At 68.0% G+C, this 112556-nt stretch carries 104 protein-coding genes, 1 pseudogene and 1 riboswitch (2 of these 106 only partly in view); of the genes and pseudogenes, 54 read left to right on the forward strand and 51 right to left on the reverse strand.

Annotated elements, in window-relative coordinates:
- On the forward strand, positions 1 to 879 hold the 3' portion of the coding sequence (locus C4F17_RS02245; RefSeq protein WP_159053593.1) for a hypothetical protein. 1032 nt of this gene lie to the left of the window's left edge; 879 of the gene's 1911 nt are visible here — the last part of the coding sequence; the start codon falls outside the window, past its left edge; the stop codon is at positions 877 to 879.
- Positions 880 to 898: 19 nt separating this feature from the next.
- Here the strand turns inward: C4F17_RS02245 and C4F17_RS02250 are convergent, their stop codons facing one another.
- The 4 genes from C4F17_RS02250 to C4F17_RS02265 all read right to left on the reverse strand — a co-directional run bounded on the left by C4F17_RS02250 (position 899) and on the right by C4F17_RS02265 (position 3322).
- Complete coding sequence (locus tag C4F17_RS02250) at positions 899 to 1414, reverse strand: murein hydrolase activator EnvC family protein (RefSeq protein WP_106934130.1); 516 nt, start codon at positions 1412 to 1414, stop codon at positions 899 to 901.
- A 140-nt stretch (positions 1415 to 1554) separates the two neighbouring features.
- Positions 1555 to 2037 carry a CreA family protein gene (locus C4F17_RS02255; protein ID WP_106934131.1) on the reverse strand — a complete coding sequence of 161 codons (483 nt, stop codon included), beginning with the start codon at positions 2035 to 2037 and terminating at the stop codon, positions 1555 to 1557.
- Positions 2038 to 2051: 14 nt separating this feature from the next.
- Complete coding sequence (locus tag C4F17_RS02260) at positions 2052 to 2603, reverse strand: NUDIX hydrolase (RefSeq protein ID WP_081269586.1); 552 nt, start codon at positions 2601 to 2603, stop codon at positions 2052 to 2054.
- 17 nt (positions 2604 to 2620) lie between these two features.
- Positions 2621 to 3322, reverse strand: a complete 702-nt coding sequence (locus C4F17_RS02265) for a fumarylacetoacetate hydrolase family protein (protein ID WP_106934132.1) — start codon at positions 3320 to 3322, stop codon at positions 2621 to 2623.
- 115 nt (positions 3323 to 3437) lie between these two features.
- Between C4F17_RS02265 and C4F17_RS02270 the strand changes: the two genes are divergently transcribed.
- From C4F17_RS02270 to pgeF, 3 genes are read left to right on the forward strand one after another with little or no spacing between them, the layout of a single operon-like run.
- Positions 3438 to 4352 (forward strand): tetratricopeptide repeat protein, encoded by a 915-nt coding sequence (locus tag C4F17_RS02270; RefSeq protein WP_106934133.1) that lies wholly within the window; start codon positions 3438 to 3440, stop codon positions 4350 to 4352.
- Positions 4353 to 4375: 23 nt separating this feature from the next.
- Entirely contained in the window at positions 4376 to 5014 is a 639-nt protein-coding gene (gene maiA, locus C4F17_RS02275; RefSeq protein ID WP_081269583.1) for a maleylacetoacetate isomerase, read from the forward strand.
- A gap of 5 nt (positions 5015 to 5019) precedes the next feature.
- Positions 5020 to 5778: a peptidoglycan editing factor PgeF gene (gene pgeF / locus C4F17_RS02280; protein WP_106934134.1), complete on the forward strand. Its 759-nt coding sequence runs from the start codon at positions 5020 to 5022 to the stop codon at positions 5776 to 5778.
- Here the strand turns inward: pgeF and C4F17_RS02285 are convergent.
- On the reverse strand, positions 5710 to 6024 hold the full coding sequence (locus C4F17_RS02285) for a hypothetical protein (protein WP_081269581.1): 315 nt from the start codon (positions 6022 to 6024) through the stop codon (positions 5710 to 5712). The genes pgeF and C4F17_RS02285 overlap by 69 nt on opposite strands.
- 110 nt (positions 6025 to 6134) lie before the next feature.
- On the opposite strand from C4F17_RS02285, the gene phaC reads away from it, so the two are divergent.
- A complete protein-coding gene (gene phaC / locus C4F17_RS02290) occupies positions 6135 to 7892 on the forward strand; it encodes a class I poly(R)-hydroxyalkanoic acid synthase (protein ID WP_106937415.1) in 1758 nt (585 codons plus the stop codon).
- A gap of 37 nt (positions 7893 to 7929) precedes the next feature.
- A complete protein-coding gene (locus C4F17_RS02295; RefSeq protein WP_081269580.1) occupies positions 7930 to 9108 on the forward strand; it encodes an acetyl-CoA C-acetyltransferase in 1179 nt (392 codons plus the stop codon).
- A gap of 39 nt (positions 9109 to 9147) precedes the next feature.
- Here C4F17_RS02295 and C4F17_RS02300 read toward each other — a convergent pair whose 3' ends face one another.
- Entirely contained in the window at positions 9148 to 9780 is a 633-nt protein-coding gene (locus tag C4F17_RS02300) for a glutathione S-transferase family protein (protein WP_106934135.1), read from the reverse strand.
- A gap of 28 nt (positions 9781 to 9808) precedes the next feature.
- On the opposite strand from C4F17_RS02300, the gene yghU reads away from it, so the two are divergent.
- Entirely contained in the window at positions 9809 to 10687 is an 879-nt protein-coding gene (gene yghU, locus C4F17_RS02305; RefSeq protein WP_106934136.1) for a glutathione-dependent disulfide-bond oxidoreductase, read from the forward strand.
- Between the two features lie 28 nt (positions 10688 to 10715).
- Positions 10716 to 11306 carry an NADPH-dependent FMN reductase gene (locus C4F17_RS02310; RefSeq protein ID WP_106934137.1) on the forward strand — a complete coding sequence of 197 codons (591 nt, stop codon included), beginning with the start codon at positions 10716 to 10718 and terminating at the stop codon, positions 11304 to 11306.
- Positions 11307 to 11762: 456 nt separating this feature from the next.
- On the opposite strand, the gene C4F17_RS02315 is transcribed toward C4F17_RS02310, so the two are convergent.
- Positions 11763 to 12689, reverse strand: coding sequence for a LysR family transcriptional regulator (locus C4F17_RS02315; RefSeq protein ID WP_106934138.1), 927 nt, complete (start codon positions 12687 to 12689; stop codon positions 11763 to 11765).
- 107 nt (positions 12690 to 12796) lie between these two features.
- Here C4F17_RS02315 and C4F17_RS02320 point away from each other — a divergent pair, with 107 nt between their 5' ends.
- Genes C4F17_RS02320 through C4F17_RS02340 form a run of 5 tightly spaced genes read left to right on the forward strand, consistent with a single transcriptional unit; the run spans position 12797 to position 17831 of the window.
- Entirely contained in the window at positions 12797 to 13777 is a 981-nt protein-coding gene (locus C4F17_RS02320) for a tripartite tricarboxylate transporter substrate binding protein (RefSeq protein WP_106934139.1), read from the forward strand.
- Between the two features lie 27 nt (positions 13778 to 13804).
- A complete protein-coding gene (locus C4F17_RS02325; protein ID WP_106934140.1) occupies positions 13805 to 14701 on the forward strand; it encodes an FAS1-like dehydratase domain-containing protein in 897 nt (298 codons plus the stop codon).
- 17 nt (positions 14702 to 14718) lie between these two features.
- Complete coding sequence (locus C4F17_RS02330; RefSeq protein WP_106934141.1) at positions 14719 to 15900, forward strand: CaiB/BaiF CoA transferase family protein; 1182 nt, start codon at positions 14719 to 14721, stop codon at positions 15898 to 15900.
- On the forward strand, positions 15897 to 16784 hold the full coding sequence (locus C4F17_RS02335) for an HpcH/HpaI aldolase/citrate lyase family protein (protein ID WP_234382503.1): 888 nt from the start codon (positions 15897 to 15899) through the stop codon (positions 16782 to 16784). The genes C4F17_RS02330 and C4F17_RS02335 overlap by 4 nt, the downstream gene beginning before the upstream one ends.
- 36 nt (positions 16785 to 16820) lie before the next feature.
- Entirely contained in the window at positions 16821 to 17831 is a 1011-nt protein-coding gene (locus C4F17_RS02340; protein ID WP_106934142.1) for a tripartite tricarboxylate transporter substrate-binding protein, read from the forward strand.
- Between the two features lie 9 nt (positions 17832 to 17840).
- Here C4F17_RS02340 and C4F17_RS02345 read toward each other — a convergent pair whose 3' ends face one another.
- Both C4F17_RS02345 and C4F17_RS02350 read right to left on the reverse strand, forming a co-directional pair.
- Positions 17841 to 18380 (reverse strand): CinA family protein, encoded by a 540-nt coding sequence (locus tag C4F17_RS02345; RefSeq protein ID WP_106934143.1) that lies wholly within the window; start codon positions 18378 to 18380, stop codon positions 17841 to 17843.
- Positions 18377 to 19024: a DJ-1/PfpI family protein gene (locus C4F17_RS02350; RefSeq protein ID WP_106934144.1), complete on the reverse strand. Its 648-nt coding sequence runs from the start codon at positions 19022 to 19024 to the stop codon at positions 18377 to 18379. The genes C4F17_RS02345 and C4F17_RS02350 overlap by 4 nt, the downstream gene beginning before the upstream one ends.
- 213 nt (positions 19025 to 19237) lie before the next feature.
- Here C4F17_RS02350 and phbB point away from each other — a divergent pair, with 213 nt between their 5' ends.
- The 3 genes from phbB (at position 19238) to ybaL (ending at position 23264) form a co-directional block, all read left to right on the forward strand.
- Positions 19238 to 19975 (forward strand): acetoacetyl-CoA reductase, encoded by a 738-nt coding sequence (phbB, locus tag C4F17_RS02355; RefSeq protein WP_081269077.1) that lies wholly within the window; start codon positions 19238 to 19240, stop codon positions 19973 to 19975.
- Between the two features lie 123 nt (positions 19976 to 20098).
- The gene (locus C4F17_RS02360; protein ID WP_081269076.1) at positions 20099 to 21442 is read left to right on the forward strand and encodes a dicarboxylate/amino acid:cation symporter; all 1344 of its coding nucleotides are present in this window, start codon (positions 20099 to 20101) and stop codon (positions 21440 to 21442) included.
- 115 nt (positions 21443 to 21557) lie between these two features.
- Entirely contained in the window at positions 21558 to 23264 is a 1707-nt protein-coding gene (gene ybaL, locus C4F17_RS02365) for a YbaL family putative K(+) efflux transporter (protein WP_081269075.1), read from the forward strand.
- Positions 23265 to 23269: 5 nt separating this feature from the next.
- Here the strand turns inward: ybaL and C4F17_RS02370 are convergent, their stop codons facing one another.
- Positions 23270 to 23674, reverse strand: a complete 405-nt coding sequence (locus C4F17_RS02370) for a hypothetical protein (protein ID WP_081269074.1) — start codon at positions 23672 to 23674, stop codon at positions 23270 to 23272.
- A gap of 137 nt (positions 23675 to 23811) precedes the next feature.
- Between C4F17_RS02370 and C4F17_RS02375 the strand changes: the two genes are divergently transcribed.
- The 9 genes from C4F17_RS02375 to C4F17_RS02415 all read left to right on the forward strand — a co-directional run bounded on the left by C4F17_RS02375 (position 23812) and on the right by C4F17_RS02415 (position 36072).
- On the forward strand, positions 23812 to 24039 hold the full coding sequence (locus C4F17_RS02375) for a hypothetical protein (protein ID WP_081269073.1): 228 nt from the start codon (positions 23812 to 23814) through the stop codon (positions 24037 to 24039).
- Positions 24040 to 24078: 39 nt separating this feature from the next.
- A riboswitch (cobalamin riboswitch) is annotated at positions 24079 to 24348 on the forward strand.
- 134 nt (positions 24349 to 24482) lie between these two features.
- Positions 24483 to 26651: a TonB-dependent receptor gene (locus tag C4F17_RS02380; protein ID WP_106934145.1), complete on the forward strand. Its 2169-nt coding sequence runs from the start codon at positions 24483 to 24485 to the stop codon at positions 26649 to 26651.
- Between the two features lie 11 nt (positions 26652 to 26662).
- Positions 26663 to 28198 (forward strand): PepSY domain-containing protein, encoded by a 1536-nt coding sequence (locus C4F17_RS02385; RefSeq protein WP_106934146.1) that lies wholly within the window; start codon positions 26663 to 26665, stop codon positions 28196 to 28198.
- Between the two features lie 46 nt (positions 28199 to 28244).
- A complete protein-coding gene (locus C4F17_RS02390) occupies positions 28245 to 28922 on the forward strand; it encodes an energy-coupling factor ABC transporter permease (protein WP_106934147.1) in 678 nt (225 codons plus the stop codon).
- Between the two features lie 147 nt (positions 28923 to 29069).
- Positions 29070 to 30137, forward strand: coding sequence for a cobalamin biosynthesis protein CobW (gene cobW / locus C4F17_RS02395; protein ID WP_106934148.1), 1068 nt, complete (start codon positions 29070 to 29072; stop codon positions 30135 to 30137).
- 27 nt (positions 30138 to 30164) lie between these two features.
- Positions 30165 to 33983, forward strand: coding sequence for a cobaltochelatase subunit CobN (gene cobN, locus C4F17_RS02400; protein ID WP_106934149.1), 3819 nt, complete (start codon positions 30165 to 30167; stop codon positions 33981 to 33983).
- Complete coding sequence (locus C4F17_RS02405) at positions 33980 to 35059, forward strand: ATP-binding protein (protein WP_106934150.1); 1080 nt, start codon at positions 33980 to 33982, stop codon at positions 35057 to 35059. Before cobN ends, C4F17_RS02405 begins: the two co-directional genes overlap by 4 nt.
- 140 nt (positions 35060 to 35199) lie before the next feature.
- Complete coding sequence (locus C4F17_RS02410; protein ID WP_234382505.1) at positions 35200 to 35697, forward strand: vWA domain-containing protein; 498 nt, start codon at positions 35200 to 35202, stop codon at positions 35695 to 35697.
- A 42-nt stretch (positions 35698 to 35739) separates the two neighbouring features.
- Positions 35740 to 36072: a DUF1090 family protein gene (locus C4F17_RS02415; protein ID WP_106934152.1), complete on the forward strand. Its 333-nt coding sequence runs from the start codon at positions 35740 to 35742 to the stop codon at positions 36070 to 36072.
- Positions 36073 to 36089: 17 nt separating this feature from the next.
- Here the strand turns inward: C4F17_RS02415 and C4F17_RS02420 are convergent, their stop codons facing one another.
- The 9 genes from C4F17_RS02420 to C4F17_RS02460 all read right to left on the reverse strand — a co-directional run bounded on the left by C4F17_RS02420 (position 36090) and on the right by C4F17_RS02460 (position 49087).
- Positions 36090 to 36575, reverse strand: a complete 486-nt coding sequence (locus tag C4F17_RS02420; protein WP_106934153.1) for an SET domain-containing protein — start codon at positions 36573 to 36575, stop codon at positions 36090 to 36092.
- A gap of 13 nt (positions 36576 to 36588) precedes the next feature.
- Positions 36589 to 37458 carry a GNAT family N-acetyltransferase gene (locus tag C4F17_RS02425; RefSeq protein WP_106934154.1) on the reverse strand — a complete coding sequence of 290 codons (870 nt, stop codon included), beginning with the start codon at positions 37456 to 37458 and terminating at the stop codon, positions 36589 to 36591.
- A gap of 6 nt (positions 37459 to 37464) precedes the next feature.
- The gene (locus C4F17_RS02430; RefSeq protein ID WP_106934155.1) at positions 37465 to 38688 is read right to left on the reverse strand and encodes a GAF domain-containing sensor histidine kinase; all 1224 of its coding nucleotides are present in this window, start codon (positions 38686 to 38688) and stop codon (positions 37465 to 37467) included.
- Positions 38689 to 38734: 46 nt separating this feature from the next.
- Positions 38735 to 39676: an ABC transporter substrate-binding protein gene (locus C4F17_RS02435; RefSeq protein ID WP_106934156.1), complete on the reverse strand. Its 942-nt coding sequence runs from the start codon at positions 39674 to 39676 to the stop codon at positions 38735 to 38737.
- Between the two features lie 23 nt (positions 39677 to 39699).
- Positions 39700 to 40551, reverse strand: a complete 852-nt coding sequence (locus tag C4F17_RS02440) for a PA4780 family RIO1-like protein kinase (RefSeq protein ID WP_081269061.1) — start codon at positions 40549 to 40551, stop codon at positions 39700 to 39702.
- On the reverse strand, positions 40548 to 41648 hold the full coding sequence (locus C4F17_RS02445; protein WP_106934157.1) for a GNAT family N-acetyltransferase: 1101 nt from the start codon (positions 41646 to 41648) through the stop codon (positions 40548 to 40550). Before C4F17_RS02445 ends, C4F17_RS02440 begins: the two co-directional genes overlap by 4 nt.
- A 323-nt stretch (positions 41649 to 41971) precedes the next feature.
- Entirely contained in the window at positions 41972 to 43915 is a 1944-nt protein-coding gene (locus tag C4F17_RS02450) for a reverse transcriptase family protein (RefSeq protein ID WP_234382508.1), read from the reverse strand.
- 283 nt (positions 43916 to 44198) lie between these two features.
- Positions 44199 to 45905 (reverse strand): SWIM zinc finger family protein, encoded by a 1707-nt coding sequence (locus C4F17_RS02455; RefSeq protein ID WP_106934159.1) that lies wholly within the window; start codon positions 45903 to 45905, stop codon positions 44199 to 44201.
- Entirely contained in the window at positions 45902 to 49087 is a 3186-nt protein-coding gene (locus C4F17_RS02460) for a HEAT repeat domain-containing protein (RefSeq protein ID WP_159053594.1), read from the reverse strand. The genes C4F17_RS02455 and C4F17_RS02460 overlap by 4 nt, the downstream gene beginning before the upstream one ends.
- Before the next feature lie 138 nt (positions 49088 to 49225).
- On the opposite strand from C4F17_RS02460, the gene C4F17_RS02470 reads away from it, so the two are divergent.
- The gene (locus C4F17_RS02470) at positions 49226 to 50320 is read left to right on the forward strand and encodes a DNA ligase (protein ID WP_159053595.1); all 1095 of its coding nucleotides are present in this window, start codon (positions 49226 to 49228) and stop codon (positions 50318 to 50320) included.
- A gap of 6 nt (positions 50321 to 50326) precedes the next feature.
- Here the strand turns inward: C4F17_RS02470 and pdxR are convergent, their stop codons facing one another.
- Positions 50327 to 51763: a MocR-like pyridoxine biosynthesis transcription factor PdxR gene (pdxR, locus tag C4F17_RS02475; RefSeq protein ID WP_106934163.1), complete on the reverse strand. Its 1437-nt coding sequence runs from the start codon at positions 51761 to 51763 to the stop codon at positions 50327 to 50329.
- A 90-nt stretch (positions 51764 to 51853) separates the two neighbouring features.
- Between pdxR and C4F17_RS02480 the strand changes: the two genes are divergently transcribed.
- Positions 51854 to 52597, forward strand: coding sequence for an NAD-dependent epimerase/dehydratase family protein (locus C4F17_RS02480; RefSeq protein WP_106934164.1), 744 nt, complete (start codon positions 51854 to 51856; stop codon positions 52595 to 52597).
- A gap of 109 nt (positions 52598 to 52706) precedes the next feature.
- A complete protein-coding gene (locus C4F17_RS02485) occupies positions 52707 to 53126 on the forward strand; it encodes a cupin domain-containing protein (protein ID WP_234382510.1) in 420 nt (139 codons plus the stop codon).
- 7 nt (positions 53127 to 53133) lie between these two features.
- On the opposite strand, the gene C4F17_RS02490 is transcribed toward C4F17_RS02485, so the two are convergent.
- Both C4F17_RS02490 and C4F17_RS02495 read right to left on the reverse strand, forming a co-directional pair.
- The gene (locus tag C4F17_RS02490) at positions 53134 to 53874 is read right to left on the reverse strand and encodes a DUF6882 domain-containing protein (RefSeq protein ID WP_159053596.1); all 741 of its coding nucleotides are present in this window, start codon (positions 53872 to 53874) and stop codon (positions 53134 to 53136) included.
- 30 nt (positions 53875 to 53904) lie between these two features.
- A complete protein-coding gene (locus C4F17_RS02495; RefSeq protein WP_106934166.1) occupies positions 53905 to 54264 on the reverse strand; it encodes a DUF2845 domain-containing protein in 360 nt (119 codons plus the stop codon).
- Between the two features lie 192 nt (positions 54265 to 54456).
- On the opposite strand from C4F17_RS02495, the gene C4F17_RS02500 reads away from it, so the two are divergent.
- On the forward strand, positions 54457 to 54717 hold the full coding sequence (locus C4F17_RS02500; RefSeq protein WP_081269051.1) for a hypothetical protein: 261 nt from the start codon (positions 54457 to 54459) through the stop codon (positions 54715 to 54717).
- A 16-nt stretch (positions 54718 to 54733) separates the two neighbouring features.
- On the opposite strand, the gene C4F17_RS02505 is transcribed toward C4F17_RS02500, so the two are convergent.
- The 3 genes from C4F17_RS02505 to C4F17_RS02515 are packed head-to-tail and all read right to left on the reverse strand — an operon-like array spanning position 54734 to position 57395.
- Entirely contained in the window at positions 54734 to 55930 is a 1197-nt protein-coding gene (locus C4F17_RS02505; protein WP_106934167.1) for a PrsW family intramembrane metalloprotease, read from the reverse strand.
- Complete coding sequence (locus C4F17_RS02510; RefSeq protein WP_106934168.1) at positions 55927 to 56496, reverse strand: hypothetical protein; 570 nt, start codon at positions 56494 to 56496, stop codon at positions 55927 to 55929. Before C4F17_RS02510 ends, C4F17_RS02505 begins: the two co-directional genes overlap by 4 nt.
- A 41-nt stretch (positions 56497 to 56537) precedes the next feature.
- Complete coding sequence (locus C4F17_RS02515) at positions 56538 to 57395, reverse strand: hypothetical protein (protein WP_159053597.1); 858 nt, start codon at positions 57393 to 57395, stop codon at positions 56538 to 56540.
- Between the two features lie 152 nt (positions 57396 to 57547).
- On the opposite strand from C4F17_RS02515, the gene C4F17_RS02520 reads away from it, so the two are divergent.
- Positions 57548 to 58042, forward strand: coding sequence for a cupredoxin domain-containing protein (locus C4F17_RS02520; RefSeq protein WP_106934170.1), 495 nt, complete (start codon positions 57548 to 57550; stop codon positions 58040 to 58042).
- Between the two features lie 31 nt (positions 58043 to 58073).
- Here C4F17_RS02520 and C4F17_RS02525 read toward each other — a convergent pair whose 3' ends face one another.
- Genes C4F17_RS02525 through C4F17_RS02565 form a run of 9 tightly spaced genes read right to left on the reverse strand, consistent with a single transcriptional unit; the run spans position 58074 to position 67513 of the window.
- On the reverse strand, positions 58074 to 58466 hold the full coding sequence (locus C4F17_RS02525) for a VOC family protein (RefSeq protein ID WP_106934171.1): 393 nt from the start codon (positions 58464 to 58466) through the stop codon (positions 58074 to 58076).
- A 46-nt stretch (positions 58467 to 58512) separates the two neighbouring features.
- On the reverse strand, positions 58513 to 60045 hold the full coding sequence (locus C4F17_RS02530; protein WP_106934172.1) for an amidohydrolase family protein: 1533 nt from the start codon (positions 60043 to 60045) through the stop codon (positions 58513 to 58515).
- An 11-nt stretch (positions 60046 to 60056) separates the two neighbouring features.
- Positions 60057 to 60959 carry an ABC transporter permease gene (locus C4F17_RS02535; RefSeq protein ID WP_106934173.1) on the reverse strand — a complete coding sequence of 301 codons (903 nt, stop codon included), beginning with the start codon at positions 60957 to 60959 and terminating at the stop codon, positions 60057 to 60059.
- Positions 60956 to 61990, reverse strand: a complete 1035-nt coding sequence (locus tag C4F17_RS02540) for an ABC transporter permease (protein WP_106934174.1) — start codon at positions 61988 to 61990, stop codon at positions 60956 to 60958. Before C4F17_RS02540 ends, C4F17_RS02535 begins: the two co-directional genes overlap by 4 nt.
- Positions 61987 to 63540 carry an ABC transporter ATP-binding protein gene (locus C4F17_RS02545; protein WP_106934175.1) on the reverse strand — a complete coding sequence of 518 codons (1554 nt, stop codon included), beginning with the start codon at positions 63538 to 63540 and terminating at the stop codon, positions 61987 to 61989. The genes C4F17_RS02540 and C4F17_RS02545 overlap by 4 nt, the downstream gene beginning before the upstream one ends.
- Before the next feature lie 16 nt (positions 63541 to 63556).
- Entirely contained in the window at positions 63557 to 64609 is a 1053-nt protein-coding gene (locus C4F17_RS02550) for a BMP family ABC transporter substrate-binding protein (RefSeq protein WP_106934176.1), read from the reverse strand.
- Between the two features lie 59 nt (positions 64610 to 64668).
- Complete coding sequence (locus tag C4F17_RS02555; RefSeq protein WP_081269040.1) at positions 64669 to 64989, reverse strand: NIPSNAP family protein; 321 nt, start codon at positions 64987 to 64989, stop codon at positions 64669 to 64671.
- Positions 64990 to 65027: 38 nt separating this feature from the next.
- Positions 65028 to 66653: a GMC family oxidoreductase gene (locus C4F17_RS02560; RefSeq protein ID WP_106934177.1), complete on the reverse strand. Its 1626-nt coding sequence runs from the start codon at positions 66651 to 66653 to the stop codon at positions 65028 to 65030.
- An 8-nt stretch (positions 66654 to 66661) separates the two neighbouring features.
- Positions 66662 to 67513 carry a hypothetical protein gene (locus tag C4F17_RS02565; protein WP_199851910.1) on the reverse strand — a complete coding sequence of 284 codons (852 nt, stop codon included), beginning with the start codon at positions 67511 to 67513 and terminating at the stop codon, positions 66662 to 66664.
- Between the two features lie 156 nt (positions 67514 to 67669).
- On the opposite strand from C4F17_RS02565, the gene C4F17_RS02570 reads away from it, so the two are divergent.
- Both C4F17_RS02570 and C4F17_RS02575 read left to right on the forward strand, forming a co-directional pair.
- The gene (locus tag C4F17_RS02570) at positions 67670 to 68323 is read left to right on the forward strand and encodes a TetR/AcrR family transcriptional regulator (protein ID WP_106934178.1); all 654 of its coding nucleotides are present in this window, start codon (positions 67670 to 67672) and stop codon (positions 68321 to 68323) included.
- A gap of 170 nt (positions 68324 to 68493) precedes the next feature.
- Positions 68494 to 68874: a helicase SNF2 gene (locus C4F17_RS02575; RefSeq protein WP_081269037.1), complete on the forward strand. Its 381-nt coding sequence runs from the start codon at positions 68494 to 68496 to the stop codon at positions 68872 to 68874.
- Positions 68875 to 68979: 105 nt separating this feature from the next.
- Here C4F17_RS02575 and C4F17_RS02580 read toward each other — a convergent pair whose 3' ends face one another.
- The 5 genes from C4F17_RS02580 to dctP form a co-directional block, all read right to left on the reverse strand.
- A complete protein-coding gene (locus C4F17_RS02580) occupies positions 68980 to 70614 on the reverse strand; it encodes a GDYXXLXY domain-containing protein (protein ID WP_106934179.1) in 1635 nt (544 codons plus the stop codon).
- Positions 70611 to 71603 carry a DUF2157 domain-containing protein gene (locus C4F17_RS02585; protein WP_106934180.1) on the reverse strand — a complete coding sequence of 331 codons (993 nt, stop codon included), beginning with the start codon at positions 71601 to 71603 and terminating at the stop codon, positions 70611 to 70613. Before C4F17_RS02585 ends, C4F17_RS02580 begins: the two co-directional genes overlap by 4 nt.
- 87 nt (positions 71604 to 71690) lie before the next feature.
- Positions 71691 to 72080: a DUF427 domain-containing protein gene (locus tag C4F17_RS02590; protein WP_081269034.1), complete on the reverse strand. Its 390-nt coding sequence runs from the start codon at positions 72078 to 72080 to the stop codon at positions 71691 to 71693.
- A gap of 296 nt (positions 72081 to 72376) precedes the next feature.
- On the reverse strand, positions 72377 to 74062 hold the full coding sequence (locus tag C4F17_RS02595) for an amidohydrolase family protein (RefSeq protein ID WP_106934181.1): 1686 nt from the start codon (positions 74060 to 74062) through the stop codon (positions 72377 to 72379).
- Between the two features lie 25 nt (positions 74063 to 74087).
- Positions 74088 to 76985, reverse strand: coding sequence for a TRAP transporter substrate-binding protein DctP (gene dctP, locus C4F17_RS02600; RefSeq protein WP_159053598.1), 2898 nt, complete (start codon positions 76983 to 76985; stop codon positions 74088 to 74090).
- 206 nt (positions 76986 to 77191) lie between these two features.
- Between dctP and C4F17_RS02605 the strand changes: the two genes are divergently transcribed.
- Together C4F17_RS02605 and C4F17_RS02610 are read left to right on the forward strand one after the other, a co-directional pair.
- Positions 77192 to 78160 carry a Bug family tripartite tricarboxylate transporter substrate binding protein gene (locus tag C4F17_RS02605; protein WP_106934183.1) on the forward strand — a complete coding sequence of 323 codons (969 nt, stop codon included), beginning with the start codon at positions 77192 to 77194 and terminating at the stop codon, positions 78158 to 78160.
- Positions 78161 to 78204: 44 nt separating this feature from the next.
- Positions 78205 to 78927, forward strand: a complete 723-nt coding sequence (locus tag C4F17_RS02610) for an FABP family protein (RefSeq protein WP_106934184.1) — start codon at positions 78205 to 78207, stop codon at positions 78925 to 78927.
- 70 nt (positions 78928 to 78997) lie between these two features.
- On the opposite strand, the gene C4F17_RS02615 is transcribed toward C4F17_RS02610, so the two are convergent.
- Complete coding sequence (locus C4F17_RS02615) at positions 78998 to 79915, reverse strand: LysR family transcriptional regulator (RefSeq protein ID WP_106934185.1); 918 nt, start codon at positions 79913 to 79915, stop codon at positions 78998 to 79000.
- Positions 79916 to 80018: 103 nt separating this feature from the next.
- Here C4F17_RS02615 and C4F17_RS02620 point away from each other — a divergent pair, with 103 nt between their 5' ends.
- The 4 genes from C4F17_RS02620 to C4F17_RS02635 all read left to right on the forward strand — a co-directional run bounded on the left by C4F17_RS02620 (position 80019) and on the right by C4F17_RS02635 (position 84946).
- The gene (locus C4F17_RS02620) at positions 80019 to 81413 is read left to right on the forward strand and encodes an acyclic terpene utilization AtuA family protein (protein WP_234382511.1); all 1395 of its coding nucleotides are present in this window, start codon (positions 80019 to 80021) and stop codon (positions 81411 to 81413) included.
- Positions 81410 to 81778, forward strand: a complete 369-nt coding sequence (locus C4F17_RS02625; RefSeq protein ID WP_106934187.1) for an AtuA-related protein — start codon at positions 81410 to 81412, stop codon at positions 81776 to 81778. The genes C4F17_RS02620 and C4F17_RS02625 overlap by 4 nt, the downstream gene beginning before the upstream one ends.
- Before the next feature lie 48 nt (positions 81779 to 81826).
- Positions 81827 to 82792, forward strand: coding sequence for a Bug family tripartite tricarboxylate transporter substrate binding protein (locus C4F17_RS02630; protein ID WP_106934188.1), 966 nt, complete (start codon positions 81827 to 81829; stop codon positions 82790 to 82792).
- Positions 82793 to 82855: 63 nt separating this feature from the next.
- Positions 82856 to 84946: an alpha/beta hydrolase domain-containing protein gene (locus tag C4F17_RS02635; protein ID WP_106934189.1), complete on the forward strand. Its 2091-nt coding sequence runs from the start codon at positions 82856 to 82858 to the stop codon at positions 84944 to 84946.
- On the opposite strand, the gene C4F17_RS02640 is transcribed toward C4F17_RS02635, so the two are convergent.
- Positions 84943 to 85719, reverse strand: a complete 777-nt coding sequence (locus C4F17_RS02640) for an NAD(P)H-dependent oxidoreductase (RefSeq protein ID WP_106934190.1) — start codon at positions 85717 to 85719, stop codon at positions 84943 to 84945. The two genes, C4F17_RS02635 and C4F17_RS02640, sit on opposite strands and share 4 nt — an antisense overlap.
- An 88-nt stretch (positions 85720 to 85807) precedes the next feature.
- Between C4F17_RS02640 and C4F17_RS02645 the strand changes: the two genes are divergently transcribed.
- Positions 85808 to 86701: a LysR family transcriptional regulator gene (locus tag C4F17_RS02645; RefSeq protein ID WP_106934191.1), complete on the forward strand. Its 894-nt coding sequence runs from the start codon at positions 85808 to 85810 to the stop codon at positions 86699 to 86701.
- Positions 86702 to 86707: 6 nt separating this feature from the next.
- On the opposite strand, the gene C4F17_RS02650 is transcribed toward C4F17_RS02645, so the two are convergent.
- The 5 genes from C4F17_RS02650 to C4F17_RS02670 all read right to left on the reverse strand — a co-directional run bounded on the left by C4F17_RS02650 (position 86708) and on the right by C4F17_RS02670 (position 92359).
- Entirely contained in the window at positions 86708 to 88675 is a 1968-nt protein-coding gene (locus C4F17_RS02650; protein ID WP_106934192.1) for a sensor histidine kinase, read from the reverse strand.
- Between the two features lie 201 nt (positions 88676 to 88876).
- Positions 88877 to 89200, reverse strand: coding sequence for a DUF3325 domain-containing protein (locus C4F17_RS02655; protein ID WP_081269023.1), 324 nt, complete (start codon positions 89198 to 89200; stop codon positions 88877 to 88879).
- A complete protein-coding gene (locus C4F17_RS02660; protein ID WP_106934193.1) occupies positions 89193 to 90878 on the reverse strand; it encodes a PepSY-associated TM helix domain-containing protein in 1686 nt (561 codons plus the stop codon). Before C4F17_RS02660 ends, C4F17_RS02655 begins: the two co-directional genes overlap by 8 nt.
- A gap of 34 nt (positions 90879 to 90912) precedes the next feature.
- Positions 90913 to 91209, reverse strand: a complete 297-nt coding sequence (locus C4F17_RS02665) for an iron uptake protein (protein WP_081269084.1) — start codon at positions 91207 to 91209, stop codon at positions 90913 to 90915.
- 112 nt (positions 91210 to 91321) lie between these two features.
- Positions 91322 to 92359: an AraC family transcriptional regulator gene (locus C4F17_RS02670; protein ID WP_106934194.1), complete on the reverse strand. Its 1038-nt coding sequence runs from the start codon at positions 92357 to 92359 to the stop codon at positions 91322 to 91324.
- A gap of 185 nt (positions 92360 to 92544) precedes the next feature.
- Between C4F17_RS02670 and C4F17_RS02675 the strand changes: the two genes are divergently transcribed.
- The 6 genes and pseudogenes from C4F17_RS02675 to C4F17_RS02695 all read left to right on the forward strand — a co-directional run bounded on the left by C4F17_RS02675 (position 92545) and on the right by C4F17_RS02695 (position 98722).
- Positions 92545 to 93336, forward strand: coding sequence for an SDR family oxidoreductase (locus C4F17_RS02675; protein WP_081269020.1), 792 nt, complete (start codon positions 92545 to 92547; stop codon positions 93334 to 93336).
- A gap of 18 nt (positions 93337 to 93354) precedes the next feature.
- Positions 93355 to 94596 (forward strand): styrene monooxygenase/indole monooxygenase family protein, encoded by a 1242-nt coding sequence (locus C4F17_RS02680; protein ID WP_106934195.1) that lies wholly within the window; start codon positions 93355 to 93357, stop codon positions 94594 to 94596.
- A gap of 7 nt (positions 94597 to 94603) precedes the next feature.
- Positions 94604 to 95839: pseudogene (locus C4F17_RS33700) on the forward strand (styrene monooxygenase/indole monooxygenase family protein); the annotation flags it as partial.
- Positions 95813 to 96337, forward strand: coding sequence for a flavin reductase family protein (locus C4F17_RS33290; protein ID WP_234382824.1), 525 nt, complete (start codon positions 95813 to 95815; stop codon positions 96335 to 96337). The pseudogene C4F17_RS33700 and the gene C4F17_RS33290, both read left to right, overlap by 27 nt.
- Positions 96338 to 96351: 14 nt before the next feature.
- Positions 96352 to 97584 carry a dienelactone hydrolase family protein gene (locus C4F17_RS02690; RefSeq protein WP_081269017.1) on the forward strand — a complete coding sequence of 411 codons (1233 nt, stop codon included), beginning with the start codon at positions 96352 to 96354 and terminating at the stop codon, positions 97582 to 97584.
- Between the two features lie 136 nt (positions 97585 to 97720).
- Positions 97721 to 98722, forward strand: coding sequence for an OmpA family protein (locus C4F17_RS02695; RefSeq protein WP_106934197.1), 1002 nt, complete (start codon positions 97721 to 97723; stop codon positions 98720 to 98722).
- 8 nt (positions 98723 to 98730) lie between these two features.
- Here the strand turns inward: C4F17_RS02695 and C4F17_RS02700 are convergent, their stop codons facing one another.
- The gene (locus C4F17_RS02700; protein WP_172839876.1) at positions 98731 to 99225 is read right to left on the reverse strand and encodes an Lrp/AsnC family transcriptional regulator; all 495 of its coding nucleotides are present in this window, start codon (positions 99223 to 99225) and stop codon (positions 98731 to 98733) included.
- Positions 99226 to 99290: 65 nt separating this feature from the next.
- Between C4F17_RS02700 and ilvB the strand changes: the two genes are divergently transcribed.
- Positions 99291 to 101069, forward strand: coding sequence for a biosynthetic-type acetolactate synthase large subunit (gene ilvB, locus C4F17_RS02705; RefSeq protein WP_106934198.1), 1779 nt, complete (start codon positions 99291 to 99293; stop codon positions 101067 to 101069).
- Here the strand turns inward: ilvB and C4F17_RS02710 are convergent, their stop codons facing one another.
- The 3 genes from C4F17_RS02710 to C4F17_RS02720 form a co-directional block, all read right to left on the reverse strand.
- Positions 101070 to 101516, reverse strand: a complete 447-nt coding sequence (locus C4F17_RS02710) for a hypothetical protein (protein WP_106934199.1) — start codon at positions 101514 to 101516, stop codon at positions 101070 to 101072.
- 86 nt (positions 101517 to 101602) lie between these two features.
- Entirely contained in the window at positions 101603 to 103345 is a 1743-nt protein-coding gene (locus C4F17_RS02715) for a hypothetical protein (protein WP_106934200.1), read from the reverse strand.
- Between the two features lie 29 nt (positions 103346 to 103374).
- On the reverse strand, positions 103375 to 103767 hold the full coding sequence (locus tag C4F17_RS02720; RefSeq protein ID WP_106937418.1) for a hypothetical protein: 393 nt from the start codon (positions 103765 to 103767) through the stop codon (positions 103375 to 103377).
- Between the two features lie 178 nt (positions 103768 to 103945).
- Between C4F17_RS02720 and C4F17_RS02725 the strand changes: the two genes are divergently transcribed.
- From C4F17_RS02725 to C4F17_RS02735, 3 genes are all read left to right on the forward strand, one after another.
- Positions 103946 to 104329, forward strand: a complete 384-nt coding sequence (locus C4F17_RS02725; RefSeq protein WP_081269012.1) for a response regulator — start codon at positions 103946 to 103948, stop codon at positions 104327 to 104329.
- A 160-nt stretch (positions 104330 to 104489) separates the two neighbouring features.
- Positions 104490 to 105491: a tRNA dihydrouridine(20/20a) synthase DusA gene (gene dusA, locus C4F17_RS02730; protein ID WP_106934201.1), complete on the forward strand. Its 1002-nt coding sequence runs from the start codon at positions 104490 to 104492 to the stop codon at positions 105489 to 105491.
- Between the two features lie 160 nt (positions 105492 to 105651).
- Entirely contained in the window at positions 105652 to 106440 is a 789-nt protein-coding gene (locus tag C4F17_RS02735) for an IclR family transcriptional regulator (RefSeq protein WP_081269010.1), read from the forward strand.
- 30 nt (positions 106441 to 106470) lie between these two features.
- Here C4F17_RS02735 and C4F17_RS02740 read toward each other — a convergent pair whose 3' ends face one another.
- Positions 106471 to 107112: a GntR family transcriptional regulator gene (locus tag C4F17_RS02740; protein WP_106934202.1), complete on the reverse strand. Its 642-nt coding sequence runs from the start codon at positions 107110 to 107112 to the stop codon at positions 106471 to 106473.
- A 128-nt stretch (positions 107113 to 107240) separates the two neighbouring features.
- Between C4F17_RS02740 and scpA the strand changes: the two genes are divergently transcribed.
- The 5 genes in view from scpA to accC are tightly spaced (at most 37 nt apart) and all read left to right on the forward strand, a layout consistent with a single transcriptional unit that may run on beyond the window.
- The gene (scpA, locus tag C4F17_RS02745; RefSeq protein ID WP_106934203.1) at positions 107241 to 109403 is read left to right on the forward strand and encodes a methylmalonyl-CoA mutase; all 2163 of its coding nucleotides are present in this window, start codon (positions 107241 to 107243) and stop codon (positions 109401 to 109403) included.
- 10 nt (positions 109404 to 109413) lie between these two features.
- Complete coding sequence (locus C4F17_RS02750) at positions 109414 to 109887, forward strand: GNAT family N-acetyltransferase (protein WP_106934204.1); 474 nt, start codon at positions 109414 to 109416, stop codon at positions 109885 to 109887.
- Positions 109881 to 110930, forward strand: a complete 1050-nt coding sequence (gene meaB, locus C4F17_RS02755) for a methylmalonyl Co-A mutase-associated GTPase MeaB (protein ID WP_106934205.1) — start codon at positions 109881 to 109883, stop codon at positions 110928 to 110930. The genes C4F17_RS02750 and meaB overlap by 7 nt, the downstream gene beginning before the upstream one ends.
- Before the next feature lie 37 nt (positions 110931 to 110967).
- Complete coding sequence (locus C4F17_RS02760; RefSeq protein WP_081269005.1) at positions 110968 to 112512, forward strand: acyl-CoA carboxylase subunit beta; 1545 nt, start codon at positions 110968 to 110970, stop codon at positions 112510 to 112512.
- 20 nt (positions 112513 to 112532) lie between these two features.
- A protein-coding gene (gene accC, locus C4F17_RS02765; RefSeq protein ID WP_106937419.1) for an acetyl-CoA carboxylase biotin carboxylase subunit crosses the window boundary here: on the forward strand, positions 112533 to 112556 show its beginning. Its footprint extends 2025 nt past the window's final position; 24 of the gene's 2049 nt are visible here — the first part of the coding sequence; its start codon is at positions 112533 to 112535; its stop codon lies off the right edge, out of view.

Consider the following 112556-nt stretch of genomic DNA (forward strand, 5'->3'; position numbering starts at 1 on the left):
TACACGGTCGACGCCACCAACAACCTGGCGCCGCGCGCCTTCGTCGAATTCACGCACAGGGACAAGAACGGCGTGGCCTTCAGCAACAACAAGAGCATGCAGATCGTGAAGGGCAACGACGGCGTGTGGCGCTTGCGTGGCGACGGCCGCGTGCTCGACATCAATCCGCACATCCAGGCCTTCAAGGACCCGGTGTCGGGCTGCGTGATCACGGGGCTGGAGTTCTCGATCAGGGACCCGAACCCGAACAACAGCAACGCGGCGGTCGCCGTGGTGGTGACCGGGCCGGGCCTTCCGCCGAACGGGCTGCGCCATGTGCGCCCCGCGCTGGCGGGCGACTACTGGCCGATCCAGGGCAACAACGGCAGCAACCAGTACGCGCTGGCATCGAACTGCGCCGGCGCATCGACGGCCGGGCTGAGCGACAGCGCCATCGCGGCGATACCGGCCGCGCCCGAGTACACCTTCACGGCCTACACCAGCAACGACACGGTCGCGCAGATCACGAACAGCACGTTCGACATCGTCTACAAGCAGAGCTTCAATGCGCGGCCGTTCACGCTGGCCGAGGCGGCGGCTTTGGCCTACCCGAGCTTCACGACCACGCCGGCGCTGGCTTCGTACAGCGGCGGCAGCGACTTCGCGGTCAGCGCGACGGGCCTGAACCCGGCGTTTTCGTCGGAGTTCTTCCTGGCGCTGGCCGGCGCCACCTCGACGCCGAGCAAATGGTCGGATCAGGCCGACGTGGCGCCGTCGGCCGCGGGTGCGGCGTCGCACACATTCAATGCGCCGGCCATGTCGGGCCTCGTGCTGCGCAGCATGTTCGTGAGCACGCGCGACGCCAACTGGCGCGAGGTGGTGCTGCGCCAGGCCAACTGAGGGAGCTGCCGGCTGGCGGCTATTGCGGCGGCTGGCGGCCGTTGAGGTAGGGCTCGGGGTCCACGGGGTTGCCGTTCCTGCGGATCTCGAAGCGCAGCTTCACGCGGTCGGCGTTGCTGCGGCCCATTTCGGCGATCTTGTCGCCCTGGCGCACCACGGTGCCTTCCTTGACGAAGATGGTCTGCAGGTGCGCGTAGGCGGTGAGGAAGGTCTCGTTGTGCTTGATGATGACCATGTTGCCGTAGGCCGGCAGTTCGCCGCCCACGTACACCACGCGGCCGTCGGCCGAGGCCAGGACCGGGTCGCCGAGCGTGCCGGCGATGTCGATGCCCTTGGTGCGGTCGCCGTCGAAGCGCGCAATGATCGGGCCGTTGACGGGCCGGATGAACTGTGCCGCGGGGCGCTGTGCCACCGGTGGCTTGGCCGCCGGGGCCGTGGGCCAGGGCGTGTTGAGATCGACGGTGGTGCACGCCGCGAGGCTCGCGGCAAGCAGCGCTGCAGCGCCGGTACGGAAAGCAAGAGTCTGGAGTTGCATGGCGCCTTGTTGGAACGGATTCGTTGCGGAGGGTTCCTTCGGTGCGGCTCCACCGGGCGGAGCCGCGCGAGCGATGCTAGCAAACTCGCGTGCCGGCTCCCCGGGAAGTGCCGGGCAGCAAAGGGGCAGTGGGGCGCGCGCTACTTGAGCGGAATCGGCGTGCCACGGTCGATGGGCACGGCGGTCACGCTGTTCTTCGGCGAGCCGTCGACCAGCAGGTCGGAGTAGGTCAGGTAGACCAGCGTGTTGCGCTTGGGGTCAACCATGCGCACCACGCGCAGCCGCTTGAAGAGGATCGACAGCCGCTCGCTGTAGACCTCTTCGCGCTTGGGCAGCGGTTGCGTGATGCTCACCGGGCCTACCTGGCGGCAGGCGATGGAGGCTTCGGACTTGTCCTCCGCCACGCCGAATGCACCGGCCAGCCCGCCGGTCTTGGCGCGCGACACATAGCAGGTGACGCCGTTGACCTTGGGATCGTCGTAGGCCTCGATCACGATCTTGTGGTCGGGGCCGATGAGCTTGAAGGCGGTGTCGACGTCGCCCACCGTTTCCGCGTGTGCCGTGGCAGCCAGGATGAACCCGAGGCCGAGCGCGGTGCGCAGCAGGATGGAGCGAAGTGTCATGGTGTCGTGCGGTTTCAGATGAGGTCGATGGTGTGGACGCGGTCGAAGCTGCCGCGCCGGCGGTCTTCGAAGTAGTGCTCGAGCGTTTCGCGAACGGTGCGAAAGGCGATTTCTTCCCAGGGAATCTCTTCCTCGGTGAAGAGCTTCGCCTCGATGGTCTCGTGGCCGGGGTCGAACTTGTCGTCGAGCAGGCGCGCGCGGTAGAACAGGTGGACCTGGCCCACGCGCACGACGCTGATCACCGAGAACAGGCCTTCCATCTCGAAGTTCGCGCCGGCCTCTTCGTCGGTCTCGCGGGCCGCGCCCTGGGCGGTGGTTTCCTCGAGTTCCATGAAGCCGGCGGGCAGGGTCCACTTGCCCCAGCGCGGCTCGATGTTGCGCTTGCACAGCAACACCTTGTCGCCCAGGACCGGAATGGTGCCCACCACGTTGAGCGGGTTCTCGTAGTGGATGGTGTTGCAGGCCGGGCAGATGGCGCGCTGCTTGGTGTCGCCGTCGTCCGGAACTCGGTAGACCACGGCGGTGCCGCAGTTCTTGCAGTGCTTGATGGGAACGCGCAGGAGCATGAAGCCGTCCGCCGCCTTCAGACGATCCTGACGGTCAGCGCCGGCAGGCCCGCGACTTGGCCCACCAGCGTGTCGCCGGCCACCACGGCGGCCACGCCTTCAGGCGTGCCCGTGAAGATCAGGTCGCCGGGCTGCAGCTCCCACGCGGCCGACAGGTGCTCGATGGTCTCGGCCACGTTCCAGATCAGCTTGCTCACGTTGCTGCGCTGGCGGTCGGCGCCGTTCACCTGCAGGGAGATCTCGGCCTTTTCGGCGTCGCCGGCCTGTGCCACGGGCACGATCGGGCCGATGGGCGCGCTCTGCTCGAAGCTCTTGCCGATGTCCCAGGGGCGGCCCTGCTTCTTCATGTCGTTCTGCAGGTCGCGGCGCGTCATGTCGAGCCCGACCGCGTAGCCGTAGATGTGCTTGTGCGCATCGGCTGCCGCGATGTTCTTGCCGCCGGTGCCGATCGCCACCACCAGTTCGATCTCGTGGTGCAGGTTCTTGGTGAGCGTGGGATAGGCCATGGTGCCGGTCTGGCCGGCATCGACCGTCACCAGCGCGTCGGCGGGCTTCATGAAGAAGAAGGGCGGCTCGCGGCCGGTGAAGCCCATTTCCTTGGCGTGATCTTCGTAGTTGCGGCCCACGCAGTAGATGCGGTGCACCGGGAAGCGGGCGGGCTGGCCGGCCACGGGAACAGAAACGGTGGCGGGCGGGGCGAAGACAAACTCGGAAGCCATTGCGACGTGTCCTTTTTCAGCGAAACCTGGCGGGGAAACCGGCAGTGTGCCAGAGGCGGGAGGCTCACAATAGCGCCTACCGCGCAACCCCATTTCTTCGTTTCCAGTTTTCACAATGCCAATCCGCCTCGGCAAAGCCGGCAAAGCCACCGCATTCAATGAACTCGGCCGACGGCGCGACGACGAGGGCGACCAGGACGGCGCGCTCGAAGCCTACGCTCAGGCCAGCGCCGTCCACCCGTACTGGGCGGCGCCCTGGTACAACGCCGGGCTCATCCACAAGTACCGCGGCGAATGGGCCGCCTCGCTGCAGGCCAATGCCCGCGCGGTGCAATGCGAGCCGGACAACCAGGGCGCGCTCTGGAACCTGGGCATCGCGGCCACGGCGCTGGGCGACTGGGCCACGGCGCGGCGCGCATGGCGCCAGTACGGCATCGGCATTCCGGACGGCGAAGGGCCGATCGATTTCTTCGTCGGCCTCACACCCATTCGCGTGCACGGCGACGAGGCCAGCGAGGTGGTGTGGGCCGACCGCATCGACCCGGCCCGCGCCATCCTGCGCAGCGTGCCGACGCCGGCCTGCGGCCACCGCTGGGGCGACCTCGTGCTGCACGACGGCGCGGCCAACGGCTACCGCATGCGCGGCGATCGCGAGGTGCCGGTCTTCGACGCGCTGGAGCTGATCGCGCCGTCGGAGCACGCAACCTATGAAGTGACCATCGAGGGCGTGGCGCAGGAAGACATCGACGCGCTCATCCGGCGTTTCGAGGCGGCCGATGCCAGCGCCGAGAACTGGACCACCAGCATGCAGGTGCTCTGCCGCGCCTGCTCCGAAGGGCGTCCCCACGGCGAGGGGCACAACCACGAACCCGGCGAGCCGCCCGGCGCGCGCGGCCCGTGGCGCCTGGGCATCGCGGCCCGGGAGGAGGGCGCCGCGCTGCGCATCCTTGCGGAATGGCGCGAAACAGCGGCGCCGGGCTGCGTGCTCGGCGAGCTGCGCTGCCTGCTGATGGGCGTGCCTCGTACTTGATGGCGCGCTATGCTCGGAAAACCATGAAGCTGCACAACTATTTCCGCTCCTCTTCCTCGTTCCGCGTGCGCATCGCCCTCAACCTGAAGGGCCTCGATTACGAGTACGTTCCCGTGCACATCGCGCGCGGCGAACACCGCACCGGCTCCTATCCCGCCATCTCCGCCGACATGCTGGTGCCGTTGCTCGAAGACGAGGGCGAGCGCTTCTCGCAGTCGATGGCCATCATGGAATACCTCGACGAAGTGCACCCCGAGCCGCCGCTGCTGCCCAGCGACCCGGCCGGCCGTGCGCATGTGCGCGCGCTGTCGCAGTCGATCGCCTGCGAGATCCATCCGCTCAACAACCTGCGCGTGCTCAAGTACCTCGTGAAGGACCTGAAGCTCGACGAGGAAGCCAAGAACAACTGGTACCGCCACTGGGTGCGCGACGGCATGCTTGCCTTCGAGCGCCAGCTCGCGCAGCACCCCGCCAGCACGTACTGCTGGGGCAACACGCCCACCATGGCCGACTGCTGCCTGGTGCCGCAGATCTTCAACGGCCGCCGCTTCGACTGCGACTTCAGCGGCCTGCCGCGCACCATGGCCGCATTCGAGGCCTGCATGGAGCTCGACGCCTTCCAGCGCGCGCAGCCCTCGCAGGCGCCCGACGCGGAAGCCTGAAGCCGATGGATGCGCGCTGGCTCGTGCCCGAGTGGCCCGCGCCGCCGAACGTGCGGGCCGTGTGCACCACGCGCGACGGCGGGGTTTCGCAGGGGCGCTACCAGAGCCTGAACCTCGGCGACCACGTGGCCGACGATGCCGCGCACGTCGCCGAGAACCGCAGGCGCCTGCGCGAAGCCATCGGCGCGCGGCCGGTCTTCCTGCAGCAGGTGCACGGCACCGGCGTGGTCGCCCTCGACGACGAGCGGCACGTGGTGCGCTACGGCACGGCGGCCGATGGCTGCACCGCCACCGCCACGGGGCTGGCCTGCACCATCATGGTGGCCGACTGCCTGCCCGTGCTCTTCACCGACGAAGCGGGCCACCGCGTGGCGGCCGCGCATGCCGGCTGGCGCGGACTGGCGGGCGGCGTGCTCGAGCAAACCGCACGGTCGTTCGCACCGGACTCGTCCGGCAAGGTCATCGCATGGCTGGGGCCTTGCATCGGGCCGAAGGCCTTCGAGGTCGGCCCCGAGGTCAAGGCCGCGTTCGAGGCGCATGCGCCCGAGGCCGCCGCGTGCTTCATCCCCTCGGCCGCCGCCGGCAAGTGGCTGGCCGACCTGCCCGCGCTCGCACGCCAGCGCCTGCACGCGGCCGGCGTCGCGTCGGTGCATGGCAACGACGGCACCGACGCGTGGTGCACCGTCGCCAATGGCTCAAGGTTCTTTTCGCACCGGCGCGACGGTGTCAGCGGGCGATTCGCCGCGCTGGTCTGGAAGGTCTGAGGCCGCTGCTTCTTCGGCCCTGGCGGCGCGGCGTGCGGCTTCCTGCGCCTCGGCCTCGCGCTGCTTGATGGCCCGCCGCCGCGCCGGGGTACTCATCAGGTAAACCACCAGTGCCAGCGGCGCCAATCCGTACAAAAGAAATGTGAAGATGGCGCCCAGCACCGTGCCCGTGGTGTTGGTGGCTTCGGCCACCGCCATCATGAGTGCGACGTAGAGCCAGCCGATCACGATCAAATGGATAAACACGGAATTTCAGTCGTTAAGGGAAAGAGCGGCGTTGTGGGTGCCTTGTGAATGCAGGATACTCAAATCACGCAAGCCATCCGTTTCGTTTCAGGCGAGGACCAGGAGACATGATGAAGCAACAAGCCGCGGGGGCCGATGCGTTCGCGCCCTTCCAGCAAGCAATGACCGAGGGATGGACCAAGGCGCTGGAAGCATTCCAGCAATCCGCCACGCAGGGGGCCACGGCCTTCAATGTCGGCGGCACGCCGCTGTGGCAGATGCCGCAGATGTCGCCGTCGAAGCTGCCCGAGCTGCCGAAGCTGTCCATCGACCCCGAAAAGCTCAAGGCCATCCAGCAACAGTACGTTGCAGAAGCAACCGATCTCTGGCGCCGCGGCTTCGACGCCAGGCCCGAAGGCGACAAGCGCTTCGCCAGCGAAGCCTGGGGCAGCAACCCGCTGTCGGCCTTCTCGGCGGCCGTGTACCTGCTCAATGGCCGCACCATGCTCAGCATGGCCGAGGCCATCGACGCCGACGAGAAGACCAAGGCGCGCATGCGCTTCGCGGTCGAGCAATGGATGGCCGCCTCGTCGCCCAGCAATTCGCTCGCCTTCAATGCAGAGGCCCAGAAGAAGGCCATCGAGACGCAGGGCGAGAGCATTGCCAAGGGCATCCAGAACCTGCTGCACGACATGAAGCAGGGCCACGTCAGCATGACCGACGAGAGCGCCTTCGAGGTGGGCCGCAACGTGGCCACCACCGAGGGTGCGGTGGTCTTCGAGAACGACTATTTCCAGCTGCTCGAATACAAGCCCCTCACCGCCAAGGTGTACGAGCGGCCGTTCCTGCTGGTGCCGCCGTGCATCAACAAGTTCTACATCCTCGACCTGCAGCCCGAGAACTCGCTCATTCGCTATGCGAACGAGCAGGGCCACCGCGTGTTCGTGGTGAGCTGGCGCAATCCCGACGAGTCGATGGACAAGGCCACCTGGGACGACTACATCGAGAACGCCGCCATCAAGGCGATCCACACGGTGCAGGAGATCAGCGGCAGCAAGCAGATCAACACGCTGGGCTTCTGCGTGGGCGGCACCATCCTGAGCACAGCGCTGGCGGTGCTCGCGGCGCGCGGCGAGAAGCCGGCCGCGTCGGTCACGCTGCTGACCACCTTCCTCGATTTCAGCGACACCGGCATCCTGGACATCTTCGTGGACGAGCAGATGGTGCAGTACCGCGAAATGCAGCTCGGCAAGGGCGGCCTGCTGCCCGGCGGCGACCTGGCCTCCACCTTCAGCTTCCTGCGGCCGAACGACCTCGTCTGGAACTACGTGGTCGGCAACTACCTCAAGGGCGAGACCCCGCCGCCGTTCGACCTGCTGTACTGGAACAGCGACGCCACCAACCTGCCGGGGCCGTTCTATGCCTGGTACCTGCGCAACACGTACCACGAGAACAAGCTGGCCAAGCCCAACGCGCTCACCGTGTGCGGCCAGAAGATCGACCTGGGCAGCATCGACATTCCGGCCTACATCTACGGCTCGCGCGAAGACCACATCGTGCCCATCGGCGGCGCCTATGCCTCCACGCAGCTGCTGCCGGGCAAGAAGCGCTTCGTGATGGGCGCGTCGGGCCACATCGCCGGCGTGATCAACCCGCCCGCCAAGAAAAAGCGCAGCCACTGGATCCGCGAGGACGGCAAGTTCCCCAAGACCCAGGCCGAATGGCTCGCCGGCGCGCAGGAACACCCGGGCAGCTGGTGGACCGACTGGGCACAATGGCTCAAGGGACACGCGGGCAAACAGATCCCCGCGCCCAAGGCGTACGGCAACGGCAAGGCCTACAAGGCCATCGAGCCGGCGCCGGGCCGCTATGTGAAGGCCAAGGCCTGAGCGCAACAGATTTCAAATCACTTCAACGGAGAACCTCATGGAAGACATCGTCATCGTTTCGGCCGCGCGCACGGCTGTCGGCAAGTTCGGCGGCTCGCTCGCCGGCATTCCTGCCACCGAGCTGGGCGCCATCGTCATCAAGGAAGTGATCGCGCGCGCCAACCTCACGGCCGAACAGGTCGGCGAGGCCATCATGGGCCAGGTGCTCGCGGCCGGCGCCGGCCAGAACCCCGCGCGACAGGCATGGCTGAAGAGCGGCGGCGCCAAGGAAACGCCGGCGCTCACCATCAACGCCGTGTGCGGCTCCGGCCTGAAGGCCGTGATGCTGGCGGCTCAGGCCGTGGCCACTGGCGACAGCGAGATCGTGATTGCCGGCGGCCAGGAAAACATGAGCGCCGCGCCGCACGTGCTCCCCAATTCGCGCAACGGCCAGCGCATGGGCGACTGGAAGCTGGTCGACACCATGATCGTGGACGGCCTGTGGGACGTCTACAACCAGTACCACATGGGCATTACCGCCGAGAACGTGGCCAAGAAGTTCGGCATCGACCGCGCCGCGCAGGACGAGCTGGCACTGGGCAGCCAGACCAAGGCCGCGGCCGCGCAGGACGCCGGCAAGTTCAAGGACGAGATCGTCGGCGTGAGCATTCCGCAGAAGAAGGGCGACCCCGTCATCTTCGATACCGACGAGTTCATCAACCGCAAGACCAGCGCCGAAGGCCTGGCCGGCCTGCGCCCCGCCTTCGACAAGGCCGGCGGCGTGACCGCGGGCAATGCCTCGGGCCTGAACGACGGCGCCGCAGCCGTGATGGTCATGACGGCCAAGAAGGCCGCCGCGCTCGGCCTGAAGCCGCTGGGCCGCATCGCCAGCTACGCCACCGCCGGCCTCGACCCCGCCATCATGGGCATGGGCCCGGTGCCCGCGTCGACCAAAGCGCTGCAGCGCGCCGGCTGGAAGGCCGCCGACCTCGACCTGCTCGAGATCAACGAAGCCTTCGCCGCGCAGGCCTGTGCCGTGAACAAGGAAATGGGCTGGGACGTGAACAAGGTGAACGTCAACGGCGGCGCCATCGCCATCGGCCATCCCATCGGCGCGTCGGGCTGCCGCATCCTGGTGACGCTGCTGCACGAAATGCAGCGCCAGAACGCCAAGAAGGGCATCGCGTCGCTGTGCATCGGCGGCGGCATGGGCGTGGCGCTGACGATCGAACGCTGATCGCAGCAACCGGGCGCTTGCGCCCGTCGGTGTCGCCGCTCAGCGCGACATCGACGGCCGCTGCGCCATCGCGGCACGCCAGCGCAGCAGCTCGGGGTGCTGCTCCCCCGGCTTGACCCGCACCACGCGGGCGAAGTCCACCGCCACCACGGCGGTGATGTCGGCAATGCTGAACCGGTCGGTGGCGATGAATTCGCGGCCGGCCAGCCGCTCGTTCAGCGTCTCGAAGAAGTGCTGCACGCGCGCCTGTCCGCGCTGCGCGAGCTCGGGAATCTGGGCGTAGTTCACCGGGCCGGGCAGGGCGCGGTCGGCCATGGCCGGCGAGCCGTTGCGCAGCGTTTCGGCAATGGCCAGCAGGCCTTCGAATTCCACGCGCCAGTTCCAGCTGGCGATCTCGGCTTTTTCGGCTGGCGTGCGGCCCAGCAGCGGCGGCTCGGGGTAGCGCGCTTCCAGCCAGGCCGCGATGGCGGCGTTGTCGGTCAGGAGGCCGTCTTCCTCGGTGCGCAGCGCGGGCACCGTGCATTGCGGATTGATCTCGCGGTAGGCGGCGCCCAGCTGTTCGCCGCGCACGAGGTCGACCTGCACCGTTTCATGGGCAATGCCCTTCTCGGCAAGCAGGATGCGCGCGCGCCGCGGGCTGGGCGCCGTGGCGCAGTCGTAGAGAATGATCATCGTCTGTCCAACTCCTGGAATTCATCGCATGAATGGCACGACCGCCTATACGCCGCCCACTGTCTGGTCCTGGAACAAGGAAAGCGGTGGCCGCTTCGCGAACATCAATCGCCCGATCGCGGGTGCCACCCATGACAAGGACCTGCCGACCGGGAAGCACCCGCTGCAACTCTATTCGCTCGCGACGCCCAACGGCGTGAAAGTCACGGTGATGCTGGAAGAACTGCTGGCGTTGGGCCATGCCGGCGCCGAGTACGACGCCTGGCTGATCCGCATCAACGACGGCGACCAGTTCGGCAGCGGCTTCGTGGCGGTGAACCCGAATTCCAAGATCCCGGCGCTGCTGGACCGCAGCGGCGCGGCGCCCGTCCGGGTGTTCGAGTCGGGCGCGATCCTGCAGTACCTGGCCGAGAAGTTCGGCGGTGCCTTCCTGCCGGCCGAGCGCGCGGCGCGCGCCGAATGCCTGTCGTGGCTCTTCTGGCAGATGGGCAGCGCGCCTTATTTGGGCGGCGGCTTCGGGCACTTCTACGCCTATGCGCCCACGAAGATCGAATACGCCATCGACCGCTTCGCGATGGAAGTCAAGCGCCAGCTCGACGTGCTCGACCGCCGGCTGGCCGAGAGCCGCTACCTGGCCGGCAACGAATACACCATTGCCGACATGGCCGTCTGGCCCTGGTACGGCACGCTGGCCAAGGGGCAGCTGTACGAAGCGGGCGAGTTCCTGCAGGTGGGCGAATACAAGAACGTGCTGCGCTGGACCGACGAGATCGCGCAGCGCCCCGCGGTGCAGCGCGGCCGCATGGTCAATCGCGCCTGGGGCCAGCCGTCGAGCCAGTTGCTCGAGCGGCATGACGCCAGCGACTTCGACACCCGTACGCAGGACAAGCTGCAACCGCCGGCCTGAGCCAACCCGCAACAAACAAGGAGCTTCGATGAGCGACAGGATCCTGGTCTTCTACGGCTCGTACCGGTCCGACCGCATGGGCGTGCGCCTGGCCGACTACATCGTCGCGGGGCTCAACGGGCGAGGCGCGCAGGCGGAGCTGATCGACGCCAAGGCCGTCGGCCTGCCCATGCTCGACCGCATGTACAAGGAGTACCCCAAGGGCACCGCGCCGGCGGCGATGGAAGCCCTGGCCGAAAAGATCCGCACGGCCGACGCCTTCGTCTTCGTGACCGGCGAATACAACTGGGGCCCGCAGCCCGGCCTCAAGAACCTGACGGACCACTTCCTGGAGGAGTGGTTCTGGCGGCCCGCCGCGGTTGCGAGCTACTCGGCGGGGCGCTTCTCGGGTGTGCGCTCGGGCACGGTGTGGCATTCGATCCTGTCGGAGATGGGCATGGTCGTGGTGTCGAGCACGCTCGCGGTCGGGCCGATCTCTCAGACGCTCGCCGCGCAGGGCAAGCCCACGGGCAGCGCGGGCGAATCGCTCGACCGATCGTTCGGCCGGTTCGCTGACGACCTGGCCTGGTGGACCGAGGCGGCACGGGCGCAGAGAGGGCGCAAGGCGCCGCCTTACTGAGCCCTGAAAGCCCGGTATCGGCGGTGCGCCCGAAGCATCTTGTACACCGCCCAAAATTTAGGCAGGTTGTTGAATCCCCTTATAAAATAACAACTTAGATTGCTTTTACAAGGCTCCACCTGAGTTACCCCCAAAGTTGTGCACAGAAAATGGGGAGTAACCCTGGCGGGTGCGGTTCCGCGCGCAAGTTGGCGGCACGCAGCGAAAAAATTTTGCTCTGCATCGTGCGTTCAGGTCGCGCTCCAGCGATCCTCTGCTAGGAATCCGGGCAGAAAAATGCCTTCTGTCCGGTGTTCGGGCGCCAAGGTTGTGCACCGCTCAAATTTTGAGCAAAGTGTGGAATATCTATATAAAACAACGAGTTGCAGCGCTTTTACAATGCTCCTCATGAGTTACCCCCAAAGTTGTGCACAGAAAATGGGGAATACGCGCATCGGCTCAGGTTTCGCGCGCAACTTAGGGTGAATCGGGCTGCCCCAGCGTCCGCGCCTCGTCGGCGTAGTGACGGCACAAGGTTTCCACCAGCGCCTGTGCATAGATCGGCAACGCCGCCCGGTCGCGCACCAGCAGGTAGCGCTCCCGCACGCACCATGCATCGCTGAGGTCGATCAGCGCGAGCTGCATGCTGTCCTGGTTGCGCCGCGCGGCCGACTCGGGCACCACGCCGATGCCCACGCCGCTGCCGATCATCCGGCACATGGCGTCGAAGCTGCCCAGCTGTATGCGCAGCTTCTGGCGCTTGCCCAGGTTGTCGGTGATCTGCGCCAGGAAGGTCTGCAGCGTGCTGCCCTGCTGCATGCCGATGGCGTCCTCGTCGAGCGTCTCGGCAAAGGCGATGCTGCGGCGCCTGGCGAAGCGGTGCTTGCGCGAAGTAACCAGCACCAGCCGGTCGGTGCTGAAGTGGATGGCTTCCAGCCCCAGCGTGTCGACCCGGCCGGCGACGATGCCGATGTCGGCGCGGCCGTCGAGCACGCCGCGCGGAATCTGAGCATTCGGTTTTTCCTGAAGGTCGACGTTGATGCGCGGGTTGTTCGCAAGAAAGCCCGGCAGGATCTCGGGCAGGAAGTCGGTCACGGCCGTGGTGTTGGCGAACACGCGCAGGTGGCCGCGCAGGCCGCCGCCGTATTCGAGCAGGTCGGCGCGCAGCTGCTCCGTCTGGTGCAGCACGAGGCGGGCATGGTGCAGGAAGGCTTCTCCCGGCGGCAGGAGCCGCACGCCGCGGGCCTCGCGCTGCAGCAGTTGCAGGCCGGCCTGCGTTTCCAGCGCCTTGATGCGCGCGCTGGCGGCGGCCAGCGACAGGTGCTGGCGCTCGGCGGCCCGCGTGAGGTTGCCGAGTTCGGCCGTGGCCACGAAGAGCCGCAGGTCGGTGAGGTCGAAGAGCATCGCCTGATCTTAGTCAAGCCTTCGGAATCGCAGAAGGCTGGGTTCCGAATTCGCAGATTGCGCGCGCGGGTGGCGCCGACGACCATGCGGCCATGGAGACAAGAAACATGAGCTTTCGCGCATTCGCGCTGCTGGCGCTCGCCGCCGCGGCCACCCTGGTGCAGCCGGCTGCGGCCAGCGCCGAGCCATACCCCTCGCGCCCCGTCACGCTGGTCGTGCCGCAGGCGGCCGGCGGCACCAACGACATCGTCGGGCGGCTCGTGGGCCAGAAGGTCGGCGAAGTGATGAACAACGCCAGCGTGGTGGTCGACAACCGGCCCGGCGCAGGCGGCAACATCGGCACGCAGCTGGTGGCCAAGGGGCCGAAGGACGGCTACACCCTGCTCATGACGATCAGCAGCAGCCAGGCCATCAACCCGGCGCTGTACAAGAACACCGGCTTCGACCCGGTCAAAGACTTCAAGCCCGTCGGGCTGATCGGCGCGGTGCCCAACGTGCTGCTGGTCAACCCGTCGTTTCCGGCAAAGAACTTCGCCGAGTTCCTGAAGCTCGCCCGGCAGAAGGGCGCCAACTACCAGTACGCCTCGGCCGGCAACGGCACGCTCAACCACCTGCTCGGCGAAATGCTCAACAGCATGGCCGGCATCTCGCTGCAGCACGTGCCGTACAAGGGCGTGGCGCCCGCGCTCAACGACGTGCTGGGCGGGCAACTGCCGATCGTGTTCGCGAGCCTGCCTTCGGCGCTCTCGCACATCAAGGCCGGCAAGCTGCGCGCGCTGGCCGTGAGCGCCGACAAGCGCTCGCCGGTGCTGCCCGACGTGCCCACCATCGCCGAGGCCGTGCCCGGCTACAACGGCACGCTGTGGATCGGCCTGTTCGCGCCCGCCGGCGTTCCGGCCGACGTGCTCGCGACATTGCAGGACGCCACGCGCAAGGCGCTGGCCTCGAAGGACCTGCGCGACAAGCTGGACCAGCAGGGCGTGGAGATCGCGCCCGACACCTCCCCCGAACAGTTCGCGAAGCTGCTGCAGGACGACCTCGCCAAGTGGGCGCGCATCGTCAAGGCATCCGGCGCCGCGGTCGATTGAACCGAAGCATCGAAGCAACCCCCACCCATGAGCGAGCAAAACTCCCCGAACCCCCGCCTGATCGACGACGACGCCCTGGCAAAGCTGCAGGCCTGGCAGGGCCGCAGCGAAACGCTGGCCGACGACATCACCGCCGCGCCCGTGCGCGCGCTGTCCGCCACCCTCGACCGCGACGATGCCGCGCCCGCGGCCGGCACGCGCCTGCCCGAGCTGTGGCACTGGCTCTACTTCCTGCCGCACCACCGCCAGTCGGAAATCGGCGAGGACGGCCACGCCCGGCGCGGCGGCTTCCTGCCGCCGGTGCCGCTGCCGCGCCGCATGTGGGCCGGCGGCCGGCTCCATTGGGAGGCTGGCAATCCGCTGCGGGTCGGCGACAACGTTGAGCGCACCTCGACCATCGCGTCGGTCACGCACAAGGCGGGCCGTACTGGCGAGCTGGTGTTCGTGCTGGTGCGCCACGAGGTGCGCAACGAGCGCGGCCTGGCGCTGACCGAGGAGCACGACATCGTCTACCGCGCCGCCGCGCAGCCCGGCGAATCGGGCCCGCCACCCACGCCGGCGCCTAAGGACGCCGCCTTCAGCCGCGACATCGCGCCCGACGACGTGCTGCTGTTCCGCTACTCGGCGCTGACCTTCAACGGCCACCGCATCCACTACGACCGGCGCTACGTGACGCAGGTCGAGGGCTACCCCGGCCTGATCGTGCACGGCCCGCTGATCGCGACGCTGCTGGTCGACCTGCTGCGCCGCAACGTGCCGGACGCGCAGCTCGCGCGTTTCGAGTTCCGCGCGGTCCGCCCGACCTTCGATACCGCGCCGTTCCGCGTGCACGGCAAGCCGGGTGCGGACGGCAAGACATTCAGCCTCTGGGGCGAAGACGCCGACGGCTGGCTCACGATGCAGGCCACGGCCGTGCTGGGCTGAAGAGGGAGGACGAACACATGACCCGACCACTGGACGGCATCACCGTCGTTTCTCTCGAACATGCCATTGCCGCGCCGTTCTGCACCCGGCAGCTGGCCGACCTCGGCGCGCGCGTCATCAAGGTGGAGCGGCCCGGCGCCGGCGACTTCGCGCGGGCCTACGACGAGCGCGTGGGCGGCGAGGCCTCGCACTTCGTGTGGGTCAACCGCTCGAAGGAGAGCATCACGCTTGACCTCAAGCAGCCCGCCGCGCTCGAGGTGCTGCGGCAGCTGCTGGCCGAAGCCGACGTGCTGGTGCAGAACCTCGCGCCCGGCGCGGCGCAGCGCATGGGGCTCGGCGCACAGGCGCTGCAGGCGGAGCATCCGAGGCTCATCGTGTGCGACATCTCGGGCTACGGCGATGACGGCCCGTACCGCGACAAGAAGGCCTACGACCTGCTGATCCAGAGCGAGGCCGGCTTCCTGTCTGTCACGGGCACGCCCGACGAGCCCTGCAAGTCGGGCAATTCCATCGCCGACATCGCGGCGGGCATGTACGCCTACACCGGCATCCTCGCGGCGCTGCTCCAGCGCGGCAAGACCGGCAAGGGCTCGCACATCGACGTGTCGATGCTGGAGTCGCTGGCCGAATGGATGGGCTACCCGATGTACTACGCCTACGACGGCGCACCGCCGCCGCCGCGCAGCGCCGCGTCGCACGCGACCATCTATCCCTACGGTCCGTTCCCGGCGGGCGACGGCGGCACGGTGATGCTGGGCCTGCAGAACGAGCGCGAATGGCGCGTGTTCTGCGAGAAGGTGCTGCTGCAGCCGGGGCTCGCGACCGACGCGCGCTTCGACAGCAACGCACGGCGCAACGAGCACCGTGAAACCCTGCGCGCGGTGATCGTCGAGACCTTCGGCGCGCTGAGCACCGCGCAGGTGCTCGAGCGGCTCGACACCGCGCAGATCGCCAATGCGCGCATGAACGACATGGCCGGCCTCTGGGCGCATCCGCAACTGCAGGCGCGCGAGCGCTGGCGGCAGGTGGGCTCGCCGGCCGGGGACATTCCCGCGTTGCTGCCGGCCGGGCGGCAGAGCGCGTTCGACTACCGCATGGACCCGATCCCGGCGGTCGGCCAGCACACCGACGCCATCCTGCGCGGCCTGGGGCGCAGCGACGCGGACATCGCGGCGCTGCGCGAGGCGGGGGCGGTGTGAGCGGCAGTTCCCTCGCGTCCCTGGCTCCCCTGGGGCCCTTGGCGCTGGCGCGCGCCTTCCTCTTCGTGCCGGCCGACCGGCCCGAGCGCCATGCCCGCGCGCTGGCGACCGGCGCGGGCGGCGTGATCGTCGACCTGGAAGACGCCGTGGCGCCCGAGCGAAAGGTGGCGGCGCGCGACGGGCTCGAGGCCTCGTTTGCCGCACTGCCGGCCGCCCAGCGCGGCCGCCTGCTGGTGCGCGTGAATGCCCAGGGCACGCCGTGGCACGGCGACGACTGCGCGCAGGTCGGCAAGCTGGTGAGGCAAGGCCTGATCGCGGGCGTCGTGCTGCCCAAGGCCGAAAACGCCGAAGACCTGGCGCGGCTGGGGGAAGCCATCGGGCCTCGGGGCGTGCTGGTGCCGCTGATCGAATCGGCCGCCGGGCTCGCTTCCATCGATGAGCTCGCCGCCGCCCCGCAGGTGCTGCGCCTGGCTTTCGGCAATCTCGACTTCCAGGCCGACCTGGGCCTGGCCTGCGGAGCGGACGAAGCCGAGCTGGTTCCGGTGCGGCTGGCACTGCTGCTCGCCACGCGCCGCGCCGGGCTGCCCGCACCCATCGACGGCGTGACGCCCGACTGGCGCGACGCGCAGCGCCTCGCGGCCGACACCGCGCGCGCCCGCCGCGGCGGCTTCGGCGCCAAGCTGTGCATCCACCCCGACCAGGTCGCGCCGGTGCATGCGGCACTCGGCCCGAGCGCCGACGAACTGGCCTGGGCCCGCCGCGTGATCGAGGCGACGCGGGCATCGGGCGGCGGCGTCGTCAGCCTCGACGGCCGCATGGTCGACGCGCCCGTCGTGCGGCTCGCCGAGCGGCTGCTCGCGCTCGATGCCCCGCCACCGTCCTGAGACAGATACCTGCCCATAACCATAGGAGACAAAGAAGTGACAGCAACCAAGAAGACCTGGAAATTCAAGACCCTGATCGCGGCCGCCTCGGCGGGCGCCTGCCTGCTGGCGGCGCAATCGCCCGCCTCGGCGCAGGCCGCGTGGCCCGACAAGCCCGTCACCATGGTCGTGCCGTATTCCGCCGGCGGCCCGACCGACGTGGTGGCGCGCATGCTCGCCATTCCGATGGGCAAGTCGCTCGGGCAGACGGTGATCGTGGAGAACACGGTGGGCGCGGGCGGCACGATCGCGCCGGCGCGCGTGGCCCGGGCGGCGCCCAACGGCTACACCATCCTGATCCACCACATGGGCATGGCCACCGCGCCCGCGCTCTACAAGAAGCTCAACTACGACCCGCTGAAGGACTTCGAATACGTCGGCCAGGTGCTGGACGTACCGATGACGCTGCTGTCGCGCAAGGACTTCCCGGCCAGCAACTACCGGGAACTGCTGGACTACGTGAAGGCGAACAAGGACAAGGTCACGCTGGCCAACGCGGGCGTGGGGGCGGTGTCGCAGTTGTGCGGGCTGCTCTTCATGAACCAGATCGGCGTGCAGCTCACCACCGTGCCCTACAAGGGGGCGGGCCCGGCGCTGAACGACCTGATGGGCGGGCAGGTCGACCTGTTGTGCGACCAGACCACGCAGACCGCGCCTGTCATCAAGGACGGCAACCGGGTGAAGGTGTTCGGCGTGACCACGCCGAAGCGGCTGTCGAGCATGCCGAACATCCCGACGCTGGACGAGCAGGGCCTCAAGGGCTTCGACGTGCGGGTGTGGCATGGCATCTACGCGCCCAAGGGCACGCCGCCCGCGGTGATCGAGAAGCTGAACGTCGCCTTGCGAGCCGCGCTGCAGGACGACATGGTCAAGCACCGCCTGGCCGAACTCAGCTCGGAGATCGTGCCGCTGGACAAGCAGACGCCGGAGAGCCTGCGCACGCACCTCGCGGCGGAAGTCGACAAGTGGGGCAAGGTGATCCGCGCGGCGGGCGTGCAGGCGGACTGAGCCTTCGCTTCAGGCGGGCGGGGCTTCTTCGGGCTGCGCCCGCAGCGTCTCTTCGAACAGCGCGAGCAGCTGTCGCGCGAACAGGTCCATGTTGAGCGGCCGGTCGGTGCCGCCGTTCTCGATGGTGCGGCTCACCGCGGCCGCGCCGCCGACCACGGCGAGGCACACATGCCCCGGCGCGTCGCCGTAGGGGCTGCCCGCCGGTCCGGCGGCGCCGCTTTCGCTGATGCCCCAGCTCGTGTGGTGGCTGTCGCGCACCCGGCCGGCGACCAGGCGGGCGTAGGGCTCGGTCTCGCCGCGCATGCCGGCCATGTCTTCGGCGGTGAGGCCCAGCAGCGCCCGGCCCGCGCGCCGCGAATAAACCACCGCGCCGCCCCTGAAATACGCCGACGCGCCCGGCACGGCGAGCAGCGCGGCCGACACCAGCCCGCCGGCCGAGGATTCGACGACCGAGACGGTCTGGCCACGCGCACGCAGCAGGCCGCCCACGCGCGCGGCCAGCACCGCCAGTTGCTCCGGGGTGGAGATGGAGGAGGGCTGCGTTCTCATGGCTTGGCGAACGGGGTGCCGGGGCGCTTCACGTAGGCCGGCGCGCGTTCGTGGCTCGCCGTGCTGCCGTAGACCGTGTCGGCCGGGTAGTACTCGGCCTGCAGCTGCACCTTGGCGGCGGCTTCCTCTCCCGCGGTGTGGGCGATGAAGGCCAGCATCAGGTCGGTGCCGGCCGAAACCCCGGCGGAAGTCCAGACGTTGCCGTCCCGCACGAAGCGCTGCTCGACCACCTTCACGTCGCCCAGCGCGCGCAGTCGGTCGAGCGAACCCCAGTGCGTGGTCGCGGTCTTGCCCGACAGCAACCCGGCCGCGTGCAGCACGAAGGCGCCAGTGCACACCGACAGCAGCGCGCGGCAGGTGGGCGCCTGGTCGGCCAGGAAACGGGTCAGCACCGGGTTGTCGACCTCGCGCCGGGTGCCCATGCCGCCGGGCACCAGCAGGTAGTCCAGCGGCGGGCAGTCGGCAAAAGACACGTGCGGGTTGACCGACAGGCCCTTGGCGCAGGCCACCGGCTCGCGCTTCTCGGCCACGATCAGGCAGTTGGCGGGACCGCCGGCCAGCTTGCTCCACATGGTGAGCATTTCCCATGGACCGACGAAATCGAGCTCTTCGACGTCGGGGAAGATGATGATCCCGAAATTCATACTTTCGAACTCCTTGATATTTCCGTGGCGTTGGTGGTCATGCAAGAACTGCAGGTGCGCGGGCGATGCGAGGATAGAGTCTGCGCTGAAGCCACGCTTCGTGACAGCTGGTTGCAAGCTTGGCTCAGTGTTTTCCTCAGAGTTCGGTGGTCCGAAACTCGCTAGAGTGAAGGCGGCCGTTCAGGCTTTTGCTACGTACATAAAGGAATTCTCATGAGCAAGAAAGTTGCATATGTCACCGGGGGCATGGGGGGCATCGGAACAGCCATCTGCCAGCGTCTGCACAAGGACGGGTTCACTGTGGTCGCAGGTTGCGGCCCCACGCGCGACTACGCCAAGTGGCTCGCCGAACAGAAAGCCGAAGGCTTCGAGTTCCATGCCTCGGTCGGCAATGTCGGCGACTGGCAATCCACCGTCGAAGCCTTCTCCGCCGCCAAGGCAGCGCACGGCCCCATCGACGTGCTGGTCAACAACGCCGGCATCACGCGTGACCGCATGTTCCTCAAGATGACGCCCGAGGACTGGAGCGCGGTCATCGAAACCAACCTCAACAGCATGTTCAACGTCACCAAGCAGGTGGTGGGCGACATGGTCGAGAAGGGCTGGGGCCGCATCATCAACATCAGCTCGGTGAACGGCGCCAAGGGCCAGGCGGGCCAGACCAACTATTCGGCGGCCAAGGCCGGCATGCACGGCTTCACCATGGCGCTGGCGCAGGAACTGGCCAACAAGGGCGTGACGGTCAACACCGTGAGCCCGGGCTACATCGGCACCGACATGGTCAAGGCCATCCGCCAGGAAGTGCTCGACAAGATCGTGGCCACCATCCCGGTCAAGCGCCTGGGCGAGCCGAGCGAAATCGCCTCGATCATCTCGTGGCTCGCCACGGACGAGGGCGGCTACAGCACCGGGGCCGACTTCTCGGTCAACGGCGGCCTGCACATGCATTGAACATGCTGACCGGCACCTGAAGAAAAAACCCGCCTCGGCGGGTTTTTTTGTTCACGATGCGGCTTCTACGAATGGAAACCTGATCCGACGCAACCTACAGTTCCGAATCCTCCGGAGGCATCCATGGAAAACACAACAAGTAAATCCGCCAAGAAGCTCCCTCTGTACCGCTCCCTCTACGTGCAGGTGATCACCGCGGTGATCATCGGCGTGCTGCTCGGCCATTTCTATCCCTCGGTCGGGGAAGCGATGAAGCCGCTGGGCGACGGCTTCATCAAGCTCATCAAGATGATCATCGCGCCGATCATCTTCTGCACGGTGGTGGTCGGCATCGCGGGCATGGAAGACATGAAGAAGGTCGGCAAGACCGGCGGCCTGGCGCTGCTGTACTTCGAGGTCGTCTCCAGCATCGCGCTGGTGGTCGGGCTGGTGCTGGTCAACGTGCTGCAGCCCGGCGCCGGCATGAACGTCGACCCGGCCACGCTCGACACCAAGTCGATCGCCTCGTACACCGGCCCCGGCAAGATGACCGGCACGGTCGACTTCATCCTGAACATCATCCCCAACACCATCGTCGACGCGTTCGCCAAGGGCGAGATCCTGCAGGTGCTGCTGATCGCAGTGCTGTTCGGCTTCGCGCTGCACCGCTTCGGCGGGCGCGGCACGCTGGTGTTCGACGTGATCGAGAAGGGCTCGCACGTGCTCTTCGGCATCGTCAACTACATCATGAAGCTGGCGCCCATCGGCGCCTTCGGCGCGATGGCCTTCACCATCGGCAAGTACGGGCTGGGCAGCCTGTTCTCGCTGGGCAAGCTCATGGGCACCTTCTACCTGACCTGCCTGCTGTTCATCTTCGTGGTGCTGGGGCTCATCGCGCGCTTCCACGGGTTCAGCATCTGGAAGTTCATCAAGTACATCAAGGAAGAGCTGCTGATCGTGCTGGGCACGTCGTCCAGCGAATCGGTGCTGCCGCGCATGATGGAGAAGATGGAGAACCTGGGCGCCAACAAGACCTGCGTGGGCCTGGTCATTCCCACGGGGTACTCGTTCAACCTGGACGGCACGTCGATCTACCTGACGATGGCGGCGGTGTTCATCGCGCAGGCCACCAACACGCCGATGACGCTCACGCAGGAGATCACGCTGCTGGCGGTGCTGCTGCTCACATCGAAGGGGGCCGCGGGCGTCACGGGCAGCGGCTTCATCGTGCTGGCGGCCACGCTGTCGGCCGTGGGCCATGTGCCGGTGGCGGGGCTCGCGCTCATCCTGGGCATCGACCGCTTCATGTCGGAAGCCCGCGCGCTCACCAACCTGATCGGCAACGGCGTGGCCACCATCGTGGTCGCCAAGTGGACCAACGAGCTGGACGAGAACCGGCTGCAGGCAGGGCTCAACAACGAGACCTGGGTCGAGGCGCAGGAGCCCGAGGCGCTGGACGCCGCGCGCAGCAGCAAGATGGCCGGATAGCCGGGGAGCAGCCCCCTGCAACACCAGCGGCCCGGCGGTAAAGCCGGTCCCACGGTGTTGCGTGAAGAGTCCTGCCAGCCTCGAAGGTTGGGCATCGTTCCTGCAAAATGGAGCGATGCCCCATAGCGTCTCCCTCATCAACACCATTGCCGCCGGCCTGGGGCTTGCGCTCGTATTCGGTTTCCTGGCGGCCAAGCTGCGGCTGCCGGCGCTGGTCGGCTACCTGCTGGCCGGCGTGATCATCGGCCCGTTCACACCGGGCTTCGTGGCCGATGCGGGCATTGCCGCCCAGCTCGCCGAGATCGGCGTGATGCTGCTGATGTTCGGCGTCGGCCTGCATTTCTCGCTGGACGACCTGCTGGCGGTGCGCAAGATCGCGCTGCCCGGCGCACTCGCGCAGATCGCGGTGGCCACGCTGCTCGGCGGCGGCCTGGCCATGTGGTGGGGCTGGAGCCCCGGCGCTGCGCTGGTGTTCGGCCTGGCGCTGTCGGTGGCCAGCACGGTGGTGCTGCTGCGCGCACTCGAGAGCCTGGGCATCCTCGATTCGTTCACCGGGCGCATCGCCATCGGCTGGCTGGTGGTCGAAGACCTGGCAATGGTGCTGGTGCTCGTGCTCATGCCGCCGCTGGCCGGCACGCTGGGCGGCCATGCCGCGCAGGAAGGGCCGGCCGACCCGTTGTGGCAGACCCTGGGTCTCACGCTGCTGCAGGTCGGCGGCTTCGTGGCGCTGATGCTGGTGGTGGGGCGGCGCGTGTTCCCGTGGATCCTCTGGCAGGTCACGCGCACCGGTTCGCGCGAGCTGTTCACGCTGTGCGTGGTGGCGGCCGCCGTGAGCATCGCCTTCGCGTCGGCGGCGCTGTTCGGCGTGTCGTTCGCGCTGGGCGCCTTCTTCGCGGGCATGGTCATGCGCGAGTCGCAGTTCGCGCACCGCGCGGCGGAAGAGTCCCTGCCGCTGCGCGACGCCTTCGCGGTGCTGTTCTTCGTGTCGGTCGGCATGCTGTTCGATCCATCGGTGCTGATCGAGCGGCCGCTTCAGGTGCTGGCGGTGGTGCTGGTGATCGTGCTGGGCAAGTCGCTCGCGGCCTGCGCGCTGGTGCTGGTGTTCCGCTACCCGCTGGGCACCGCGCTCACGGTGAGCGCGAGCCTGGCGCAGATCGGGGAGTTCTCATTCATCCTGGCGGGGCTGGGGGTGTCGCTCGGCCTGCTGCCGGTGGAGGGGCAGAGCCTGGTGCTGGCGGGCGCGCTCATCTCCATCGCCACCAACCCGCTGTGGTTCAGCCTGATCGGGCCGATGCAGAAATGGCTGCATGCGCACTCGTCGTTCGCGCGCGGGCTCGAGTCGCGCGACGACCCGCTGGCCGAACTGCCCATGACGACCGAGGCCAAGTACCTGTCGCGGCAGGTGGTGCTGGTGGGCTACGGCCGCGTCGGTCGCCGCATTGCGGCGGAACTCGACGCCAACGACATTCCCTACGTGGTCGCCGAGCAGAACCGCGAACTGGTCGAAAAGCTGCGCGAAGCCGGCACGCCGGCCGTGTGGGGCGATGCCGCCGATCCGGCGGTGCTGATCCAGGCGCACGTGGCCCGCGCGCGCGTGCTGGTGGTTGCCACGCCCGACGCCATGAACGTGCGCCAGATGATCGAGACTGCGCGCACGCTCAACCCCACCATCCAGACCGTGATCCGCAGCCACAACGAACAGGAAGCCGCGCTGCTCACGCGCGAGGCGGCCGTGACCGTGTTCCTGGGAGAGCAGGAACTCGCGCAGGCCATGGCGCGCGACGTGGTCCAGCGGGCCGTGTCGATGGCGGCCCCGGCCTGACGAACTCAGAGGTCTTCGATCACCAGCGTGCGGTAGCGCTGCGCGATGGAGTAGGGCACCGTGCGCACCAGCACCATGAGCTGCTCGGCCGCTTCGCTGTCCTCGGTCTTCACCAGCAGCGCCGTGTGGCCTTCGCGCGCCAGCTTCGTGTATGCGCGCACGGTCGCGCCTTCGGTGCCGGCGGAGGGCAGGGGGTCGTCGGCAGTTTCCACGGTGGGCGTGATCTGGGAGAGCACGGTTTGCGCGGGAAGCAGGTAGACGTCGTCGCCGCTGGTGCCTTGCTCGATCAGCCCGCGGCCGACGCGCTGGGCATCTTCCGCGTCCGGAAACATGACCATCGAGTAGCCGGTCGGATAGAAGGCTCCGCCGATGGTTGCCCGCATGCCGGGTTCGAGAGTGAAGTTCTTCATGCTGTCTCCTGCTTGTGCATGTGCAAAACATAAAAACATAGGCTGCACGGGGAATCCCCTCTGTAGGAGAAGCCCGGAAGCTGTCAACCGGCCTTGGCCTCCACCCATTCACCAATAAGCACTGCCCAATCCATTCCATGCACACACAGAGAAACATCGCGCTCACTGTCCATGAGCTGGAAAAAGGGGAGTTCTACTGGGTGCTGATGGAAGCGGTCGCCGGAGAGCCCGGAGACGCCTCCCACTTCTACGAGCCGCTGGAAGCGGCGCTCGAGCCCTACGCCAGCTATTCGAACGCGCTGGTGGCCGGCGTGGCGGTGATGCGGCGCCTGTTCGGACCCGACGGCAATAGCGGCTACTTATAATTTCGCGGTTATGGTTTGTTAATTCTCACGAATCAAACCAGTCAACACGGTTCGAAGGTGCCCCGCCCGCCATGCCATGGCGCCGGGGTTAAACGGGAAGCAGGTGCGCCGGGTCATAGCCGACCCGGTCATTCCTGCGCTGCCCCCGCAACGGTCAGCGGATCGGGAATCCTCAAGCCGGCGCCTCCTTGAAGAGGCCGGCGGCCACTGCGCTTCGGCGTGGGAAGGCGAGGGTTTCTGCTCCGATGCGCATTTCGCGCGTCGGAGCGCTCCGCAAGCCCGGATACCGGCCTTGGAAACCGCCTTCGGACGCTGCGGGAGTGCGTGTCCGGGCCTGCCGCCTCCGCGCTCGCGCCTGGACCGTCATCGCCCCTCCGCTTCTCCCGCCTCGTCCTTTTTCGGACAGAGGAGCCTGCGGGGACGCGGGCCGGAGGAGAGATCACATGAGCCGACAGGCATCGCCATCGCGCGATCGCACGGGCGCGCCGCAAAGCGTGCGGCTTTCGGGTATTTCACTGGGGCTGGGGCTCGCCCTCGGGCCTGCCGCGGCCCTCGCACAGGCCGACGGCAGCCAGAGCCTGGCGCCGGTGCAGGTCGAGGCCGACCGCCATACGCGGCTCGCCATCGACGAGACCACTCAGACCGGCAGCCGCCTGGGCCTGACGCCGCTGGAAACGCCGGCCAGCATCGAGGTGCTGGACGGCGACACCATCCGCGCACGCGGCGACGCCTCGGTGATCGATGCCGCCACCCGCGCCACCGGCATCACCGGTTCGCCCGGCCCCGGCAACGGCGGCACCGCGATGGCGGCGCGCGGCTTCCTGGGCCACGGCTCGGTGATGCAGCTGTTCGACGGCACGCGGCTGTACGCGGGCGCGGGAACCGTCACCTTCCCGTTCGACACCTGGTCGGTCGACCGCATCGAGGTACTGCGCGGCGCGGCCTCGGTGATGTACGGCGAAGGCGCCATCGGCGGCGCGATCAACGTGGTGCCCAGGAAGCCCACGCGCGGGCCGATCCAGAACCAGGCGCTGCTCACCGTCGGCTCCGACGCCACCCGCCAGGTGGCTTTCGGCAGCGGCGGCGCGATCAATGACAGGCTCTCCTACCGCTTCGACATCAGCCACCGCCAGACCGACGGCTTCATGCAGCGCGGCCAGGCCGAGAGCCTGGCCGTGGGCGCGGCGGTGCGGCTCGACGTGTCGCCGCAACTGCAGTTCACGCTCTCGCACGACGAGGGCCGGCAGTCGCCGCAGCGCTACTACGGCGTGCCGCTGATCGACGGCCGCCTGAGCAGCCAGATGCTGCGCCAGAACTACAACCTCGACGATTCCGAGATCAAGTACCTCGACAAGTGGACCCGCCTCGACGCCCAGTGGACGCCGAACGATTCGGTCACCGTGCGCAACCAGCTCTACCGGCTGGAGAGCAAGCGCCACTGGCGCAACAGCGAGACCTACACCTACAGCGCCACCACGCGCCGCGTGACGCGCGGCGACTACCTGGAGATCGGCCACGACCAGGAGCAGATCGGCAACCGCACCGACGCCACCTTCAAACACGGCCTGTTCGGCCTGGCCAACCAGGTGCTGGTGGGCTTCGACGTGAACCGCATCGACTTCCAGCACACCAACGATTCGCCCTATGGTGGGCGATCGGTGGTGGACCCCTTCGTCTTCAACCCGGGCTACTACGTTTCGCCCGTGGCCTACACGCCTCGCTACCGGACCAGGACCGGCACCTACGCCTTCCTCACCGAAGACAAGCTGGCCTTCGACGATCAATGGTCGGTGGTGGGCAGCCTGCGCTGGGACCACGCGAAGATCGCCCGCGCCGACCTGCAGAACGCGGCCAACAATCTGGGCAAGACCTTCGAGTACGCCACCGGCCGCCTGGGCGTGGTGTATGCGCCCGATGCGTCGCAGTCTTTCTATGCGCAGGTGGCGCGCGCGGCCGATCCGCTGACCTCGCTCATCAGCACCTCGGCCACGCAGGTGCCGTTCGAGCTCAGCACCGGCCGGCAGGTCGAGGTCGGCTACAAGCGCCAGTTCGCCGACAACCGCGGCGCCTGGACCGTGGCGGCCTACCGCATCGAGAAGAACAAGCTGCTGTCGCGCGACGCGAGCGACCCGGGCAAGACGCAGCAGATCGGGCGGCAGTCGTCCGAGGGCATCGAGGCCACGCTGGACATGGCGCTCACGCCCACGCTGGACCTCGAGGCCAACATCGCCAGATTGCGCGCGCGCTACGACGACTTCAACGAAGTGGTCGGCGGCAGGCTGATCTCGCGCGCGGGCAACACGCCCAGCGGCGTGCCCGAGCAGACGGCCAACCTGTGGCTCAACTGGCGCTTCCTGCCGCAGTGGGAGGCCGCGTTCGGCGTGCGCCATGTCGGCCCGCGCCAGGTCGACGCCGCCAACTCGCGCAAGATCGGCTCGTACACCGTGGCCGACGCTTCGCTCAGCTGGCAGGCGAACCCTTCGCTGAAGCTGGCGCTGCGCGCCTACAACCTGGCCGACCGGCGCTATGCGGTGTCGTTCTCGAACGGCGGCAACCAGTGGCTGCTGGGACGCCCGCGTTCGTTCGAACTCTCGGCGCTGGTCGATTTCTGAGCGACGCGCGCATGACTTCCGCATGGCGCCGCGCCTGGCCGCGCATCCGGCACGGCCTCTACTGGACCCACCGGTGGCTGGGCATCGGCGGCTGCCTGCTGTTCGTCATGTGGTTCGTCTCGGGCGTGGTGATGATGTACGTGGGGTATCCCAACCTGACGGACGCCGAGCGGCTGGCCGGGCTGGGGCCGCTGCGCTTTTCGCAGGCAACGGTGTCGCCCGCGGCCGCGCTCGATGCATTGCCGCCCGCCGCACGCGCGCAGCCGCCCCGGCGCATGGTGCTGGAGATGCAGGGCGGCACCGATCCGCAGCCCGTGTGGCGCATCGTCGATGCGCACGGCGGCCGGCATACGGTCTCGGCGCGCGACGGCCGTGTGCCGGGCCCGGTCGATGCCGCGCAGGCCGAAGCCATCGCGCGCGCGTTTTCGGGCCGGCCGGGCGCGCGCTGGGCCGAGACGCTGGAGCGCGACCAGTGGACCGTGCCTCAGGGCCTGAACCCGCTGCGCCCGCTGCACCGCATCGAGCTTGGCGACGCGGCCGGCACCGAGCTTTACGTGTCTTCGCGCAACGGCGAAGTGGTGCGCGACAGCAACCGCTCCGAGCGCTTCTGGAACTGGCTGGGCTCGGTGCCGCACTGGATCTACTTCACGCCGCTGCGCGCCGACCCGCCCCTGTGGCACGACGTGGTCGTGTGGCTGTCGGCGGCGTGCATCGTCTCGGCGGTGACGGGCATCGTCATCGGCATCCTGCGTGTGCGGCTGCGCAGGCGTTTTCGCAGCGGATCGGTCACGCCGTACAGCGGGTGGATGGCCTGGCACCACATCGCGGGGCTGATCGGCGGCTTTTTCGTGCTGACCTGGATCATCAGCGGCTGGCTCTCGATGAACCCCAACGGCTGGTTCCAGCGCGGGCCGGGCGACGCGGCGGCGATGGCCCGCTACAGCGGTGCTGGGGTGTCGCCGTTCCCCTGGCCGCCGGCATCGTTGCCGCACGGCGGGGGCGCCGCCGCGCCGCGCGAGGCCATGCTGCTGTGGTTCGACGGCCGGCCGCTGCTGCAGTTGCGCGATGCGCAGGTGCGCGCGTGGGTGGTCGATGCCGCCAGCGGCGCGCCTGCTTCCATTGCCAGGGACGACATCGTGCGCGCCGCTTCGGCGCTGCGTCCCGGCGCCCGTGTCACCGAGGCGGTGCTCCAGACGCGCGAAGACTTCCACTGGTACGGCCACCACCGCGAGCGCATCGTGCCCGTGTGGCGCCTGCAGTTCGACGACGCCGCGCGCAGCCGGGTCTACATCGACCCGGCCAGCGGGCAGGTGGCGGGCAGCAACGACAGCAACTCGCGCCTGCGCCGCTGGCTCTTCAACGCGGCGCACAGCCTCGACTTTCCCTGGCTCATCCAGTACCGGCCGGCCTGGGATGTCGTGATGTGGCTGCTGTCGGTGGTCGGTGCGGTAGCCTCGGCCAGCGGCGTGGTGATCGGCTGGCGCCGGCTGCGGCGCAAGCCACGGCGGGCGGCGGCCTCGAAGGGGCTTGCGCAGGCAGGTCCATGAACCAACAATCAACTTTCGCACTGCGGTGCATTTCAGGAGGTGCTCGATGCACATCGAACCAGGTCTCGTCGACGGAACCAAGATTTTTCTCAGCTATGCCACGGCCGCTGCCGCACTCGCCTACACAGGCAAGGTGACCATCGAAACCGCGGTGAAAGACGGCCTTGCCGCACTGGTGCTGCGCTCCGCCGTTGCCGTGGCGCTGGTGTTCTGCTTCTTCGAGGTGTTGCCGCATCACCCGGTGGGCGTGTCCGAGGTGCACCTGATCCTCGGCACCACGCTGCTGCTGGTGTTCGGGCTGGCGCCCGCGGCCATCGGCCTGGCGGGCGGGCTGCTCATCCAGGGCCTGTTCTTCGAGCCGCAGGACATTGCGCAGTACGGCATGAACGTCACCACGCTGCTGGTGCCGCTGTTCGCGACCGCCGCGCTGGCGCGCCGCATCATCCCGAAGAACGTGGCCTATGTGGACCTGAGCTACCAGCAGGCTTTCAAGCTGTCGGTGGCCTACCAGGGCGGCATCGTGGTGTGGGTCGGCTTCTGGGCGCTGTACGGCCGCGGCACCGGGCTCGAGAACCTCGGCCAGATCGCCAGCTTCGGGGCTGCCTACATGACGGTGGTGCTGGTCGAGCCGCTGGTCGACCTGGGCGTGCTGGCCGCCGCCAAGGGCTGGCGCCGCCTGCAAGGCTCGGTCTTCGTCGAGCGCCGCCTGTACGGCGGCGTCTGATTCACCGCGCTCTCCTTCTTCCCGGGTTCCAGGCTCGCTTGGCGGGCCTGGCGCCGATCCTCTCGTGATGGCCACCGGAACGCCCATGCTGGCGCCCGGTGCCCGTTCATCTCTCCGGCCGCCACGGGCGCCCCAACGAACACTCCAATGACCCAAGCAAGCAACGCCAAGATCCCCGTCACCATCGTCACGGGCTTCCTCGGCAGCGGCAAGACCACGCTGCTGCGCCACATCCTCGGCAACGCCGAAGGCCGCCGCATCGCGGTGATCGTCAACGAGTTCGGCGAGCTCGGCATCGACGGCGAGATTCTTCGCGGCTGCGGCATCGGCTGCGACGACGAAGGCAACGAGCGCGAAGGCGCGCTCTACGAGCTGGCCAACGGCTGCGTCTGCTGCACCGTGCAGGAAGAGTTCCTGCCCGTGATGCTGCAGCTGGCCGAGCGGCGAGGCGACCTCGACGCGGTGCTCATCGAGACCTCGGGCCTGGCACTGCCCAAGCCGCTGGTGCAGGCCTTCCAGTGGCCGGACATCGCCAACATCTTCACCGTCGACTCGGTGGTCACCGTGGTCGACGGCCCGGCCGCCGCGTCGGGCCAGTTCGCGGAGAACCCCGAGGCCGTGGACGAAGCGCGCCGCGCCGACCCCAACCTCGACCACGAATCGCCGCTGCACGAGCTGTTCGAAGACCAGCTCTCGGCCGCCGACCTGGTGGTGCTCAACAAGACCGACCTGATGGACGACGCCGCGCGCGCGAAGGTCGAGGCCCTGGTGCGCGAGGAACTGCCGCCCGAGGTGAAGATCGTCGCTGCCACCGAGGGCAGGCTGCCGCTCGCGCTGCTGCTGGGCCAGGGCCGCGCCGCCGAGGCCACCATCCACCTGCGCGAAAGCCACCACGACCACGAGGAAGACCACGACCACGACGAGTTCGACTCGCTGGTGATCGAGCTGCCGCCCGTGGACCGCGACAGCCTGCTGGCCGTGCTCGGCAAGCTGGTCGAGCAGCACACCATCTATCGCGTGAAGGGCTTCGTCGCCGTGCCGGGCAAGCCGATGCGCCTGCTGGTGCAGGGCGTGGGCCGGCGCTTCGACCACCACTTCGACCGCCGCTGGCGCGACGGCGAGGCGCAGCGCACGCGGCTGGTGTTCATCGGCGAAGACCTGGACGAAGCGGCGCTGCGCAAGGCGCTGCAAGAGGCGGCCGCGATCGCCGCATGACGGCTTGACGGCTGAACACCTGACCGCATGCACCTGCTGAGCACCCAGCCCGGACGCTTCGTCGAGGACGACAGCGTCGTCACCCGCCTCGACCAGACGCCGGGCGACATCGTGGTGCTCAGCTCGGCCGACACCACGCTCGCACTGCTGGCCGCCGCGCGCACCGCTCTGGCCGGCACCGACCCCGGCTACCCGTCGCTGCGGCTGGCCAACCTCATGTACCTGAAGCAGCCGGCCTCGCTCGACCTGTACATCGACGAGGTGCTGCAGCATGCGCGCGTGGTGGTGGTCGACCACCTGGGGGCCGAATCGGCCTGGGCCTATGGGCTGCAGCAGCTGGAGAAGCTCGCGAAGCGCAAGGGCCAGCAGCTCGCGATGTTCTCCGGCGACCTGCAGGAAGACGAAGACCTGCTGGCGCGCGGCACCGCGCCGCGCGCGGTGGGCCGGCAGCTCTGGCAGTACATGCGCGCGGGCGGCGCGGGCAATGCGCTGCAGTTCCTGCGCGCGGTGGCCTTCCACGGCCTCGGCCATGGAGAAGCGCCATTGCCGCCGCGCAGCCTGCCGCAGGTCGCGCTGCATGTGCCGCGCGGCATGGACACGGCGCACACGGTGGCCGGCATCGACGACCTGCGCGCCGGTTGGCACGCGGGTGCGCCGGTGGTGGCGCTGGTGTTCTATCGCTCGCACCTGCTGTCGGGCAACACCGTGGCCTTCGATGCCATCGCCGCCGCGCTGGGCGCCGAGGGGCTGAACCCGCTGCCCGTGGCGCTCGATTCGCTGAAAGACCCGTTGTGCCTGTCGGCGCTGCGCGAGCTGTGCGCCGCGCATGACGTGCAGCTCGTGCTCAACACCACCGCCTTCGCCGCGCTGGGGCAGGGCACGCAGAAGGAAGAGGGCGAGAGCCTTGCGCTGGCCGGCGACGCGCCCGTGCTGCAGGTGATCGTGAGCGGCGGCAACCGCGAAGACTGGCTGGCCGACAGCCAGGGCCTGCGCCCGCGCGACATCGCGATGCAGATCGCGCTGCCCGAGATGGACGGCCGCATCATCACGCGCGCCGTGAGCTTCAAGGGCCTGTCGCACCGCTGCGAACTCACGCAGACCGAGGTGGTCAACTACCAGCCCGAGCCCGACCGCGTTGCTTTCGTTGCCGAGCTGGCGCGGCGCTGGTGCCGGCTGCGCGCGCTCGGTGCGCCCGACAAGCGCATCGCGCTGATCCTGGCCAACTACCCCGGCAGCGAAGGCCGCATCGGCAGCGGCGTGGGGCTCGACACGCCGGCTTCGGTCATCGCCATCCTTCGCGCGATGCAGGCCGAGGGCTATGCGCTCGGCGACCCCGCCGCGCTGCCCGAAGACGGTGACGCGCTGATGCGCCGCCTGCAGGAAGGCATCGCCAACGACCCCGCGCAGTGGGCCGCGCGCCCGGCCTGGCAAAGCTATGCGCTGGCCGACTACCGCGCGCGGCTCGCGTCGCTGCCTGAAGGCATGGCCGACGCCATCGACGCCCGCTGGGGTGCGCCCGAACAAGACCCGATGGTGCGGCAGGGCCGCTTCATGATCGCGGGGCTGCGGCTGGGCCGGGTGTTCGTCGGCATCCAGCCCGCGCGTGCGCTGGGCACCCTGGGCGCGGCCGACTACGCGAGCTACCACGACGCCGAACTGGTGCCGCCGCACAGCTACCTCGCCTTCTATTTCTGGCTGCGCGACGCCTTCGCCATCGACGCGGTGGTGCATGTCGGCAAGCACGGCAACCTCGAATGGCTGCCGGGCAAGAGCATCGCGCTGTCGCAGGCCTGCTGGCCCGACGCCGTCCTGGGGCCGATGCCCAACGTGTATCCCTTCATCGTCAACGACCCGGGCGAGGGCGCGCAGGCCAAGCGGCGCACGCAGGCGGTCATCATCGACCACCTGATGCCGCCGCTCACGCGCGCCGAGAACCACGGCCCGCTGCAAGACCTGGAGCGGCAGGTCGACGAGTACTACGAGGCGCTGCTGGTCGACGCGCGCCGCGCCAAGGTGCTGCGCGCGCAGATCCTCGCGGCGGTGCGGGCGCAGCACCTGGTCGAGGAACTGGGCATGCCGGGCGCGGAAGACGACGCGGTGCTGGCCCGTGTCGATGCCTACCTGTGCGAGCTGAAGGAAACGCAGATCCGCGACGGGCTGCATGTGTTCGGCGCATCGCCCGCGGGCCGTTTGCGGCGCGACACGCTGCTGGCGCTCGCGCGCTATCCGGCCGCGGAAGGCGCGGGCGAGAACGCGGGGCTGCTGGGCGCGCTGGCAAACGACCTGCTGGCCGGCGAAGGCTTCGATCCGCTGGACATCGACGCGGCCAGGCCCTGGCAGGGCGCCCGGCCCGCGCTGCTGCAAGCGGTCAGCACCGATGCGTGGCGGCACCAGGGCGACACGCGCGAGCGGCTGGAGCTGCTCGCGCAGCGGCTGATCGAATCGCGCGATTGCCCGCCCGATCTGCCGCGCACCGCGGCCGTGCTCGGGCGCGTCCAACGCAGCCTGGCGCCCGCGCTCGACGCCTGCGGCACGCAGGAGCTACTGCAACTTTCCCGTGCCCTGCAGGGCCGCTTCGTGCCGCCCGGACCGAGCGGCTCGCCCTCGCGCGGCCGGCCCGACGTGCTGCCGACCGGGCGCAATTTCTACGCGGTCGACACCCGCGCCATTCCCACGCCCACGGCCTGGATGCTGGGCCTGAAGTCGGCCGCGCAACTGGTCGAGCGCCACATGCAGGAACATGGCGACTACCCGGTGGCGCTGGGCCTGTCGGTCTGGGGCACGGCCACCATGCGCACCGGCGGCGACGACCTGGCGCAGGCCTTTGCGCTCATCGGCGTGCGGCCGAAGTGGGCGCCGGGCAGCCAGCGGGTGGTCGATTTCGAGGTGCTGCCCACGGTGGGGCTGGGCCGCCCGCGCATCGACGTCACGCTGCGCATCTCGGGCTTCTTCCGCGACGCCTTTCCCAACGCGGTGCAGATGTTCGATGCCGCCGTGCAGGCCGTCGCTGCACAGGAAGACGAAGACGCCGAGCGCAACCCGATCCGCGCGCGCATCCTGCGCGAAGCCGCCACGCTTCAAGCGCAGGGCGTGGCGCCCGAAGCCGCCCGCACCCAGGCCGGCTGGCGCGTGTTCGGCTCGGCGCCGGGCAGCTACGGCTCGGGCCTGCAGCCGCTGTTCGACCACGGCGACTGGCAGACCGACGACGACCTGTCGAAGGCCTATGTCGGCGGCAGCGCCCATGCCTACGGGCAGGGCAGCGACGGCGTGCCGGCCGCCGGCGCGCTGGTGCGCAGGCTGCGCGCCATGGACGTCGTCATGCAGAACCAGGACAGCCGCGAACACGACCTGCTCGACTCCAACGACTACTACCAGTTCCAGGGCGGCATGGCCGCCGCCGTGCGCCACCTGAGCGGCCGGCAGCCGGCCATGTACCACGGCGACCACGGCAACCCGCAGGCGCCGCGCGTGCGCACGCTGAAGGAAGAAATCAGCCGCGTCATCCGTTCGCGCGTGGTCAACCCCAAGTGGATCGACGGCGTGAAGCGCCACGGCTACAAGGGCGCGTTCGAGATGGCCGCCACGGTCGACTACCTGTTCGGCTTCGACGCCACCGCGCGCGTGGTCGGCGACCACCAGTACGCGATGGTGGCCGACGCCTACGTGCTGGACGAGGCCACCCGCGATTTCGTGAGCGAGCACAATCCGCGCGCGCTGCACGACATGCTCAGCCGCCTGCTCGAAGCCATGCAGCGCGGCCTCTGGCAGTCGCCCGGCGACTACCGCACCCGATTGGAGAACCTGCTGCTCGACCAGGAGCAGCGGATGGAAGGAACCCCCCGATGACCACAGCCGCCCCGATGCCGCTGCCTTTTCCGTTTGCCGCGATCGCCGGGCAGCCGCAGTTGCGGCAGGCGCTGCTGCTGGCCGCGGTCGATCCCGCGCTGGGCGGCGTGCTGATCGAGGGGCCGCGCGGCACGGCCAAGACCACCGCCGCGCGGGCGCTGGCCGAACTGCTGCCCGGCGCGCCCTTCGTCACGCTGCCGCTGGGCGCGAGCCTCGAAAGCCTCGTCGGCACGCTGGACCTCGGGCAGGCGCTGGCCGGCCATGAACTCAAGTTCGCGCCCGGCCTGCTGGCGCGCGCGCACGGCGGCGTGCTGTACGTGGACGAAATCAACCTGCTGCCCGATGCGCTGATCGATTCGCTGCTCGACGCGGCGGCCAGCGGCGTGAACGTGGTCGAGCGCGACGGCATCTCGCACCGGCACGCCGCGCGCTTCGTGCTGGTCGGCACCATGAATCCGGAAGAAGGCACGCTGCGGCCCCAGCTGCTCGACCGCTTCGGCCTGTGCGTGCAGCTGCGCAACATCGACGATGCAGCCGAGCGCCAGGCCATCGTGCGCGCGCGGCTGGCGTTCGATGCCGATCCGGCCGCCTTCCGCGCGAAGCACGCGCAGGCGGAGGCCGAGCTGTCCGCCGCGCTGGCGCGGGCCCGCGCGCGGCTGGCCGACGGCTCGGCGCTGCCCTATGGGGACGCGGTGCACGACGCGGTCGGTGCGCTGTGCATCGAGGCCGGCGTCGATGGCCTGCGCGCGGACCTCGTCATGCTGCGCTCGGCGCGAGCGCTCGCGGCATGGGAGGACGCCGAAGCCATCACCACCGATCACGTGCGGCGCGCGGCCGAAGCGGTGCTGCTGCACCGGCGCAAGCCGGAAGCCGCTGGCGCGCCGCCGGCCAAAACCCCCGCCCCCGCGCCCGCGCCTGCACCTCGTGGCGCGGAGACGAACGGCGCCTCCGGCACAAGCAGTGCCGCCGACGAAGACTGGGGCGCCATGCCGCCCGAGCCTGTCGGCATCGAGCGCGTGAAGCCGCTGCGCCCGCTGATCGCTTCCCGCCCGCAGGCCGCGCCAAAAAAAGCCTGAGCCTCCGGGACGCCGCACCCGCTGGCGCGCGCCAGGGTGACCGGAGGCAGGGCACGCAGAGGGACGCGTGGCATGGCGCCGTGCCGCAGGGCACAGCCTTCGACTGGCCGCGTACTTTTGCTGCGCGCGGTGCAGGCCAGTTGCGCGCAGAACACCTGAGACACCGTCCGCGGGAGGCGCGCAGCGGCGCGCTGCACTGCTTCCTGCTCGACTGCTCTGCCTCGATGCGCGACGACGGCAATCTCGCGCGCGCCAAGGGCCTGCTGCTCGCGTTGATGGAGGAGGCCTACCAGCGCCGCGACCATGTCGCGCTGCTGTGCTTTGCCGGCGAGGTGGTCGAACTGCGCCTGCCGCCGCGCCGCGCCAGCGCCTGGAACGACGACTGGGTCGCGCCGATTGCCGCCGGTGGCGGCACGCCGCTGGCGTTGGGCGTGCAGCGCGCCGAGCAGTTGCTCGCGAAGAGCGAGGCGCGACAGCGCTGGCTGTGGCTGCTGACCGACGGGCGCAGCAGCGAAAGCCCCGCGCGGCCCGAAGCTGCCGATGTCGCATGCGTGGTCGATTTCGAAGCGGCGCGGGTGCCGCTGCACCGCGCGAAGCAACTCGCCGAGGGGTGGGACGCGCGCTACCTCGCCGTGTAGGGCTGAGCGGTGTTTTTTGCCGCCGTTGCGTTACCGTGCGGCATGAGCGTCAAAACCTTCTTCCTGGCCCTTGTGTCGAGCGTGACGCTGCCTGCCTTCGCACAACCCGCCGTGCCGCCGGACAGCGCCACTTGCCAGGCCGAGGAGGCTGCCCTGGAGCGCGACATCGATCTCGCGCGTTCGCGGGGCCAGATGCTGCGGCGGCGGGAGCTTGCCGAGGCCTTGAGCGCGTTGCAGGCGCAATGCAAGGCCGCGGCGCCGGCCGAGAGCCGCGCTGCCCATATCGACAGGCTGGAGCAGCAGGCCAGGGCGCTTCGCCTGGAGCTCGACCGCACCGAGGAGCAACTGCGCAGGCTGAAGAGCGAGTCGCCCTGACGCCGGTGCCGGGGCGCTCAGGGGGCGGGTGCCTCGGCCTCTTCGGGCGCCAGCATCGTCCCCCGGCAGTTCGCCGAACCGCAGTGGCAGGGGTACTTGGAGGGCGGCGAGCCGTCGTCCGCCGTCAGCGAATAGTCGATGAACAACTCGTCGCCCGCGTCCACGGCCGTGATCGTCTGGAACTTCAGCACCAGCTCGCCGCCCTCGTCGTATTCCTCGACCGCCTCGCAGTTGGGCTCGCACGAATGATTCAGGTGCCGCGTGGCGTTGCCGCCCTTGGCGCCGTCGATGGTCTCGTGGTTCGACAGCGTGAACAGGTAGGTGAGCTGGTCGTTCCAGACCTTGGTGGCGATCTCGGCCTTGGTGTAGCGGCGGCCTTCGTACAGGCCCAGGAAGGCTTCGGGCGGCAGGTCGCGCGTGGCGAAGGCGCCAAGGCCGTGCACGCCGCTGGGGCCGACCCGGACGAAAGGCGTGGACGATGTGGTTTGCTTGCGGTGCTTCATGGGGGAGCGAGGGTCAGGCGAGAGGGGCGTCGTTGTCTTGATGCAAGGTCAGTGCCATTTCGACCTGGCGGATGACCGGAACCGCGCCGCGCGCGCTGGCCGCGCGCAGCAGCGGGCTGCCCTCGGGCTCGTCCACCAGCCGCCAGCGGGTGCCGGGGCGGGCGGTGGCCAGGGCGTCGAGCAATTCGTGCGCGGCGGTTTCGTCGAGGGCCGCGGCGTCGAGCAGCGCACCCTGGCCATCGCCGGGCGGCGGCATCACCGCGTAGGCACACAGCGTGTCGTCGCGCCACACGCCGAGCGCGACGGCGTGCTCGCGCACCAGGGCGTCGAGCACGGTCGGCCATTCGCGGCGCCAGGTGGGCCGGCAAACCTCGGCGCAGGCGCGGTGCAGCTGCTGGAGCGCAGCGGGTTCGGGGCGCGTGCTGGCTTTCCTGCGATGCTTCTCGAAGCTCCATTCGCGCACGTCGAGCATGCGCAGCTCCTTGAAGCCGGCCCGCCGGTAGAGCGTGCGCGCCGGGTTCTGCTCGATCACTTCGAGAACCGCCAGCGCGATGCCGGCACGCGACAGGGCCGCGGCTTGCGACTTGATCAGCTGCCCGCCCAGCCCTTGGCGCCGGTGCGAATCCGCAATGCCGAAGCCCGCGAGGTACGCGCGCTGCCCGCGCCGGCCGACCAGCGAGATGCCGCAGGCCGCGCCGTCCACCGCCAGCACGCGCGACAGCGTGAGGTCGACGTCGCCGCGACGCAGGTGGCGCTCGAAGCGCTGCTCGTCGAACGCGACGGGCACGAAGTAGCCCTCGTAGGCGCGGTTCCAGAGTGCGGTGAGTTCACCGTGAGAAAAGTCCGTGGCGGGGACCACCGCCATGCCGCTGCTGTTCTGCATGAAGTGTCAGGCGACCGGGAGCTTCGCCACGAAACAGGTCCCGTCTTCCGCGCAGGAGGTGACCTCCAGCGTTCCGCCATGGGCCGCGACGATTTCCGCGCATATATAGAGGCCCAGCCCCAGGCCGCCGCCGGGCTTGCTGTTCTCGGGGCGCCAGTAGGGCTGGAAGATCCTGGTGATGTCGCCAGGCGGAATGGGCTCGCCGCCGTTGGCCACCGAAAGCTCCAGCTGGCCGTTGCGCACCTCGGCGCGCACCACGATCGGCTGGTTCGGCGCGCCGTGCGCGACCGCATTGCCCAGCAGGTTGGACAGCACCTGCTGGATGCGCCCCGGGTCGCAGCGCACGGTGCCGCTGATGGAGATCTCGTCGCGGATGTCGAGCGCCGGATGGGCGGCGCGCACTTCATCGATCACGTCCTTGAGCCCCGAGGCCAGCGAAGCGGCTTCGCGGATCTCCAGGCCCATGCCCGAGCCCAGCCGCACGCGCGCGAAGTCGAGCACGTCGTCGATCAGCGCCGACATGCGGCGCGTGCTGGCCTTCAGCCGGGTGCCCAGCTTCACGAGGTTGGGCTCGGCCTGCCGGCGGATCAGCAGCTCGGCCGCCGCGCCCACCGACGACAGCGGGTTGCGCAGGTCGTGCCCCAGCACGGCGATGAACTGCTCGCGCAGCTCGGCCGTGGCCTGGGCCGATTGCAGGGCGGTTTCGGTGCGTTCCTGGCGGTCTTCGGTTTCTAGCTGGCGCGCGATCAGGTCGGCGAAGGCGGTGAACATGGCCACCACGCGCGGCTCCGACACCTGGGCCGGACGCGGGTCGATGGCGCAGAGGTTGCCGAAGTAGTCGCCGTTGGTGTGGATGATGGGCACCGAGATGTAGCTCTCGATGTTGTACAGGCGCGGCGTGTGATGGTCGAAGTAGACGGGGTCGGTGCTGGCCTGGTCGATCACCACCGGCTGGCGCGCCGCGCGCGACTCGCTGCACAGCGTGGTCCGCACCTCCAGCTGGCCGCCGGGCTTGAGGCCGAACTGGATGTTGTCTTCCACCGCGCAGGCGGTCCAGGTGCCGTCCGTCACGCGGGCCACGGCCGCGAACCCCATGCCGGTGTGCTGGCAGATGACCTTGAGCAGCGATGGCACCGCGCTGATGCGGCCGATGGCGGCCACGTCCCGCGCGATGGCCTCGTCGGTATCGACGGCTGCTACAGGCGCGGAAGAGGCGGGCGATGTGGTCAAGATGCCGGAATGGTACGTCAGGGCCGCCGCCGAGGGGCGCGGTCGGTCAAGGCTTGGGCTCGCCCAGCGAGGCGAGGCACCCCACGATGGCGTCGGCGGCCTCGTCCAGCCGGGGGCCGGGGCGCATCATCAGGTCGAAGCGGGCCGAGGCGAAGCTGCAGACCCGCCCGCGCTTTATCGCCGACATGGCCGACCAGCCCGGCCGCCCGGCCATGGCCGAGATTTCGCCCAGTGCCGACACCATCAGCACGTCGGGGTCGGCGCGCACCACGAATTCGGGGCTCATCTTGGGAAAGGGGCCGAGCGTGCCGGGCACCGCGTTGCCCAGCCCGAGGCGGGCGAGGGTTTCCCCGATGAAAGAGCTTTCGCTGGCTGCCGCCATGCCGCCATGCACTTCGAAGTACACCCGCCGGCCCTGCCAGCCGGCCGGCACGCGGGCCCGGGCGGCGTCCAGCCCGGCATCGAGCTTGCGCCAGTAGGCCTCGCCGGCGCCGGGGCGGCCGGTGGCGCGGGCCACGGTCTCCATCACGCGGCGCAGGTCGGCATGGGTCTTGGCGTCGAGCGCCAGCACCTTGATGCCCAGGCGCTCCAGCGGCTCGGCGGCACGGCTGCGCGGGCGCAGCAGCACCAGGTCGGGCTTGAGCGCGACGATGCGCTCGATGTTGGCGTCGTCGATGCCGCCCACCTGCGGCAGGCCCTTCACCGAAGCCGGCCAGTTGGCATGGCGGTCGATGCCGACAAGCCGGTCGCACGCGTCCAGCGCGCAGACGGTTTCGGTCAGCGAGGGCATCAGCGACACGATGCGCCGCGCCGGCGCCTGCAGCTCCAGCGTGGTGCCCCGGTCGTCCTGCAGCCGGATGGCCGTGCCGGCGGCCTCCGCGGCCGGGCCGAAGCCCAGCGCCACGAAAGCCGCGGCCTTGGCGACCCGGCGGACGGTGGAGGCCAGGAACTGGCGCGGGGCGGGAGTCGGCAGGGCGGAGGAGGTCATCGGGCGGGCGGGCGTTGGCCCGCCTATTGTCGCGGCGTGCGCAGGCGCAGCAGCCGCGCGGCCTCTTCCTCGCGCGCGTCGTCCACCTCGCGCAGCACGTTGCGCAGGTCGACAGGGCCGGTCTCGGGCACGAAGCTGCCGGTCAGCTCGGTCTCGGGGCGCAGCTGGCCGCGTTCGTAGAGGTGCCAGATCTCTTCGCCGAAGCGCGTCTTCAGCAGCGCGGGCGCGAACTGGCCGAAGAAGTTGCGCAGGTTCTCCACGTCGCGCAGCAGCATGCGCCGGGCGTGGTTGTTGCCCGCGGCATCGACCGCCTGCGGCAGGTCGATGACGACCGGGCCGTCTTCGGCCAGCAGCACGTTGAACTCCGAAAGGTCGCCATGCACGATGCCTGCGCACAGCATGCGCATCACCTCGCGCAGCAGGCTGGCGTGGTGGCGCAGCGCGTCTTCGGGCGAGAAGGCCACGTCGTTCAGGCGCGGGGCGGCGTCGCCGTTGGCGTCGGTCACCAGGTCCATCAGCAGCACGCCCTCCAGGAAGTTGTGCGGCGTCGGCACGCGCACGCCGGCGGCGGCCAGCCGGTAGAGCGCATCGACCTCGGCGCTCTGCCAGATGGCCTCGGTCACCTGGCGGCCGAAGCGCGTGCCCTTGGCCATGGCCCGCGCCTCGCGGCTGTTCTTGACGCGGCGGTTCTCGGTGTAGTCCACGGCCTGGCGGAAGCTGCGCTTGTCGGCCTCCTTGTAGACCTTGGCGCAGCGTGTCTCGTCGCCGCAGCGTACGACGTAGACCATGGCTTCCTTGCCGCTCATCAGCTGGCGCACCACGGTGTCGATCAGGCCTTCGTCGATCAGGGCCTGCAGTCTCTGGGGTGCTTTCATCGAGATGCCTCCTCGGGCGTAGTGGAACGGGTGGCGAGAAAGTCCCGCAGGCTTCGGGTGCCGACCTGGTAGAGCCTGTCGTGCCGGTACGGCGCGAAGCCCAGGCGGTGGTTGATGGCGAGCATGGGCGCGTTGACCTCGGCGTTGCTGGTGATGGCGAGCGTGACCTCGGGATGGCGCTCGCGCACGAGTTGCAGCATGGCGGCCTTCACGCCCTTGGCGAGACCCTTGCCGCGCCATTTGCGCGACACGGCCGTGAGGCGCTGGCTCATGCGGTCGGGGTAGCGCGCATTCCAGCTGGCCTCGCACATCGCGGCCAGTTCGTCGCCGTCGAGCAGCAGCACCAGGAAGTGCTCGCCGCCGCGGCGGTCCATTTCCGCGTACCAGGGTGCGAAGTCTTCGAGGTCGTAGCGAAAGGGCGGACGCTGCAGGCCGGAGGTGGGTGCGTCGTCGAACAAGCTGGACATCGGGCCCACCAGCGCCGCCAGCCGCTCGTGCGGCACGCGGCCGGCATGCACCTCGGCGCGAAGGCCGTGTGCAGGCGCGAAGCCTTCGGTGCGCCAACGCGCGAGCTCCTGCCAGTCGAGGCCGTCGAAGCGCATGCGGTTCTCGACGCTGCGGTGCTTTTCGCTCGCGCCGATGGCCCGCAGGAAGGCGTGGCCCCCGGGCATGTGCGCCTTGATGGTCGCGATGGATTTGCCGTGCTGCTCCATCTGCGCCAGCAGCGTGCGCAGCAAGGCGCTCGCCACGCCGCGCCGGCGGTGCGGCAGCAGCACGCCGCCCCAGGCGTCGATGAAAGGCGCAAAGGGCTTGCTGTCCGGAGTGCTCGGGCGGCGGAAGCTGGTGCTCAGGCTGCCGATGAATTCGCCGTGCTCGCCCACGGCCAGCACGCGATGAAAGGCATAGAGCGGGGCTGTTTTCAGCACCTCGCGCCGGCGGTCGGCGTCGGTCTGCACGGGCTCTCCGGGATGGTCTTCCGCGGAGCGCAGGCGCCAGTAGGCGAGAAAGCGATCCCAGTCGGCTTCGCTCGCGCGCTGGGGATCGAACACGGTAGTGGTCACGGTATGCCGCGAATGCGCGGCACGGGGTTCAAGCATGGGTTTGCCTTGATTCGAAAAGGAACGGGGCGCGGCCGGCACACGCGTGCTGGCGGCGGCGTTTGAATCGGGGCGGTTTGTTGTCGCTGCGGCGAAAGGGCCGCGGGTACCAGACTGGCCGCGCCCGTCAGGGGCACGTGCTGCGCGGGTGAAGCGTCAGCAGTCGGTCAGAGGGCTAGGGGAGGCACGACAAACCGCACGATGCGGGGGGCGTGAACAGCGGTGTCTTCCATCGCGTACCTCCTTCTGTGGCTGTTTGTCGGAGCGACGACTGTAGCTGGCTTGCCTTGCGCTGTGAAGCGGCGTGTGGTTTTGGCGCTCGCTCACTTGCGCATGCTGTGCACGAGCGTAGCCACCGCGGAAGACACGAAGACCGCCGCCAGGAACCCGCCCCATCCGCTTTTTCGTCGCAGGAAGTTGCTGATGAACACGCCGCCGGTGAGCAGCCAGATCAGCGGGCTGGAGCCGGCCAGGAAGGTCGTGACCACGTAGAGCGCCTGGAACATCATGCTGACGATCCAGCCGATGCGGGACAGGGCGCCGGGCGCGGGGGCGGCCGCGGGAGTGGATGGCGCGGATGGCGCCTGCGTCTGCGCCGGGCGCGCCGCGGCCTGTGGCGCAGCTGCTCCAGCGGCAGCCTGTGCCCGGGCCGCATCGCGTTGTGCCTTCTTCTCTTCGGCGATCTGCTCCGCTGTCTTCTCCAGCACGGGCGCCGCTGCCTGCGCGGGCTGCCACCACGCGGGCCACGGCGCCTGTCCCGCGGCCGACCGCTTGCGGAACTGGCCCGCGGGCAGGCTGCGTTGCGACGGCGTCTGCGGCACGGCTGGCGCGGCCGCCTTGCCGCCGCCGTGCTTCGCGGCCAGTGCGCGAACGCGTTCCACGTAGGGCGCACCGCGCGCCGCGTCGGTCATCGCGATGAAGTTCGCGTAGCCGCGCAGCGCGCCGATCACGTCGCTGTTGCCGTTCCACTGCAAGCCCTGCGGGCCATGCCGTTCGGCCTGGTGCAGCACCGCGCGAAAACGGCGCATCGTGTCGCGGTCGAGTGATAGCTTGTCGTTGACCACGATGCCCGTCACATGCTGCTGCCGGTGCCTGCGCATGACCTGCTGCTTGTCGGGGTGCACCGTGAGGCCTTCGCTGGCCACGATCTGCTTCACGCGCCACAGCAGCTTGGCCGTGTCGCGGCTGTGCGCGGCGTCGGCCGAGAAGCTCAGGTCGTCGGCGTAGCGCGTGTAGCGAAAGCCGAGCTTGGCCGCGCTGGCGGCCAGCCGTGCGTCGAGGCGGCGGCACAGCAGGTTGGTCAGCATGGGGCTGGTCGGCGCGCCTTGCGGCAGCACGCGCTCGCCGCGCGCAACGAAGTAGCGGCGGCCGTCGAGCTGCACTTCGTCGGTAGGTGCCTCGGTGCACACCAGCGCGAGCAGGCTCGCCACCTGCTGTGAATAGCCCAGCTGGCGGAACACGCCGCGCACGCGGCGCATGCCGATCGACGGAAAGAAGTCCTTCAGGTCGAGGTTGATCACCACGTCCTGCCCCACGTGCGGCGCGGCATTGGTGAGGATCGAGCGGCCCGGCAAAAAGCCGTGCACCGCGTCGTGTACCGGCATCTTCGCGAGGATGTTGTCGAGCACCCAGTACTGCGCGCGCTTCATGCGCGGCATGGGCGCGGAAATATGGCGCTCGCCGCCGCTCTTCTTGGCAATGGTGAAGCGCTGGTAGTGGCTCACGCTGGCTACGTCGCGGTGCCAGGCCAGGAAGCGCAGTTCGCCCAGGCCGATGCCCATCGCCTGCGCGAGGTCGCCCGCGTGGTGCAAGGCGGGCAGGGCGTTGCGCGCCAGCACCTCGGCGTCGCTGCGTGCCTCGCCCAGGCCGCCGGACACGCCTTCGCCCACGTAGAGCAGTTCGCGCTGGCGCCGCTCGTGCCATGCCAGAGCGCGCGCATGGCGGCCCTGGGCGAGGCGCTGGCGGGTTTCCTCGCGGCGCTCGCGGGCCTTGGCCATGCGCTCCTTGCGCATCGTCTTCAGGGCCTTGTCGCGGTCCTCGATGCCGCGCAGCTCCTCGCCGAGCTTGCTCAGTGCGGCCTGCAGCTCGCTTTCGCGGCGGATCAGCCGGGCCTCTACCGTGGGCTGCGCCGCGTCCTGCGGCCAGAAGCCCAAGCGCTGCATTTCCTCGAGGACCACCTCCTGCTTCGAACCCTTGCGGATGCGCTCGTAGAGCTGCTCGCGCGTGAGTGCCGAGTCGGGAATGGAAGATGCGGGGGGAGACTGCATGGTCATGGCGCTGCGCCACCGGCCGATGCACTGCTGAAGAAAAAAATGCGAACGAAGCGGGAATCTCGTCGAAGAGCCTCGGGACTGGAGGGCTCCACTCGACGCCGTACACGCATGGTGACGCCGATGAGCTTCGAGGAAGCCGTACTGTTGTCGCGTCACCATGCGTGTACGGCACAGTGAAGAGACGTCCAGTGACGCTTGGGAAGTGCTGTGTGCGAGGGTGGCGATACGCCAACCGGATTGCAAGAGCCTTCCCGCTCCGTTCGCAAAAAGCAGTGTATCAGCCGATGTGTGCGGTCCTTTCCTGATCTGTCGTCGTTGTCGTTGCGTTCTGGATGCCGGCCGTGGTCGGCAAGGCCGACAGGCGCAGCGCGAGCATGTGCTCGCACGGTCCCTTGGTCATGCGGTGGCGCACGAAATGGCTGCACTGGCAGTCGCCCGAGGCCACGCGCTGGTCGGTGTCGAGCTGCAGGCTCACCAGGTATTCGCGCTGGCCGGTCGCGCCCTTGCACTTGCCGCTCAGCGCGAGGCCGCCGTCGGGCCGCGCCTGCGTCTTCACGTTGGCGATGCGGCGTGCGCGCACCAGTTCGGCGGCGGCTTCTTCCTCGGGGCTGGCATAGCGCAGCTTGTCCATGGGCAGCGGCTCGCGGCTGAGTTCGCGCAGGCGCCAGACGCCGTGCGCCAGGTCGTACACCACGCGGCCGGCCTGCACGTAGCCGCCGAGCGCCGCGTCGACCGTGAGCGTCGACAGCCCGGTGGCTGCCGCCAGCTCGGCGGTGGTGGCGCGCCAGCGTTCGCCCAATGCTGCGAACACGCGAAGCTGGCTGTCCTGGTCGACCGTGTGGCGCGGTTGAAGCAGTTCGAAGTGGCCGTTGCGCGACCAGTCGTTGGCGGTCCAGCCCGAGAGGCCGAGCGTGAATTCCATGTCGGGCAGCTGCGCCACCCAGAAGCTGGGCATCCCGGTGCCCAGCAGGTGCAACGTGAAGCCTTGCGCCACAGGCACCAGGCGTTCGAGCTGCAGCAGCCGGCGCCGGCCCCAGACGCGGATGTCGATGTCCGAGGTGGCGCTGTGCGTGGAACGCGGGCACACCAGCTCGTGCCCCCAGGGCTCGAACAGGATGCGCACCGGCTGGCCCGGCCGCAGGATGAAGCGCAGCGAGCGCGGCCCCACGCGCTCCTTGCGCCGGCGCAGCACGAGGCAGATGTTGTGCACGTCCATCGGGTGCAGCTGCAGCCGCTGCGCCGGCAGCAGCATCGCGCTGCTCACCTGCAGGAAGCCGCGCACCCAGCTGTCGGGCACGTCGATCTTCGGCTCGTGGAAGGCTGGGTCGTTGTCGCTCTGAACCTGGAAGCCGCCGGGGTCGATGGCCAGCCGCGTGGTCTTGTAGTCGCGGATCTTCTGGAACTCGTCGTACAGAGACTCGGAGTAGTCGACGTTGGTGGTGCCGAAGGCATGGTCGCTCACCCGGTCGAAGATGTCGTGGCTGCACGAGAACATGCCGTAGCTCGACTCGTCCTGGCTGAAGCACTCGAAGAACACGCGGTCGGGGTGCACCGTGATGACCGGATCGAGCACGAACCACGCCTCGCGGTTGACCTTGTAGATGTGGTCGAAGTAGCTCTTCTGCGCGCGCAGGAAGGGCTGCAGCACGGCCGACTTGCGCTTGCGCAGCTCGGCCAGTTCGTCGCGAAGAGGCGCCATCTGAGTCTTCAGCTCGTCGCTGCGCGCCATGAACTGCGCGAGCAATTCGCCTTCCTGCCCGGCCAGCCATTCGAGATACGCGCTCTTGTCGCGCGGCTGGAAGCGCAGGTCGCCCACCACCACGTCGTGCAGGGCCGACATGCCTTCGCGGAACGGCAGGTGGCGGTTGATGTCGGCCACGAAGTGCACCGGCGCGCGCAGCGTGTCGGGCGCGAACTGCAGCGCGGTGCTGTCGGCCGTGTGCTGCGCGCCGGACTGGCCGAAGTAGCGGTACTGGAATCTCATGCGGCGCTTCCTCCGCCCGGGGCGGCGGGCAGCGCGCGGCGCGGCGCGACGCTGCGTACCGGGGCGGTCTGCAAGGGGTTGTCGAGTTCGGGGAACTGCGCCTGGATGCCGCGCAGCCCCGCTACGTACTGTGCGCGCTCGGTGATGGCGCCTGTGACGGCCTGCCGCGCGAACACGCGCGCCACGATCCGCGCGATGTCTTCCGAATGCGCCGCCTGTGCCGCCAGGAACTGCATGACGCGCGCCTTGGCCAGCCGGCCGCGGTTGGCCTGCGACAGCACGCTCAGGAAGTAGGGCTCCAGCCGCGCGAGCACGTCGGGCTTCTGTCCGGCGGCCGAAGCCAGCCAGTTGGTCACGAACAGCTGCATGCCGGGTGAGGGGTGCTGGCTCAGCTGCAGCATGTAGGTGGTGACGTCGGTCACATCGAAATTCGTGGTGAGCAACTCGCGGCCCAGCCGCTGCGCGCCGGCGTCCTTGTGGTCGCACAGGCGCACCAGCAGCGCCGGCGTCCATTGGGGCGCGTTGCCCTGGGCGCCGAACCACTGGCGGGCCCAGTCGCGGGCATCGTCCCAGCGGCTGTCGAAGATGCGCAGCGCGTCGCCGAGATTCGCGAGCGTTCGTTCCGGCTGTGCGGCGAGCTGGTCCATGGCCCAGCGGCGCGCGGCGGCGGTGTCGACGAGGCCGAGGCTCGCCGTCTGCAGCACGTCGAAGCCCTGCGGGTCTTGCTGCGGCAGCAGCCATGCGCCGAGCTGTTGCGCGCCCTTGCTGCGTGCTTCGAGCAGGCGCAGCGTGACGGCGGGCTCGCCCCTGCGCGTGTGCTCGGCGAGCGGGCCGCGCAGCCATTGCAGCAGGGCATCGAACACGCCCTCGGCGGCTTCGGCGCGGAACAGCTCGTCGCGCAGCATCGGCATCAGCGCCGCGCCGAACGCCGGATGCTCCGGCAGCAACTGCGCGAGCTTCGGCGCCACGGCCGCGCGAACGAGCGCCATCGGGCTGGCGCAGAAGGCTGCGAACAGCTCGGGCTGGCCGAGCAGCGTGTCGTCGGGCAGGGCGGTGAAGAGCCGCACGCCGGCGCCGCGCAGGCGCGCATCGTCGGACTGCAGCAGCCGTGTGAGCACGGCCACCGGCAGGCCTTGCACCGAGGCCGGGTGCAGCAGCAGCCACTCGGCCGCTGTCGCCACGACCTCGGCTGCGGGGTGATCGAAAAGCGCGAGCAGCTCAGGCAGCGGCGCCTTGGCCGCCGCGGTGCGCAGCAGGCCCTGCAACGCCCATTGCAGGTTCTCGCAGATGGCGGGCAGCTCGGGCGTATCTGCATCGCTGCCCGCGAGCCAGGCCAGCAGTTCGACGCACAGCGCATCGAGCGTCGAGAGGTTCGACGCCGCCGCCTGCAACAGCAGCCGCGAGGCACGTCGCACTTCGGCATCGGCCGAGGTGAGCAGCATCAGCAGCAGGTCGACTTGCTGGCTGTACAGGCCCGGATCGCGCGCGATGCATTCGAGCGCGTAGGCGCGCGCCTCGGCGAGCGGAGAACGCAGCAGCGCCGGCAGCCATTGCATGGGCGCCGTGCCCGCCGCGATGCGCTGGCGCGCGATGGCGAGCGCGAAGCGCGCGGTGTCGTCCCAGTTGCTGGCGAGCAGGCTCCACACGGTGGGCGCGTCCAGCGCCTCGCAGAAGGGCTTGTTGTCTTGCAATGCGCGGGCGGCAAAGGCGTGCACCGCGGCGCAGCGGCCTTGCTGCATCAGCTGCAGCAGGGCTTGCGGATGGCGGTCCCAGCGCTCCGGCCAGGCTTCGGTACGGTCGATGCGCTGCGCGGGCAGCGGGCTGTGGCGGCGCCAGCGCAGTCCGCCGCGCTGGGCTTCCCATTCGGCGTCGTGGCGGTGCAGCAGCTGCATCAGCACCAGCCAGTTGCTGTAGGGGCCGGTGTGCCAGCGGCCGGGTTCCTCGCTCCAGCGCGGGTCGCGTTGCTGGCCGGCGGTGCCGGCGTCGGCATCGTCGGCGGCGAGCAGCACGCCCATGGCCAGCTGCAGCCAGCTTGCCTCATCGGCCGTGCCGGCCAGAGCCAGACGGCGCAGGCTGCGCCAGGTGCGGCGGCGCAGATAGTCGCGCGTGCGGTGGCTGTAGGCCAGGCGGCTGTCGGGCCGTACGATTTCTTTCGCGATCTCTACATAGCGGCCGTTCGCCATCGCCCAGCGCCCGCCGGAGCGGAATGCCGCGCGCTGTGTTTCGAGCCGCTGGTGCAGCACGCCGAGCAGTGCGTAGTCGCCCGCAAATTCGGCACCCTTGTAGAGGCGCCGCCATGCGCGGAAGCTGCCGGCCGCGAGCTGCAGCGTCTGAGCGATCTCGCGCAGCGCGGCGTGCACCAGGCTGTCGGTGGCGGGGCCTTCGAGCAGCGACAGGTCGAACAGCTGCTCGACCCACGCGGCAAATTTCATTCCGTTCCACAGCGCGCTGTCGGCCAGGTGATCGCGCAGGCGGGGCATGGCTTGTTCAAGCGGCAGCTCCAGCAGCTCGGCCCAGGCGCGGCGCAGCGCGGCCGGCCAGTCGTCGGCGATGCGCGCCATTTCGCTGGCGCGCTGGTCCTGCGGCCACAGGCTCAATGCGGCCCAGCGTGCCGCGCGCGTGACCACGGGCGTGCGGCCGCGCCGGGACAGCTCGCGCATGGCCTCGAACGCACCGCCGTCGCCGCAGCGGCCAATGGCCCAGGCGATGCAGTAGTCGAGCATCGGCTCGCCGGTCTCTATGAGGTCTATGAGGCGCGGCACCGAGGCGGCCAGCCGGCGTTCGCCGATGCGCCATACCACGCGGCTCTGGCGCACCGGCGGCAGCAGTCGCCAGGTGTCGGGGTGGAGGCTGGCGAGCAGCACGGCGTCGCCGGGGTGTGCGAGCGCAACGGGGGCAGGCGATGCTGATGGGGCAGTGGCAAGTGGGGTGCCCTCGATGGTGTAGCCCTGCGCGATCTGCGCCGCCACGGCCTGCTCGAAGGCGGCGGTGGCGGCATCCAGCGGCAGCGGCGAGGGTGTGTGGACGGTTTCCTTCCACTGCTGGCCGTCGCGGCTGGTGCTCACGTGCACCACGTGGCCCGGGGCTTCCGGCAAGGCGAACAGTTCCACCGTGCTGAAGCCGCTCGCGCCCAGCGCGCCCGGCTTCATGCGGATCAATTTCTCTGAGCGAATGCGCTTCACGCGGAGGCCTCCCTGCCTTCGGGTTGGATGCTTGTGCTTCTTGTTCCGCCGAGCATCTTAGCGGGCAGGGGCGCCTGTTGGCCGTGTGTAGCATCGTGCTCGGCAGGCATCTTTTCGAACAGGCAGGCAATGAGCGCGATGGCGAATACGGAACACTTACAACAATCGAGTTTTCTCTACTTCACGGGCCAGGGCTCGGACAAGGTCTACCAGGTGCACCTGCGCCAGAAGGACGACGGCTGGGTCGTCGACTACGGCAACGGCCGGCGCGGCGGCACGCTCGCCACGGGCACCAAGACCAGCAGCCCGCTCGCCTATGAGGCCGCGCTGAAGATCTACGAGAAGGTCGTGAAGGAGAAGACCTCCAAGGGCTACACGCCCGACCAGTCCGGCGCGCTCTACACCTCGACCGAGCTCGCCGGCCGCGTGAGCGGCGAGCTGCCGCAACTGCCCACGCTGATTGCCGAGGAGCAGCTGGCGCGCTACCTCGACGACCCCGGCTGGGGCCTGCAGGAAAAGGCGGACGGCGAGAACCGCATCCTGCTGATCGAAGGCGGCACGGTGCGCGGCACCAACCGGCGCGGGCTGTTCGTCGACATACCGCAGGCATGGGTCGGCGCCGCTGACGCGCACGCCGGTCGAACGGTGATCGCGGGCGAGCACGTCGGCGATGCTTTCCTGGCCTTCGACCTGCTGGAGATGGCGGGACAGGACCTGCGCGGCGCGCCATTCATCGAGCGCTTCGGCCATCTGCGGAAGGCCGCGGCGACGGTGCCGTGGATCACGGTGCTCGCGCTCGAACTGAGCGCCGAGGGCAAGCGCCGGCGTGCCGCCGAACTGCTGGCCGCGCACAGTGAAGGCTATGTGCTGAAGGCGCTCGACGCGCCGTTCGCGGCGGGCCGCAGCAGCGCCAGCCTGAAGTTCAAGTTCAACCAGAGCGCGACCTGCGAGGTGCTTCGCGTCAATGCGCAGCGCTCGGTGGCCGTGGGCTTGCGCGACGAGACCGGCGCGATGGTCGATCTCGGCAACGTGACCGTGCCGCCCGGCGAGGCGCTGCCGGCCGTGGGCACGCTGGTCGAGGTGCGCTACCTGTACCGCTATGCCGGCGGCAAGTTCGAACAGCCCGTCTACAAGGGCCGGCGGCCCGACATGACACCGGCCGATGCGGTGCTGTCGCAGGTCACGCGCATCAAGGACCGCAGCGCGGCGCTCGAGGAAGACGGCGAAGCCTGACGCGCTTCAGCCGAACGCGGCACGAAGCAGGGCCGCGAGCCGGTTCGCCTCGGCGGCGCTCGCGATGTTGGTGAAGCCCATCAGCAGCCCTTCGTCGCCGGACGCCGCGACATGCCGGCCCGACAACGGCTGGCAGTTCAGCCCGGCCTGTTGCGCACGGCGGGCCAGCTCCGCATCGCGATGGCCGAGCCCGTCGAAGCGGGCGATCAGGTGCATGCCGCCGCTCTTCAAGTCGATGCGCACCGCGTCGCCAAAAGCTTTCAGCAAGGCCGAGGCGAGCATGCTCCGGCGGCGCGCGTACAGCAGCCGCATCTTCTTCAGGTGGCGCGAGAAATGGCCCTCGCGCATGAAGTCGGCCACGATGGCTTGCATGAGCTGCGGGCTGCCGTTCGAGCCGATGCGCGCTACCTCCTCGAAGCATGCGCGCAGCGACTCGGGCACCACCAGGTAGCCGAGTGCCAGGCCCGGATACAGCACCTTCGAGAAGCTGCCCGCATACAGCACGCGGTCGTTGCCGTCCAGGCTCTTGAGCGCCGGCAGCGGCGGACCGGCATAGCGGTATTCGCCGTCGTAGTCGTCCTCGACGATCCAGGCATTGGCCGTGGAGGCCCATTCGAGCAGCTGCAGCCGCCGTGCCAGCGACATCGACACGCCCAGCGGTGCCTGGTGCGAGGGCGTGACGACGGCCATGCGCGCCTTCGGCGCCTTGCGCAGCCCGCGCGAGACCACCAGTCCCTCTTCGTCGACCGGCACCGGCACCGCGCGCTGGCCGGTGCGGCGCAGCACTTCATGTGTCGGCGGAAAGCCCGGGTCTTCGATCCACACGCGGTCGTCCTTCTTGAGCAGCACGTTCGCAACCAGCGCGAGCGAGGCGCGGTAGCCCGGTGTCACCAGCACCTGCGAGGGATGGCAGGCCACGCCGCGCGACACCTGCAGGTAGGCTGCGATGGCCTCGCGCAACGGCGCGAAGCCCGCGGGCGCGCCGTAGAACATGTCGGCCACGCCCATGCCCCGCATGCGCCGCGCCGCCAGGCGCGACCACAGCTTGCGCGGGAAGGCATCGAACGAAGGGATGCCGAGTTGCAGCAACGGTGGTTCGCCCGGCTGCATGAGTCCGCCGATGGCGACGGGCGCCTCCACGCGCAGGGGTTCGCGCCGCGCCGCATGCTGCACCGGCAGCGACGGCGAGACCACCGTGCCCGCCTGCCCGCGCGACGAAAGATAGCCTTCGCCCGTCAACTGGCTGAAGGCCGCCTCGACGGTGCCGCGCGCCACGCCCAGTTCGCTGGCCAGGTTGCGCGCCGATGCCACGCGGTCGCCGGGGCGCAGCGTGCCTTGCTCGATGGCGTTTCGGTAGCGCTCGTAGATCTGCCGGAACAGGGGCGTGGCCCTGGCGCGGTCGAGCGTCGGAGTGTTCCTCGATGGTTTCTTGCCGCTTGCCATGGCCCAGTCGTTTTGTCGATTCTTGGTTCTTTCGGGTGAGGCATCGTAGGCCTAAGCTCGTTCCATGAACAGCTTGAAGGAATCGATGCGATGAGCGAGAAAGTTTTTTTGGCGGGCGCGACCGGGGCCGTGGGCACCGCGCTGATTCCGCTGTTGAAGGACGCGGGCTACGTCGTGTACGGCAGCACGCGGCGCGCCGACCGGGCAGCCGGGTTGGAAGCGCTGGTCGTGCGCCCGGTGGTCGTCGATGTATTCGACGCGACGGCATTGACGGCAGCGCTCGCGCGCATCGCGCCGTGGGGCGTGATCCACCAGCTCACCGACTTGCCGAAGGACCTCGATCCGAAGCGCATGGCCGAGGCCGCCGTGCTCAACGCGCGGGTGCGCACCGAGGGCACGCGCAACCTCGTGGCCGCTGCGGCGGCAGCGGGCGCGAAGAGGCTGGTGGCGCAGAGCATCGCGTGGGCCTATGCGCCCGGTGCCAAGCCCTTCACCGAAGACATGCCGCTCGATCTCGGCGCGGAGGGTGTGCGCCGCGTCAGCGTCGACGGCGTCGTCGCGCTGGAGCAGGCGGTACTGGGCGCGCCAGGCATGACGTCCACGGTGCTGCGCTACGGCCAGCTCTATGGTCCGGGCACCTCGACGGCCGAGCCCAAGGGCGCGAGCCCGCTGCATGTGGAGGCCGCCGCCGTTGCGGCGCTGCTGGCGTTGCAGCGCTCGGAAGGCGGCGTCTTCAACATCGCCGAGGATGGCGATGAAGTCAGCAGCGAGAAGGCGAAGCGTGCGCTGGGGTGGCGCGCGGATGCCCGGCTGCCGCTGGGGGCGGTGCGGTGAATGCGAAGGAGCCTTTGCTGTCGTGGCACCGCACGTGCCTCGGCTTCGGCGCGCTGTCCGTCGCCGCCGCAGCCTGGGCGCTGCTGCCGCATGCGGGCAGCAGTCGGCAGTGCGGCTCATCGATGACATCTGCAGCACGGTGAGCCGGCCAATGTTCGCGTCGGCACCATCGGTGGAAGGCCCGGGCGCCGCCGCGCGGCCCGCCACTTCGGTGAAGGTGATCTCGTGCGAGCCGCTGCCGCATGTGCCAGGGAAGTCCGTCACCACCGCCATCGTCGACTTTCCGCCGATGGCCTATTCGCCGGCCCATCGCCATCCGGGTTCGGTGACCGCGATCATTCTCGAAGGCACGGTGCGCTCGCAGCTTGCCGGCACGCCGCCCGGCAACTACCGCCCCGGCGAGACCTTCTTCGAGCCGCCCGGCACGCTGCACCTGTTTGCGGAGAACCCCGACCCGGTGAAACACGCGAAGCTGGTGTCGGTGTTCGTGGCCGATGAGAGCTGCGGGCCGCTGGTGCTGCCGCCCTGACGGGGGCCTATCGCTTCCAGAACTGCCAGCGCGGCGCTTTCGGTTCGGGCGGCGGCTCTGCCGCCGGCGTTGCGCCTTGGGGCAGCAGCGTGCAGGCAACGTTCGAGATGCGGCCGGATTCATCGAAGCTGATTTCGATGTGCCCCTCGCCCGCGCGCTCGGCCCGGATGGCCGCCGCGGTGCTCGATGTGGCCTCCAGGCCCTGCTGCCGCAGGAAGTTCGTCGCCATCCGCCTGTGGTTCACGTCGAACTGCGAGATCACCTCCATCAGCACCGTGACCGCGCGTGGCAGCGTCACAGGTGCCAGTACCTCGCGCGGCACGTCGTCGAGCAGCACGAAGAGGGCGCCGCCGTCGTAGGGCGCGCGGTAGTAGCAGCGCCCGCCTTCGAGGCCGCCGCACGTCATGGCGATCATGTGGTCGGTGAGGGCATCGTCCAGTTGCAGCGACGCGGAGGTGAAAGCCTCGATCGACTCCGCTTCTCCGCGCTGCCGGATGCGCAGGGCCGCCTCGGTGTGCTGTTCGGGGATGTTGCTCTGCGCGTTGGCCCAGACCCACAGCCACGTGCCGGGGCCTAAGGCGTGCGTGCCGAGCAGTTGCGCGGGGTATCGCAGGTCATCGCCGAAACTCAGCACGCCCTTCTGCACGTCGATGCCCCAGGACCTTTCTCCGATGACATCGCCCAGTGCCATCTGTCTGGCCAGGGCGGAGGCTGCTTGGTCCGAAAAATGATCCTGGAATGTGCTCACGTCAGATCCTGTGTTCGTTGATGAAAGCGCTCAGCGCACCCGATCCCCGTCGCGCACCGATTCCACCGCTCCGTTGTAGAAGCGCACGATGCCCAGGAAGTTGCCCTGGCCGCGGTTGTAGACCCAGTCTTCCATCGGCACGCATTGCTGCGTGATCACCTGTTGCGCCGGGCCGCCGGGGTAGGGCGAAAGCACCCAGGCGACTTGCGGGCGCGGCACGCAGACGAATTCCTTGGACATCGGATCGCCGCATTTCTGCACGACCGAATACTTGGAGTCGCCCACGCCCGAGAGCATGCCGCCGCAGCTCAGCGATTGGGCGGACGCGCCTGCGCCGTGCAGCAGGGCGGCAATACCGAAGAGGACGGCGCTCGCGGTGGTGGTGCGCATGGGCGGCAAAGAGAAGCAAAAAGGAGGCTGTTCCGGCTCGGACTTTATCCGCTGCTTGAAGTTCTGGGCCTTTGCGGTAGTGCGGGAAATGTGCGATGGCGGCCGTGATGGATGCGGGGTGGTGGCTGACACGCGGTTTCGCCAAGCGATGCGAGCATCGACGCTCAAACATCAAACTTGGAGGAACACCCGATGACCAGAAAGATCCTGATCGCGCTTGCAGCATCGCTGACGATGCTTGCCGCCGGCACCGCCAGTGCCCAGATCGGCAAGGCCGCCTCCGACGCGACCGACGCCGCCAAGCACAAGATCGACGAGAAGCGCGCGGACAGCGACGCCAAGAAGAGCGGCCCGGTGGGCAAGGCCGTGAACAACGTCAAGTCGGGCTATCACAAGAACCGCTCGAAGAGCTCGGCCGAGAAGGCGAAGAAGGCGTTGAAGGACGCAGGCTGAGCCTAGGCCAAGCGGATCAGGGCTGCCGCGGCTGGATCAAAGGATCGAGCTCCGCGCGCAGCTGCCTGATGGCGATTTCGTGGCGCAGCGTCTGCGGCCCGCGGCCGTAGGTACCCGCCTTGCGGATCAGGCGAAGTTGCTCGCGCTGCAGCCGGGTCTTCAGCCGCCTCGCGCGCCAGCCGTAGGTCCAGCCCATCTCGCGGCGGACCTTGTAGCGCTGCATGGGCGCGCCCAGCCGCACCCATTCGTCGTCGCGGATCAGCTCGCGCTCGGGCACGAAGACGGCTGCCAGCGCATGCAGGTACGTGCCGTTCTCTTTCACGGCCACGCGCCATATCAGGCCCGCCGCGACCAGCGCGGGAATGCCCTTGACGAACAGCAGCACGGCCATTTCGCCGTAGCCGTTGTCGAACAAATCTTCGAGGAACGGCGAATTCCAGATGAAGTGCATGGCCCACGCGAGCGCGAAGCTCGACAGTGCCGCCGCCACCCGCACAGCCATCGGCCGCTCTGGATGCAGCAGGAACCAGGCGATGCCGAAAGACGCGATGGTGGTGTAGGCCGCATGGCTCCACAGTCCGCTCATGAGCCCGCGCGTGAGCAGGTTGAGGAACACCGGATAGACCTGGTTCTCCAGCGGAAAGTGCATGGAGGCGTTGACGGTGTAGCTCAGGTTCTCGATCACCTGGAAGCCCAGCCCCGCCAGCGCGCCGACGATGAGCACCGAGAGATACGTCTGGAACTGGTTGCGCGCGACCAGCACCAGCAGGATGACGCCCGCGATCTTCAGGAACTCTTCCGTGATCGGCCCCGCGATGGCCGGCCCCCACACCGCCACGAACTCCGGCGATATGAGCTTGGCGCACAGGCTCTGGATCGCGATATTGGCCGGCGCCGCGAAGTACACCGCGCCCATGCCGCCCCAGGCGAAAGCCAGAATGAACGCCTCCGGCGGATGCTGCTCGAGCAGGTCGAGCGTGCGGAAGGCGGCCAGGAAGATCAGCGTGTAGAGCCCCCACACCAGCAGCCCCAGGAAGGCCGTGACCGGGACCACGCGGAATCCGAGCGAGAACATGTTCACCGTGTAGAACAGGCCGTTGACGATCAGCGCCGTGAGCACCCAGAACGCCGCGCGCTGCGGCTGGAAGAAAGAGTCGGTACCGACCGGCCACGAGGCCTGGTCCTTGTCGAGGACGGGAGCGTCGATGTTCATTCCTGCGGCGCCTCGATGTCCATGGAGTCCAGCATGCCGCGCGCTTCGGCCAGCGCGCCGTCCAGCCCTTCGTTGGGTCCGTAGAAGTCGATCTGCACGAGCGACTTGCGCCGCATGTCGACCACCTGCCAGAAGCGACCGGCCAGCTTGGAGCCGTAGTACGCGAAAGTCTTGCCCTGCAGGCCCCATGACGTCACGAAGTCGGACACGTCGCCGTCGATGGTCAGGCCCTGGCCGCGCTCCATGAGCCGCTGCTGCCGCACCAGCGGACCGTCGGGGCCGCCGGCCCAGGGCTGCGTCGTCACCCGAAACTTATGGCCGCCCTTGAGCAGCATCAACGAGCGGCCGGCCTTGGAGCGCGCCACGTCCATCTTCCACCCCTCGGCCGGCACGAACCGCGCCTGGCCCGCATCGATGGTTTCGCCGGCCGCCAGCGCCAACGGGCGTGCGCCGGGCGTGTGGCGGTCCCAGAAAGTCAGCCCGCCGACGTAGGCGGCAATGGCGAGCAGAACCGCGAGCGCACCTGGCCAGGTGCGGTAGGGGATTCGGCGGGAGGGCTCGTGCATGGGTTGATCGTGCCATATGGACGACCTTCATCGCCCACGAGTCACGCCCGAGGTCCGCGCGACTTTGCGACGCCGAAACCCACGATCACGGCCGCGCAAACAAAGGCCAGCAGCGCCAGCCACACCGACCTGGTGAACCCGTAAGTGCCCAGCGCCACGCCTGCCGCGACAAAGATGCCGAGCCATTCGAGCACGGCGTCGAGCCAGCTCCTGGGCCTGGACGCTGGCTGCGCGGCCTGTGGCGCGACTGGCTCCCGCCTCGGCTTCTTCCTGTCAACCTGCGGAAACTGGCCTTTCAGTTCCTCCGTGGGCCAGGACCCCGCATCGGTCGAGCCCGCGCCCGACAACAGCCATACCGGGTTCGCGCCGTATGCCGACAAGTCTTTCGCCAGCTGCTTCATCTCGCCACTCGCGGTATCGGGCGTGTCGATGGCCGCCAGATCGGCGCGCAGCCATTTCTCGGCTTCGGCGGCGTCGGGCAACCCACTGGTCCGCAGCAGCAGATGGTCCGCGAAATCATGCGCGATCAGTTCCGCAAAGCCGTCGTAAATGGGCCGGTAACGCTCGCCGACTGCCGCCAGGATGGCCTCGCGCCGGCTTGCCAATCGCGCCAATGCTGTTCGCTTGTCGGTCACGAGATAGGGGTACGTGGCCTCCGCGCCGAAATGTTCCAGGCATTCCGCGCGGTCCGCGGCGGCGGCTTCATCGTCGATGTCGTATTCGTCGATGAACCGCGCATGCCGGATGTCGTCCGCGCCGAAGAGCGCGCGCCAGAACAGCGGGAAGGACGCATTGGCTTCCAGTTCGCCGCCGTGACCGAAGAAGCCGCGCCATTCGTTGCGGCTGCCCTCGGGCATGCGAGGCAGGGCGGAACTGGACAGGAAGACGGGATGCGACATGGATTCCTTCCGGCGCGGCGGCACAAGGCTGCGTAGATTACTTTCTTGTCACCGGCCCGTCAGGCTATACGTGGATGGGCTTCCTACAGTGCGGCGCGGGCGGACATTTCGTTCATCCGTTCACGGCAAGGCAACGCAAGAGAAGGAAAGCCATGGTTCGCATCAGACTCCACATTCCCGCCGTCGCGGCGCTGCTCGCATTGGCCGCCACCGGCGCCGCCGCATCGGGCACGCATGCAGGCGGCCACGACGCCGCCGCCGACAGCGCCATCGGCAAGCCCGGCGTGGCCGGGAAATCGTTTCGCACGATCCATGTCGACATGACCGACAACATGCGCTTCACCCCGTCCGACATCCGCGTGAAGCAGGGAGAGACGGTGCGCTTCGTGGTCAGGAACGTGGGTGTCCTGAAGCACGAGCTGGTGCTGGGAACCGGCAAGGACCTGCGCGCGCACTACGAGGCGATGATGAAGAACCCCGAGATGGAGCACGCCGATCCGAACATGGTGACGCTGGCGCCGGGCAAGACCGGCGAGGTGCTCTGGCAGTTCACGCAGGCGGGCAAGGTCGATTTCGGCTGCCTGCAGCCGGGGCACTACGACTCCGGCATGAAGGGCGCGGTGAGCGTGGCGAAGGCTGGCCGCTGACCTTCTGCGTGCCTGCCCGTTCGATCGCTGCTCAGCCGCCGATGGGCGAGCACAGCTCGATCAGCGTGCCGTCGGGGCAGCGAACATAGGAGACCACCTGTCCCCATGGCTTGGAGACGGGCGCGGACAGTTCGGATGCCCCTGCCGCAATGGCTCGTGCATGCGCTCCCGCGACATCGTCGGTGACGAAGCCCAGCTCCATGCCCAGCGGCTTGGCCGAGGCCGATGCAGCAACATGCCCTTGCGGGAAATTCGACTCCGCAAGCTCGTGCGCGGCAAAGGCGAGGGTGGTCTCGCCGGTCGTGAGTTCGCCGTAGGTGTTCGATTCGTGGAGGAACTTGCGCGTGAAGCCGAAGGCCTGTTCGAAGAACAGAAGCGATTGGGCGACGTCGGGAACGTAGACGATGGTGTAGCCGAATTTCATGGGTGTCGGATGCGTGAATGCGCGGTCGAGTGAAACAGCCGGCACTCTATCTGGAGTCGATTGGCGGTGTGAGCCGCGAAAGGCCGGGCAGCTCGACCGCCTGGCATCGCCGTATCACCTCGGCGAAGCAGGGCTCGAACACGCGGTTGGCGGCCTCCCACTTGCCGTGTTCCTGCAGGTAGGCGGGCAGCAGTTCGTCCAGTTCGGCCCACACCGCCGATTCGTCGACTGTGAGCAGCCGGCCGTCCTGCGAGACGATCCGCCCGGCCACCATCACGAGCTCGACCGAGCTGCCGTTCTCGCAATAGACCAGCTGTTTTGCAATGTCGTTGCGCGGCCGGAAGTTGTCGTTGTCCAGGTCCAGCATCACGAGGTCCGCGGCCTTGCCGACTTCGAGCGAACCTGTCACTTCGTCGAGCAGCGCGGTGCGCGCGCCGTCGATGGTGGCCATCTTCAGCACCTCGGCGGCGCGCGGCCATTCGGCGGGGTCGGAGCCCGGGCCGTTGTGCATCAGCGCGGCAAAACGCATCAGGTCGAACACGCGCGCGCTGTCGTTCGACGAGAGGCCGTCGGTGCCCAGCCCGATGCGCACGCCCGCATCCATCAGCTTGCGGATGGGCGACAGCCCCGAGCCCAGCTTGAGGTTGCTCAGCGGGTTGTGCACCACCGTGCAGCCGGCCTCGCCCATGCGCGCGATGTCGGCATCGGTGAGCCAGATGGCGTGCGCCAGGGTGGCGTGGCGGTCGAGGATGCCGATGTCGTGCATGTGCGCCAGCAGCGTCTTGCCGTAGAACATCTGGCCTGCCACGGCCTGCACCTTCGTCTCCAGCAGGTGGGTGTGCAGCGGCACGCCGTGCTGCACCGCCAGCGCGTGGCAGGCCTGCAGCATGTCGACGGTGCAGCGCTGCGGCGCCGAGGGTGTGATGGCAAGGCGCAGGCGGCCATCGGCCTGCCCGTGGAACAGCCGGAACGCCTCCTGGCAATACGCCATGTAGTCGGCGGCCGTGGCCGGTGCGCCGAACTTCAGCTGCGCGCTCAGGTGCTCGGGAAACAGCTCGTGGCCGAAGGGCGTCGAGTCAAGCACCGGCGTGTTGAGCACCGCGCTCGACACATTGACCCGGATGCCCGCGTCCCGGTATGCGCGGAAGACGATGCCGAGCCGGTCGATGCTGTGCGCCATCGGGTCGAAGAAGTCGTCGCACAGGGTGGTCACGCCGCTTTTCAGCGACTGCATGGCGAGCAGCAGCGTGCGCAGGTACAGAAGGCGGTCTCCGATGGGGCTGCCGCTGAGGTACGTGTAGGCGTACAGCAGCCAGGTCTCCAGCGGCATGCCTTCGTAGCGGCCCTTGAAGAAGGTCTCGCTCGAATGCGTGTGTGCGTTGACGAGGCCCGGCATTAGGAGCTTGCCGCGCGCTTCGACGAGTGTGCAGGCCTGCGGCACGGGCAGGTCGGGGCCGATGGCTTCGATCCTGCCGTCCCGCAGCAGCAGGTCGGCATGCACGGGCTGCGTGCCCTGCGGCCCGGCCAGGGTCAGTACCTCGGCGCCGCGGATCAGTGTGAGGGCTGGCGTGGTCGTCATGTGCCGCCTGCTCAGTCGCGCATCTCGGCCGTGCCCCTGATGGAGCCCAGCCCGCCGCGCAGCTTGGTGCTCAGCCACACGCCGAAGATGGTCGCAAGGTAGGGCAACGACTGCAGCAGGTCGTTGGAAATGGCGCCGCCATACATCAGCTGGGCGCGGATGCCCAGCGCGGAAACCACCGCGAAGAACAGTGCCGCCCCGGTGGCGCCGAGTGCGCTGCCGGCGCCGAAGATCACCGCCGCGAACGCCATGAAGCCTCGGCCCGCCGTCATGTTCTGCGAGAAGATCTGCAGGCTGCCGCCGGCCAGCTCCGCACCGCCGATGGCGCACAGCACGCCGCCGAGCGCCAGCGCCAGCAGGCGCATGCGCCCCGGGTTCACGCCCACGCTGCGCGCCGCGAACGGGTGCTCGCCCGAGGCCGACATCTGCAGGCCCAGCCGGGTGCGTTCCAGCAGCAGCCACACCAGCCACACCGCCACGGGCATGAACAGCACGAACACCGAGAGGCCGCCGAATGCGCCCAGGTCGACGCTGGTCAGGCTGTTGAGCTTGGGAATGCCGAACGGCGCAGTCACCGTGGCTTCGCTGTCGTACAGCGCCTGGATGGCGAGCGAGGTGCCGCCGAGGCCCAGCCCCGTCAGGCCCAGCCCCGCGATGATCGGGTTGGCCTTGAGCCGCTCGACCACCCACCACAGCAGCGCCGACGCCGCCACGCACAGCCCCGCGGCGATCAGCATGGCCTGGGCGAACGAGCCGGTCTGCACGATGCCGACGATGAGCGCGCAGCTGCCGATGATCATCAGGCCCTCCAGGCCGAGGTTCCAGATGCCCGCGCGCTGCGCCAGCACGCCCGCCAGCGTGACATAGACCAGCGGCGTGCCGGAGATCAGGATGGAGACGAGCGTGTCTGTCATGCGGGCTTTCGGGTCAGGAGCTTGTCCAGCCACTTGGCGCGGGACGTGATGAACAGGGCGATGGTGGCGTTGATGACCTCGATGGCCGCCGCGGGCATGCCGGCCATCACCGGCAGGTAGAGCGCGGCCGATGCCAGCGCACCGAAGAAGAGGGCGGACACGGCGGTGCCGACGATGGTGAGCTGCGCGACCAGCGCGATCAGGATGGCCGTGAAGCCGTGCGCGGGCAGGAAGCCGCTGGCCAGCCGCCCGTTGGGGCCCAGCAGCTCGATGCCGCCGGCCAGCCCGGCCAGCGCGCCGCTCACCAGGAAGCTGAAGAGGCCGATGCGCCCAACCCGCGCACCCTGCCACGACACCATGGTCGGGTTGCGCCCCGCGAGGTTGGCGACGATGCCCAGCGCCGTGCGGTTGGCCAGCAGCCACGACAGCGCGAACACCAGCAGCGTGAGCACCACGATCAGCGGCGACACGCCCAGCGAATCGGAGATGCGGTAGGCGTCGGCAATGGGCCGGCTCGATGCCTGCTGTCCCGAGCCCGTCGGGTCTTTCAGCGGCCCGGAGGTCACGTACACCAGCAGCAGGCCTGCCAGGAAGTTGCCCATCAGCGTGGTGATGACCTCGTCGGTGCCCGAGCGCAGGCGCAGCAGGCCCGGCCACATGGCCCACAGCGCGCCGCCCAGCATGCCCGCGAGCAGGCAGCAGGCGACGACCAGCCAGGCCGGACCGCCCGCGAGCCACTCGGCGGTGAACGCCGCGAAGATGGAGCCGACATAGAACTGCCCCTGGGCGCCGATGTTGAAGAAGCCCGCGCGGAACGCGATGGCCACGCCGGTGGCGGTGATGAACAGCGGCATGGCCCAGCGCAGGCCCTGGTGCAGGGCCCCGTCGCGCAGGAAGGCGCCGTCGAGGATACCGGTGAACAGCTCGCCCGCGTCGAGCCCGGCGCCCATGAAGGCCAGCGCGCACAGCAGCAGCGCGAAGCAGACGAAGACCACCACCCGCAGCACGGGCAGCATGCGAGAGGCCGTCATGCGTGTGCTCCCACCATCGCCTGGCCGACCTGCCGCAGGTCGTAGGGCGCGCCGTATTCGCCGACCACCTGCCCGCGCAGCATGACCAGCACGCGGTCGCTGATGTCGAAGAGCTCGTCCAGGTCGGACGAGATGAGGATGATGGCCGCGCCCCGGTCGCGCGCCTGCCGCAGCGCCTTCCACACGTAGGCCGTGGCGCCGATGTCGAGGCCGCGCGTGGGCTGCGCCGCGATGATGAGCCGGGCGCTGTCGTCCACTTCGCGCGCGAAGATCACCTTCTGCGCATTGCCGCCGGAGAGCGAGCCCGCAGGCTGGCCGCAGTTGGCGTAGCGCACGCCCCATTGCGCGAGCGCCACGTCGCACTCGGCCTGGAGCTTCTTCGGGCGCACGAACGACAGCAGCCCGCCCTGCAGCAGGCGGCCCATGGACCAGTTCTCCCACAGGCTGCTGTTGAGCGACAGGCCCTCGACGTTGCGCTCGAACGGGATGATGCGCAGGCCCGCGGCGCGCCGCGTGGCGAGGTCGCTGTGCGTCATGTCCTTGCCGCCGAACTCGAGCGTGCCGGACGCGGTGCCGGCCAGCGCCGAGATGGCGCGCACCAGCGTGCGCTGGCCGTTGCCTTCGACGCCGGCGATGCCGATGATCTCGCCGGCGCGCACGTCGAGGCTCACCTCGTTCAGCGCCGCGCCCTCGGCGTCGGGCTGGGTAGAGAGCTTGTGCATGCGCAGCACGGTGGGAGCCGTGAGCCCTTCGGCTGCACGCGGCGGTGCCGCGGCTGCCTGCACCGGTGCCTTGGCGTCGCCCATGATCCATTGGCTCAGTTCGGCCGCGCCGATCGATGCGCATGGCACTGGGCCGGTGACATGCTCGCCGCGGCGCAGCACGCTCACGGTGTCGGCAATGGCCATCATCTCGCGGATCTTGTGCAGGATGAGCACGACGGTCACGCCGCGCTTCTTCAGGATGCGGATGCGCTCGAACAGCGTCTCCACGCCCGCCGGTGCGAGCACCGCCGTGGGTTCGTCCAGGATCAGCACGCGCGCGTCGGTGACCAGCGCACGCGCGATCTCGATGCCCTGCTGCGTCTCGATGGGCAGGTTGCGGATCACTTCGCGCGGGCTGACCGAAAGGCCCAGCCCGTCGAGATGCGCCTGCCAGCGCGCTTCCAGCTGGCGCCTGGTGAACAGTCCGCTGTGCCGCGTGGCGCCGAACTCCATCGCCTGCGCAACGGTGAAAGACGCGGGCAGCGCGAAGCTCTGGTGCACCAGTTCCACGCCGGCCGCGCGCGCGGCGTTCACGTGGCCGGTGCGGATCTCGTGCTCGCCGATTTGCACGCGGCCGTGCGTGGGTTTCACCAGGCCGGAGCAGACGCGGGCGAAGGTGGTCTTGCCCGCGCCGTTCTGGCCGACCACCGCATGGATGCGGCCTTCCTCGAAAGCGATGGACACGTCCGACAGCGCCTTCACGGTGTCGTATTGCACGGTGACGCCGTCGAGCACCAGCGCCGGGCGCGCAGGAGAGGCCCCGCTGTTCGAGGAACTGCTGTTCATGCTGCGGTGGCGAGGGTCAGAGGATGGTGTTGAAAGGCACCTTCAGGGCGCCGCTCAGGATGGCCGCCTGCGCGGTGCGGATCTCGGCCATCACCTTTTCGGCCTTGGCCGCCACGGCCTTGTCGCCTTCCTTCTGGAACAGCGGCGACAGCTCCAGGCCCACCACCCCGGTGCCCAGGCCGGTGTTCAGGTGCGCGCCGCCCTTGCCGTTCTTGAGGATCTTGCTGGCCTCGTCGTAGAGCGACTTGCCGAAGTGCAGGCTGACGATGGAAATCAGCGTCTTCGGACCCTGCGGGTATTGCGCCGGGTCGAGGCAGCTCAGCAGGCGGCCGGGCTTGTCGTTGGCGGCGGCGATGATGCCCGCGTCGGTCGCGGCGGCGTCGGTCTGGATGAAGTCGATGCCGCCGTTGAACATCTGCGTGGCGATCTCGCGGCCCTTCACCGGGTCCTGGAACGAGCCGGCGAAGGCCACCGTGACCGCGGCGTCCTTGCGCACCGACAGCACGCCGGCCTTGAAGGCGTTGTAGTCGGCATTCAGCGGCGGGATCGACATGCCGCCGATGAAGCCGATCTTGCCCGTGGTCGACATGCGCCCCGCGAAGATGCCGGCCAGGTAGGTGCCCAGGTAGTAGTCGTAGGAGACGGTGGTCACGTTCGGGATGGCGGGCTTCATCTCGTCGCCGAACAGCTGCAGCCACTGCGTCTTCGGGTACTTGGGCGCGAGCGCCTTGAAGGGCTCGGTCACTTCGTTGAAGGTCGACACGATGATGGCCGCGCCGGCATCGCCCAGCGTGCGGAAGATGGTCTCGTAGGTCGACGGGTCCTTCGCGTAGATGGCGCGCGTCTGCATGCCCGTTTCCTTGCCCAGCAGCTTGAGCCGCGCAATCATCGCGTCGACCGCGCTGGCGTCGCCCGCAGCCTGCGTGTGCACCAGCGCGATCAGCCCGCCCTTGGCATTCGCGATCAGCGGATAGAGGGCGCTGGCCATGGCGACACCGCCAAGGCCGGCCGCGGCTTTCAGTATCTGCCGCCGGGGCGTGGCGGCGCGGGAGGATGCGTTGCTTGTCATGCGGATGTCTCTCGGGTTGAAGAACTGGCGGACGAAATTGCTGCGGGGAAGAAATGCGCTCAGGGCGTCGGCGAACCGGGGGCGGGGTTCATGATCATCACGTCCTGGCTCTGGATGGCGTCGAGCGCCCACACGCTCTTGATGAATGCCTGCCACTCGGGGTCGGCGTACATGGCGGCGCGGCGGGCCTCGCGGTCGGCAAGGCTGTCGTAGGCCCAGATCAGCACCGAGGTGTGCAGCCGGCCGATCTCGGAGATGTACAGGCCCACGAACTTGTTGAGGTGGCGCTTCTGCACCGGCAGGCCCTCGCGTTCGTACTTCTCGCGCCACTGGTCGATGGTGCCGGGGCGGAAGGTGTAGAGGCGGTGTTCGACGATCATTTTTTTGCTGTGCTCCTGCTGGCCTGGGGTTCGTGCTTCTACTGGCCGGCCAGGATGAATTCGGCGCACTTCTCGCCGATCATGATGGCCGGTGCATTGGTGTTGCCGCTGGAGATGACCGGCATGATCGAGGCGTCGGCCACGCGCAGGCCCTCGATGCCGTGCACCTTGAGCCGGTGGTCGACCACGGCCAGTTCATCGTGGCCCATCTTGCAGGTGCCCACGGGGTGGAAAGTGGTCATGGCGGTGGCGCGCAGCCAGGCGACGAGGTCTTCGTCGCTCTGCTTCTCGGGGCCGGGCGCGATCTCCTTGCCGCGGTAGTCGTCGAATGCGGGCTGCTCGATGATGCGGCGCGTGGCGCGGATCGCATCGACCATGGTCTTGCGGTCGAACTCGGTGTCCAGGTAGTTGGGCTCGATCATCGGCGCGTCGGTCGGGCGGCCCGAGCGCAGCCGGATGCGGCCCTTGCTGTTCGGGTTGACCGGTCCCACGCGCAGGGTGAAGCCGTGCTTGGCCTCGACCGTGCTCTTCCTGAACGGGTTGGGGAAGTACAGGTTGGCCGTCTTCTCCAGCGCGGGCATGAAGTGCAGCTGCACGTCGGGGTTGGCGAGCTCGGGCGAGGTCTTGATGAAGGCGCCGGCCTCGTAGGGGAAGGTGGTGGTGATGCCTTCGCCGAACAGCATGCCCTGCACCACGGAGAACGCGATCTTGTCGAAGCGCAGGTCCTTGTAGAGCGTGACGGGCTGCTTGCACTCATAGGACATGACGCAGTCCACATGGTCCTGCAGGTTGCCGCCCACGCCGGGCAGCGGCTTGAGCACCGCAATGCCGTGCTGCTCCAGCTCTTCCTTCGGGCCGATGCCCGACAGCATGAGCAGGTGCGGCGAGCCGACCACGCCGGCGCAAAGAATCACTTCCTTGCGCGCGCGCACGGTGCGCATCTGGCCGTGCAGCTCGTAGGACACGCCCACGGCCCGGGCCCGCTCCACCAGTACCTTGTGCGTGCGCGCGCGGGTCACGACCTTGAGGTTGCTGCGCTTGAGCGCCGGCCGCAGGAAGGCGAAGGAGGTGGACCAGCGCTTGCCGTTCTTGATGGTGAAGTCGTAGCGGCCGAAGCCGAGCTGGCTGGCGCCATTGAAGTCGTCGTTCAGCGGATAGCCGGCCTGCTGGCCCGCAGCGCAGAACACGTCGAGCAATGCGTTCCAGCCGCGCGCGCGGCACACGGTGAGTTCGCCCTTGGCGTTGTGGAACACGCCGTCGCGCTGGATGTGGCCTTCGGAGCGCTTGAAGGCGGGCAGCACGTCCTTGTACGACCAGCCGGGGTTGCCCATGGCAGCCCAGCCGTCGTAGTCCTGCTTGCCGCCGCGCACGTAGATCATGCCATTGATGGTCGACGTGCCGCCCAGCACCTTGCCGCGCGGCCAGTAGATCTTGCGGCCATTGAGGTTGGGTTCGGGCTCGGTGTGGAAGTGCCAGTTGTAGATGCCCGACTGGAACAGCTTGCCCATCAGCATCGGCAGGCGGAACAGCGGGTTGGAGTCCTTGCCGCCGGCCTCCAGCAGCAGCACGCGCGTGGCGGGGCGCGCACTGAGCCGCGCGGCGAGGGCGCAGCCCGCGGAGCCCGCGCCCACGATGATGTAGTCGTAGTCGTTCTTGTCGTTCATTGGGGTGGTCACCAGTGGATGGGGGTGCTGTCCATCTCGGCCAGATGGGTGTTGCAGAGCACGAAGGGGTTGGGCAGGCCGAGCACGGCGTCCGCGTAGGCGGGGTGCTCGCGCAGGATGCAGGCGACATTGCCGTTGCGGCCCTCGCCGATGCCCGCCGCCGCGAAGGCCTCCGCGGCCGAAGCGCCGAAGCCCATGCAGACCAGCGGCTCGCCGCGCTGCAGCAGGTGGGCCAGCACCGCCTGGATGAGCGGCTTCCACAGCACCAGGTGTCCGTGCGACTGATGCGGGTCGATGGCCACCTGGAAGCGGCTGAGCGTGAAGGAGGTGTTGAGCAGCAGCACGCCGTCTTCGATCCAGCGGTCGCTCAGCCAGTCGGGTGTCTCGAATGGCAGCGCGCCCGATTCGATGTCCGCCAGCGTGCGCGGCCAGTTGGCGAAGCTGCCGCCGTAGCCCGCGTCGCCCGTGCGGGCCTCGGCCAGCATCTGCACCCAGGCGCGGATGCTCTTGGTGAACATCTTGTCGAGCTCGCGCCACCGGGCGACGTTGCCGACCTCGAAGGCGCGGCCGGTGGCGATGTCGATCGAGGGGTAAGGGTCTTGCCCCAGCACCAGGCAGCGCACCTTCGAGGGCATCACGCTGTCGAAGGCCTTGAGCATGTGCGCGCCTGCCGGCATGCCGGGCAGGCGGCGGCCCTTGCGCGCCGGAAAGATGGGTTCCCAGGCTTCCAGCTCGAGTCGAGCGTCCACGCCTTCGAAGTCCAGCCGCACGCCGCCGAGCGCGCTGCGCCATTCATCGGGCAGGTCGTCCTGCCAGTCGAGCAGGGTTTCTTGCAAGGCGGTGCGCAGGGCTTGAGGCATGGCTTACATTCAAACTTCAAAAAAGCTGATCAGTTCGTCAGGAAATTCTAAGTAATAAATTGACGATATAGTCAGATTTTTTTGCTGGTGCTTTCCCGGCCGTCGCGCCGGGCCACCTCTAGAATTTGCTCCGGTCAAAAAAAGCGACTCAAAGCCATGCGCGAAACCAAGACAACACGACCTTCGGCACCCGAGACAACCGCGGACAGGGAGATCAGGGCGGCCAACAAGCGCAAGATCCTCAAGGCCGCCAGCGAGGTGTTCGCGGCCAAGGGCTTCGACGGCGCGCGCATCGCGGAGATCGCCACCGTGGCCGAGTTGCCCAAGGCCAACGTCTACTACTACTACCCCACGAAGGAAGAGCTCTACAGCGCCACCTTCGCGCCGCTGCTGGAGGAATGGGACAGCGCGCTGCGCATCCTCAAGGTGGAGACCGAACCCGCCGTGGCGCTGCGTGCGTACGTGGAAGCCAAGCTCCGGATGGGCCGCAAGAATCCGCTGGAGGCGCGACTGTTCGCCAACGAGGTGGTGCGCGGCGGCACCTTCCTGTCGGCCGCCGACAGGGCGCACATCGCGCAGAGCACGGCCGCCAGCATCGAGGTGCTCGAAGCCTGGATGGCTGCCAAGAAGATCCGCAGGATCGACGCGCGCCATTTCCTCTTCATGCTCTGGGCCTCGACCCAGTTCTATGCCGACTACGAGCCCATCGTGAACGCGGTGCTGCAGGTGAAGAAGCTCACGGCGGTGCACTACGAGCAGGCGCTCGAATGCATCGTGAGCACGGTGTTGGCGGGCGTGCTGCTCGACTGAAAGGGCGTTGCGGGAGGGAGGGGCGGGCGCAGCGATTGTTTCCTTCACACGAACACCGCGGTTCTTTTCGATGCGGTTTTTTATCGGTTCGGCGGCGCAAAATTCTTTCCATGGACCAGCCCTTCAGCTGATCCAGGTGAAAAGAAACCAACCGATTGAAGGACCTCCAAATGACCGCCTCGAAACTCCTCTCCGCCGTCTCTCTCGCTCTGCTGGCCGCTGCCGGCGCTGCCCATGCCGAAAGCTATGACGGCGTGCATCAACTGACTTCCGCCGCGAGCCGCGCCGAGGTCGCCAGCCAGGCCGTCGTGGCCGCGCACAGCGCCAACCCCTATGCCGATGGCGCCAACTCGGGCCCGGTGCAACTGACCGCTTCAGCCACCAGCCGCGCAGCCGTTCGCGCCGAAGCCGTGGCCGCCGCGCACAGTGCCAACCCGTATGCCGACGGCGCTTCGTCGGGCGTGGCGCCTGTGCTGGCTAGCGGCGTCGATCGCGCCACCGTGCGTGCCGCTGCCCGCGCTGCTGCTCGCGGCGACACGCTGCCGCTGTAATCGGTCTGCCTTGACTTGCTTCGCCGCTCCGGCGAAGTCAGTCGAATCAAAAAAAAGAAGCCGGCTCCGCACAAGCGGGGCCGGCTTTTTCATGGGCCGTGCGCGCTACCGAATCGGCCGCAATTGATCGTCCGCCATGCCCACCAGCAGGGCCGAACCACTGGGCAGGATGCGGAATTCGCCGTAACGCGCACCTTCGAACTTCTGCGCGTCGCCTTCCTTGAAGAACCATGCGTCGGTGACGAAGACCCAGCTCCCGTCCTTGGCACTGAGCGGTACTTCGATGTCGTCGCTCTGCCGCGGCTCCAGGGCCGATGGCAGATGCAGCGTATAGGCCGACGGCAGCGCCGGATCGGGGCGCACCAGCACGGTCGGCCGCCGGCCACCGCGAGGATGGTCGTCCCGGTCCATTCGATCGGGCAATGCGAAGTTCAGCCGCATGTAGTCGCCCTGCATCAGCGAGCGCGGGTCGACAGGCGCCAGTCGAACGAACACGGGGCGGCCGTCGCGAATGATGTTTTCCTTCTCGAAGATGGCGAAGTTCGCCACGGCCAGCGTGGCGACACCTGCCAGCGCGATGCCGGCGAGCCGCCTGTTCTTCCACCAGCTGCCGGCGTTCTGCGCAACGCTCTCGGCGCCGGCCGCATGCGACATGGCGCGCGTTGCCAGCCAGGCCAGTGCGCCCAGCGCGGCACCGATCAGCACGAGCAGCAGCGCCTTGTCCGCCAGCGACCACGCGAGCAGGTAGTAGAAGCTGCCCACGATCCAGAGCGCGGCCGCGCAGCCGAGGGCGGCGAGCCGCCAGCGTTGCGTCACCGCCAATGCCGCGGTGCAAAGGCAGGCCGCCCCGAGGTTGGGCATGAAGGCGCACAAGACCGCCAGCGGCATTTGCCGCAGTGCCGGCCAGCGACTGGCCAACAGCGCGGCCGCACCCAGGGCACACAGCACCGACACCATGTTCCGCGTGCTGCCGAGCAGGTCGAAACCGCTGCCGGCCTGGCCCATTTCGCTTCCTGCGCTGCTGCCTGGAACCACACCACCGAGCATGAACGTGGTGCCCGACAGCAGCACCAGCATCAGCAACAGCTGCGCGCACCAGCCTTCGGCCAGGCTCTCCAGCAGGCTGCCGGTGCGGGCGCCGGGCAACCGCGGCAGCAGCCAGAGCACCGCGAGCCATGCGGCCAGGCCGATGTGCGCCTGAAGCCACCAGGTCCAGCGAAAGCGGCCGGACCAGAACAGGTGATCGAAGGCTTCTTCGCCGCTCGACCATCCCATGACGGCGACGGTGAGGAACACGCCCAGCATCATGCCCAGCAGGCTGCGCAGCCAGTGCAGCGGCGCGAGCGATGCCAGCACGACGCTGGCAGCGCACATGCCCAGCGCGGCGACGGAAACCGACAGGTCGCGAAACAGCGCCCATCCCAGGCAGCACAGGCCCAGCATCACGGCCGGCAGGCAGAGCTGTTCGATGAACAGCGCCAGTCCGCCCTGGCGCAGGATGACGACGCTCACGGCCAGCAGGCCGAGTCCCGATACGTACAGTGCCGGTCCTTCGCGCAGCAGCGCATCGCCGAATGCCAGGCCGATCGCGCCCAGCAGCGGCAGCACGGCGAGCCAGGCTCCCAACGAAGTCAGCAGCAGCACCGCCCCGGGGCGGGAATCCTCGCGCGGCCATTGCGCGTCTTGCGGCAGCAGGCCCTGGGCCGCGGCGCGCCGGATGATCTCGGACGGGGCGATCATGCGGTCGCTCCTTGCTGCCGCGATGCCGCCAATACGGTGCTTTGTCTGCGCATCACCACGGCCACGGACACGGCCAGCAATCCAGCGGCCACCAGCCCGATGAGCAGCAACCGGCCCATGGTGTCGATGCCGCCGCCGTCGAACAGGATGCGAGCCAGGCCGGCGACCAGCAGGGTGTCGACGCAGAGCACGGCGGCGCTCAGGCCGACGATGTCGAACCATTGCCGCTGCATCAGCATGCCGCCGGCACCACACATCAGCGCCAGGCCCATAAAGTAGTGGGGCGAAACCTCGCTGCGCCAGAGAAGGCCTGCAAGCGAGGTCAGCGTCACGTTCACGGCCAGCGCCAGCATCGCCAGCCGTTGCGACCAGTGCGTTTCGCCGACCCAATGCCGTGCCCACGGGCTCAGCACGGTGATGAGCAGCACGCCCATGCCCCAGCCGACCAGGTGGATCGGCAGGTCGCTGTCGTCGAAGCGCCAGCGGTGGCCTGTGTGCGCATAGGTCCAGAGGCCGATCGCGCTGCATGCCACCGTCGCCCAGGGAAACCACAGCACGTCGCTGCGCACCCCAAGGCACAGCGGCAGGCTGAGAACGGCCCACAGCGCGAACAGCTGCCAGGCATCGGCACCGGTCTGGTAGGTCTGGCCGTAGTAGGCGAACAGTGCGCCCGTACCCAGCAGGCACAACAGGCCCATCGGTGTGCGAAGCGTCGCGCTGCGCCATGCGGCCAGCGCCGTCAGCAGCACCCAGCCTTGCAGCAATGCGAACTGCCCGGCGCGGCCCAGCGATCCCCAGTTGGCTGCCACCCACATCGCGATGCCGAAGCCGCCGAGTCCCGCGGCGAGCAGCGCGACGACGCGCCAGAAGCGCTGCGGCAGTTGCGTAGGTTGCGCGTCGAGTTCAGCCAGCGCGAACAGCGCGTGCATGCGTGCCGACGGCAGCCGATGGATGCGGGCCAGTTCGTAGAGTGCGAGTCTGATGTTCATGGACGTGGAGGATGGTTGCCGCTGCCATTCTCCACGTGTCGGTTCCGGCGCCCGCGTGCGCCGGAAGAGGGGGCTCGGGTGTCGTCGTCAGGCCACCCGCTCCTCGATGGGGCCGACGCGGTCGGGATAGAAGGCCACGTGGTCCTTGATCTGGGCGACCGGCTCGTAGGGCGACTCGTAGGTCCACACCGCATTCACCGAGCGCTCGCCGCCGGCGGGAATGCTGTAGTAGTTGCACTCGCCCTTGTACGGGCAGTAGGTTGCATGCGAGGTGCGTTCCAGCAAGGACATCTTCACGTCCTTGCGCGGGATGTAGTGCACGGTTCCGAAATGCGCTTCGCGCAGCGTCAGCGCTTCGCGCGTGTCGGCAATGACGCGGCCGTCCACCGACACCACCACGCGAAGCGGATTGCGCGCGATGGTGATCGGGTGATCGGGGCCGGGGGTCTTGATGGTGCGTTCGGGCGTGGCGAACATGAGGGGGCTCCTTCAGTTGGTCGGGTGACGCAAGAATCGGCGGATGCGCATCTTGCCGCGATGTCGGGGCGGTTTGAAGCCCCCCGGAAATCAGCACGTTCGCGAAGTGGTTAAAGGCAGGGATGCCGTTCGGAGGTGCTGTGGAAGCCTTTCGGTTTAGTTTTTTTCGTGCGGGATAAGACGTGTTTCCACGGTGAGCCGAACTCCCCAAAAAACCGCCACACTCATTACAAATGGAAGCACTAGATGGTCGCGAACAAGTACACAAATCTATACCGGTTCAACTGTCGAGGCCTCTAACCAAGCTTTCGCATCCAGTCAGGTTCAGGCACTTTGTTGAGTGCGTAGAAGGTCTCGAGACGGCGCCGATTAGGTTGACCCGCAGCCAGACCCAGATACTGAACTGCATTCTTTCCGAAGAACGCATTTGAAAGGGACGTCTGGCGGGCGGTGATGCTCGGCTGGTCTTTCTCGATGCGCCGCATCACGTCCGTGAAGTCGGACAGATAGCGATCGACATTGCGCTGCGGCAGGATCATGGTCCAGTCCGTGCCATACATGAGGCGTTCGAAAAGTACGTTGTTGTCGGAGGCCGCGTAAAGTGCCTGCAGGGTCTGGGAAATTTTCGTCTGGTTGGTCAGAACGCCTGCGAAGTAGCTGCTGTCGGCGTAGGTGTTTGCACCGGCTGAGCCCGAGGTCGGGCTGATCAGCTTGAGGAACTCGCGAGTTTTCGCGCCCCCATGGTCTTCAAGATCGGTATCGCCAAAATGGCCGAAGCTCACTCTCAAACCCGGAAACGCTTGCAATGCAAGAGACCAGTACTGGCTGCCCGCAAGTGCCTTGAAGTCTTCCCAAGGCCCATTCGAATGATTGGTGTGGGCCATGATCGGGACCTCGTTGGCGAGGCAGTACGCAAAGAGGCTTCTCATCGCTGCATCGAGACGCTTGCCAAAATCAGGGTCCGCCGCGGCAGCCGGAAGACCGGGTTTTCCTTTCCAGACCTTCAGTCCCTTGTTTCCCAAGGGGGCGAAGCCCATCGGCGGATAGAGCTTCACGCCGATGAATCCACGGGTCTCAACGGCCTTCTTTACGAGACGAAGCGAATCTCCCATGCCATCCGAGCCGATGGTCATCGCTTCGCGGAACGGGCAAAAGGACACGAAGCCATGCATGCGTCCGCCGAGCAGGATGGAGATCTCCGCCATCAAGTCGACCTGCTCGGATAGCGAGGTTGGCGTGCTCTTCCCTTTCGCGAGCCACCAGTCGTAGTCAACCATGCTGGACACGACTAAATCGATCTTGCGCGGCGAGTTTTTCGAGTAGGTCGTCAGATAGTCGATTGCGTTCACATGGCGATGATTGAAGTTGTGCAGGATGAATCGCACATAGCCGGAGAGCGTTGGATGACTTCCCATCACGGATGCGCCGGAGTTTCTGCGCTGCTCGTACTCGTCGTACGTTTTGGGCAGGTCGTCGATTACTGCGCCAAGACCGGTCCGACTGCCTTTGGGGCCCAACACCGATGCGCCCGAGGGTGCCTGGTAGAGCACTTCTGCCGCAGTTCGCAGCTGATCGCTTCCTATTGCATAGCCTTCCTGAAAAGAAGGCATCGCCACGGTTCGCGCTTCTACCGGAGAAGCGCAATTCTTGAGAGATGCCGCGTAGCTTGCAATGGCACGCATCTCATCCTTGGCACTCGGTGCGAGATGCCAGCCAAGCGTCTGCAGCACTGAACCCATCGCGTTGACGAGGGGGTAGAGTTCGGAGTCCTTTCCCACGACAGTGCCCGAGAGAAAAGCTCTGATCTGCAGGTCGCTGCCGTTGAAGAAATGCGCATGCGTGTCGATCGTCAGGGGCGCACTCGGGTCGGAAATGCTTGGGTCGGTCGGGCATAAAGGCTCTGTGGCTGCATTAGCCGAAAGCGGTGCAAGCATGGCCGCGAGGCTCGCAATGAAAGTGCGTCGACTGGACTCGGATCGCATGGTGGGTTCTCCTCGTGATGATGGGTCAATGCCTCAGGGTCGCCGCGGGATCGCCGTAGTAGACGTAGAGCAATCCCAGCGGATTTCTCTTTTTCGCGTAGAGCTCGCGGCGGATGGCGGTCAGGGCATCGCTGACAGGTTCGCCTTTTCCAAGCCGTGTGATGAGCTGCATGCCCATTTCGTGACCGAGATGAGTCCACACCGGAACTTCCGTGACCAGCACGCCCTGCGCACCAAGCGCAAACAACGCGTCTTGCAGGCGGACGTGGGGAAGGGGAATCGACGGTCCGGTTTCGCACGCGTTGAGAATGACGAGCGGCGTTCCGGAAAGATAGGGCGCACGTGATTCCAGTTCTTCGGAGCTTTGCGCGTTCAGTAGTCTTTCGAGGCGGTAGCTTGTGACGAGGTCACCGTCATTGAAAGAGAGTTGCGGTTCCTGAGGAGCGGCGGTGCTTGCCGTTTGGGTCGCGCCAGAAGAAGCGTGAAGGAACGTAACGATGGCGGAGATCTGCTCTCGCTGACTCGTCAAAGCCTTGCCGAGAAAATCTGTTCCCGAGTCCACCTCCAGCAGGTCCGATACCGGAATGCTGCTCAATTGCTCGATCTGCTTTCTTGCGAAGGAAACACTGGAATCCGCGCTGCTGCCGTAGAGAGCGAATACGACCTTGCGTGCAAGGCTCCTGTTCCTGGTCGCCTCTTTTGGGGGACCACCCGTGCCGGCGCGCAGCACACTGAGATTGAATTGGAGCCCCCAGAATCTTGCTGCATCGATGGTCTTGCCCGGGGGATGCAGGTACTGCCAGGGCAGCGAGATTCGATCGGTGACTATTTGAAGGCGCAGCGGGCGGCCCTTGGCCTGGGCCCCGGCCAACTCGAGTTTTCGCACGAGTGCACCCAGCCTGCTGTCGGAAGCTTGCGTGAACAGGTGCCGATAGAGTTGCTGGCCCGCGTCGGCGATGGTCTTGGCTACGTTTGTGGATTCCTCGGGAGTTAGAAGAAGACTCTCTTGCGATTCCGTGGATACGACGGCATCGGACCCAGTGGCACTCAGCCGCTTGATGAATTCGCCCTGCAAGCTGACTGCCGACATGGCACCGTAGGTCGATGTCGTCATCGCGGCGATGAGGTCCGGATCCGTCACTCCCGAATCGAATTTCACCGACTGCCCCTGGGCATCCAGCGCAAGTGGGCCCAGCAGTTTCTTCAAGTCTTCATTCTTGGGCTCGATCCGGATGCTGATGCTTCGTTCGCTTTCCTTGGTGGCATAGAGAACAACGTCGGGAGTCCAATCCGACGTGCCGGACGGTGCGGACGCCCCGGCGGCCGCAACATTCTCGGCAGAGGCTGCAGGCAAATCGCCTTCCGAATCAACGCCGACAACGACCGACAAGCGGTCATGCTCCACGCCGGTCTTGTCGTTGATGATCAAGAGTTGCAAGGTTGCGGTGTAGGGCGTGTCCTGCGAACCACGCTGGGGCGTGAACTGGAAGCTGACCTCATTCGAGCGATGCAGGCTCGGGCTGTAGGTGATCTTCTTCAGCGACTCCACATTCGGTTCGCAGAACGAGCATGCCAGGACTATCGTCAAGGAGACGTCTTCCCTGCTCTTCAGAATTTCGGGAGGCGGTGACATCGGCGCAAGAACCGAACTGGATCGTGCGGGACCGATGCCGAAGCTCAGCGTGGCCATCTGTCGGGACTTCAGCACCGGCCGCCTGGGGAAATCCTTGCGTCGCTGGAGTTGCGGCGACAGGTCCGCGTTGTAGACGATGGCTTCCGTGGTTGCCGCCGGCTGAGACGCGCTGCCAGCGGAAGTTGGAACAAGCGCCCAATCGGGCAAGGGGGCCGGAGGCGGCGGTTGGCTTGGTGCGACGTTGACGAAGTGTTTCTGTGCCAGTCCAAGATCACTCACCGCAAGTGCTCTTACGACAGCAGTTCTTTGCTTGGATGTTGTCGACCAACCGCCAATCTTCAGCTTCTCGATGAGCGCGTCGTAGTCGTTTGCCGAAAAAAAGCTCGAACTCTTCGTGTCCAGCAGAACCAGTTGCCGGGCCGCGTTCTCGGAGCGCCTGACGCCGGCATTGTGCTCATCGATGATCGACTTGGCGTTGGTCAGAAGCTGGAGGCGAGCCAGAGCGGGCAGCTTGTCGAAGCTGGTCTTGTTGGCTACAAGCACGTAACCGCGATAGCGGTGGTTGCTCTCCAGGATCGAAAATCCGGAGGCGCGGTTGCCTGCGCGCGCGAGTTCCAACCATCCGATCTCGGTCGCGTCCACGGCGCCGTTCTCCAGCGCTACCGTTCTGACTGCACTGGCCAATGGAACCGGCGATGCACCCAAGGCCGTGAATTGACGCATCTCGGTTTCATTCGTGGGGGTGCCGAGCTTGAGTCCCTTCAGATCGTCAAAGGCGAGCAGGGGTTTGCGCGATGCGATTTGCACCATGCCACCGTGCAGGTATCCCAGCCCTCTCAGCCCCTTCTTCTCGAGCGATTTCAAAAGTTTGCGGCCATCGACACTCGCTTCGAACTTGTCGACGGCGTCGAAGTCCTTGAAGAGGAAAATCGAATTGAAGACAGCGAAGTCTGGAAACTGCGCAGTAAGGGTGTCGATAGGTATGACGGAAAGCTGGATCTGGTCCGTCTGGACTCTCTGCAAGACGTCCGACGCTTCCCCCGGCGGGCTTTCGGAAGTCTTGATCTGAAGTGCGTGTTCCGATGGATTGCCGAAGCGGCCCGCCAACTGCACGATGGGGGAACGATCCTGTGCGGGGAGCGAGCCCGGCACCTCCGCCCGCCAGATACTGGGCTGGGCAATGGCGTCAGGTGGAATGAATGCGAACAATGTTGCAACTAGGAAGGCCGCATGCCATGCACGCCTGCTCCGTGAAAATTCCCAGATGCGTGCCCGAACCTTGTACGACATGCGCAGACCTCCGCTAACGAAGGGCGCACAGTCGGTCATGCCTTGGGGTTTGTCAATCCGCGATCAGGGGATGACATTGACCAGGCAAAGTGCTACAGCAGCAATGGAGTCTTGCGCAGGATGTTGTCGGCCAGACTCGCCGGGCACCCGGGCATGGAATCGGTGATACCTTCGCGCGACCTTGAGCGATCCACCGAAGGACCGAAGTGAAGAAGAACAAACTCGCTACGTTGTTGCTCGCCAGCCTGCTGGCTCTTGGCGCAAGTGCACAGGAGTGGCCGTCCAGACCCGTTCGCGTGATCGTTCCCGCGCCGGCCGGCAGCTCGCTCGACGTGATCGCGCGCACGCTGGCCGACCGCCTGCGCGTGATCTGGAAGCAGCCCGTGGTCATCGAGACCAAGGCCGGCGCCGGCGGGCTGATCGGCATGGACACGGTGGCCAAGGCGCCGCACGACGGCTACACGCTGGGCATCGGCTTCAACGGCCCGATCGCATTCGGGCCCTACATGTACCGGCGCATGCCCTATGCGCCGTCCCGCGACCTAGTGCCCATCGTGCTCACGACCTCGCAGCCCAATGTGCTGGCCGTGCAGGAGAGCAACCCGGCGAACACGCTGCCCGAATTCGTCGACTGGGCCAGGAAGCAGGGCTCGAAGTTCAGCTATGCGTCCGTGGGCGCGGGCAGTTCGTCGCACCTCACGATGGAGCTGCTGCGCAGCGTGACGAAGATGGAGGCGGTGCACGTGCCGTACTCGGGCTCGCCGCCCGCAGGGCTGTCGCTTGCCGCGGGCGACACGCAGGCGCTGTTCACGGTGGCGCCTGCGTTGCTGCCGCTGATCCAGGGCCATCGGGTGAAGCTCATCGCGGTGACCAGCGCCACCCGCTCGGAACTCATGAAAGACTTGCCGACGGTGGCCGAGGCGGGCTACGCAGGATTCGAGTCGCTGGCCTGGAACGGCTTCTTCACCGCGACCGGCACGCCGCCCGAGGTGGTGCACCGCATCAACGCGGACGTCAACGCCGTGCTGCGCGAGCCGGCGGTGCGCGAACTGCTGGCCAACCAGGGGCTGGTGGCGGGCGGCGGTTCGCCCGAGGAATTCAAGGCCTTCATCGATAGCGAGGCGCGCAAGTGGGGTGCGATCATCGCCAAGGTCGGCATCCGTCTTGATCAGTGACCAGCTTGTCGTCCACACTCCCGCAAAACTCCAGGAAGAAAAAAATGGCCGAGCTCCCGGACTCCCCTGAATTTCCCGAAGACATCTATACCGAACCGGAGCCCGATCCGCATACGCTTGCCAACCTCGGCCCGCTGACCGGCCTCGCGGGCGTGTGGATCGGCACTTCCGGCCACGACGTGAGCCCGAAGCCCGAAGGCCCTGAAGCCGAAGCGTTCATCGAGCATGCGGAGTTCCAGCCCATCGACGCGCAGACCAACGGCCCGCAGATCTTCTACGGGCTGCGCTATCACCTGCGCATCGTCAAGCCCGACGACGTCGAAACCTTCCACGACCAGGTCGGCTACTGGCTCTGGGAGCCCGCCACGGGCGCGCTGGTGCAGACGCTGTCGATCCCGCGCGGGCTGACGGCCATGGCCGCCGGCCAGGCGAAGGCCGGCGACCGCAGTTTCAGGCTGGAGGCGGTGCGCGGCGGAGAGACCAACGGCATCCTGGCCAACCCGTTCCTGGAGCATGCATTCAAGACGCTGCGCTACAGCATCGCCGTCACCATCCACGACGACCGCAGCTGGTCGTACGAGCAGGAAACCGTGTTGAGCGTGCGCGGCCAGGCCGAGCCCTTCAGCCACACCGACCGCAACCTGCTGCGCAAGGTCGGCGAGCCCACGCCCAATCCGACGGCGCTGGCCGCCATGGCGGAGGCGGCAAGGAAGAGCGCAATCGACGTTGCCAGTGCCGGGGTGACTCCCCGGGCGACACCGGTCTGAGCTTCGCGAGCCCGGCCGTTCCGCAGTAGCCGGGCGTGCTGGCCGGCGGCACGCGATGCCCGCGCCGGGCTCAATCCAGCCGCAGCGAGCCGAGCCGCGCGACGATCAGGTCGTACAGCGTCTGCGCCGCCACCGACAGGCTGCCTTCGCGCCGCTGCACCAGGTACAGCGTGCGCGTGAGCGCGGGCAGGGGCAGCGGGCGGGTCACCAGCGTTTCGCGCTGGAAGTGGAACAGCGTGAGCGCCGGCACCACGCTGATGCCCAGGCCCGCCTCGACCAGCCCCATCACGGTGGCCAGGTGCTCGACCTCGAACACCGCGTTCAGCCGCTGCGGATGCAGCGCGGCGTCCAGTGCCTGCCGCACGCTGCTGTTGCGCGCCATCTGTATGAACGGATGCGGCGCGATTTTCTTGACCGTGAGGCGCGGCTCGCGCGCCAGTGGATGGTCGGTGCGGCACACCAGGTGAAAGCGGTCGCTGCACAGCTTGCGCGCGCGCAGGTCGCTGCCCGCCGCGGCCTCCGCGCCCGAGGCGGCGAGCGCGAAGTCGGACTGGCCGCCGCGCACCAGCGCGATGCAGGCGTCGGACAGTGCGTCGTCAAGGTCGACGCGGATGCCGGGCCAGGCCTGCATGAATTCCGCGAACACCGCGGGCAGCCAGCCGGCCGCGAGCGAGGGCAGGGCGGCCACGCGCACGCGGCCCTTGCGGCGCTCCACGTGGTCTGCCAGGTCGACCATCGCGTTGCCCATGTCGTCGAGCAGCCGGCGCGCCGAGCCTTCGAACAGCAGCCCCTCGGGCGTGAGCTGCACGCTGCGCGTGTCGCGGTCGAACAGGCGCGTGCCGACGGCGTCTTCGAGCGTGCGGATGAGCGCGCTGAAGGCCGGCTGCGACAGGTGGCTGGTCTGCGCGGCGCGCGTGAAGTTGCGGTGCTCGGCCAGCGCGAGAAAGGCGCGCAGCTGCCGCGTGGAGAGGTCTGGCGTCTTTTTCATGCCTCGGGGTTCCGGTGGCCGGATACGTTATTTGAAAAGCAGATCAATCGATCCGTATTTTCGATTTTTGCGGATGATGGCGGGCTGCCTACAGTGCGGCTCGATGACTTCCATTGCTGCAACGCCCACGCTGTTGATCGGATGCGCGGCCGGCTTCTCGGGTGACCGCACCGACGCCGCCGGCCCGGTGGTCGACACGCTGATCGCGCGTCTCGCGCAAGGCCCCGCGGGGCGGCGCGCGTTCCTCATCTTCGAGACGCTGGCCGAGCGCACGCTGGCGCTGGCGCAACTGCGCCGCCGCGCCAACCCCGATGCCGGCTACGAACCGCTGCTCGACGACATGCTGCGGCCGGTGCTGGCGCGCTGCCTGGCGCACGGCATCCGCATCGTGAGCAACTTCGGCGCCGCCAACCCGCGCGCCGCCGCCCGGCACATCGCCCGCATGGCGCGCGAACTGGGCGCCAGCGCCCCGCGCATCGCGGTGGTGGAGGGCGACGACCTCTCGGGCGCCGGGCATCGCGCGGTGCTGCGCGAAGCGCTCGGCGCGCGAATGGAAGGGCTGCGCGTGGTCAGTGCCAATGCCTACATCGGCGCCGAGCCGATTGCCGCCGCGCTCGACGCGGGCGCGCAGATCGTGGTGTGCGGCCGGGTGGCCGACCCGTCGCTCACCGTGGGGCCGGCCATGTCGCATTTCGGCTGGCGCGCCGACGACTGGGACCGGCTGGGCCGCGCCACCATGGCCGGCCATCTGCTCGAATGCGGCGCGCAGGTGTGCGGCGGCTACTTTGCCGACCCCGGCTACAAGGACGTGCCGGGGCTCGAGTCGGTCGGCTTTCCCATCGCGGAGATCGACGCCGACGGCGGCTGCGTCATCGGCAAGGCCGACGGCACCGGCGGCCTCGTGACCGAAGCCACGGTGAAGGAGCAACTGCTCTACGAAGTGCACGACCCCGCCGCCTACCTGACGCCCGACGTGGTCGCCGACATCGCCGACGCCGAGGTGCGCGCGCTGCCCGGCGCCGACCGCGTCGAGCTGCGCGGCGTGCGCGGGCACGAGCGGCCGCGCAACTACAAGGTCAACGTCTGCCATGAAGGCGGCTGGCTGGCCGAGGGCGAGATTTCCTACGCCGGCCCTCGCGCCGAAGCGCGCGCGCGGCTCGCGGCCGAGGTGCTGAAGAAGCGGCTCGACGGCCTTGCGCTGCGCGTCGACCTGATCGGCGCGCTGAGCATCCTCGGCGACGACGCGGGCCGCGCACTGGCGGACACGCCCGACAGCGGCCTGCGCGACGTGCGCCTGCGCGTCGCGGCCACCCATGCCGACCGTGCCCAGGCCGAACGGCTTGGCCGCGAGGTGACCGCGCTCTACACCTGCGGTCCGGCCGGCGGCGGCGGCGTGCGCACCGCGCTCACGCCGCGGCTCAACACGCTGTCGTGCCTGCTCTCGCGCGAGGCGGTGCCGGTGCGCTTCGAGCTGCTGGCCGCGGAGGAACTGGCATGAGCAATATTCCTGAAGACACCATCGAGGTGCCTCTCTACCGCGCGGCCCACGGCCGCACCGGCGACAAGGGCGACCGCTCCAACATCAGCGTCATCGCCTGGCACCCCGGGCTGTATCCGCTGCTGGCCGAGCAACTCACGCCCGAGCGCGTGGCCGCGCAGTTCCGCCACCGTGCACCGTCGCAGGTGCAGCGCTTCCTGCTGCCGAAACTGCATGCGATGAACTTCGTGCTCGACGCGGTGCTCGACGGCGGCGTCAACGATGCGCTGAATCTCGATGCGCACGGCAAGGCGCTTTCCTTCCTGCTGCTCGACATGCCCGTTCGCGTGCCGCGCCCGCTCGTGCCTTTGCTGGGCGGACCGTAGCCGGCTTCCACCTTTTCCACTGCCCCTTCCAATTCCGGAGACAAAACAATGAAACGATTCCCCCTGACCGTGCTGACCACCGCGCTGGCGCTCGCGCCGCTGCTGGGCCATGCACAGGCCTTCCCGGAGAAAGCCATCACCTTCGTGGTGCCCTTCGCGGCCGGCACGGCCACCGACCAGATTGCGCGCGCGCTCGGCAACCAGATCGCGGCCAAGACCAAGCAGGCCGTCATCATCGACAACAAGGCCGGCGCCAGCGGCTTCATCGCGTCGCAGAACGTGGCGAAGGCGCCTGCCGACGGCTACACGGTGCTGATCACCACCAACACCACGCATGCCGCCAACGAACACCTGTTCAAGAAGCTGCCCTACGACCCGGTGAAAGACTTCGCACCCGTCGCCGCCTTGGGCAAGGGCGGGCAGATCATGGTGGTGAACCCGTCGTTCCCGGCGAAGAGCGTGGCCGAGTTCATCGCGCTCGCGAAGAAGGAGCCGGGCAAGTACAGCTTCGGCAGCGGCAGTTCGTCGAGCCGCATGGCCGGCGAGCTGCTGCAGCAGATGGCCGACATCAAGCTGCTGCACGTGCCGTACAAGAGCAACACGCTCGCGGTGACCGACCTGCTGGGCAGCCAGATCAACATGATGATCACCGACACCGCCACCGGCCTGCCGCAGGTCAAGGCCGGCAAGCTGCGCGCGCTGGGCATCTCCAGTTCCGCGCGCTCGCCGCTCGCGCCCGACGTGCCCACCATTTCCGAAGCCGGCGTGAAGGGCTATGAGATGGGCTACTGGTTCGCCGCGTATGCGCCGGCGAAGACGCCGCCGGCCGTGGTCAAGCGGCTCAACGAACTGCTGGTGAAGGCCGCGAAGAGCGAGGCGGCGAAGGCCGCGTTCTACGAACCCACCGGCACCGAAGTGTTCACCACCTCGCCAGAGGAGCTTGCCAAGTTCCAGGCGGCCGAATCGCAGAAGTGGGGCCGCATCGTGAAGGCCGCCGGCATCGAGGCCGAGTAGCCCGCGCGCCGTAGCGGGGATCGGCGCCGCGACGACACAAGACACACAACAGGAGACAAGACCATGAAACGCTGGAGCCTCAAGGCTGCCACGGTGGCTTCGGCCGCCCTTTTTCTGAGCGCATGCGGCGGAAGCGGCGGCGGGGGAGGAGGCAGCCTGCTGCTGCCGCCGCCCGCCACGACCACGCCTGCCCCGCCCGCCGCGGCGGCTGCCGCGCCCAAATACAAGCTCGCCATCACCGCCACGGAAGACGTGCCCGGCACTTTCGGCAGCGTCGGCGCCTACGAGAAGATCACGGGCACATTTACCGGCGAGGTCGACCCCAGGGACGCGCGCAACGCCATCATCCAGGACCTGTCGCTCGCGCCGCTGAACGCCAACGGCAAGGTCGAGTACAGCTCCGACTTCGTGCTCTTCAAGCCGAAGGACATGAGCAAGGCCAGCGGCGTGCTGCGCTACGACGCGCCCAACCGCGGCAACATCGTCAACCTCGACCCGTACTTCGCCTCGCGCGGCTACGTGTTCCTCACGGCCGCATGGCAGGGCGACGTGCCGGCGGCGCCGGGCAAGCTCACGCTCAAGGTGCCCGTGGCGAAGAACGCCGACGGCAGCAGCATCACCGGCACTTACCGCGCCGAGCTGCTGCCCACCGCCGCCACCAACGATTCGCTGCCGCTGCCGGGCGGCCCCTTCAACGCGGCGATGCAGGCGTATGCCACGGCCAGCCTGGACAACACCAAGCCCGGCTATGTGCTCACGCGCCGCATCAACGAGGGCGACGCGCGCCAGCTCATTCCGGCGAGCGACTGGAAGTTTGCGAAGTGCGGTGCCGCCACGCCGTTCCCCGGCACGCCCGACGAGACCAGCGTGTGCCTCAGGGACAAGTGGGACCCGGCCTATCTGTATGAGCTGGTCTACGTCGCGAAAGACCCGAAGGTGATGGGCCTCGGCCTTGCGGCGCTGCGCGACATGATCAGTTTCTTCCATCGGGACTCCGCCGATGCGGCGGGTACCGCCAACCCGGTGGCGGCCGCGATCAGGAACACGATTGCCTCGGGCGTCTCGCAGTGCGGCAACTTCATGAAGACCTTCGTGCACCTCGGCTTCAACGAGGACCGCTCGGGCGCCAAGGTGTTGGACGGCGTTTTCGCGCAGATCGCGGCGCGGCAGACGAACATCAACATGCGCTTCTCCGTGCCCGGCGGCGGCGGTGGCGTGCGCGCCGACCACACGGCCTTCGGCCAGGGCGGCACGCGCGGCCTGTCGAAGGACTACGTGGACGACGTGGCCCAGCGGCGCGGCGGCATCCTGTCGCGCTGCGAGGCGAGCGGCACCTGTCCCAAGCTCTTCATCGGCTTCAGCGGCACCGAGTTCTGGACGCTGCAGGGTTCGCCGCTGCTGACCGACGCCTGGGGCACGGCCGACCTGGTGCAGCCCGGCAACGCGCGCATCTACTACTACGCCAGCTCGCACCACCTGCTGGGCCTCGCGTCGGTGCCGGGCGCGGGCGCCGGGGCGCTGTATGCGACCAATGCCAACACGGGCGTGATCCCGGTCGTGCGTGCGCTGTACCAGAACCTGGAGGACTGGGTCGTCAAGGGCACCACGCCGCCCGACAACCAGGTGCCCAGGATCGCCGACGGCACGCTGGTGCGCCCGGCGCGGGTCGCGTTCCCGGCCATTCCCGGGGTGAGCTACACGGGGCTGGTCAACACTTACTCGCTGCTCGACTGGGGCCCCGGCTACCGGCCGCAGGACGAGAGCGGCATCGCCGCCCAGGTGCCGCCGGCCTACCTGGGTCGCGACTACGCGATCCTGGTGCCGCAGGTCGATGCCGACGGCAACGACATCGCGGGCATCCGCAGCATCGACGTGGCCGTGCCGCTGGGCACCAACACCGGCTGGAACTACACGAATCAGCCCGGGCGCATCGACCAGGCGGGCCTGTTCGGCTCCTACTTCGCATTCGCCAAGACGGCGGCGCTGCGCGGGAGCGACCCGCGCCCGTCGCTGCAGGAGCGCTATGTGGACCAGGCAGGCTACGTGGCGGCAGTGACCACGGCGGCCAACGATCTCGTGGCCAGGCGCTTCATGCTGCGCGTGGATGCCGACGCTGCAATTGCCAACGCGGTCGCCAACCCGGTGCTGCCTTAAGCGGTGTGCACCGAAAAGCCTGTCTTGCCCGGCGCGATGTCCTCGCGCAGGGTGAGGGCGGGAATCTCGTAGTCGCCGGCGTTCTGTGGACGGAACGGGATCGGCTCGGCCGTGAAGAGCGTGTCGAGTTGCTGACCCAGTTCCCCGGTGATGCGTGCGTAGGCTGCATCGTCGATCTTGTTCGTGCGATGCACCACGTACGGCGGCATCACGTCGAAGCCCGGGTAGTACAGGATGCCGTGCTGGATGGGGAACAGCAGGTCGTCCATGGGCCCGTTGATGCCTCGCGGCGCGTAGTGCGATGCCCAGCCGCCGGTCGTCACCACCAGCATCGCGCGCTTGCCGGCCATCACGCCTTCGCCGAAGCGGTCACCCCAGTGGGTGTCCGAGTGTTCGCCGAGTCCGTAGGCAAAGCCATAGGCATAGATGCGCTCGACCCAGCCCTTGAGGATGGCGGGCATCGAGTACCACCACAGCGGGAACTGCAGGATCACGGCGTCCGCCCACAGCAGTTTTTCCTGTTCGCCGGCGATGTCAGCGGTTTGCGTGCCAGTCTCGAACGCATGGAGCGAGTCGAGCACGGGGTCGAAGCGCGCGGCGGTGTCGCGCGCGGGGAAGTCGTCGGCATCGAGCGCGGGCTTCCAGCGCATGGCGTACAGGTCGGATACCTGCACGGAATGGCCGATGGCCGTCAGGTGCTCGAGCATGAAGCGATGGAGCGAGCCGTTGAGCGAAGCGGCTTCGGGGTGGGCAAGTACCAGCAGGATGTTCATGTTTCGTGGAGGTTCGAATGAAGATGCCCGCAGGTTAGGTTTCCTGGCGATATATTGGAAATGAATAGTATGAATTCCAGGAATTGCCATGAACAATTTCAGCCGCCTCGACCTCAACCTGCTGGTCACGCTCGACACGCTGCTGGCCGAACGCAACGTCACGCGCGCGGCCGAGCGGCTGAACCTGTCGCAGCCCTCCGTGAGCGTGCAACTCGCCAAGCTGCGCGAAGCCTTCGACGACCCGCTGCTTGTGCCCGCGCAGCGCGGCATGCGGCCCACCGCGCGCGCCGACGAACTGCGCGAGCCTCTGCGCGAGGCGCTCGAATCGCTGGGCCGCGCGGTGGCGCCCACGCGCCCTTTCGACCCCGCCGAGGCGACGACCACCTGGCGCGTGGCCGCTGCCGACTATGCCGAGTCGGCCATCCTGCTGCCGGCGCTGGCCGGGCTGCGTGCCGCGGCGCCGCACACGCGGCTGGCCGTGGTGGAGGCGGTGCCCTCGCGCATGGCGCGGCAACTGGAGCAGGCGGAGGTCGACCTGTTCTTTCACACCAGTGTGGGCGCGCAGCCCGGGCTGCACCGGCGCGTGCTGTTCCACGAGCGCTATGTGCTGGCCGGGCGGGAAGGGCATCCACGCCTGAAACGGCGGCCGTCGCTCGCGCAGTTCTGCGCGCTGGAGCATGTGGTGGTGTCGCCCGGCGGCGGTGGCTTTGCCGGGCCGACGGACGAGGCGCTGGCCGAAAAGGGCCTGACGCGGCGCGTGGCGCTGTCGGTGCCGCACTTTCTTTTCATGGTGTCGGTGTTGGCCCGCACCGACATGGTCGCGATGCTGCCCGAGCGGCTGGCGCGCGGCGCGGCCGGGTTGCGTGTCGTGGAGGCACCGCTGGAGGTGCCCGGCTACGAGATGGCGATGCTCTGGCATGAGCGCCGGCACCGCGATCCCGCGCACAGGTGGCTGCGCGAGCAGATCGCCGCCGGCCTCTGACGGAGCTCAAACCGGATCCGGCGCCTTCATGGTGTCGGCGTCGCGGTGCAGAGGCAGCCAGAGCGTGAACCGGGTGCCGGCGCTGCCGGATTCCCAGCTCACCCTGGCGCCGATGGCCTGCGCACGCTGCTGCTGGTTGCGCAAGCCGCGGCCGTGCCGGCGCAGGGCCTCTTCCACGGCGAAGCCCTCGCCGTTGTCCTCGATCACCACGCACACGCCGTCGTCGGTCGTCTCGGTGCTGAAGCAGATGGTCGAGGCCCGCGTATGGCGCAGCACGTTGGCCACGCATTCCTGCACGATGCGCAGGATGTGCAGTGCGCTGTTCGGGTCCAGCCAGGCCAGCACGGGCACGGGCTGAACCTCCCAGCGCAGCGCGACGCCGGCGCCCTCGATGCGCGGCGCCAGGCGAAAGCGCAGGGTCGCCAGCAGCAGCAGCAGGTCGGCGTCCACGCTTTCCATGGAGTCGATGACCAGCTTCAGGTCTTCCATGCAGCTCTTGAGCACGCTGGAAATCTCGGCCTCGTTCATGGTGCCTCGCTCGACCGAGCGGATGGCGCTGATCAGCGACGAGCCCAGGCCGTCGTGCATGTCCTGCATCAGGCGCCGCCGTTCGGCGTTGAGCATCTGCTGGTTCTCAATGACGCGCAGGCGCTGGTAGCTTTGCTCCAGTTCGGCTTCGCGTGCCCGCAGCCGCAGGACCAGTTCGGTGTTCAGCCGGCCCACTTCGGCGAACGCGCCGGTGTAGCGCTGGAACATGATGAACGAGAAGACGAAGAACAGGCCGATGACGGCGTAGGGCGAGGTGTACACGCTCTCCGGGCTGACCAGGTTGTTCTGCAGGAGCCCGTCGTAGGAGGTGAACACGACGGCGAAGACCGTCCAGCCCGCCACCAGCCGCCCTTCCGGCAGTTGCGCCCGCAGGGCCTTGCGCAGGTTCACCGCGAAGATCAGCACCGCCACCGGCAGTACCGCCAGGTTGAGCAGCGGCGTGAACAGGTAGAGGCTGACGATCGACGTCGACACGTGCGGCAGCGTCGCGACATTGCAGGCCAGCGTCAGGCCCAGCGCCAGCCGGGTCAGCCAGGCCGAGGGCTGCTGGTGCAGGCGCTGCAGGAACAGGTGGATGAGGACGATCAGCCACAGCAGGCTGGCCACGGTCACCCATTCGAACCATTCGTCCGAAATCGGCAGGTAGCTGCCGCCCACGTAGTAGTGCAGCATGCGCAGGAACGCCACGGCCGAAATGGCGAAGAACAGCAGGTAGAGCGATTCGCGCCGCTTGCCCAGCCACACCGCGAACGCGAACGCGCCCACCGCCAGGAACGCCGCGCTGCCCATGAACGGCAACTGCACCTGCAGCATCTGGCGCGACTGGTAGCGCCAGGCCAGGGCATGCTCGTCGCCCACCCACACCGTGGAGAACCCGCTTCCGCTGTTGCGCAGGCGGTCGACCCGGATCAGCACGGACTTCGGGGACAGCGTGTTCGCGGTCGCGTTCAGCGGCAGCAGCAGCGGATGGTTGTAGCCGTTGTGGACGGGGCTGCCGTGCGACTGGTAGAGCAGCACGCCGTCGCCGTAGACCGCGATGTGCCCCAGGGTCTTCCAGCGCGGGAGGTAGAGAACGCGTTGCTGCGTCGTACGGGGCTGGCCCGACAGGTCGATGCGGTACCAGTCGGTGACGGCCCGCATGCCGCTGGACGCCGTGGGCACCAGTTCACGCAAGGCCGTGTATGGGAGGCTGACAGGCTTCCAGCCGGCGCTCGGCAGGGTGGTGTCTTCTATCTGCTGCGGCGGGAGCGAATAGCCCGTACCCGTCACGGACAGCAGTTCCGCCCGGGTGATGTGGACGGCGGTGTACGCGTTCCGCGGCGCTTCGTCGGCACGCGCAAAGGGCAGGATGGCCAGCAGCAGCGCCAGCCAGAGCTTTGCGATCGACCGGCCGATTCGCCAACAGCCTTTGCGGCCAAGCCTCATAGATCGCTTCTGCCTTGGAAATCTTGTTCAGCTTGCTCTAGGTGCGCCGGTTGAATGCCGGGACCGGCCCACCGGCCCGCTACCGCGCGCGGCCGCCATTATGTCGTTGGCCAAGCCGGCTTCCCCCGCCACCGGGGAATACTTTTTCGTGACAGGCAGGGGCGGCGGACTGGCTCGGCCCCGTGTGTGGAGGGTGGCGTGTCAGGCGGCCGGACGAACCCAGGCCGCCAGCAAGGCCAGCCAGCGGGCCTTCCAGGCTGCGGTGAACGCGATGGCCAGCGCGGCGCCGGCCAGCGTCATGAACCACACCAGCGAAGCCATCGAAGCGTGGTCGACTGCCAGGCACAGCAGCAGCGACGCGACCAGCCCCGACACGCCAAGCACGCGCAGCAGCACCACCGTGCCACGCGACGCGGGCACCGGGCCGAACGCCTGTTCCCAATGAACATCCATGGCCAGCGCGAGCCAGCCGAGGCCGGCGATGTTGGCCAGCACGGCCAGCAGCAGGAGGAGGGCGTCAGGCACGGGCGCTCTCCTCAACGCCGGCGGAGGCCGCGCGAGGTGCCGCCGGAGCGGAGGTCACGCCGGTGCGGCGGCCGAGCTTGCGTGCGGCCATGACCGCGACCGCGGCGCTGGCGAGCATGAACAGGTCGGCGCCCGCCACCGGCCAGTAGCCCTGGCCAAGAGTGCGCAGCAGGTGGTCTCCGGTGGTCACCCAGTTCAGCAGCACCGCGGCCACGGCCATCACGGCGACGGCCCAGCACTGCTCTGCCCAGGCGGGGGCCATGCGCGCCTCGGCAACAGGCGCGGTGCGCCAGATGGCGTGCGCGAACGCGAGCAGCCATGCGCCGCAGAAGATGTACTTTTCCCAGTCACCGCGCGCCGGCAGGTCGTCGGGCAGCAGGCGGTTGCCGATCAGCATGGCCAGCGTGGCGACGAGCATGCCGGTCACGGTGGTCACCGCGAAGGCGTCGACCCAGCGCGCGCCGCCGCGCTCCTGCTTCGCATGCTGGCGCTTGCGCTTTTCCACGAAGAAGACGAAGCCGGTGGCAATGCACGCGCAGCCCGAGAGGCCGCCCAGCACATACAGCCACCTCAGCAGCCAGTGGCGGAAGTGCTGCAGGTGCAGGCCGGTAAGGAAGGTGTTGACGCTGGCCACGGGCGTGAGCGGCGGGTCTTCGCGCAGTACCTCGCCGGTCGAGGCCTTGAAGTGGATGCCTTCGCCGGTCAGCGCGATGCGGTCGGTGCCGGCGCGGTACACGCTGACGTAGCTGTTGGCGTCGCCCACGTGCTGCACGCTGAGGAAGCCCACGTCGCCGGCCATGTCCTTGGCCGCCCAGCGGCGCTTGGCCTCGGCCACCATGGCGTCCACCGATGCCAGCGTGCCGGGCACGCCCGCGCGGTCGTGCGGCAGGCCGGTTTCCATTGCCTCGTGCTTTTCATGCAGGTCGTGCAGCGGCTTGAGCTGGGTGTCGGTGATCGGAAAGTAGATGCTGCCGAAGATCACCAGCCCCGAGAAGGCGAAGATGAAATGGAAGGGCAGCGCCACCACGCCGGTCAGGTTGTGCAGGTCGAGCGTGCTGCGCTGCGTGTGCTTGCGCGGGCGGAAGGTGAAGAGCTCGCGGAAGATCTTGCGGTGCATGACTACCCCGCTGACCAGCGCCACCAGCATGACGAGCGCCGAGAACCCGACGATGAAGTAGCCCAGGTTCTTCCACTCCAGGTGCAGGCTGTAGTGCAGCGGGTAGAAGAACTGGCTGCCGATCTTCAAGTGGTCGTCGGGCAGCAGCCTGCCGTTGCGCGGGTCGATGGTGCGGTCGCCGAAAACGCTGTCTTCGGGGTCCTTGGCATTGGGCAGTTCATAGCTGGAGAACAGGCTGAGCACCGGGTCGCGGTGCGTGGTGTAGGCGCCCCAGCTCTTGACCACCGGAAAGCTGTCGGCCATGGGGCCGCTCACGCGGCTGCGGGCCTGCTCGATGCTCTGGGCGCTGGGCTTCATGTCCTGGAAGACGGGCAGCAGCATCCTGTCGAACGACGGCATGGGCTGCGGCTCGAAGCGGGTCGAGGGAATCGCCCAGCGGTCGATCTCGCGGTCGAACACCGACAGCGAACCGAAGAAGAAGACGGCCATCAGCACGAAGCCCAGCACAAGGCCGAACCACGTATGAAGCCAGGCCATCGAGAGGCGGAAATTCTGGAACACGGACTTGGGTCTCCTTGGGCGTGCGCGTCGACGATCAGAGCAGCGTGCGCTGCACCAGCCAGGCGGCACCGGCCATGAGTGCGCCGCCGCCGGCCAGCACGAGCCACACGCGCGCCAGGCTGTGCGCCGAGAACGCCCAGAGGAACGCGACCAGGAAGACGATGAAGCCCACGATGTAGCCCAGCGCCTCGGCGTCGTGGAATTCCATGCGGGCTGCGAACAGCAGGCCGATGGCCAGGGCGATGAAGCCCCAGGTGAAGGCGTAGCCGCCGAGCATGCCGGCGGCGATGCGCCAGGCGACGCGGGAAGGAGAAACGTTTGAAGCGGTCATGCTGTCGAGGCGGCGTGGCGCGGTGGTGAGCCGCGCGGATGCGTCTTGAGCCAGGTCGGCGGGCCTCGAACAAATAACCGGTTCGACGCCTTTTATCAAATAAGAACTATTCTCATAGTATCTTGGTTTTGTCGGCGCAAGCCCTATGCGCTAGCGTCTCGGAGGGCTTTTGGCCGAAGCGGGCGCGGTACTGCGCCGCGAAATGGCCGAGGTGAAGAAAGCCGTATTTCTCCGCCGTCTCGCGCACGCCGCCACCGTCGTCGCGCTGCGCCGCCGCCACCAGGTCGGCCCGCACCCTGTCGAGCCTGAGTTCGCGCAGGAACTCCATCGGACCCTGGCCCGCATGCTGGCGAAACGCCAGCTGCAATGCGCGTGCGCTGCAGCCGACCTCGCGGCACACGTCGGCCAGCGACACCGGCTGCTCGGCGTGCGCCGCCATGAACTCCTGCGCCTTGCGGACCACGCGCGGCAGCAGGCCGCGCTGCGCATCGCCGGCCAGGGCGCCCGAGTGGTTGTGCCGCGCCGACATCAGCAGGCTTGCCATCAGGTAGGCCTCGGCATGCTCGGCCAGGCGGCTGCCGCCGGCCTGCAGCGAGTTGCCCGCGTCGAGCGTGAGCCGCAGGTAGTCGATGAAATGCACCAGCGGCGCCAGCGCGGGGTTGTCCAGCGGCACGCCGAGCTCGAACACCAGCGCCTGGCGCACCGGCGCCTGCAGCAGTGCCTCTAGCCGCGACTGCAGCGCCGGGCGGGCCAGCCGCACGATCAGGTGCGGGCTGTCGTCGGCCCAGCGCATGGAGAGCTGTTCGGTCGGCGACGGCAGCGATGCCAGGCTGGGCGTGGCATCGATCTGCTGCGCGCCGCAGCGGATGTCCGCGCCGCCGCGCAGCGGAATCTGCAGCAGGAAGAAGTCCTGCAGATAGCCCGGGTCGATCCGCACGCCCGGCCCGTACTGCACATAGTTGAGGCTCACGTCCCGGTGCAGGCGCGCGCTGTGGTGGCAGGCGTCCAGTTCGGTGCGCGGCCGCAGCATGGTCAGGCCGTGCGGGCAGAACACGCGGGCCACGCTTTCACGCGCCTCGTCCATGTCGTGGCTTTCGAACAGTCGGTAGCGCTGCAGCGGCAGCCGTGGGGTCGTGGCGGCGGTTTCCATGGGGCTGGGGCACCGTAGCAAAAACCATCCCCGCCCACAATTCGGATCGCCCCTGCTCAAAAAACATGCGCGGCAGGGACAGCGCCTGCGCTTGCGGGATGCGTGCGCGCGCCCCGGCCTCCTAACGTACGACCCCACGGGCCAGCCCGGCCCGGTTGATCCACCGTAACAGGAGAGCCAGCGTCATGTTCAAGGGACTCGAAGGCAGGAGCGCCATCGTCACCGGCGGTGCCACATTGATAGGAGCCGGCGTGGTGCGCGCGCTGCACGCCGCTGGTGTGAAGGTGACCATTGCGGACATCGACGCCGGCAACGGGCAGGCGCTGGCCGATTCGCTGGGCGCCGGCGCGCTTTTCGCGCACACCGACATCACCGACGACGCACAGGTGGCGGCATGCGTGGCCCAGGCGGCGCAGCGGCACGGCGGCGTGCACTTTCTGGTGAACCTCGCGTGCTCCTACGTGGACGACGGCTTCAAGTCGCCGCGCGCCGACTGGCTCAGCTCGTTCAACGTGAACGTGGCCAGCGCGGTGGCGATGCTGCAGGCGGTGCATCCGCACATGGTGGCGGCGGGCGGAGGGGCGGTGGTCAATTTCACGAGCATCTCGTCGCGCGTGGCGCAGACCGGGCGCTGGCTGTACCCGGTCAGCAAGGCCGCGATGGCGCAGCTCACCCGCAACATGGCCATGGACCTGGCGGGCGACCGCATCCGCGTGAACAGCGTGTCGCCGGGCTGGACATGGTCGGCCGTGATGGACCGCCTGAGCAACGGCGACCGCGCCAAGACCGACCGCGTGGCGGCGCCTTTCCATCTGCTGGGCCGCGTGGGCGACCCCGACGAGGTGGCGCAGGTGGTGCTGTTCCTGTGCTCGGACCACGCGAGCTTCGTGACCGGCGCCGACTACGCGGTGGACGGCGGCTACGCGGCCATGGGCCCCGAGCAGGCCGTGCCGGCCATTCCCAAGTTGATGGACTAGCAAGCAAGGAGCAAGACAATGAAGCGAATCGCAATCGTCGGCGCAGGCCAGTCGGGCCTGCAACTGGGGCTCGGCCTGCTGGGCGCGGGCTACGAAGTCACCATGTTCAGCAACCGCACGGCGGACGACATACGCAACGGCAAGGTGATGTCGAGCCAGTGCATGTTCCACACCTCGCTGCAGATCGAGCGAGACCTTGGCCTCGACCACTGGGCCAGGGAATGCCCCACGGTCGACGGCATCGGGCTGGCGGTGCCGCATCCCGAGCAGAAGGGCGCCAAGGCCATCGAGTGGGCGGCACGGCTGCATTCGAGCGCGCAGTCGGTCGACCAGCGCGTGAAGATCCCGGCATGGATGGCCGAATTCCAGAAGAAGGGCGGCGAGCTGGTCTTCAAGGACGCTGGCATCGACGAGCTCGAAACCTGCACGCAGACGCATGACCTCACGCTGGTGGCGAGCGGAAAGGGCGAGATCTCGAAGCTCTTCGAGCGCGACGCCCACAAGTCGACCTTCGACAAGCCGCAGCGCGCACTGGCGCTGACCTACGTGAAGGGCATGAAGCCGCGCGAGCCGTTCTCGGCCGTGTGCTTCAACCTGATTCCCGGCGTGGGCGAGTACTTCGTGTTTCCCGCGCTCACGACCAGCGGGTCGTGCGAGATCATGGTGTTCGAAGGCATTCCGGGCGGCCCCATGGATTGCTGGGCCGACGTGAAGACGCCGCAGGAGCACCTGGCGCGCAGCAAGTGGATCGTCGACACCTTCACGCCGTGGGAAGCCGGGCGCTGCAAGGACATCGAGCTGACCGACGACAACGGCATCCTCGCCGGCCGCTTCGCGCCCACGGTGCGCAAGCCCGTGGCCACGCTGCCTTCGGGGCGCAAGGTGCTCGGCCTGGCCGACGTGGTGGTGCTCAACGACCCGATCACCGGCCAGGGCTCGAACAACGCGGCCAAGTGCGCCGATGTGTACCTCAAGAGCATCCTCGCGCGCGGCGAGGGCGCGGCCGACGCCTCGTGGATGCAGCAGACCTTCGACCGCTACTGGTTCGGCTATTCGCAGTGGGTCACGCAGTGGACCAACATGCTGCTCACGCCGCCGCCGCCCCATGTGCTGAAGCTGCTCGGCAGCGCCGGCGCGATGCCCACGCTGGCCAGCGCCTTCGCCAACGGCTTCGACGATCCGCGCACCTTCTTCCCGTGGTTCGCAGACCCGGTGGAGGCCGACCGCTACATCGACACGTGCGCCGCCGCGGCGGCCTGACGACGCCATGAAACGCAGCGTTGCCATCGTCGGCGCCGGCCAGTCCGGCATGCAGCTTGCGCTGGGCCTGCAGGCGGCCGGGCACGAGGTGACGGTCTACTCGAACCGCGGCGCGCGGGAGATTATCGAGGGGCCGGTCATGTCCAGCCAGTGCATGTTCGAGACCGCGCTGCAGACCGAGCGCGAACTCGGGCTCGACTTCTGGGCCGACGACTGCCCGCGCGTGGAAGGCATCGGCATGACGGTGCGCAACCCGCAGGGCGGCAAGGCGATCGAGTGGAGCGCCCGGCTCGACGGCGCGGCGCAGTCGGTCGACCAGCGCGTCAAGATCCACGGCTGGATGAATGCCTTCGAGCAACGCGGCGGCCGGATCGTGCTGAAGGCCGTGGGGCTCGATGCCCTGGAGGCGTGCGCGCGCACGCATGAACTGGTGGTGGTGGCCAGCGGCAAGGGCGAGATCGCAAAGCTGTTCGAGCGCGACGCCGAACGCAGCGCGTTCGATGCGCCGCAACGCGTGCTGGCGCTGACCTACGTGAAGGGCATGAAGCCGCGCGAGCCGTTCCCGGCCGTGTGCTTCAACCTGATTCCCGGCGTGGGCGAGTACTTCGTGTTCCCCGCGCTCACGACCAGCGGGCCCTGCGAGATCATGGTGTTCGAAGGCATTCCGGGCGGACCGATGGACTGCTGGGCCGACGTGAAGACGCCGCAGGAGCACCTGGCGCGCAGCAGGCAGATCCTCGAAACCTTCCTGCCCTGGGAGGCCGAGCGCTGCCGGGACATCGCGCTGACCGACGACAACGGCATCCTCGTCGGCAGCTTCGCGCCCACGGTGCGCAAGCCCGTCGCCACGCTGCCCTCCGGGCGCCAGGTGCTGGGCATGGCCGACGTGGTGGTGCTCAACGACCCGATCACCGGGCAAGGCTCGAACAACGCGGCCAAGAGCGCCCACATCTACCAGCAGCGCATCCTCGAGAACGCCGACGCACCCTTCGACGCGGCCTGGATGCAGGAGACCTTCGACCGCTACTGGGAGGGCTACGCCCGCTGGGCCACCGACTGGACCCGCAGCCTGCTCGCGCCGCCCACGCCGCACCTTCACAAGCTGCTGCAGAGCGCGACGCACATGCCCTCGGTCGCGAGCACGGTGGTCAACGGCTTCGACGATCCGCGCGCCTTCGCGCCCTGGTGGTTCGATGCGGCGCAGGCCGACCGCTTCCTGGAGGACAGGGCGCGCGAGGCCGCGGCCGACCGCTTCGACCGCCGCGACTTCCGCAAGGCGCTGGGCCAGTTTTCCACCGGCGTGACCGTCATCACCACGCGCGCCATCGACGGGCGCCGCGTGGGCATGACGGCCAACTCGTTCTCGTCGGTGTCGCTCGATCCGCCGCTGGTGCTGTGGAGCCTGGCGCGCAACGCGCCCAGCGTGGCGGACTTCACCGGCGCCAGCCACTTCGCCATCAACGTGCTGGCGGCGCACCAGCATCACCTGTCGCGCCAGTTCTCCACGCCGCAGGCCGACAAGTTCGGCGGCGTGGACTGCTGCGAGGGCACGGCGGGCGTACCCTTGCTCAATGATGTCATTGCGCGCTTCGTCTGCCGCAATGTCAGGCAGTATGACGGGGGCGATCACCTCATCTTCATCGGCGAGGTCGAGCGTTACGACCGCTTCGACGGCGAGCCGCTGGTCTTTCACTCGGGCTACTACCAGGTGACGACGCGGCACCCGGAATGTTTGCAATAGAACGGAGAACCCACATGCAAGAGAAAACCAAGGCCCCGGGCCAATACATCCAGATGCAGGCCGCCGACGGCAGCGGCGCCTTTCGCGGCTACCTGGCGCTGCCAGAGGCGGGCACCGGCCCCGGCCTCGTGATTGCCCAGGAAATCTTCGGCATCAACCACACGATGCGCGAGGTGGCCGACTACTACGCCGAGGAAGGCTACGTGGTGCTGGTGCCCGACCTGTTCTGGCGCCAGGAACCCGGCGTGGAGCTGGGCTACAGCGAAGCCGACTGGCAGCGTGCCTTTGCCCTGTACGGCGGCTTCGACGAAGCCAAGGGCATGCAGGACATGCAGACCGCCATCGACGCGCTGCGCGCCCGTGCCGAGGTAACGGAAAAGAAGGTTGGCGTGCTCGGCTTCTGCCTCGGCGGCAAGCTCGCCTACCTCAGCGCCTGCCGCACCGACGCCGATGCGGTGGTCGGCTACTACGGCGTGGGTATCGACGCCGCGCTGGACGAGGCCGACAACATCAAATGCCCGCTGACCCTGCACATCGCCGAGCTCGACAAGTTCTGCCCGCCCGAGGCGCGCGACCGCATCCTGGCCGCGCTCAAGGGCCGGCCCGGCGTGTCGCTGTACGTCTACCCCGGCATGGACCACGCCTTCGCACGCGCGGGCGGCGAGCACTTCCACAAGCCCTCGGCGCTCATGGCGCACGAGCGCAGCATCGCCACGCTGAAAGACGCCATCGGCCCGCACTACGACCTCTCCGCGCTGTGGGACAAGCACTGCGAATACGAGTTCGCCACGCGCAACGTCGACGACACCATGCGCACCATGGTGGCCGAGCCCTACGTCAACCACATCCCGACCATGACCGGCGGCGTGGGCTACAAGGACCTGCACGCCTTCTATACGAACCACTTCGTCAACAGCAACCCGCCGGACACCGCGCTCACCTCGATCTCGCGCACCATCGGCGCCACCCAGGTGGTCGACGAACTGCTGTTCAGCTTCACCCACACCACCGAGATCCCGTGGATGCTGCCCGGCGTGGCGCCCACCGGCAAGCGGGTGGAAGTGCCGCTGCTGGCCGTCATCAAGTTCCGCGGCGACAAGCTCTACCACGAGCACATCTACTGGGACCAGGCCAGCGTGCTGGTGCAGGTCGGCCTGCTCGACCCCAAGCTGCTGCCGGTGGCGGGCATCGAGACGGCGCGCAAGCTGCTGGACGAGACCTTGCCGTCGAATACGTTGATGCGTTGATGCGCTGAGCCAGGGGTGGCCGGGGCGGTCCGGCCACGGCATAGGCCATCCGTCGAATGCACAGCGGCGGCTTCACTGCCTAGCATGAAGCGCATCGCCGTTCCAGCCGATGCCTTCGATGACAAAGACTTCTTTCATGGCCCGATGCACGCGCCTGGCCGGCGCGGCTCTGCTGTCGCCGTTGCTGCTTGCCGGCGCATTCGCCGCCGAGCCCTCCAAGGACCATCCGCTGGTCGGCCGCTACGAGGGCGCGGTGCTCGACGGCTACAAGGCCGCCGCGTACGACGAGGTCGGCCTCATCAAGGAGCCGTTCCAGAACTGGGGCGGCGGCAAGCCCGACCTGCTGCGGGTCGAGGGCAAGGTCACGCTCTACCTTTACCGCCTGCCCAAGGAGCGCTCGCTGCTCGAGGTGCAGCGCAACTACGAGTCCAGCCTCAAGGCCAAGGGCTTCGAGGTGCTGTTCACCTGCGGCACGGCCAATGCGTCGTGCTACAGACCGCGCCCGGGCAGCGTCGACACCACCACGCCCTACGACTTTGCGCTGGCCTTCGACGAGCCCGAATGGCCGCGCCTGGGCAGCCGGGGCGACTACGCGCGCAACTACTTCGCGGTGAGCGGCCGCTACCTGCTGGCGAAGAAGGCCGGCCCCACGGGCACCGTGTACGCCAGCATCGCGCTGGCCGAGCACAACGCCGACGTGGGCAACCACGCCTTCGTGCGGGTGGTCGAGACCAAGGCGATGGAAGACAACAAGATCGTCTTCGTCGATGCCACGGCCATGCAGAAGAGCCTGGCGGAGACAGGGCGCGTGAACCTCTACGGCATCCTGTTCGACCTGGACAAGGACGTCATCAGGCCCGAGTCGCAGCCCACGCTCGACGAAATGGCCAAGCTCATGCGCGGCAATCCGCCGCTGAAGCTCTCGGTGGTGGGCCACACCGATGCGCAGGGCGACGCGAAGCACAACGACGATCTCTCGAAGCGCCGCGCGCTGGCGGTGATCGCGGCGCTGGTGAAGGCCGGCGTGGACCCGCGCCGCTTCACGACCCGCGGCGCCGGGTCGGCCGAGCCTGTGGCGCCGAACGACAGCGAGGCGGGGCGCGCGAAGAACCGCCGGGTCGAACTGGTCCGGCTCTGAGCCGGGCTTCAGATGACCGGCACGCTGGTCTCCTTCAGCACGCGCAGCACGAAGTGCGACTTGCTGTGCCGGATACCGGGGATCTTGTAGAGCTTCTCGCGCAGCAGGCGCTCGTAGTCGCGGGTGTCGCGCACGGCGATGCGGATGTAGTAGTCGTAGTCACCGGAGACCAGGTAGGCCTCCTGGATCTCGGGGATGGTCGCGAGCACGCGGCCGAAGTCGTAGAGGGTCTCGTCGGTGTGGCTCTCCAGCGTGACCTGCACGATCACCGAGTCGTGGTAGCCCAGCTTCGCCGGATCGACGTCGACCGTGTAGCGCTTGATGACGCCCGTGGCCTCGAGCTTCTTGATGCGCGTCCAGCAGCTGGTGGGCGACAGGCCGACCTCGTTGCCGATCTCCTGCAGGGTCTTGCGGGAATCGAGCAGCAGCACACGGAGGATCGCCAGATCGGTCTTGTCGAAAGATCCTTCGTTGTCACCGATGATTTGGCGATTGATTTTCATGAATCGAGTCCGAAGAGCCAAAAGAAAGAAGCATATTTTGCGCTCAAACCGGAAGAATCGACGGCATGCGACTGCTCGACCTACCCCTCACGCCCTCCCTGTCCCTCCACCCCGAGGCGCCCCCCGTGGTGCGCAACGGTGCCGAAGCCCTGCTCGACACGCTGGTCGAGTGCGGCGTCGACACCATCTTCGGCTACCCCGGCGGCGCGGCGCTGCCGCTGTACGACGCGCTGCACGGCGAGCCGCGGCTGCGCCATGTGCTGGTGCGCCACGAGCAGGCCGCGGTGCATGCGGCCGAAGGCTATGCGCGCAGCACCGGACGGGTGGGCGTGGTGCTGGTCACTTCCGGCCCCGGCGTGGGCAACACCATCACCGGGCTGCTCGACGCCATGAGCGACTCGGTGCCGGTGCTGTGCATCAGCGGGCAGGTGGCGACCGCGGTGATCGGTACGCAGGCTTTCCAGGAGAGCGACGCGCTGGGCATGTCGCGCTCGGTGACCAAGTGGAACCGCCAGGTGCGCTCGGCGGACGACGTGCCTTCGCTGGTGCGCCGCGCGCTGGAGATCGCCACCACCGGCCGCCCCGGGCCGGTGCTGCTCGACGTGCCGAAGGACATCCAGCTCAACCGCCTGAGCCATGCGCCCGAGCCGGCGCCGCTGCGCGCGCTGCGCACCAGCCGCGCCGCGATGCCGCCCAAGGCCATGATGCAGCGCGCGGCCGACCTGCTGTCCACGGCGCGCCGTCCGGTCATCTACGGCGGCGGCGGGCTCATCAACTCCGGCCCCGAGGCCTGCGAAGCCTTCACGCGGCTGGTGCACCTGCTGCACGCGCCGTGCACGCTCACGCTGATGGGGCTGGGCGCCTTCCCGGCGTCGGACCCCAAGTTCATCGGCATGCTGGGCATGCACGGCATGCTCGAGGCCAACCTGGCCATGCACGAGGCCGACCTGGTGGTGTGCATCGGTGCGCGCTTCGACGACCGCGTGACCGGCAAGCTCGACGAGTTCTGCCCGCATGCGCGCAAGATCCACATCGACATCGACCCCGGCAGCATCAACAAGGTGGTGCACGTCGACGTGCCGATGGTGGGCGACTGCGCGGCGATCCTCGAAGGCCTGCTGGCGCTGCTGCCCGACAGCTTTGCCCCCGAGCGGCTGGCGCCGTGGTGGTCGCGCATCGAACGCTGGCGCGCCGAAGACTGCCTGGCTTTCGAGACGCGCGAGGACGCGATCCTGCCGCAGCAGCTGATGTCTTCGCTGAACCGCGCCATCGGCGGGCGCGACGCGATCGTCTCGACCGACGTGGGCCAGCACCAGATGTGGGCCGCGCAGTACCTGCGCTTCGACAGCCCGCGCCGCTGGCTTACTTCAGGCGGTGCCGGGACCATGGGCTACGGCCTGCCGGCGGCCATCGGCGCGCAGATCGGCCACCCCGAGGCGCTGACGGTGTGCGTGAGCGGCGATGCGTCGGTGCTCATGAACATCCAGGAGCTGTCCACTGCCGTGCAGCACCGCGTACCGGTGAAGCTGGTGCTGTGCAACAACGGCTACATGGGCATGGTGCGCCAGTGGCAGGAACTGAACCACGGCAACCGCCTGAGCCACAGCTGGAACGAGGCGCTGCCCGACTTCGTGGCCCTGGCCAAGGCCTTCGGCTGGGGCGCGCGCCGCGTGACCGACCCGGCCGAACTGGAAGAGGCGCTGGTCGAGTGCCTTGCGAGCGACGGACCGTTCTTCCTCAACGTCGAGGTGGCGGCGCAGGAGAACTGCTTTCCGATGATGCCGTCCGGACACGGCCACCACCGCGTGATGCTGGCCAAGGACCGCTGGTACGAAGAGGCCTGATCAAACGATGGGGTTGTAAGGCTGTTGGGGATACGTATAGATCCTCTTCTCGTAGGAAGTGGGAACCCGGGTGCCGCCTTCGATGGTTTTTTCGATATGCACGATCTGCTGCATGTAGATGACGGCCCGGCTGAACATATGGAACTTTCTGCCGTCCGGGTGTATGACCGTGATGTGAAAGTAACTCTGTCCGTTGAAGTTCTGTAGCTGATGGAAGCCGAGTTCGACCGTGACATTGGTTTGAGTGTCCAGCACCGCGGTGGCCACGTCGTGGAGTTCGTTGGCGTGGTTATGGGCAATTTCTCTTTTTGCCCATGTATTCAGCATGGTGCATATCTGCTGCCAGCTTGACGCGCCCAGGGTGTTGTAGTCATCGGCGTACTGCAATCCATGCTTTGCCTGGAGCCCATTGATGTTGTCCCAGTCTTTGGCAAATGCGATCCCCATGTAGTCCTCCTGTTCGATGGATGGATGTTGGCATCCGTCCGGAGGCCGATCCATTTCATTCCATTACAGGCCGGTCCCGGCCGAACCTAGGAGTGCCCGTCCACCCGCATCTGGAACAGGAAGTAGGGCGGGATGCACGCGCCGCGCCCTTCGGGCTGGCCGTCGGCCTGCGCGCAGATGTAGTCGTCCCGGCAGGGCTGCTGCGCCGAGCAACTGCGCAGGTTGCCGGGGCGCGTGTGTTTGGCCAGGCATTCGCCGAACGGCTTCTTCGCGGCCAGGCAACTGTTGAAGTCGCTCAGGATGGCGATGCCGCCGCAGGTGCCGTTCGGGTCCTTCGGATCGCAGGGACCCGAGCACATGCCGCCCGGGAAGCCGACCGAGGTTTTCTCGCACACCGAGGCCGCGCCTTCGCAGGCGATGCGCGGCAGCTTCTCGGCGCGGTCGAGCCAGGGGTTGGCCGATGGCGTGATGCGCGTGGGCTCGCAGCGCGCGCCGACCGTCGCGGGTTCGGCGGCGGTGCCGGCTTCCAGCGGCTCGGCGAGCGGGCGGAACGGATCGGGCCGCGGCGTCGACAGCGACGCCCGCACATAGGCCGCGCGCCGCGCCAGTTCGTCCTGCACTTGAGGCGAGTGCGGCACCGCGAGCGCGTTGCCGGTGGCGAAGGTGCGCGACGCACCGCGCCGGTCCACGCCCAGCAGGTGAAAGCCCGCGACCGCGCGGCTCTGGTGGCAGCCCATGCAGCTCAGGTCGTCGAGGCGGCGCAGCAGCGCCTGCGGTGAACGCAGCGTGCGGCTGCCGGGCACCGCCTGCCATTCGCCGGGCGCGAAGACCTGCTCGAAAGGGCGGTTCGCGAGCCGCTCCAGCCCGCGCGGCGCGACCGACACCGCTTCGGTCGCGAGGAATTTCTCGGGAATCTGCAATGTCGCCTCGTCGAGCGCGCGCAGGTTGTCCGGCTGCCGCAGCCATTGCTGCAGTTCCTTGCGCAGCGGCGCGCTGGCCTTGAGCTTCGCGACATCGGGCGTGTTTTCGAGCGGCTTTGCCTCGTAGCGCTTCGTGCCCGCATTCCAGCGGAAGGCGCGCAGCATGTACTCTGCATGACCGCCCAGGTCGGGCCGCACGGCCGAGGGCCAGCGCACGCTCTGCAGGTTGGTCGTGACCTGCGAGATGCGCGCGTGTTCCAGGCGCCTGGGCGCCAGGGGCCCGTCGGCCGACACCAGCCAGCGGCCCAGCGCTTCGTCGCCGGTCGCGGCCTGCGGCGGCTGCCAGAGCCGGGCCGTGGCCGCACAGCTGCCATCGGCGTCGGGCGCGTCTCCGCGCAGCTCCACATTGACGGTCATCGGCAGGCGCGATTGCATCGCGGCGGTGCGGTAGGCCAGCCGGTACACCAGCCGTGTCTCGCCGCAGGCGCCGTTCTGGAAGGGCCGCCGGTCCATGCGGTTGGCAACGCCGACCAGTTCGAAGAACGCATCGGGGCTCGCGAGCCAGCGGGCGTCGAACAGCCGGTGCGCATAGCGCGCAACGCCAACGCCGGCCTGCCGGTCGCGCCGCTGGATGCCGGCGAGGCTGTCGCCCAGCGGGCCGGTGATGGTGCGCCACGCGGGCGAACGCGCCAGCGCTTCGTTGGTGGCGACGCCGTCGCTCGATGCCGGTGCTGCCGCATCGAACCAGCGGGCGAATCCGGCACCGGAGCGCTCTGCCGCCCGCAAGGCGGCGGGCGCGGTGACAAGGAGCACGGGCTCGGCGGCATTCGCGGCGCTCGCCACAAAGCTCGTCGCCGCGGTGACGACCAGCGCGAGAAGCAAGGGCAGGCGGTGTCTGAGGAATTGCACGCGGGCGATCTTGCAGGGCCGGTGCGCGCTCAGTCGGCGATCAATGCCGCGTCGACGCGCCGCACGCGGTGGTCGATGTAGTAGCCGCCGAACTCGGTGTAGCGCAGCACCAGCAGCTTGCATGCGGTGCAGCGGTACACGTTGCAGCGGTTGAACGGAAAGTGCGTGACCGAGATCGGCGCGTCCGGCGAGTCGTAGCGCGTGCCGGCGGGGTGCCATTCCTCGAAAGTCGGTTCATACAGATCCGCATCTCGCAGCGTGCCGACCTGCTGCATCAAGGCTTCTGGCCAGCGCTCTTCGGTGATGCTCTCCCAGGCGGCGGCTTGCTGGAGGCGGCAGGCGCACGGCGAAGCGTCGGGGGTGTATGCAAGGGCGAGTCGCCGCAATCCGGCGGCGTCGAGGAGAGATGTGGGTGTGTTCATGCGCGTGCCTGCGTGGCAGCTGCCGCCCATGGGGCAGGGCTTTGGATGATACGAGGCCGGCCCGCGCCTTCATGGCCGACATGCCGAGTCAGACAAGGCCGCTATCTGGCGTAGATCTCTGCGCCCAAGGGTGCGCACGCGCTGCGCTGCGGCGATTTGTCTGGAAAAATGCATTTCAATGACAACAGAACCGCCTCCGACAACACAACAACAAAAGCTCAGGGTGCTCCTGGTCGAGGACGATGCCGACACGCTCGCCACCACCCTGAAGCTGCTCGAAGCCCTGGGGCACTGGGCAACGGGCGTGAAGAGCGCCGAGGCCGCGATCGCGCGCTTCTTCGATGGCGCTTTCGACGTGGTGATGGTGGACATCGGCCTGCCCGCGCTGTCGGGCCACGACCTGGCCGAACGGCTCCTGCATGACCACCACGTGCCGGTGATCTTCGTGACGGGACAGGCCGAGCCGGCCACGGCAATGAAGGGCACGTCGTGGCTGCGGAAGCCCTACACGGTCGAGCAACTGACGCAGACGCTGGAGCGCTCGCTGGCCACGGTGAGGTAGCGGACCGGGCAGGCGGGATCACTGGCGTACAAGACGCGGCCGCGAGCGCGGCCTATCCTGCGGCGGTCTTGAACCCGCACGCTGCGTGAGAAACTACGAAGCCGATGCGGCCGGTGCTCCACCGGCTGGCCGGCCCCTTCGGGCCGATGGGCGGTGACGTATGGGATACAGAGATAAGTTGTTGAATTCAAACAAGAAAATTCTTTCGGTCGCTCCAATGATGGACTGGACCGATCGCCATTGCAGGTTCCTCCACCGCCTGCTGTCCCGCCACGCGCTGCTCTACACCGAGATGGTGACGACCGGCGCGCTGATACATGGCGATGTTCCCCGGCACCTTCGCTTCAACGCCGAGGAGCATCCCGTGGCGCTGCAGCTCGGCGGCAGCGAGCCTGCGGACCTTGCGCACTGCGCCAAGCTGGGCGAGGAATGGGGCTACGACGAGATCAACCTGAACTGCGGCTGCCCGAGCGAGCGCGTGCAGCGCGGCGCTTTCGGCGCCTGCCTGATGAACGAGCCGCAACTGGTGGCGGATTGCGTGAAGGCGATGGTCGACGTGGTGAGCGTGCCCGTCACGGTCAAGCACCGCATCGGCATCGACAAGATCGAGAGCTACGAGTTCGTGCGCGACTTCGTCGGGCAGGTCAGCGAGGCCGGCTGCCACACCTTCATCGTGCATGCGCGCAATGCGTGGCTGCAAGGGCTGAGCCCGAAGCAGAACCGCGAGATCCCGCCGCTGCGCTACGAGCTTGTGCACCGGCTGAAGCATGAGTTTCCCGCGCTGAATTTCTCGATCAACGGGGGCATATCGGCCAATGCGCAAGTGCACGAGCACCTGCGGCTGCTCGACGGCGTGATGATCGGGCGCGAGGCGTATCACAACCCCTGGTGGCTCGCCGAATGGGACGCCGAGTTCTACGGCGCCGCGCCGCAGGCGCTGACGCGCGAAGAAGTCGAGTCGCTGATGTGCGACTACATGGTCCGCGAGGCCGCCGAGCACGGCACGCAGTGGTCGTCGATCGCGCGCCACATGCTGGGTTTGCGCAACGGCCTGCCGGGCGCGCGCCGCTGGCGGCAGGTCTGGAGCGACCATCGGCACAAGACGCTGCCGCCGCACGAGGTCATGGCACTCGCGCACGAGCCGGCGGTCCAGGCGGCCTGATCCCAGCGCGCCTGCTTCGGCGCTCCGCACGGGTGTTTTCACGCCTGTTTGCCGCTAAATGAAACATTGTTTCGAAATTGCTACTTCATGATAAGTGGCACGTCAACCGTTTTTTGCTGAAAAATGAGGTGCATCAGGGAAATAAGAAGGTTTCGATTCAATGAATGACGCGATTGGCGGCAAAGAAGAAGTGAGCGCGCTCGCTCGCGGCCTGGCTCTCCTCAAGGTCATCGGCATGGCGGCGGCACCCATAGGCAATCGCGAACTGGCAGATACCACGGGAATTCCCAAGGCCACGGTGTCGAGGCTCACCGCCACGCTGGTGAGTGCAGGGTATTTGCGACAGTCGCAAGACAACGAGCGCTTCAGCCTGGGGCCTGCGCTGCTCGACATGAGCAGCCGCTACCTGCTGCATTTCGATTTGCGCACGGTGGTTCGGCCGCACCTGGCCGAGTTGGCGGAGGCGGCCGGCGTCAGCGTGCACATGGGCGTACGGGACGAGCTCGACATGCTCGTGATCGATTCGCTGCGGCCGCGCTCGGCGGTGATCAGCTCGCGCATCGAGGTCGGCACCCGAATGACCATCGCCACATCGGCAGCCGGCCGGGCGTATCTGGCGGCGCTGCCCGCGACGGAGCAGGCCGAGTTGCTGGAGCAGATCCGGCTCGAGAGCGGCGAGAGCTGGCCGACCATCGAGCCGCACCTGATGGCGGGGCTCGAAGAATATGCGCGCCTGGGCTACTGCGGTTCTTTCGGTGACTGGAACCCACACATCCACGCCCTCGGTTTCGCGCTGCAGGGGCCGCGCGGCGAGCGGTACGCGGTCAGCTGCGGCGGTCCGGCCTACCTGATGCCCAAGGAAGCCATGGTGACGCGCATCGCGCCACTGTTGCTGGACACGGCGCGTGCCATCGCCAGGGAAATCGGCACCCTCGGCCATCACGACTGAAGCGCCGCTCCCCTTTCGGGAGGCCTGCGCCTAGTTCGCGGCTTCGAGGCCGTTCCTGAAGTGCTCGCGCATGCGGGCCATGGCCGCCTCGGCATCGCGTGCCTCGATGGCGGCCATCACCGCGCGGTGCTCCGCCAACGATTCCGCGATTCGCCCCGCCTTCAGCAGCGAGTTGCGGCGGTTAAGCTTCATCACCTTGCGCAGGTCGGCCACCATCTGGTCGCGCCACTTGTTGTCCGCGATGGCGAGCAGCCGCATGTGGAAGCGCTCGTTCACGGCAAAGAAGTGCTCGCGGTCCTCGGGGGTGGCGGCGGCTTCCAGCTCGGCGTGCAGCGCCTTCAACTCGGCGCGCTGCGCGTCGGTGGCGCGCTCGGCCACCACGCCGGCGGCATCGCTCTCCAGCAGTGAGAGCAGGTGGTACACGTCGGCCAGGTCCTGTTCGGACACCTCGGTCACGTAGGCGCCGCGCCGCACCTTCATCGTCACCAGCCCCTCGGCGGCCAGCACCTTCAGCGCCTCGCGCAGGGGGGTGCGGCTGATGCCGTACTCCTCGGCCAGCTTCAGCTCGTCGATCCAGCTGCCGGGCTCCAGTTCGCGGCGGAAGATCCGCTGGCGCAGCAGCTCGGCCACCTCTTCATAGAGGGCGCGGGGAGTAAGGGTGACGGCGGACATGGGCCGCACTGTACTTCAAAATCGGGTTTGAATTAATAATTATGAATGGGGTAGACTCGCGAACGACTTGCAAATCCGTGCAAGCAAATTTGCAAATACCTCTGCAAGACACTGCGAAGCGGCCCCTCATGAGCAGCACACCCGAACCCTCTTTCAAGCCCGCCGATCTCGAAGCCTGGGCCAAGGCCGCAGCCAAGTCGGCTCCCGGTGGCGACGTGAGCGCGCTGAACTGGATCACGCCCGACGGCATCAGCGTAAAGCCGCTCTACACCGCGGCCGACCTGCAGGGTCTCAAGTACACCGACACGCTGCCCGGCTTCGAACCCTACCTGCGCGGCCCCCAGGCCACCATGTACGCGGTGCGGCCGTGGACCATCCGCCAGTACGCGGGCTTCTCCACCGCCGAGGAGTCGAACGCCTTCTACCGCAAGGCGCTGGCCGCAGGCGGGCAGGGCGTGAGCGTGGCCTTCGACCTGGCCACCCACCGCGGCTATGACAGCGACCATCCGCGCGTGACCGGCGACGTCGGCAAGGCCGGGGTGGCGATCGATTCGGTCGAGGACATGAAGATCCTGTTCGACCAGATCCCGCTCGACAAGGTGAGCGTGTCCATGACGATGAACGGCGCCGTGCTGCCGGTGCTGGCGGGCTACGTGGTCGCGGCCGAAGAGCAGGGCGTGGCGCAGGATCAGCTCAGCGGAACCATCCAGAACGACATCCTCAAGGAGTTCATGGTCCGCAACACGTACATCTTTCCGCCGGCGCCGAGCATGCGGATCATCGGCGACATCATCGAGTACACGGCGCAGAAGATGCCCAAGTTCAACTCGATCTCGATCAGCGGCTATCACATGCAGGAAGCCGGCGCCAACCAGGCGCTGGAGCTGGCCTTCACGCTGGCCGACGGCAAGGAGTACGTGAAGACCGCGCTCGCAAAGGGCCTGGACGTCGACGGTTTCGCCGGGCGCCTGAGCTTCTTCTGGGCCATCGGCATGAACTTCTATCTCGAAGTGGCCAAGATGCGCGCGGCGCGCCTGCTGTGGTGCCGCATCATGAAGGAGTTCAACCCCAAGAACCCCAAGAGCCTGATGCTGCGCACGCATTGCCAGACCTCGGGCTGGAGCCTCACCGAGCAGGACCCGTACAACAACGTGGTGCGCACCACCATCGAGGCCATGGCCGCGGTGTTCGGCGGCACGCAGAGCCTGCACACCAACGCGCTCGACGAAGCCATCGCACTGCCCACCGAGTTCAGTGCCCGCATCGCGCGCAACACGCAGCTCATCATCCAGGAAGAGACGCACATCACCAACGTGATCGACCCCTGGGCCGGCAGCTACATGATGGAGAAGCTCACGCAGGACATGGCCGATGCGGCCTGGGCCATCATCGAGGAAGTCGAGGCCATGGGCGGCATGACCAAGGCCGTGGACAGCGGCTGGGCCAAGCTCAAGATCGAGGCCGCCGCCGCCGAGAAGCAGGCGCGCATCGACTCCGGCAAGGACGTGATCGTCGGGGTCAACAAGTACAAGCTCAAGAGCGAAGACGCGATCGACAGCCTCTCGATCGACAACGTGAAGGTGCGCGAGCAGCAGGTGGCGCGGCTGCAGAAGATCCGCGCCTCGCGCGACACCGCCCGCGTGCAGGCCGCGCTCGACGCGCTCACCGAAGCCGCCGAGAACAACACCGGCAACCTGCTGGCACTGAGCATCGACGCCGTGCGCCTGCGCGCCACGGTGGGCGAGATTTCGGACGCACTCGAAAAATCATTCGGCCGCCATCGGGCCGACACGCAGAAGGTGACGGGTGTGTACGCAGCTGCCTACGACTCCGCCGAAGGCTGGGAAGCCCTCAAGACCGAAATCAACGCCTTCGCCGAGGAACAGGGCCGCCGTCCGCGCGTGATGATCTCCAAGCTCGGGCAGGACGGCCACGACCGCGGCGCCAAGGTGGTCGCTACCGCCTTCGCCGACCTGGGCTTCGACGTGGACATGGGCCCGTTGTTCCAGACGCCCGAAGAATGCGCGCGCCAGGCCATCGAGAACGACGTGCACGCCGTGGGCGTGAGCACGCTCGCAGCCGGCCACAAGACGCTCGTGCCGGCCATCATCGAGGAGCTCAAGAAGCAGGGCGCGGACGACATCATCGTGTTCGTCGGCGGCGTGATTCCGCGGCAGGACTACGACTTTCTCTACGAGGCCGGCGTCAAGGGCATCTACGGGCCGGGCACGCCCATTCCGGCCAGCGCCAAGGACGTGCTGGAGCAGATTCGCGCGGCGGTCACGGCCTGAGGCGCGCGACGTGGGCGATCTCTTGTCGCGGCTGTCGCTGCAGCCGGTGGATTCCAGCGATTTCGAAGCCATGCTGGCCCTGCGCATCGACGCGATGCGCCCGAGCCTGGAGCGCGTGGGCCGTTTCGACGCGGCACGCTCGCGCGAGCGCCTGAGCGCGGGCTTCGTCGTGCCGTACATGCACCACATCGTGCTCGATGGCGACCAGCGCATCGGCTTCGTCACGCTCAAGCCGGAGGACAGCGATGCGCTGCGCCTCGACCATCTCTACTTGCGTTCCGGCTTCCAGGGCCTGGGCATCGGGGAATGGGTGCTGGAATGGGCCAAGTCGCAGGCGCGCGCGCAGCGGCTGGACATCAAGCTCACCGCGCTCATGAAGAGCGACGCCAACCGCTTCTACCTGCGGCACGGCTTCGTGCTCGAAGGCGAGGAGGGCGTCGACCTGCACTACCGCTGGCGCGTGGCGTCGGAGGCGGTGTGCTGAATACGGCACAGGCGCTCGAACGCGCCGTCGCCGAAACCGATGGCATGGCGCAGCGGCGCGCCATCGCCAAAGCCATCACGCTGCTCGAATCGACGCGCGCCGACCACCGCGCGCAGGCCGACGAACTGCTGACCGCGCTGCTGCCGCGCACGGGCAACTCGTTTCGCCTCGGCATCTCGGGCGTGCCGGGCGTCGGCAAGTCGACCTTCATCGAAACACTGGGGCTGCTGCTGATCGGCAAGGGTCACCGCGTGGCGGTGCTCACCATCGATCCGTCGTCCACCGTGTCGGGCGGCTCCATCCTGGGCGACAAGACGCGCATGGAGCGCCTTTCGGTGCACGAGCGCGCCTACATCCGCCCCAGCCCCTCGAGCGGCACGCTCGGCGGCGTGGCCGAGAAGACGCGCGAGGCCATGCTGGTGTGCGAAGCCGCCGGCTACGACATCGTGATCGTGGAGACCGTCGGCGTGGGCCAGAGCGAGACGGCAGTGGCCGGCATGACCGACATGTTCGTGCTGATGCAGCTTCCCAACGCCGGCGACGACCTGCAGGCCATCAAGAAGGGCGTGATGGAGCTGGCCGACCTCGTCGTCATCAACAAGGCCGACATCGACAAGGACGCCGCCACGCGCGCGCAGGCCCAGATCACTTCGGCGCTGCGGCTGTTCGGCCACCAGGGCAACCCCGACCACGCACACGCGGTGCACGACGCGCACAGTGGCGCCGAAGTGCGCTTCTGGCTGCCCAGGGTGCTGCAGCTCAGCGCGCTCGCCAACACCGGCGTCGACGCATTCTGGGAAGCCGTCACGCAATTCAGGCAACTGCAGACCGCCAACGGCAAGCTCGGCAAGCGCCGCGAGAAGCAGGCCACCGCGTGGATGTGGGAGCGCATCGACGCAGGCCTCAAGCAGGCCTTCAGGCTTCACCCGCAGGTGCGCGAGCTGCTGCCGCAGCTCACGCAGCAGGTGGCACAGGGCACGCTGCCGGCATCGACCGCGGCGCGCAGCCTGCTCGCCGCGGCCGCCATCACGGCCAGACCATGAGACACGAAATTCAGGACCACAGCTTCGGAAGCACACCATGCAAGAACTGATCGAACAACTCGAAAAGCGTCGCGCGCAGGCGCGTCTCGGCGGCGGGCAGAAGCGCATCGACGCGCAGCACGCCAAGGGCAAGCTCACGGCGCGCGAGCGCATCGAGCTGCTGCTCGACGACAACACTTTTGAAGAGTGGGACATGTTCGTCGAGCACCGCTCGGTCGACTTCGGCATGGCCGAGCAGAAGATTCCCGGCGACGGCGTGGTCACCGGCTACGGCATGATCAACGGCCGCCTGGTGTTCGTGTTCAGCCAGGACTTCACCGTCTTCGGCGGTGCGCTCAGCGAGGCGCATGCCGAGAAGATCTGCAAGGTGATGGACCAGGCCATGAAGGTCGGCGCACCCGTCATCGGCCTGAACGACTCGGGCGGCGCGCGCATCCAGGAAGGCGTGGCCTCGCTCGGCGGCTATGCCGACGTGTTCCAGCGCAACGTGATGGCCTCCGGCGTGGTGCCGCAGATCAGCATGATCATGGGCCCCTGCGCGGGCGGCGCCGTGTACTCGCCGGCCATGACCGACTTCATCTTCATGGTGAAGGACAGCAGCTACATGTTCGTCACCGGCCCCGAGGTGGTGAAGACCGTGACGCACGAGAGCGTCACTGCAGAGGAGCTCGGCGGCGCCATCACCCACACCACGCGCAGCGGCGTGGCCGACATGGCGTTCGAGAACGACGTCGAGGCGCTGATGATGCTGCGCCGCCTGTACAACTACCTGCCGCTCAACAACCGGGAGAAGCCGCCGGTGCGCCTGGGCAACAACGGCCTGGGCGACCCGGCCGACCGGCCCGACTATTCGCTCGACACGCTGGTGCCCGACAACCCGAACAAGCCCTACGACATCAAGGAACTGATCCTGAAGGTGGTGGACGACGGCGACTTCTTCGAACTGCAGCCCGACTACGCGAAGAACATCGTGATCGGCTTCGCCCGCATGGAAGGCCAGACCATCGGCATCGTCGCCAACCAGCCGCTGGTGCTGGCGGGATGCCTGGACATCAAGAGCAGCATCAAGGCCGCACGCTTCGTGCGCTTCTGCGACGCCTTCAACATTCCGGTGGTCACCTTCGTCGACGTGCCAGGCTTCATGCCGGGCACGGGGCAGGAGTACGGCGGCATCATCAAGCACGGCGCCAAGCTGCTCTACGCGTATGCCGAGTGCACGGTGCCGAAGATCACCGTCATCACGCGCAAGGCCTACGGCGGCGCCTACGACGTGATGGCCTCCAAGCACCTGCGCGGCGACGTCAACCTGGCTTGGCCGCGCGCCGAGATCGCGGTGATGGGCGCCAAGGGCGCGGTGGAAATCATCTTCCGCGAGGACAAGAACGACCCCGAGAAGCTCGCTGCCCGCGAGGCCGAATACAAGGCCCGCTTTGCGAACCCGTATGTGGCCAGCGCACGCGGCTACATCGACGACGTGATCCTGCCGCACGAGACGCGCAAGCGCATCTGCCGCTCGCTGGTGATGCTGCGCGAGAAGAAGCTCGAGAATCCGTGGCGCAAGCACGGGAACATTCCACTGTGAGTGGCACGGAGAAGAAGAACATGTTCAAGAAAATCCTGATCGCC

Origin of the sequence: Variovorax sp. PMC12 (genome assembly GCF_003019815.1) — a bacterium.
In the GTDB taxonomy this organism is placed as follows: Bacteria; Pseudomonadota; Gammaproteobacteria; order Burkholderiales; family Burkholderiaceae_C; genus Variovorax.

Bases quoted from the DNA above. Each gene is read 5' to 3' on its own strand.
- C4F17_RS02250 (WP_106934130.1), bottom strand. From the start codon at position 1,414: ATGCAACTCCAGACTCTTGCTTTCCGTACCGGCGCTGCAGCGCTGCTT.
- C4F17_RS02255 (WP_106934131.1), bottom strand. From the start codon at position 2,037: ATGACACTTCGCTCCATCCTGCTGCGCACCGCGCTCGGCCTCGGGTTC.
- C4F17_RS02260 (WP_081269586.1), bottom strand. From the start codon at position 2,603: ATGCTCCTGCGCGTTCCCATCAAGCACTGCAAGAACTGCGGCACCGCC.
- C4F17_RS02265 (WP_106934132.1), bottom strand. From the start codon at position 3,322: ATGGCTTCCGAGTTTGTCTTCGCCCCGCCCGCCACCGTTTCTGTTCCC.
- C4F17_RS02270 (WP_106934133.1), top strand. From the start codon at position 3,438: ATGCCAATCCGCCTCGGCAAAGCCGGCAAAGCCACCGCATTCAATGAA.
- maiA (WP_081269583.1), top strand. From the start codon at position 4,376: ATGAAGCTGCACAACTATTTCCGCTCCTCTTCCTCGTTCCGCGTGCGC.
- pgeF (WP_106934134.1), top strand. From the start codon at position 5,020: ATGGATGCGCGCTGGCTCGTGCCCGAGTGGCCCGCGCCGCCGAACGTG.
- phaC (WP_106937415.1), top strand. From the start codon at position 6,135: ATGAAGCAACAAGCCGCGGGGGCCGATGCGTTCGCGCCCTTCCAGCAA.
- C4F17_RS02295 (WP_081269580.1), top strand. From the start codon at position 7,930: ATGGAAGACATCGTCATCGTTTCGGCCGCGCGCACGGCTGTCGGCAAG.
- C4F17_RS02300 (WP_106934135.1), bottom strand. From the start codon at position 9,780: ATGATCATTCTCTACGACTGCGCCACGGCGCCCAGCCCGCGGCGCGCG.
- yghU (WP_106934136.1), top strand. From the start codon at position 9,809: ATGAATGGCACGACCGCCTATACGCCGCCCACTGTCTGGTCCTGGAAC.
- C4F17_RS02310 (WP_106934137.1), top strand. From the start codon at position 10,716: ATGAGCGACAGGATCCTGGTCTTCTACGGCTCGTACCGGTCCGACCGC.
- C4F17_RS02315 (WP_106934138.1), bottom strand. From the start codon at position 12,689: ATGCTCTTCGACCTCACCGACCTGCGGCTCTTCGTGGCCACGGCCGAA.
- C4F17_RS02320 (WP_106934139.1), top strand. From the start codon at position 12,797: ATGAGCTTTCGCGCATTCGCGCTGCTGGCGCTCGCCGCCGCGGCCACC.
- C4F17_RS02325 (WP_106934140.1), top strand. From the start codon at position 13,805: ATGAGCGAGCAAAACTCCCCGAACCCCCGCCTGATCGACGACGACGCC.
- C4F17_RS02330 (WP_106934141.1), top strand. From the start codon at position 14,719: ATGACCCGACCACTGGACGGCATCACCGTCGTTTCTCTCGAACATGCC.
- C4F17_RS02345 (WP_106934143.1), bottom strand. From the start codon at position 18,380: ATGAGAACGCAGCCCTCCTCCATCTCCACCCCGGAGCAACTGGCGGTG.
- C4F17_RS02350 (WP_106934144.1), bottom strand. From the start codon at position 19,024: ATGAATTTCGGGATCATCATCTTCCCCGACGTCGAAGAGCTCGATTTC.
- phbB (WP_081269077.1), top strand. From the start codon at position 19,238: ATGAGCAAGAAAGTTGCATATGTCACCGGGGGCATGGGGGGCATCGGA.
- C4F17_RS02360 (WP_081269076.1), top strand. From the start codon at position 20,099: ATGGAAAACACAACAAGTAAATCCGCCAAGAAGCTCCCTCTGTACCGC.
- ybaL (WP_081269075.1), top strand. From the start codon at position 21,558: ATGCCCCATAGCGTCTCCCTCATCAACACCATTGCCGCCGGCCTGGGG.
- C4F17_RS02370 (WP_081269074.1), bottom strand. From the start codon at position 23,674: ATGAAGAACTTCACTCTCGAACCCGGCATGCGGGCAACCATCGGCGGA.
- C4F17_RS02375 (WP_081269073.1), top strand. From the start codon at position 23,812: ATGCACACACAGAGAAACATCGCGCTCACTGTCCATGAGCTGGAAAAA.
- C4F17_RS02380 (WP_106934145.1), top strand. From the start codon at position 24,483: ATGAGCCGACAGGCATCGCCATCGCGCGATCGCACGGGCGCGCCGCAA.
- C4F17_RS02385 (WP_106934146.1), top strand. From the start codon at position 26,663: ATGACTTCCGCATGGCGCCGCGCCTGGCCGCGCATCCGGCACGGCCTC.
- C4F17_RS02390 (WP_106934147.1), top strand. From the start codon at position 28,245: ATGCACATCGAACCAGGTCTCGTCGACGGAACCAAGATTTTTCTCAGC.
- cobW (WP_106934148.1), top strand. From the start codon at position 29,070: ATGACCCAAGCAAGCAACGCCAAGATCCCCGTCACCATCGTCACGGGC.
- cobN (WP_106934149.1), top strand. From the start codon at position 30,165: ATGCACCTGCTGAGCACCCAGCCCGGACGCTTCGTCGAGGACGACAGC.
- C4F17_RS02405 (WP_106934150.1), top strand. From the start codon at position 33,980: ATGACCACAGCCGCCCCGATGCCGCTGCCTTTTCCGTTTGCCGCGATC.
- C4F17_RS02415 (WP_106934152.1), top strand. From the start codon at position 35,740: ATGAGCGTCAAAACCTTCTTCCTGGCCCTTGTGTCGAGCGTGACGCTG.
- C4F17_RS02420 (WP_106934153.1), bottom strand. From the start codon at position 36,575: ATGAAGCACCGCAAGCAAACCACATCGTCCACGCCTTTCGTCCGGGTC.
- C4F17_RS02425 (WP_106934154.1), bottom strand. From the start codon at position 37,458: ATGCAGAACAGCAGCGGCATGGCGGTGGTCCCCGCCACGGACTTTTCT.
- C4F17_RS02435 (WP_106934156.1), bottom strand. From the start codon at position 39,676: ATGACCTCCTCCGCCCTGCCGACTCCCGCCCCGCGCCAGTTCCTGGCC.
- C4F17_RS02440 (WP_081269061.1), bottom strand. From the start codon at position 40,551: ATGAAAGCACCCCAGAGACTGCAGGCCCTGATCGACGAAGGCCTGATC.
- C4F17_RS02445 (WP_106934157.1), bottom strand. From the start codon at position 41,648: ATGCTTGAACCCCGTGCCGCGCATTCGCGGCATACCGTGACCACTACC.
- C4F17_RS02450 (WP_234382508.1), bottom strand. From the start codon at position 43,915: ATGCAGTCTCCCCCCGCATCTTCCATTCCCGACTCGGCACTCACGCGC.
- C4F17_RS02455 (WP_106934159.1), bottom strand. From the start codon at position 45,905: ATGAGATTCCAGTACCGCTACTTCGGCCAGTCCGGCGCGCAGCACACG.
- C4F17_RS02470 (WP_159053595.1), top strand. From the start codon at position 49,226: ATGGCGAATACGGAACACTTACAACAATCGAGTTTTCTCTACTTCACG.
- pdxR (WP_106934163.1), bottom strand. From the start codon at position 51,763: ATGGCAAGCGGCAAGAAACCATCGAGGAACACTCCGACGCTCGACCGC.
- C4F17_RS02480 (WP_106934164.1), top strand. From the start codon at position 51,854: ATGAGCGAGAAAGTTTTTTTGGCGGGCGCGACCGGGGCCGTGGGCACC.
- C4F17_RS02495 (WP_106934166.1), bottom strand. From the start codon at position 54,264: ATGCGCACCACCACCGCGAGCGCCGTCCTCTTCGGTATTGCCGCCCTG.
- C4F17_RS02500 (WP_081269051.1), top strand. From the start codon at position 54,457: ATGACCAGAAAGATCCTGATCGCGCTTGCAGCATCGCTGACGATGCTT.
- C4F17_RS02505 (WP_106934167.1), bottom strand. From the start codon at position 55,930: ATGAACATCGACGCTCCCGTCCTCGACAAGGACCAGGCCTCGTGGCCG.
- C4F17_RS02510 (WP_106934168.1), bottom strand. From the start codon at position 56,496: ATGCACGAGCCCTCCCGCCGAATCCCCTACCGCACCTGGCCAGGTGCG.
- C4F17_RS02515 (WP_159053597.1), bottom strand. From the start codon at position 57,395: ATGTCGCATCCCGTCTTCCTGTCCAGTTCCGCCCTGCCTCGCATGCCC.
- C4F17_RS02520 (WP_106934170.1), top strand. From the start codon at position 57,548: ATGGTTCGCATCAGACTCCACATTCCCGCCGTCGCGGCGCTGCTCGCA.
- C4F17_RS02525 (WP_106934171.1), bottom strand. From the start codon at position 58,466: ATGAAATTCGGCTACACCATCGTCTACGTTCCCGACGTCGCCCAATCG.
- C4F17_RS02530 (WP_106934172.1), bottom strand. From the start codon at position 60,045: ATGACGACCACGCCAGCCCTCACACTGATCCGCGGCGCCGAGGTACTG.
- C4F17_RS02535 (WP_106934173.1), bottom strand. From the start codon at position 60,959: ATGACAGACACGCTCGTCTCCATCCTGATCTCCGGCACGCCGCTGGTC.
- C4F17_RS02540 (WP_106934174.1), bottom strand. From the start codon at position 61,990: ATGACGGCCTCTCGCATGCTGCCCGTGCTGCGGGTGGTGGTCTTCGTC.
- C4F17_RS02545 (WP_106934175.1), bottom strand. From the start codon at position 63,540: ATGAACAGCAGTTCCTCGAACAGCGGGGCCTCTCCTGCGCGCCCGGCG.
- C4F17_RS02550 (WP_106934176.1), bottom strand. From the start codon at position 64,609: ATGACAAGCAACGCATCCTCCCGCGCCGCCACGCCCCGGCGGCAGATA.
- C4F17_RS02555 (WP_081269040.1), bottom strand. From the start codon at position 64,989: ATGATCGTCGAACACCGCCTCTACACCTTCCGCCCCGGCACCATCGAC.
- C4F17_RS02560 (WP_106934177.1), bottom strand. From the start codon at position 66,653: ATGAACGACAAGAACGACTACGACTACATCATCGTGGGCGCGGGCTCC.
- C4F17_RS02565 (WP_199851910.1), bottom strand. From the start codon at position 67,513: ATGCCTCAAGCCCTGCGCACCGCCTTGCAAGAAACCCTGCTCGACTGG.
- C4F17_RS02570 (WP_106934178.1), top strand. From the start codon at position 67,670: ATGCGCGAAACCAAGACAACACGACCTTCGGCACCCGAGACAACCGCG.
- C4F17_RS02575 (WP_081269037.1), top strand. From the start codon at position 68,494: ATGACCGCCTCGAAACTCCTCTCCGCCGTCTCTCTCGCTCTGCTGGCC.
- C4F17_RS02580 (WP_106934179.1), bottom strand. From the start codon at position 70,614: ATGATCGCCCCGTCCGAGATCATCCGGCGCGCCGCGGCCCAGGGCCTG.
- C4F17_RS02585 (WP_106934180.1), bottom strand. From the start codon at position 71,603: ATGAACATCAGACTCGCACTCTACGAACTGGCCCGCATCCATCGGCTG.
- C4F17_RS02590 (WP_081269034.1), bottom strand. From the start codon at position 72,080: ATGTTCGCCACGCCCGAACGCACCATCAAGACCCCCGGCCCCGATCAC.
- C4F17_RS02595 (WP_106934181.1), bottom strand. From the start codon at position 74,062: ATGCGATCCGAGTCCAGTCGACGCACTTTCATTGCGAGCCTCGCGGCC.
- dctP (WP_159053598.1), bottom strand. From the start codon at position 76,985: ATGTCGTACAAGGTTCGGGCACGCATCTGGGAATTTTCACGGAGCAGG.
- C4F17_RS02610 (WP_106934184.1), top strand. From the start codon at position 78,205: ATGGCCGAGCTCCCGGACTCCCCTGAATTTCCCGAAGACATCTATACC.
- C4F17_RS02615 (WP_106934185.1), bottom strand. From the start codon at position 79,915: ATGAAAAAGACGCCAGACCTCTCCACGCGGCAGCTGCGCGCCTTTCTC.
- C4F17_RS02620 (WP_234382511.1), top strand. From the start codon at position 80,019: ATGACTTCCATTGCTGCAACGCCCACGCTGTTGATCGGATGCGCGGCC.
- C4F17_RS02625 (WP_106934187.1), top strand. From the start codon at position 81,410: ATGAGCAATATTCCTGAAGACACCATCGAGGTGCCTCTCTACCGCGCG.
- C4F17_RS02630 (WP_106934188.1), top strand. From the start codon at position 81,827: ATGAAACGATTCCCCCTGACCGTGCTGACCACCGCGCTGGCGCTCGCG.
- C4F17_RS02635 (WP_106934189.1), top strand. From the start codon at position 82,856: ATGAAACGCTGGAGCCTCAAGGCTGCCACGGTGGCTTCGGCCGCCCTT.
- C4F17_RS02640 (WP_106934190.1), bottom strand. From the start codon at position 85,719: ATGAACATCCTGCTGGTACTTGCCCACCCCGAAGCCGCTTCGCTCAAC.
- C4F17_RS02645 (WP_106934191.1), top strand. From the start codon at position 85,808: ATGAACAATTTCAGCCGCCTCGACCTCAACCTGCTGGTCACGCTCGAC.
- C4F17_RS02650 (WP_106934192.1), bottom strand. From the start codon at position 88,675: ATGAGGCTTGGCCGCAAAGGCTGTTGGCGAATCGGCCGGTCGATCGCA.
- C4F17_RS02665 (WP_081269084.1), bottom strand. From the start codon at position 91,209: ATGACCGCTTCAAACGTTTCTCCTTCCCGCGTCGCCTGGCGCATCGCC.
- C4F17_RS02670 (WP_106934194.1), bottom strand. From the start codon at position 92,359: ATGGAAACCGCCGCCACGACCCCACGGCTGCCGCTGCAGCGCTACCGA.
- C4F17_RS02675 (WP_081269020.1), top strand. From the start codon at position 92,545: ATGTTCAAGGGACTCGAAGGCAGGAGCGCCATCGTCACCGGCGGTGCC.
- C4F17_RS02680 (WP_106934195.1), top strand. From the start codon at position 93,355: ATGAAGCGAATCGCAATCGTCGGCGCAGGCCAGTCGGGCCTGCAACTG.
- C4F17_RS02690 (WP_081269017.1), top strand. From the start codon at position 96,352: ATGCAAGAGAAAACCAAGGCCCCGGGCCAATACATCCAGATGCAGGCC.
- C4F17_RS02695 (WP_106934197.1), top strand. From the start codon at position 97,721: ATGGCCCGATGCACGCGCCTGGCCGGCGCGGCTCTGCTGTCGCCGTTG.
- C4F17_RS02700 (WP_172839876.1), bottom strand. From the start codon at position 99,225: ATGAAAATCAATCGCCAAATCATCGGTGACAACGAAGGATCTTTCGAC.
- ilvB (WP_106934198.1), top strand. From the start codon at position 99,291: ATGCGACTGCTCGACCTACCCCTCACGCCCTCCCTGTCCCTCCACCCC.
- C4F17_RS02710 (WP_106934199.1), bottom strand. From the start codon at position 101,516: ATGGGGATCGCATTTGCCAAAGACTGGGACAACATCAATGGGCTCCAG.
- C4F17_RS02720 (WP_106937418.1), bottom strand. From the start codon at position 103,767: ATGAACACACCCACATCTCTCCTCGACGCCGCCGGATTGCGGCGACTC.
- C4F17_RS02725 (WP_081269012.1), top strand. From the start codon at position 103,946: ATGACAACAGAACCGCCTCCGACAACACAACAACAAAAGCTCAGGGTG.
- dusA (WP_106934201.1), top strand. From the start codon at position 104,490: ATGGGATACAGAGATAAGTTGTTGAATTCAAACAAGAAAATTCTTTCG.
- C4F17_RS02735 (WP_081269010.1), top strand. From the start codon at position 105,652: ATGAATGACGCGATTGGCGGCAAAGAAGAAGTGAGCGCGCTCGCTCGC.
- C4F17_RS02740 (WP_106934202.1), bottom strand. From the start codon at position 107,112: ATGTCCGCCGTCACCCTTACTCCCCGCGCCCTCTATGAAGAGGTGGCC.
- scpA (WP_106934203.1), top strand. From the start codon at position 107,241: ATGAGCAGCACACCCGAACCCTCTTTCAAGCCCGCCGATCTCGAAGCC.
- C4F17_RS02760 (WP_081269005.1), top strand. From the start codon at position 110,968: ATGCAAGAACTGATCGAACAACTCGAAAAGCGTCGCGCGCAGGCGCGT.